Below are 115,343 nucleotides of genomic sequence, written 5' to 3' on the forward strand. Positions count from 1 at the left end.
TTGGTTGCTTTTTTGTGGTGCTTTTTAGCAGCCTGAGCTTTCTGTGCAGCTGGCGCTTTCTTCTCTACTTTTTTGTGTTTCTTAGCTGCCTGCGCTTTCTGGGCAACTTTCTTATGATGAACCGCTTTATGTTTAACAGGTGCTGCGGTAGTGGTAGCGGCAGCAGCCGGAGCAGCTGTAGTGGTCTCAGCAGCGAAAGCAACAGAAGACATACCCATAGCAGCGGCGATCACCAGTGCAACTAATTTTTTCATCGCAAAATCCTCGAACTATTTTTTCATGTGTAGCCCACTGCGGGGCCGGTGAAAGAACTATATGAAAAACAATTCAGTCTTTCCGTGAGGCATTGGTATCGGCGTGTAACGGAATGTACAAAGGCGGGTAAAGGAAGTGAAAAGGGCGGCCGATTGGGCCGCCGCGCGGTTTACGCAGAGAGGTAGCGTTGTTCAAGGTGCTGACGGAAATAGTGCGGATTGAGCGTTTCGACCGTGGCATTCACTAACAGTTGTTGCGTCGGGAAGCGGCTGCCGTGCTGCCAGATGTTCTGTTGTAACCAGTCAAACACCGGCTGCAACTCTCCGTTACGGATCAGATCTTCCACTTGAGGAATCGCGCGCTTCACCGCCTGGAACAGCTGGGCAGCGTACATGGCACCTAAGGTGTACGTCGGGAAGTAACCGAAAGCGCCATCGGTCCAGTGAATATCCTGCATGCAGCCATCACGATAATTGCCACGGGTATCTATTCCCAGCGATTGCTGCATTTTTTCATCCCACAGCGCGGGGATGTCATCAACTTCAATCTCACCTTCAATCAACGCACGTTCGATTTCGTAACGCAGAATCACGTGAGCTGGATAGCTCAGTTCATCCGCGTCCACGCGAATAAAGCCTGGCTTCACGCGTTGTGTCTGGCGAACAAAGTTATCCAACGCTAATGCCGGCTGGTCACCCATTAAGGCGACAACCTGCGGATGGATATGCTGCAGGAATGCCTTGCTGCGCCCTAATTGCATCTCCATAAACAGGCTTTGGGATTCATGCATGGCAGTCGAGCGAGCGTGGGCCACCGGTTGTCCACGCCATTGCTTTGGTAGGTTCTGCTCGTAACGTGCGTGACCGGTTTCGTGGATCACGCCCATCATGGCACTGAGGAAGTCGCTCTCATTGTAACGGGTGGTAATGCGCACATCTTCCGGCACGCCGCCACAGAAGGGGTGGGCGCTGACATCCAGGCGACCATGATTGAAATCAAAGCCCAGCGTTTTCATCACACTCAAGCCGAGCTGCTTCTGTGCTTCAACAGCAAAGGGACCCACCGGCGCCGCGATGGCGGTTTTCTGCTGCTTCTCGACGGCTTTCTGCAGCAGCGCGGGCAGCCAGCTTTTTAATTCGCCAAAGGTATTGTCGAGTTGTGCACTGGTCATGCCCGGTTCGAACACATCCAGTAACGCGTCATAACGAGACACACCCAGCGCTTCGGCGCGTAACTGGGCTTCCTCACGGCTGAGTTTCACCACTTCTTTTAGGTTAGCCGAGAAGCCTTGCCAGTCGTTGGCAGGGCGCTGTTGGCGCCAGGCATGCTCACAACGCGAACCGGCCAGCGATTTGGCTTCAACCAACGAAGCAGGCAGAATCGTTGCTTGCTGCCACGCACGCTGCATCTCGCTCAGGTTAGCGTGCTCTACATCGTTCAACGATTCCTGCTGTGCGGCATCGAATAAGCCGCCAAGTCGTTTATCGGTCAACACTTCATGCATAAACACACTAAGTTCCGCCATGGCTTCACCGCGCGCCTGGCTGCCGCCGGGTGGCATAGTGGTTTGCATATCGACACCGGCAATAGCCCCAAGATGGCCAAAGCGTGCCAGGCGCTGGAAAGTTTTGCTAAGTTCCTGATAAGCAGAAGTCACAATTAAAGCTCCTTATGACGGTAAACGGGGCGAAATATCTCGCAAGGGTAGATCAACCGGCCAGCAGAAGCGAACGCTGGCGCCACCGAGCGGACTGCTCTCAATAGTGACCTGTCCCTGCAGTGCCTGTGCAATAGAGTGGACAATCGCCAGCCCGAGCCCACAGCCGCCGGTCGCGCGATCGCGACTAGGATCGAGACGCACAAAAGGTTCAAAAACGCGTGCGCGCTCTTCAGGTGGAATACCTGGACCATCATCTTCTACCTTTAAATTACCGATGGCGCCGTCAAACCACAGACTGACGCGCAGACGCTGTTGGGCATAACGCAGCGCATTATTCACCAGATTATCCAGCACGCGTTCCATCAAACGGGTATCGGCGGAGCCCACATTCTCAAGTTGCGGAATATCCAGCGCGATATGCGCTTGAGGATTCATGGTTTGCACATCTTCGATATGCACACGCAACCACTGCGCCAAATCAAACGACTGAAGATTAAGATCGACACGCGGGCGGTCGAGGCGGGCATAGGTTAACAGCTCTTCAATCAGGCTCTCTAACTGGCCGACATCGCGATTGAGTGCCGCCGACTCGGCTTCGCTAAGATTGTCACTCATCTCTAAGCGATAACGCAGGCGAACCAGCGGGGTTCTTAACTCATGAGCAATGCCATCAATCAACTGTTTCTTACTGGCGACCAGCGTGTTGATGTTATCGGCCATCTGGTTAAACGCCACGCCAAGACTGTGCAGACTTGATGTGCTTTCGAAATGGGTACGTACATCCAGCTCGCCGCGACCAAAACGCTGCGCGGCTTTCTCCAGCCGCTGCATCTCCTGCCAGTGCGGTCGTAGCCAGATAAACACCGGCAGCGCCAGCGACATGCCGATAAACGCGAGCAGCGCGATATCCAGAATGCGCATCTGGTGCAGGTAGAACAGATAGGGAATAGGGCCAACCGATAATACATAATGGCTGCGTGGAATGTGCTGCAGGAAGGTGTATTGATCGTCGAGCGCGACAATCTCCCCGGCGCGCAGGCGGCGCATATCCGGTTCATCCAGCTGATACTTACTCATCGGTTCGATATGCAGCTCAAACGACAGATCGAGGTCGAGGTTGCGGATGGTTTTGTTCCAGTCGCGCGGGGGGATCTCACGCAGTTCGCTGCGCATGAGAAACAGCGAACTGGCCATCAAATCATTCATTGACTGGCGGCCCGCACGCTCAGCGGTGAACTTGTACACCAAGCCCACCAGCAAAGTCATCACCAGAAAGCAAACGAACAACAGCAAATAGAACTGGATAAAGAGCTTTCTCATGCGGAGCGGGTATCCCAGGCCTGAGGCGCGAACAGATAACCTTTATTGCGGATGGTTTTGATGCGGAACGGTTCGGTGGCGCTGTCATACAGTTTTTTGCGCAGACGAGAAATCGCCACATCAATACTGCGGTCCATGCCGTCGTAGCTCACACCACGCAGCGTTTTCAGCAATGCATCGCGGTTCAGGATTTGTCCTGCATGCGTAGCCAGCTCCCACAGCAGATCGAAATCGGCGGTGGAGAGGGTGATGTTTTCATCGAACAGCGTCACCTGACGATTGAGTGAATCGATGGTCAGTGAACCAAAACGCAACACTCGCTGGGAACTCTGAATAGCGGGCGTAACTTCAGGCTGAGAACCCTGCGCCTGGCGCAGATGCAGACGCAAGCGCGCAAGCAAAACAGCGGGCGGCGTGGTTTTCAAAATGTAATCGTTGGCGCCCATTTCCAGCGCCAGAATGTGGTTCATGTCACTGTCGAGCGAGGTCAGCAGCACAATCGGCCCTGACCAGTGCGCGCGCAAGTCGCGGCAAACGGTCATGCCATCTTTGCCCGGCAACATAATATCCAGTAGCACCAGATCGGGATCGGCTTCTAAAATAGTCGCTTCAGCACGGTCACCGCGCGTTTCAACAGTCACTTCAATATCGTGGCGGCCAAGATAAGCGGCGATCAATTCACCGACTTCTGGCTCATCTTCCACATAGACAATTTTGTTCATATTTCACGGCAAGTGATGAGAATGACAGCAGCATAACTTTTCCTGGTCCTGAGCTCTACGCTATCGCACGAAATATCCCTGCCTGACTGGTATATTTACGCTGAAATGTGCCATTATTAGCGGCGCGTTGTAGCGCAAGGTTCGGAACCGTAACGAAAACCAGGAGGAGTGCGAGGGTGTCTGATAAAGAGCTGGCTTCAGCCGGATACAGTGACCGCATCTGCTTCAATTACAGCGATTTTCTCTCTGCTTCCTGCAAAAAACGCTGGAGTTTCGTTGACGCCATTTACGGTGTCATGCCGATTTTTGGCATGGTGACGCGTAAATCTGCACACGGCTTAGCGGCAAGCGACGATCATCTGAAAGAATTAGCATTACAAATCATTTCAACGCAGGTCAGCGACGAGATCAATATTGCGCGACTAATTACCCTCGCGGAACAACAGCACATCAGCCGTTTTGACATCCAACTGCCTTATCCGTTGTCAGAAGATCAGCTGGACGCGATTCATCAGGAATATCGTAAAGCGCTCAATCTGACACAGCAGGATGACCTGCTGTGCGTTTCCATCCCGGTTCAGCCTCACTAATTACTGCGTGAGCTGCCACATCGCTGGCAGTGCTGCCGCAATCAGTAATCCAATCGCGATGCGCTCAAGTTGTGACAACACTCTGTTACCACGGCCGCCGCGTCGCGCGTAAAGGAACAGCAGTAATCCCGGCGCGTAAAGCACCACAGACAACAGCAGGTGCAGCGGGCCAGAAGCATAAAGCAGCCAGAATCCGTAAGCACTGGCACCCAATCCTACCGCCAATGCCAGCGGATTTTTTTGTCCGCGAACCACTTTAATTAAATACAGCCCCACCAGCAGATACGGCACCAGAATCATCTCTGACGCGATGGTCAGCAGCGTATTGTAATCCGCGCCAGTGGCCGCAATCAGGATCAGACAAACCTGCACGCTGCCGTTGGTGAGCCACAACGAAGCGGCTGGCGAATTGTGACGATTCTGTCGCGCAATGCTGCGGGGAAAAGCCCCTTGCTGTGCCGCCAGAAAAGGGACTTCTGCCGCCATAATTGTCCAGCTTAAATACGCGCCACACACGGAAATAATCAGACCCACCGCAATCACCGTATTACCCCAATGCCCCAACAGATGCTGCATCAAGCCGGCCATGGAAGGATTTCGCATTTGCGCCAGCTCTGCACGCGGCACCACGCCCAGCGCCAGCAGGGTAACCAGCAAGTAAACCAGCAGTGCGGCGATAACCGCCAGCATGGTGGCGCGTCCCACATCTTTCTTATGACGTGCACGCGCGGAGACCACCACCGCGCCTTCCACGCCAATAAACACCCACAAGGTGATCAACATGGTCTGCTTGACCTGCTGCCAGAGCGGCTGGCCTAACGCAACGCCGCTGAAGTCGAAGTGGAAGCGATCGTAGTTGAATGCCAGCAGGGCCAGCACCACAAACAGCAGCAGTGGCACCAGTTTCCCCAGGGTAGCGAGCAGGTTGATGCTGGCGGCGGTTTGCACGCCACGCAATACCAGCCAGTGCACCAGCCATAACAGGACCGACGCACCGAGCATCGCTTGCCAGGTATTGCCATCGCCAAACACCACGTGGTCAGGCGAATCGGTGAAGAAACTCAGCGCCGAAAAGACAATCACCAGATACGACACGTTGGCTATGACCGCACAGAGCCAGTAGCCCCAGGCAGAACAAAATCCTACCAACTCACCAAATCCGGCGCGCGCATAGGTAAAAATCCCGCCGTCCAGTTCGGGTTTTAAGCGTGTCAGCAGCAGCATGGCAAATGCAAGAAACAGGATGCCCACACCAGTGATCAGCCAGCCAATCAGCAGTGCAGCGGGGCCGGCGACGGCAGCCATATTTTGTGGCAGGCTAAACACACCCGCACCGAGCATCGAGCTGAGTACCAACGCAGTGAGCGTGCTCAAACCTAATTTTTTATCCAAAACACCATTCCTGGGCAGCAGAGTATGCTGGGTAGTGACGATTCCGCTGGAGTGTAACGTGGCAATTGGCCGGATTTAAAACGGAATACCCTGAAAACAGGCGAAGGATTTTACGGAGAGCGAAAAGGGAAGGCAATGCAGGATTATGCAGATCTGCGCAGAGACTATGCAAACAGAAGCACAGGGCGACAAAAGCCGCCCTGCAGGGGAATTACTTGAACAGATCCGCGGTCACGGTCAGGTTGCCACCGCTCTGGCTCGACCATTGACGGGTGATGTGATAGTACTTCGCCCCCTTATCTGCTGCGCGTTTTGCCACGGCTTCAGACACTTCAGTCGGCGTTCCGAAGTGATCAGAGAAGGTCACAGTATCAAACGGCTGCATCTGTGCGGCAGTAATCGCATTCACTTCCTGCACGCTACGACCATCTGCCAGCTTAACGGTATAGCGCTGACCCGTTGAACTCTGCGTTTCAAAGAAACGGCCTACGCTACGGCTAGGGGTATCAGAAGAGGCAACACCCGGAATGGCCACTTTGCTGGCTGCAGCGCCGCCAGCAGCCAGTGCTGCTTTGCCGGCTTCAGAATCGGCAGGAATCGAATCTGAAACATTCTGCACCTTACGTTCTGGTGCATCCGCTTTATAGACATAAGCAGTCACGTACTGGTTACCGCCGTTATTGGCATCAACCTGACGCACAATAAAGAAGGATGCCGCGCCTTTGTCTTTCGCCTGTTTGGCAATGGCATCATTCACATCTGGCTGGCTGGCGAAGAAACCGCTAACAGAAACAGTATCGAATGGCTCTAAACGATAGGCTTCGGCTTTTGGCAACTCTTTCACACCGCTAAAGATGCGGTATTTGGTGGTGTCATCCGCTTTTGGGGCATCAGCTTTGTACAAATCAGCCGTGACGCGCCAGTTGCCGCCGTTGCCGTTGGTATCGTTGATACCCTGTACATAGAAGGAGTCAGCGCCTTTTTCATCGGCTGCTTTAGAGATGGCATCGGTAGCATCACCGATGGCATTGAAACGACCGCTGATATTAATACGTTCGAATGGTTTCAACGCGGCCGCTTGTTCTGGCGTCAACTCTTTGGCGGCAAATGCATTTGCTGCCAACAGGGATAACAAAGTGGTCGCCAGAATGGTGTTCTTCAGCTTCATAAAAATGATCCTTCGCCTTACGCAAAATGAGTACGAAAACGTGCTGGACTCTTGATGTATAACAGATTAGCCGCTGATTATTGCATGTAATAATCAACCTGTCTCAGCCAATTTATGCGCATAAGATTGACAATCTCCGCAAATAATTCATCGACATGTCATTTACCTATGCTATGGCTTTTTTTTAACCGCTTTACCACTTATTCTGGTAACACATAGCATTATAATAGTTAAAGTATTGTTAAATAAAGGTTTTTGAAAACACTAAATTCGACATGACACGATTTTGCGCAGCAGAATATTTTTTATTATGTCGCAAAACTAGTGGCAAAAGGTGGCATTCAATCTTTGCATCTGAATATTAGTGTGAATGTCATAAGTGTGCGTTATCGCTGTGGATCACTTTTCACATTTTCAGTAGGTTATAAAGACTTTGTTACATTGCGCATTTTGCTCATAAAAAGCTGAAACGCTGTTTCAGCCTTATGGGCTTGTGCCACTTACAGAACCTCATCCTTTAATTGTTGAAAGGAAACAGTATGTTAATTGGGATACCCAAAGAGCGGTTAGCCAATGAGTCGCGCGTTGCTGCAACGCCAAAGACCGTTGAGCAACTGATCAAGCTGGGATTCAGCGTCACGGTCGAGCAGGGCGCAGGTATTCGCGCAAGTTTTGACGATGAGAGCTTTATCGCCGCTGGTGCCACTGTCAGCACCACCGAAAGTGTCTGGCAGTCTGACATCGTGTTAAAAGTGAATGCGCCAGACGATCAGGAGATCGAACTGACACGCGCGGGCAGCACTTTAGTTAGCTTTATCTGGCCCGCACAAAATCCGGCACTGCTGGAAAAACTGGCGGCGCGCCAGGTTACCGTCATGGCGATGGATTCTGTGCCACGTATTTCTCGTGCCCAGGCACTGGATGCGCTGAGTTCCATGGCGAACATCGCGGGTTACCGTGCCATTGTTGAAGCGGCGCATGAATTTGGCCGCTTCTTTACCGGGCAAATCACCGCCGCGGGTAAAGTACCACCGGCGAAAGTGATGATTATCGGCGCGGGCGTGGCGGGTCTGGCGGCAATCGGTGCAGCGGGCAGCCTTGGGGCTATCGTTCGTGCGTTTGATACCCGTCCAGAAGTGAAAGAACAGGTGCAGAGTATGGGCGCCGAGTTCCTTGAGCTGGATTTCGAAGAAGAAGCCGGCAGTGGCGATGGCTATGCCAAAGTGATGTCAGAAGCCTTTATTAAGGCAGAGATGGAGCTGTTTGCCGCGCAGGCGAAAGAAGTCGATATCATCGTCACTACCGCTTTAATCCCGGGCAAACCAGCACCGAAGCTGATTACCGCTGAAATGGTTGCCAGCATGAAGCCAGGTAGCGTGATTGTCGATCTGGCGGCAGCAACCGGCGGTAACTGCGATCTCACGGTAGCTGATCAGGTGACTTTAACCAGCAACGGTGTGAAGATCATTGGTTATACCGATCTGCCTAGCCGTCTGCCAACACAGTCCTCTCAGCTTTACGGTACCAACCTGGTGAACCTGCTTAAACTGCTGTGCAAAGAGAAAAACGGCGAAATCACCGTCGACTTCGATGATGTGGTTGTGCGTGGCGTCACCGTGATTCGTGAAGGCGAAGTGACCTGGCCAGCGCCACCGATTCAGGTATCAGCTGCACCGAAAGCGGCGCAGGCGGCCATTGAGCCAAAAGCAAAAGTGGAAGCCAAACCGGTTTCACCGTGGCGCAAATATCTGCTGCTGGCATTGGCTGTGGTGCTCTTTGCCTGCCTCGCTAACGTGGCACCGCCTGAATTCCTCTCCCACTTTACTGTCTTCGCGCTCTCCTGTGTCGTCGGTTACTACGTGGTGTGGAACGTCAGTCACGCTTTGCATACGCCATTGATGTCCGTCACTAACGCCATTTCCGGCATAATTGTGGTGGGTGCGGTGCTGCAGATGGGACACGGCGGGTGGGTGACTTTCCTTGCCTTCGTCGCAGTACTGATTGCCAGCATCAATATCTTCGGTGGATTCACCGTCACCCAGCGCATGCTGAAAATGTTTCGTAAGAATTAAGGGGTAACAACATGTCTGGCGGATTAGTGACTGCAGCATACATTGTTGCCGCAATTCTGTTTATTTTCAGCCTGGCTGGCCTCTCAAAACACGAGACGTCAAAGCAGGGTAACATCTTTGGTGTCAGCGGCATGGCGATTGCGCTGCTGGCGACCATCTTCGGCCCCAACAGCGGCAACGTGGCGTGGATCCTGCTGGCGATGGTGATCGGGGGTGCAATCGGTGTGCGTCTGGCGAAGAAAGTCGAAATGACTGAAATGCCAGAGCTGGTAGCGATTCTGCACAGCTTTGTCGGTTTGGCTGCGGTGCTGGTGGGTTTCAACAGCTACATCGATCATGCACCAGGACTGGCGCCGGTGATGGAAAATATCCATCTGACGGAAGTGTTCCTCGGCATCTTTATCGGCGCGGTGACCTTCACCGGTTCTATCGTGGCGTTTGGTAAACTGCGCGGCAAGATTTCGTCGAAAGCGCTGATGTTACCACATCGTCATAAAATGAACCTGGCAGCGCTGGTGGTTTCCTTCTTGCTGATGCTGTGGTTTGTACAGACGAATAGCACCGGTTCACAAGTCGTCGCGCTGTTGTTGATGACGGTGATTGCGCTGGTGTTCGGCTGGCATCTGGTGGCGTCGATTGGCGGTGCGGATATGCCGGTTGTGGTGTCGATGCTCAACTCCTACTCCGGTTGGGCGGCAGCGGCTGCGGGCTTTATGCTCAGCAACGACCTGCTGATTGTCACCGGTGCGCTGGTGGGTTCTTCGGGTGCCATCCTGTCCTACATTATGTGTAAGGCGATGAACCGCTCGTTCATTAGCGTGATTGCCGGTGGTTTTGGTACCGATGTGAGTGTCGGTGGCGAGAGCGAAGAAGAGGGTGAACATCGCGAAATCACGGCAGAAGACACGGCGGAATTGCTGAAAGGCTCAACGTCAGTGATCATCACCCCAGGCTACGGCATGGCAGTGGCGCAGGCACAGTACCCGGTGGCGGAAATTACCGAAAAACTGCGTGCGCGTGGCATCAAAGTGCGTTTCGGCATCCACCCGGTTGCTGGCCGTTTGCCTGGCCACATGAACGTGTTACTGGCTGAAGCCAAAGTGCCGTATGACGTGGTGCTGGAAATGGACGAGATTAACGATGATTTCAGCGATACCGATACCGTGCTGGTGATCGGTGCCAATGACACCGTTAACCCGGCGGCGCAGGAAGATCCGCGCAGCCCAATCGCTGGTATGCCCGTACTGGAAGTGTGGAAAGCGCAGAACGTTATCGTGTTTAAACGTTCAATGAATACCGGTTACGCTGGGGTGCAGAACCCGCTGTTCTTCAAAGACAACACGCAAATGTTGTTTGGTGATGCGAAGGCGAGTGTAGAAGGTATCCTGCGCGCGCTGTAATCTGTAGTGCGATTAAAAAGGCGACCATCTGGTCGCCTTTGTTGTTTTAATCGTCTTCGTCTTCTTCATCGTCATAATCAATCGGCGATTTGAAATCGTCCGGTTTGATTGCCAGCAAATCACAGCGGAGATGATCGATAACCTGCTCAGCGGTATTCCCCAGGAACGCGGCCGAAAGGCCAGTGCGGCCGATGGTGCCGAGTACCACAATTCCCGCCTCCAGATGAGAGGCGATATCCGGTATCACTTCCTCCGGCAAGCCTTTTGCCACATGCGTAAACTCTTCGCCGATGGAGAATTTCTGGCGTAGCGCTTTCATCGCCACCAGATGTTGTCCGCGAATCGCATCGTTATACACGCTGGGGTCAAAGTCGGGGAGTTCAATGGCGATATTGATTGGCGTGATGGGATAAGCACCGACAAGGTGCACTTCTGTGTGATTGACCATATCGGCCAGCAGCACTGTTTCACGAATCAGCTTTTGGTTTAATTCATCGTGATGGGGCTCTTCACTGGCCAGATTGACCGCCACAACGGCTCTGCCACCTTCCGGCCACGGCTGATCTTTCACCATCCACACCGGGCAGGGGCATTTGCGTAGCAGATGCCAGTCTGTCGGGGTAAAAATCACTGCTTCCAGGCGATCGTGCTGATGGGCCATTTTCAACACCAGGTCGTGCTGGTGCGCCATCACTTCCTGAATGATCGCTTCATAAGGGCGGTTATGCCACACCACTTTAATTTCAATATCAACACCGGCCTCAAGATAGGCGTGGGCCTGTTGACGAATCCATTCAGTACGCTGACTGATCACACCTTTACGCATGTTGGATCGCTCATCAGGCGACAACAAGGTGGTCATTTCATAGGAGAAGTCGTAGATAGGCAGGAAAGCTTTGATTTTTCCGCCGATACGTTGATTCAGATACACCGCACGACGCAGCGCGGGTTGATCGTCCTGTTGGGCGTCAATCGCCACCAGAATATTTTGGTACCGGGACATAAGGCAATCTCCTCAAACCAAAGCAAGTTGGATTAAAGATAGCCTAAGTTGGCGCAGGGCAGAAGGGGAAAAGTTGTTGCCGGATCAATAAACTAACATTTATCGACCCGGCATAGAATCACGCAGCTTGTTCAGTCTGACCCGCCAGTTCTGCCAGCAACGCATGGTTCTCGATAGTGATATATTTGCCTTTAACGGCCAGCATGCCACTTTTCTGGAAGCGGCCCAGCAGACGGCTAATGGTTTCTACGGTTAGTCCCAGGTAGTTACCAATGTCACCACGCGTCATGGTCAGGCGGAATTCGCGTTGTGAGAAGCCACGTTGACCAAAGCGGCGTGACAAATTCCAGACAAAGGCCGCCAGACGCTCTTCCGCGTTTTTCTTGGAGAGCAGCAGGATCATATCCTGATCGCCTTTAATCTCACCGCTCATCAGACGCATCATCTGCTGGCGCAGTGCCGGCATTTTACCGGAGAGATCGTCGAGAGTTTCGAAAGGAATTTCACACACCATCGCTGTTTCCAGCGCCTGAGCAAAACTCGGGTGGTGCGCGCCGACAATCGCATCAAAGCCCACTAAATCCCCTGCCAGATGGAAGCCGGTAATCTGCTCGTCACCCTGTTCAGTAATGGTATAACTTTTGATGGTGCCGGAGCGGATAGCGTAAAGCGATTTCAGTTCATCACCGGCTTTGAACAACGTCTGACCTTTCTGAATCGGCTTTTTGCGCTCAATGATATTGTCCAGCTGATCCAGCTCATGCTCGTTCAGTGTGAAAGGGATACACAACTGGCTGATACTGCAATCCTGACAGTGAATGGCACAACCGCCAGACTGAATACGTCGAATGCTGCGTTTTTCCGGGATCATATAGGTACGCTCGATGATTATTGACTGCCGTCAATTTTAACATTTTTACGCGTTAAGGGAACTCATCCGAGCAGTAATTCCCTTTAAACCCCCACTAACGTAGGGTATACCTGAGTTTGCGCAAGGTTTGCCTGACATTATTTTTTGACCTGGAACGTTTTGTTGCCATATTTACATCTGGTCATAACTTGTCTCAGCGCAAAAAGTGACAGATGTGATGCCAAAAATCCTTTGCTACTATTTTGTTTTTGAGCGGCAACTTGCGCTCAGCAAACCACCAGGCGTGAGAAAACACCATGAACCTAGACGATGAAGACCTTTTCCGGGATGCCATGGGCGATGTGACGCCACTGAAAGATTGTGCCAATACCCAATGGTTGCGTTCCCCTTCGACCAAAGCGCCGCGCCCGACGCAAGCCAATGACGAACAGGAAAATTTCCTCACGCGGGGCTTTCTTGACATCATCCCGCTGACGACTCCGCTGGAATACAAAACAGAAGGGATTCAACAAGGTGTGTGGGATAAGTTGCGGCTGGGGAAATATTCCCTGGACGCCAGCCTGAACCTGCTGCGTCAGCCGATAGAAACCTGTCGAAAGTCATTGTTCAGTTTCATGCTGCAGGCACGCAAGCAGGGGCTACGCAATCTGCTGATTATCCACGGTAAAGGCCGTGATGATGAAGCCCATGCCAATATCGTACGCAGTTATCTGGCACGCTGGCTGACGCAGTTTGACGAGGTGCAAAGCTTTTGCGTGGCGCAGCCCCAGCACGGAGGTGCCGGGGCACTGTATGTCAGTTTAAGAAAAACGGATCAGGCGCGGCTGGATAATCGTGAGCGCCACGCCAAACGCAGTCGCTAATCAGGTGTGAAATTTGCGAATGGTCGCCAGCAACACTTCGGCACTCAGGCTGAGATGACTGCCGCTGCGGGTGATAATCCCCACCGGCTCTCCCGGCCCAGGGGAGTTAATCGGCAGTGCAATAACGGCATTGTGGCTAAGGTCTTCCTTGATGGCGCCTGAGGGGACAAACCACACATAGTCATAACGCAGGGCCAGCTGACGCGCCAGCGAAGTGGATGAGGTTTCAACACAATTAGCGGGAAGCGCACAACCTTGCTCGTCCAGCATATGTTGAGCGATACGACGCGGGGCGGTGCCCTCCGGCGATATCACCACCGGCCACTGCATCGCCCGGGATAACGTGACGTTGTCACTGAGAAGCGGGTGTTCAGGACGTACCACCAGTTTAAGCGACTCAAGGAATAGCAATTCATAACTCAGACCCGCCATCATTTCACTGTCGGCCATGCGCCCAATGCCAATATCAAACTCACCCGCGCGCAACCCGGCCAGCAGAACATTATTATGTAATGTTGCCACTTGTACCGTGGTGTTCGGTTGTTGCTCGTGAAAGCGATCGAGAATCTGTGGCAGCATACCCATTGCCGCTGTGGTGAGCGCGCCGAGGCGAATCACGACCGGTCGGCCGGGTTGTGGGGCGTTAAAGCTTTGGCCTGCATGGTTAAGCGCATCCAGCACTTTTACTGCATGGACAAGAAATTGCTCGCCGAGCGTCGTTAACTGGGCACCGAGACGACCACGTTCAAACAGACGCGCGCCAGCCAGTTCTTCCAGCTCATTCAGGGTTTTTGAGAGCGCAGGCTGGCTGAGATTGAGTGTCTCTGCCGCGCGCCCCAGCGTGCCTTGCTGCGCGACCGCAACAAAGGTGTGTAAATGGCGCAAGCGAATGCGCTGATTGAAAAGGGAATTTTTGTCCATAGCCTCAAACATAATGACTTTTACCTGATGGCGGCAATGGGAAAACTGGAATTATGTTAACTTCACTGCAAAATTATATTAACAAAAACCCTGATATTGCTAACCTGATGTTTTAAATAGAATTAGTGAAAGTCAGCGCCAATGCAAAATTATCACCTATTGCAATATCAAGCGCTTAATCTCGCATAATTTGAATAATTCTCACTTACACCTAAAAATCCTGCCCGTTATTGTTAACGATGAGCTATCATTATCGCCGTTTTTTTTACCAAAACTGATGATTAAACGATGAATGTGCAGGAGTTGATCCGTGACCACCGTTGAAGCCGTAGATGTTCGCCAGCTGATTAATCAGAGTGCGCTTAGCCGTTGGCAAAAACGCCTGATTGCGCTGTGCTTCATCGTTGTTGCGCTGGATGGCATGGACATCGCGCTGATGGGCTTTATCGCTCCTACATTGAAAGCCAGTTGGGGCGTCACTAATCATCAGCTTGGCATGGTGATCAGCGCTGCGCTGATTGGCCTGGCCTTAGGTGCCATGGTGGCAGGGCCATTGGCCGATCGCTACGGGCGGCGTGTGATGATACTGCTCAGCGTGGGTTTTTTTGGCTTGTGGACGCTGGCCACCGCCATGGCGCAAAACATCGATCAAATGATGTTATTCCGTTTTCTCACCGGCCTTGGCCTCGGTGCAGCCATGCCAAACGTTGGAACGCTGGTAGCAGAGTATGCACCAGAGCGTCGACGTTCATTCATTATCACCGTGGTGTTCTGCGGTTTCACCTTTGGTGCCGCATCGGGCGGATTTGCAGCTTCCTGGCTGTTGCCTCGCTATGACTGGCACTCCGTGATGTTGATGGGTGGCGTCTTGCCGCTGATTGTTTTGCCTTTCCTGCTGCGCGGCTTACCGGAATCCGTGCGCTTCCTGATTAGCCGTCGCGCACCTGCTGCACGTATACATGCCATTTTGGATCGCATGCTGCCTGGCGTCGTTGAGCCGAACAGCCATTACCAGTCCACTGAACAGGTTGTCGTGCGGCGTGGCGCAGTGGCGACGGTGGTTTCCCGGCGATATCTCTTCGGCAGCCTGATGTTATGGGGCGGCTACTTTATGGGGCTGTTCCTCGTCTATCTGATTGGCAGCTGGATGCCCTCGCTGATCAATACGCTGGGAATGTCGGTGACGGAAGCCGCCATCGTTACGGCGATGTACCAGGCGGGCGGCACGGTAGGTTCGCTGTTTGCGGGCTGGCTGATGGATCGCATTAATGCCAATATCGCGCTGGCGGTGATCTACTTCTGTGGCGGCATTGCGATTGTCGCGCTCGGCTTCTCCCCGGCGGAAGTGGGATTAATGAGTGCCATCGCCTTCTTTAGCGGCTTCTGCTTTAACGGCGCCAATACCGGCATGAATGCGCTGTCCGCCAGCTATTACCCTACGCACGCGCGTGCGACCGGTTCCAGCTGGATGCACGGTGTGGGTCGTGTCGGTGCGATTATGAGTGCTTTTGTCGGCGCAGAACTCCTTTCGCTCGGGTGGTCGTTCAGCCAAATCTTCCTGTTGCTGGCGATTCCAGCGGTGCTCACCACGATCATGCTGGCCCTGAAATGTCGCTTTGGTGACCCGTCAGACCGGGTTGAGTGACAGGGCGATCACAGTTCCACGAAATTCCTCCACGGCGATAAAGGGTTGATCTACATTAGCAACAACCCTTAACGCCGAGGTGATGACCATGGAAAACTTTCTCACCAGCGATGCGATTCGCACGCTGTTCTCGCAAGCGATGTCCAGTATGTATCAGCAGGAAGTGCCGCAATATGGCACCCTGACGCAACTGGTCACGGCCGTGAATGAACGTACGCTGGAAGCACAACCCGCTTTAAAAAACCGCCTCGCTGCCGCCGATGAACTGGACCGACTCAGTGTGGAACGTCACGGTGCGATTCGTGTGGGGACTGCCGAAGAACTCAGCACGCTGCGCCAGATGTTTGCGGTGATGGGGATGGAACCGGTGGGATATTACGATCTCTCCCAGGCGGGCGTGCCGGTTCACTCCACCGCTTTTCGTCCGGTTACGGACAGCGCATTGCGCCGCAATCCGTTCCGCGTGTTTACCTCTCTGTTACGTCTTGAACTGATTGATGATGCCGCGTTGAGAGAGAAAGCCGCCGCGATTTTAGCCGCGCGCGATATTTTCACGCCGGGTTGCCGCGCATTGATCGCGCAACATCAACAGCAGGGCGGTTTAAACGCCGCTGATGCCGCTCGCTTTGTCAAAGAGGCGCTGGAAACCTTCCGCTGGCATGCCCATACCCTCGTGGACAGTGAAACCTACCGCGCACTGAGCCAGCAACATCGTTTGATTGCCGACGTAGTGTGCTTCCAGGGGTGCCACATCAACCATCTGACCCCACGCACGTTGGATATAGATCGCGTGCAAACCTTAATGCCCACGCGCGGCATCGATCCTAAAATCCTCATCGAGGGCCCCCCCCAACGTCAGGTGCCGATTCTGTTACGTCAAACCAGCTTTAAAGCGCTGGAAGAGGCAGTCCATTTTAATGACGGCACCCCCGGCACACATACTGCGCGCTTTGGTGAGATCGAACAGCGCGGCGCGGCGCTAACCCCCAAAGGCCGCACACTCTACGACCGTCTGTTGGCGGAAGCGGGCACCGGCAGTGATAACCAGCATCATCAACAGCATCTGAGCGCGGTGTTTCGCGATTTCCCAGATGATGAAGATACCTTGCGCGAACAGGAACTGGCGTGGTTCCGCTATCGTTTGACCGCTAAGGGCACCCAGCATCCTCCGCAAACGGGAGAAACTCTGGTTCAACTGCTTGCTGAAGGGCGCGTGCTGGCAGAACCGATAGTGTATGAAGATTTTCTGCCAGTGAGCGCAGCGGGGATATTTCAGTCTAATTTAGGCGACGAAACGCACGCACGTAGCGCGGGCAATGCCAGCCGGGCGGATTTTGAAGCCGCGTTAGGTGCAGCGGTGCAGGATGAGATGGCGTTGTATCAACAGATGCAGCAGCGCAGTCTGGCTCGTTGCGGTATACGTTAAGGGCATAAGAAAACCGGTCTGTGAAGTGGCATCAGCACTTCAGCAGACCGGCTTCATTTCTTTTGATTTTTATTGCAAGCGCGAATCACGCACCAGCGTGTACTTCCCGGCACCCAAGAACATGATGGCGAGTGCGCCCAGCAGATAAAGCGCCTCTGTTTCCAGAGACCAGGCGCCAACATCTGTGCGATGCCAGACCGCGCCCATTTTTACCAGCAAGGTCGCAACAACCATGTTCACCGCAATAATGAAAGCCGCAGGGCGCGTCATTAAACCGATGATCACCATGACAGGTGCCACTATTTCCCCGATGTAAGCACCGTAAGCGATGAAACCTGGCATGCCTTTAACGGCCAACATATGAGCGATCCAGTCGACGCCATGCATCACCTTGAATTCGCCATGAAATAACAGCAGGCCGCCAAACGTCAGACGTAACAGCAGTTTACCGAAGTCCGGGTGATCGCTCATCCAATTGAACATCTGGTTGATACCACCAAACATCGCGCTTCTCCGTCTCGCCAGGTTAACTTGTAACCTTAATGCAATTCGCCAAGCCAGGGTTAGCCAAATAATTTGATGGAGATGTTCAATGGATCGAAAGCATATTCGGCTTAATCTGCAAATGCTTTCAGAACATGGACATTCGCTCAAGGCCTGCAAATAATGGAACCAAGCTTGATCTGGGAACCCGAGATGAAAAACGAACGACGTCTGAGGATCATGACCGCAGAGGGTGAACTCAGAGGCCTGATTGACGATGATCTTTTTGTCTTCAAGGGAATACCTTACGCCGCGCCACCTGTGGGCGCACTGCGCTGGCGTCCGCCACAGCCGGTTGCACACTGGCAAGAAGTACGTGAAGCCACGCAATGGGGTGATGCCAGCTGGCAAAACCGGGATTATTGCGTGGCAGTGGGTGGCGGCGATCCGGGCCGGTTCAATGAGGATTGTCTGTACCTGAATATCTGGACCCCAGACGTTGAGCCCTCCCGTCCCTTGCCGGTGATGGTGTGGCTGCACGGCGGAGGCTTTACCATCGGCGCGGGTAGTCTTGATCCCTATCGCGGCAAAGCCTTAGCCGCGCAGGGCGTCGTAGTGGTCACGCTCAATTATCGTCTTGGCCATTTTGGCTTTTTCGCCCATCCGGCGCTGGATGCTGAATACCCGCAAGAAGCGGTGGTAAATAACTTTGCCTTGCTGGATCAAATCGCTGCGCTGCAATGGGTTCAACGCAATATTCCTGCCTTTGGCGGCGATCGCCAAAATATCACACTGTTTGGCGAATCATCGGGGGCGCGCAGCGTGTTGTCTTTGTGCTGCTCTCCGCTGGCTGAAGGGCTGTTCCACAAAGGTATTGTCCAGAGTGCATACAGCTTGCCGGATGTGCCGCGCAGGAGGGCGCAACAGATCGGTAAACAGGTTGCAGCGCATTTTGGCCTGCCGGATCACGCCTCTGCCGAACAGCTTCGTCAGTTACCTGCCGATCAATTCTGGCCGCTGCAACGTCCACTGGGATTAGGTCCGGTGGCAATCAGCGGTGATGCGGTGCTCCCCAAACCGATGCTCGAAACCTTTATGGCCGGTAAACAGCATCGGGTGCCGTTGATGGTGGGAAGTAACAGTGATGAAGCCAGCGTACTGGATTATTTTGGTGTTGATCCTGCAACGGTGTTACAACAAATTCGTCGCAAAAATCGCCTGAGTTATGGCCTGATGAAATGGCTATACGATATTCACGACGATACCTTACTGGGCCGGGCAGTGGCGCGAGACATGGCGTTTACCGTGATCCCGTTACTGGTGGCGCAGTCTCAACACAGTATTGGCATGCCTGCCTGGCGATACTGGTTCGACTATGTGTCAGAGAACGCCCGCGACCTCTATCCACATGGCACCTGGCACGGCAACGAAATCCCCTATGTGTTCAACACGCTGACCTCACTGAAACCGCTGCCTGAGCGGGATTACACTGCCGCAGACAAGCGCTTCGCCGACATGGTCAGTACCTATTGGGTGACCTTCGCCCGGGATGCCAGTGAGTTTAGCTATCGGCTACAGGGCAAAATCGACTGGCCGGTGTGGCGTCCCCGTGAAGACCTGACATTAGCCCTCGGTGATCAGGGTAAACCGCAAGCGGTGTTGAAGGCGCGTTTTATGCGTGGGCGGCTGCGTTTGTTCCGTCTGATGATGCGCAGTCACGTTAAGCTTTGATGAGCAGGCTAATAGTGAAATTGCGCAAATGAATTTATAAGGCAAATTTTCGGCTAATCCATTGATTTTCAGTAATAACATTTCCTATCCGGCTTAAGCAGACAGCAATTAATTAGCTTATTAAACCGTTACATTTTCCCAATCCGCTGCCGATAAACGCAATATGCCCGATTTTATCGGGCCTCCTACGCGTTTCACACCAAGGGATTATGTATGGGAATCTTAAAAAACTTCACTATTCGCGCCGTCATGCTGACTATTCTCGGGCTGTTCTGCCTGCTGTGGTGCGGTGTCGGATTATTTAGCGTGCACTCGCTCAATGCCCTCGGCGAAGGGAATGAGATAGACCGTGAGCTGGTTAATCAGATGACGGTACTGAGTAAAGGCAACGATCAATATTTTCGTGTGGTGACGCGTCTATCCCGCGTGATGGAAGGGCGTGCATCGGGCGCGGCAGTAAGCGCGGATGCCTTCGCACCGGTGCAACAGGCGCTGGAGAGTATGAAAGCGCAGCTGGTGCAATTCAAAGCGATGGCACCCGGCCCAATGGACAGTGAAACGGTTAACAGCGTTATCGCCAGCTGGCAGAAATTGCTGGATGAGGGGATTGCGCCGCAGGTGTCGCTGGCACAGCAGAGCACCGTTGAAGCTTACCGCACACAGGCTAATAACGTGACGCCCGCCCTGAGCCGCGCCTTTGGCACCAGCGCGGAGGCGTTTAACAAAGCCGCAGGCATTAAGCTGGATGAAACCCGTGTCACCGTCGATAAACTCACCAACATTACTAAGGTGATTATTTTGGTTGCTGTGGTGTTCGGTCTGGTGATTTTGCTGTTCACCGACCGTTATCTGGTAGCGATGCTGGTGAAACCACTGGAGCGCGTACGTAACCATTTTGCAGTGATTGCCCAAGGCGATCTTAGTCAGCCCGTGGAAGATTTCGGCCGCAATTGTGTTGGCAAACTGGTGCCGCTGCTGCGTGCGATGCAGGACAGCCTGCGTGAAGCCGTGAGCGCCATTCGCAGCGGAACCGAGAATATCTATCGCGGCGCGGCAGAAATCTCATCCGGTAACAACGATCTCTCCTCCCGTACCGAAGAGCAAGCGGCCGCGCTGGAGCAAACTGCGGCCAGTATGGAGCAGCTCACGGCAACGGTGAAATTCAACGCCGACAACGCCCGTCAGGCCAGTTCACTGGCAGAAACGGCTACCGGCACCGCGCAGCAGGGCGGCCGTCTGGTAGGGGAAGTGGTCACCACCATGCAGGGCATTTCCGGCAGTTCGAAGAAAATTGCTGAGATTACCAACGTGATCAACAGCATTGCTTTCCAGACCAACATCCTTGCGCTTAACGCCGCCGTTGAAGCCGCGCGTGCGGGCGAACAAGGCCGTGGTTTTGCGGTCGTGGCCAGTGAAGTGCGTAATCTGGCACAGCGCAGTGCCGGGGCGGCGAAAGAGATCGCCACGCTGATTGAAGATTCCGTCCAGCGCGTGGATAAGGGCTCTGCATTGGTCAGCAGCGCAGGCAGCACCATGAACGATATTCTGAAGTCGGTGCAGGATGTGAATGAGATCATGAAGCACATCGCGGCCGCCTCCGAAGAGCAGAGCAAGGGCATTTCGCAAGTTGGCACCGCCGTCACGGAAATGGACAGCGTGACTCAGCAGAACGCCTCGCTGGTAGAGCAGGTTTCTGCGGCGGCCAGTGCGCTGGAGCGTCAAACGGAAGAGTTGCAGGCTTCTGTCGCGAAATTCCGTCTGTCGGACAGTGCGCCGTTAGGTAAAGCTCAGGCCGCGCCAGCCAGCACCGTTCTGCGCCGTCCGCTGTTAACCAGTACGCCTGTCGCTCAATCGAAGTCGGCCAGCGCCGATGAGTGGGTTTCATTCTGAGGCTGACACAACCACGCCACCAGATCCGGCAGGAACGGTGGCGCATCCTGTTCTGCGCACTGTAAAAGGCTGTACGCTGCCCCGGTGGCCACGCTGTTGGCAAACGGGGCAATCAAGCGACCATTCGCCAAATCATTTTGCACCAGTGTCACATCCGCCACCGTTGCACCAAAGCCCTGAATCGCCGCGCTGATGGCCAGATCCATAGTAGCAAAGTGCTGATTGCGTGCCATCGGCACAGTGGCCGCTTGATCCGCCAGCCACATTTGCCAGTCGCGGGAATCATTGGTGGGATGCAAAAAAGTAAACCTCGCCAAATCGCTGATGCCCACGGGTGGCGTGATGTTGCTGCCCAGGACCGGTGTCAGTCGCTCATCAAATAAACGAATGGAACCGGCAGGCGGCGTGCCAAACACAATCGCCGCATCATAATTTTCCAGCTGTGAAGCGTGGTCCAGCGTGGTGGTCAGTGCCACATGGATTTCCGGCCGCTGTTGCTCCAGCGCCACCAAACGTGGCACCAGCCAGCGCATGGCACAGGTGGGCGCTTTCAGGCGAATTGAGGCATTGCTGCGGCTGGCTTTCTCGGTGGCATTCACCAGCATGGCATAACCTTGTTGCAGTTCGGGCAACAGCACCGCGCCTTGCTCGGTAAGATGCAGACCACGCGCATGGCGTGCAAACAAGGGAAATCCCAGCCAGCTTTCCAGCGTGGCGATTTTACGGCTCACCGCACCCTGCGTAATGCATAATTCGCTGGCGGCGCGCGTCAGGTTAAGATGGCGTGCGGTGACCAGAAAAGCATGGATGGCATTCAACGGCAGGGCGGAGCGGGACATAACGACCTCAAGCTATGATTTTTAATCATGGCTATTATGACAACAATTCGCTTGTCGACTCAAGCGTCTCACCGTTGAATAGAAATCTACTTTCCTTACGTGGTTATGCAACCTTGTGGAGCAACGATGACCTTGAATAGCAGTGTTAACATCTCTTCCAAACAGCCCGATGTCGGCACGACGATTTTCAGCGTCATCGGCCAGCTGTCAGCACAACATAAAGCCATCAACCTGTCGCAAGGTGCGCCGAACTTCCCGTGCGATCCGCATCTGGTGGAGCTGGTTAGTAAAGCCATGCGCGAAGGTCATAACCAATATGCCTCTCTGACCGGTTTACCGGCGCTGCGTGAAGCGCTGGCTGAAAAAGTCGAGACGCTTTATGGCCAGCGCTATGATGCGGGCAGCGAAGTGCTGATCACCGGCAGCGCCAGCCAGGGTATTTACATGGCGATTTCGGCGCTGGTGCATCCTGGTGACGAGGTGATCTTCTTTGAACCGGCGTTCGACAGCTATGCGCCGGTGGTGCGTTTACAGGGCGCAACCCCGATTGGCCTGAAGTTGCAGGTGCCGGATTTTGCGATCAACTGGGATGAACTGCGCGCCACCATCACGCCGCGCACCCGCATGATCATCATCAACACGCCGCACAACCCCAGTGCGCAGGTGCTGACGCCAGCCGATTTGGAGCAGCTGGCGGCCTTAACCCGCAACACGGATATCGTGGTACTATCCGACGAAGTGTACGAACACATCCTGTTTGATGGCCGTGCCCACTGCGGCATGGCAACCCATCCGGAACTGGCACAGCGCAGCGTGATCGTGTCTTCATTCGGCAAAACCTTCCACGTTACCGGCTGGCGCGTCGGTTATGCGCTGGCACCGGCCGCGTTGATGGAAGAAATTGTGAAGGTGCATCAGTTCATGATGTACGCCGCCGATACGCCAATGCAGGTGGGTTTTGCGCACTATCTGCAGAATCCGCAAAACTATCTGCAGCTGTCACCGTTCTATCAGGAAAAGCGCGATCGCCTGCTGTCATTGATGCAAGATTCGCCGTTTAAGCTGCTGCCAAGCGCAGGTTCCTTCTTTATGTTGGCCAGTTACGGACATTTCAGTGACGAAAGCGACAGTGAAATGGTAAAACGTCTCATCGTCGATCACGGTGTGGCCACCATTCCGTTGTCGGCGTTTTATATGGACGGCACTGACAATAAATTAATTCGCCTGTCATTCGCGAAAGACGACGCAACACTGCAGGCTGGCGCGGAAGCGCTGTGCCGGGTTAAAGGGTAATTAGGGGAAGAATAATGAAAAAGTTAAACGCACTGTTTGTGGCGCTGGGTATGCTGACTTCTGCACACGCACTGGCACAGGAAACCTTACGCTACGGTCTGGAATCACAATATCCACCGTTTGAAAGCCGCAACGCACAGGGCGAGCTGGAAGGTTTTGATATCGAACTGGGTAAAGCAATTTGCGAAGTTGGCAAATTCGACTGTAAGTGGGTGGAAAGCAGCTTTGATGCGCTGATCCCGGCACTGCAGGCGAAAAAGTTTGATGCGATCAACTCGGCGATGAACATCACCGAAGCGCGTGCTAAAAGCATCGATTTCACCAAGCCCATCTACCGTATTCCGACCATGCTGATCGTGAAAGAGGGCGAGAAAGTCCTGCCAACCGCCGAGTCGCTGAAAGGCAAAAACATCGGCGTGCTGCAGGGTTCAATCCAGGAAACTTACGCTAAGAAGCACTGGGAGCCGCAGGGTGTGACCGTGACCTCTTATCAGGACCAGAACCAGGTTTATAACGACATGGTGGCGGGCCGCCTTGACGGCACGCTGGTGATGTCTGCTGCGGGTCAGTCTGGTTTCCTCGATAAGCCACAGGGCAAAGGTTTCGCCTTTGTTGGCAAGCCGGTTGAAGATGACACCATCCTCGGTTCCGGTATCGGTTTTGGTCTGCGCAAGGGCGATGCCAAGCTGAAGGGTGAACTGGATGCGGCTATCACGAAAGTGCAGGCTGACGGCACCATCACCAAGCTGGCGGCGAAATTTTTCCCTGGCATTGATGTGACCGCAGCGAAATAACATCAAGCGCCACTCTGGCGCGCTGCGGCGTTAAAACCGGATTAAATTAAGGCTGCCATTGTTCATCCATGGCAGCCTTTTTCGTTTACGTCGGAGTGGGTGGCATTACCTCCCAACGGTTGCCGGGCCATTCCTGTGCCTCTGACAGCATTAAGATCTGCCGGTAAAGTTCTTGCTTATTTCGCCGCCAGATAACACAGCGCTTCGGCCACCTGATAGGATTTCACAAACGAGGGCACCGGCAAAAACTCAAAGCGTGAATGGAAATTGTGTGCACCGGTAAAGAAGTTCGGTGTCAGCAATCCTTTGGCCGATAAAGCCGCACCGTCTGTGCCGCCGCGCATCGGGATGACTTTCGGCTCCACACTCACCTGTTCGAGCGCCGCAAATATCAAGTCAATCGCACGACGGTCTTCCCCAATCGCATTGCTGATGTTGCTGTAGGTATCGTTAATGGTGAGTGAAACATGCCCGGTAGGATAAAGCGCGGCGATCTCATCCGCCACTTCCACCAACTGCTGTTTTTTCTCATCGAATCCCTGTAAATCAAAGTCGCGAATCGAGGCTTTCAACACCGCACGGCTGGCGTTGGCATTGATATCGTTAAACCAGATATAGCCTTCGCGTCCTTCGGTATGTTCTGGCGTGGCCAGGCGATCGAAACGTGAAATAAAGTCGTGCGCCATCAGGAGGGGATTCACCAGCACGCCTTTACCGGACATCGGATGCGCCGGCACGCCGGTAAACACCAGTTCCGCCGCCGCCGCATTGAAGTTCTCATACACCACTTCGCCCAGCTCACAGCAGTCGATAGTCCAGGCAAAATCAACGTTAAAGCGTGTCTCCAAATCCAGCGCTTTGGCGCCGCGCAATCCAATCTCTTCATCTGGCACAAATGCCACCACAATGTCGCCATGATCGCCTTTGAGGTTTTCCATCAGCGTCATGACCACCGTCACCGCCGCTTTGTTGTCGGCGCCGAGCACGCTGGTGCCATCGCTAAAGATGATCTCCTGACCGTGATAGGCCGCAATCTCCGGGTGTTCCGCTACGCGCAGCCAAATATCTTGCTGCGCGTTCAGACACAAATCATCGCCGTTAAACGTCAGAGTTTGCGGGTGGATATCCGGTGATAAACCCACGTCAACCGTGTCGATATGGGTAATAAAGCCAATGCGCGGTGCATCAGGCCGATTGCCCGGTTTTACTGCGGTCACCGTGGCATGCTGATCGATGACGATATCCTGCAGCCCAAGCTCACGCAGTTCCTGCGCCAGCAGCTCCGCCATCGCATGTTGTGAAGGGGTGCTGGGCAGCGTGGTGGATTTGGCATCGCTCTGGCTGGAAACCGCCAGATAACGGTAAAAACGTTGGGTCAGTTGGCGCGCGAGTTGTTCTGTCATCACATTTCCTTATTAGCTTTGCGCGATGTGCATTACACACCTCGGATAAAACGTGTTATTTATCAATACATACCGATGCGGGCTCATGGAAGTCAACAAAAACGAGGATCACAATGAAAAAGATGATGGCAAAGTTCACACTCAGCGCGTTGTGTTTAGCGGTAGCAGGCGGGGTATCGGCAAAAACGCTGGTTTACTGTTCTGAAGGTTCTCCTGAGAATTTCAACCCACAGCTGTACACCTCGGGAACCAGTGTGGATGCCAGCGCAGTGCCGATTTTCAATCGCCTGGTAGACTTCAAGCCCGGCACCACAGAACTGGTGCCAAGCCTGGCTGAAAGCTGGGATATCAGCCCGGACGGCACGGTATACACGTTTCACTTACGCGAAGGGGTTAAATTCCAAAGCAACAAACTGTTTAGACCCTCGCGCGACCTGAATGCCGATGATGTGATCTTCTCGTTTATGCGTCAGATGGATCCCAAAAACCCCTACCACAACGTCTCCGGTGGCAACTACAGCAATTTCGATAGCCTGGAACTGGCGAAGCTGATCAAGAATATAGAGAAAGTGGATGACAATACGGTGCGCATCACGCTGGCGCATGCGGAAGCGCCGTTCCTCGCGGATTTGGCCTGGTACTTCGCCTCCATTCACTCTGCGGAGTATGCCGATCAGATGCTGAAGGCCGGTACGCCAGAAAAAGTGGACATGGAGCCTATCGGCACCGGGCCATTTGAGCTGGTGCAATATCAAAAAGACTCCCGCATTCTCTACAAAGCCTTCCCGGATTACTGGCAGGGCAAAGCGAAACTGGATCGCATTGTCTTTTCCATCACCCCAGATGCCTCAGTGCGCTATGCCAAGCTGGAAAAAAACGAGTGCCAGATTATGCCGTTCCCTAATCCGGCCGATCTGGAAAAAATGCGCACCAATCCTGACCTGACGCTGGAACAGAAATCGGGACTCAACACCGGTTTCCTGTCGTTCAACACCACTAAAGCGCCGCTGGATAACGTTAAAGTCCGCCAGGCGCTGGCGATGGCGATTAACAAGCAGGCGATAATTGACGCGATCTTCAAAGGCACCGGCACGGTGGCGAAAAATATTCTGCCGCCGGATGTCTGGAGCGCCGACAAGGATCTGAAAGATTACGATTATGATCCGCAGAAAGCCAAAGCGTTGCTGCAGGAAGCGGGCATAAAACCCGGCACCGAAATCTCACTGTGGGCGATGCCGGTACAGCGTCCTTACAACCCGAATGCGCGACGAATGGCAGAGATGATTCAGGCAGATTGGGCGCAGGTGGGCATTAAAGCCAACATCGTCAGTTATGAGTGGGGTGAATACCTGAAGCGCGTGAAGGGCGGCGAGCATCAGGCGGCGCTGATGGGCTGGACCACGGCGACTGGCGATCCGGATAACTTCTTCGGCCCGCTCTACAGCTGCACCTCGGCCAATGGCGGCTCCAACTCCTCCAAATGGTGCTATCAGCCGTTCGAGAAGATCATCACCGAAGCACGTGCTGAGCAAAACCATGACAAGCGCGTCACCCTGTATCGCGAAGCGCAGCAGATGATGCATGACCAGGTGCCTGCCGTGATGATCGCCCATTCGACAATTTTCGAGCCGGTGCGCAAAACGGTGAGCGGATATACCGTCGATCCGTTTGGCAAACACATTTTCTTTCCGGTCGATATTAAGGATTGATGATGGCAGCGGGCAATCCAAAGGCGGCCCGCTAGATTGCCAAAATCCTGGCGATTATGGCTTCCAGCGTTGACGCAACGGCTCTTCCAGCGCGTTCATTTGCTGCAGTAAAAACGTCATAAACACATTCAGGGCGGCACTGCGAGGTCGCCCTGATTGCGCCTGTAGCTGCAGGTTGCGCTGACTCAACTGATCAATTCCCACAGAACGTAATATCAAGCCGTGCGTTTCCGCCTCTTGCAGCACGGTAAAGGCGCTGCAAATGGTCAGGGCCAGCGGTGTACGCAGCAGGAAGTGGAACAGCGTTGAGAAGGTATCGCAGGTGATCACCGGTTCAATCAAATTGCCGCTCATATGGCTCGCCAGCTCAAACAGCTGGCGCACCGTGGTGTTTTGTTGCGGCAATGCCAGCGGATAGTGGCTGACATCGTTCAGGGTCACGTGTGTTGCGCTAGCCAGTGGATGGCTCTGATGCATCACCAGCAGCACCGGCGCTGGCCAGGAACCGATCACCTCCACACCGCGTTCAGCGTGCAGGCTAAATTGCAGTGCCAGATCGCATTCACCACTGCGCAATAACTCGGCGACACCTTGCGTACTCGCCACTTTGATATCAAACAGCACGCCGGGATTATCCTTACGGAAGGCGGCAATCATGCGCGGCAGCAGCGTAAAGGCCAACCCATCGGTACAGGCCACGCGAATCAGCGTGCGTCGTACGGCCTTTAATCCTTTGATTTCTGCCAGCGCGTATTCCATCTCCAGCATATTTTTGCGCACGTGATGAGCGTAAATTTCACCGGCTTCATTCAGCACCATACCGCGCGCATGGCGATCGAACAGCGGTACGCCGACCTGATTTTCCAGTCGCTGGATCTGCCTGCTGATGGCCGACACCGCCACAAACAGCTGTTCACTGGCCGCGCTGAGCGAACCGGTATTGGCGACAGCCAGAAAATAGCGGATCTCGTTGCTTATCATGCGAATGCCTCATGCTGGTGCATGCCTCGAAATCGGGCAGCGGAGCTTTGCCAAAAAAGCAAATCATACTCGATAAATTGATAATTGTGGCAAAGCAAGGTTTCCGCAAAGATGACAAAACCAAAATATCAATAAAAGACATGCAAACATGACAGCTAAAGAAGCGGTACAACAAGCCACCGCCTGGTTCGACAGCGGGGAGTTTCAGGAAACACTGGCCCGACGCGTGGCACAGCGCACCGAAAGCCAGCGCCAGGATCGCGACAACGAATTACAGCATTACTTGCAGGATGAAATTGGCCCTCAGCTGATCGCACTGGGGTTTACGCTGCACTTTATCGATAACCCTGAAGCCGCTCATCGCCCCTTCCTGGTGGCGGTGCGCATCGAAGATCCGTCTCTGCCGACCTTGCTGAGCTACGGCCATGGCGATGTGGTGTTCGGCGATGACGAAAACTGGCGCGAAGGCCTATCGCCGTGGCAGTTGGTGGAAGAAGGCGATCGCTGGTACGCACGCGGCAGCGCGGATAACAAAGGCCAGCACTGCGTTAACCTTGCTGCGCTGGAGCAGGTATTTAAAGCACGTGGTGGACGACTCGGATTCAACTGCAAAATGCTGTTTGAGATGGGTGAGGAGATCAGCTCTCCGGGTCTGGCTCAGCTGTGCCAGCATCATGCTGAACTGCTTAAAGCCGATCTGTTTATCGCTTCTGACGGCCCGCGTCTCAATGCGGTGCGCCCAACCCTGTTCCTTGGCTCCCGGGGTGCGGTCAACTTCCGTCTCACCGTCACCGCGCGTGACAACGCCTATCACTCAGGTAACTGGGGCGGCTTATTGACCAATCCGGGTACTCAACTCGCCAACGCCATTGCTTGTCTGGTGAACGAAAGGGGCGTGCTGCAGGTTGATGCGCTGAAACCTGACTCTCTCACTCAGCAAGTGCGCGACATCCTCAGCGACATCGAAGTGGGCGGGATGCCAGGTGACCCAGAGATTGATCCCACCTGGGGCGAGCCGACGCTTTCTCCGACAGAAAGACTCTACGGCTGGAATACACTGGAAGTCCTCGCGTTCCTGACCGGCAATCCTGCGCGTCCGATGAATGCCATTCCCGGTGAAGCCACGGCGGTGTGCCAGTTGCGCTTTGTGGTCGGTACCGATTGGGAAAACCTGGCTCAGCATGTGAGCGAGCACCTGGCGCAGCACGGTTTTGGCTACGTAAAAGTGGAGTTTATGCGCGGCTCACCGGCGACGCGACTCGATCCTACCGATCCGCTGGTGGATTGGGTGCTGGCGAGCATGGCAGAGACCAGCGGCAAAAAACCGGCGCTGCTGCCGAATCTGGGCGGTTCACTGCCCAACGAAGTGTTCTCAGACATTCTCGGCCTGCCAACCTTGTGGGTGCCGCACTCCTACCCGGCCTGCGGTCAGCATGGCGTCAACGAACATATGCTGAAGTCGATTGCGCGTGAAGGTCTGCAAATTATGACCCGACTGCTGTGGGATTTGGGCGAGCAGGGCAGCGAACTGGTGGCTAAACACCGTCTGCACGCAGGAGGTGGTGCATGAGTACGCTTAACACGGCTGCCCCATTGAGCAGCACCAAACCAAATCTGCACAAAACGCTGTTTGCCACCTGTATCGGTAATGCACTGGAGTGGTTTGATATTGCGGTGTACGGCTTCTTTGCCAGCTACATTGCCCATGCGTTCTTCCCCACCAGCGATCCCTCGGTCTCTTTGCTGCTGACCTTTGGTAGCTTCGGCGTCTCCTTCCTGATTCGTCCGTTAGGCGCGATTGTGCTGGGTAACTATGCCGACCGCCACGGGCGTAAAAAGGCGCTGCTGCTATCCATTAACCTGATGATGCTGGGCGGCGCGGTGATCACCTTTATGCCGAGCTACGGCACTATTGGTTTGATTGCGCCGTTGCTGATTCTGCTGGCGCGTTTGGTACAGGGCTTCTCAGCGGGTGGCGAATTCGGTAGCTCAACGGCATTTCTGGTCGAGCATTTCCCGGAGCGCAGGGCGTTTATCGCCAGCTGGCAGTTTGCCACGCAAGGCGCGAGTACGCTGCTGGCCTCGGCGTTTGGATTGGGGTTGACGCAGATCCTCACGGAGAGCCAGATTCAGGATTGGGGATGGCGTATCCCGTTTGCCTTCGGTCTGCTGATTGGTCCGTTGGGGATCTACATCCGCCGCCATGTGCATGAGCCTGCCAGTTTTGAAGCGCAAGCGCCGGAGGCCGCACCGCTGAAACGTCTGTTCGGGCGTCAGAAGGAGCTGATGCTGCTGGCGATTGGCCTGATGGTGATCTCCACCGCAGTAAACTACATGCTCAACTACGTGCCAACTTACGCCACCAAAAACCTGCATCTGCCAGGTTCCGCCGCGTTCACTGCGACCTTGCTGGCAGGAGTGATCCTGACAGTGGTGACGCCGCTGATGGGCTTACTGGCGGAGCGTGTTGGTCGCGTGCCGTTGATGTGGGGCTCGCTGATCCTGTTGATCATCACTATCTATCCGGCGTTTAAGCTGGTGGTGAATCACACCACGCCGACCACCTTGATTATTTTGGTGTGCTGGATGGCGTTGCTGAAATCGATCTATTTCTCGACGGTACCGTCGGTGATGGCCGACTTGTTCCCAATTGGTACTCGCGCCAGTGGGATGGCGATCAGCTATAACGTCGCGGTGACGGTGTTTGGTGGTTTTGCACCGCTGATTTGTACGCTGCTGATCACTGCCACCGGCACCAGCCTGGCACCCGGTTATTACCTGATGGCGATGTCGGTACTAAGTGGATTAGCCTTGCTACGCAGCCAGAAGCGTATCGCTTAAAAGCGGTTGAGCGGATTAGTTTGCCCCCCTATCTAAAGGCGAAGAGCTTAGGCATACCGGAGCTGCGCATTCCATTGCGCAGCCTGAAGAAATGCGCCAGTTATGGCGCGACTTCACCTCATGACGATACCTGGCTGGTAACCTATTCAGCCAGGTATTTCACTCAGGAGAATTGCAAATACGCCACGTGGGTCTGCAGATACTCTTCCAGTCCGTGACGTCCATCCGCACCACCAATACCCGATTTGCGCCAGCCTGCATGGAACCCTTGCATCGCCTCGAAGTTCTCGCGGTTGATGTAGGTCTCACCAAACTTCAACTGACGCAGCGCAATCATCGCCGTGTTCAGATTTTGCGTGTAAATCGAAGAGGTCAGGCCATATTCACAATCGTTAGCCAGCGCGACGGCTTCATCAAGGGTTTTAAAGGTCATCACTGGTAATACCGGACCAAAGATCTCTTCACGCATGATCTCCATCTCCTGACGCACACCGGTAATAATCGTCGGTTCGAAGTAGAACCCTTTATCACCGGCGCGTTTGCCGCCCAGCACTACTTTTCCGCCTTCAGACACTGCTTTGGCGACTTTCTGCTCCACGCGTTCCAGCGCGGCGGCGGTGATCAGCGGGCCCATGTCGATATCGGTTTGTTCGGCCGGATTGCCAAACTTCACCTGCTTCATTGCGGCAGTCAGAGCGGTGATAAAGCGATCATAAATGCCTTCCTGGACATACACGCGTTCCGCACAGTTGCACACCTGTCCGGTGTTGATCACGCGTGAGCTGACAATCGCCTTCACAGCGAGATCCAGGTCTGCATCATCCATGACAATCGCGGGGGCTTTGCCGCCGAGTTCCAGCGACACCTTGGTGACATTTTTCGCTGCGGATTGCATGGTGGCAATGCCCGCGCCGACGCTGCCGGTCAGGCTCACCAAACCGACTTTCGGGTTCGCCGCCAGCTCCTGACCGACTTCAGGACCATAGCCAAACACAAAGTTGATCACGCCCTTCGGCAGGCCAATCTCATGCACAATCTGCGCGAAAATCGCCGCGTTGTTAGGGGTGAGCTCACTGGGTTTGATGGCAATAGTGTTGCCGGTAATCAGCGCCGGAGCGGCTTTACGCGCAATCAGGAAGAAGGGGAAATTCCACGGCAGGATACCGGTGGTGACACCGATGGCTTTCTTAAATACAAAGATATTTTCATTTGGACGATCGCTATTGACGATTTCACCTTCATAACGACGCGCCCATTCGGCCATGTAATCCAGATAATCGGCGGTGAAAAGCACTTCAGTTTGCGCCAGCCCCTGCGTTTTACCGCCTTCCGCCACTATCGTGGCCGTCAATTCGGGTTCACGCTGGCGGATACCGGCGGCAATTTTATGCAACCAGTTGCCGCGTTCTACTGCGGGCAACGCTTCCCAGCCGGGTTGTGCAGTTTCTGCGGCCGCAATTGCCTGTGCTGCATCTTGCTGAGTGCCTTGCGGCACGCGTGACAGCAGCGCTTCAGTCGCCGGATTGATGACCTCAATCCATTTATCGTTCTGATCGTTTACAAACGCGCCATTAATGTAATGTTGATGGTGTGTTGTCATCTGTAGGGTCTCCGCGATCGGTTTCGTTATCAGGGTGTGAATCGAGAGTGAAACAGATCAAGGTGTAGCACCTTTTTGTCAGTGCCAGAGCGGATGACGAGATGGCAGAGAAGGGAAGAACGGTACGACAGACGCAGCATTCCTGTTGAAATGCCGCGTATTCAGCGTGTTAGCTAATCATCCTTTTCAGCAAAAATATCAGGAGCCTGGCACCGCCGCGCCGCTGGCGATAAACCAGGCGAGGAAACTGACGCCAGCAATGATGATGGCAATAGGGAAGAGCAGTCCGATTTTCATAATTATCCTGATCGTTAAGCGAGTTGAACAATGGCGCGATGGGTTTTCATCATACTGAACAGCTGGAATTGGCTGGCGTCATCCACCTCGCGCAGATGTTCGCCTTTCTGATACCGAATGCGGTGAACATGCCCGAGTTGACGCCACACCACGATGGCCGAAGCCAGCAGGGCGCAGTTCTCTTCGCTCTGGATGCAGTCAAGTGTGGCGTAACGTTCTTCATCCAATCCATTAATGAACACGTTTAACGCCTGGGGCGGCACAATGGCGCGGATATCATCCAGCATCACGCGGCTCACCTGCTGCGACAACAGCAGCGTCAACCTTTTGCTATTCATCTCATTCCTTCGTTGCGATGATTTTTCCAACGTTATACGGAGTTCGCCACGTCGGGGAAAGCTCATCGGGCGGCTTTGCGTGACTGCCATGTTAAACAGCAGGCTGGCAGTCAGTCAAAAACTGTGTCGATCAACACAACAAAAATAAAAAATATCCCCAATAATAAGTCACTTATAAAAATCAGTCAGAATGTTGCCTGCAAATGCGATTTTGTGATCCTCATGTTGAAGACCCGCCGAATTTTGCCAGCAGTGCGCGCTTTCCGGCAGCCATCCAAAGGCTGAAGAAAAGCTGCGCACCGTAGACTGCTGCTAATCGGGAAACTGTCGGTTTCCTGTGGGCCTCAACCTTACGAAGGAATAACAATGAACAGTGCCATTCTTGCCGGTATTTTATGGCATCTGGTGGGTGCCGCCAGTGCCGCATGTTTTTATGCTCCGTTTAAGCAGGTAAAAAAGTGGTCATGGGAAACAATGTGGTCAGTGGGCGGCGTGATGTCGTGGCTGATTCTGCCATGGGCGGTCAGCGCCGTGCTGCTGCCCAACTTCTGGGCCTATTACGGCAGTTTTAGCTTCTCGCAACTGCTGCCAGTGTTTCTGTTTGGAGCCATGTGGGGCGTCGGAAATATCAACTATGGCCTGACCATGCGTTATCTCGGCATGTCGATGGGCATTGGTATTGCCATCGGTATCACCCTCGTGGTGGGCACCTTGATGACGCCGCTGTTGCAGGGACGCTTTGTAGAGCTGTTCAGCTCGCCGGGCGGACGAATGACGTTGTTAGGCGTACTGGTGGCGTTGGTGGGTGTGGCGATCGTTTCACGTGCCGGTTTGTTGAAAGAGCGTGCACTCGGCATCAATGCCGAAGAGTTTAATCTGAAGAAAGGGCTGGTGCTGGCGGTACTGTGTGGCATCTTCTCCGCCGGGATGTCTTTCGCGATGGATGCGGCAAAACCGATGCATGAAGCTGCTGCCAATCTGGGTATCAACCCGCTGTACGTGGCATTGCCAAGTTATGTGGTGATCATGGGCGGCGGTGCGCTGGTTAACCTGGCCTATTGCTTTATCCGTCTGGCGATCAAACCTGAACTGTCGGTGCGCCGTGACTTCTCAGTGGCGAAACCGATGCTGATCGCTAACGTGGCCTTCGCCGTGCTCGGCGGCACCATGTGGTATCTGCAGTTCTTCTTCTATGCCTGGGGCCACGCGAAAATCCCTCCGCAATACGACTTTGTCAGCTGGATGCTGCACATGAGCCTGTATGTGCTGTGCGGTGGTTTGGTGGGTCTGGTGCTGAAAGAGTGGAAAGCGGTGGGGCAGCGTCCGGTTCGCGTGCTGTCGCTGGGTTGCGTGGTGATCATCATTGCCGCCAACATCGTCGGATTGGGCATGGCCAACGGCTAATGAATTGGCCGCTTTAGAACAAGCCTGACGCGCGGCAAGGTGCGTCAGGCTTTTATTTTGTCGCTCAGTGAGGCGTGCTGAGGAAGAAAACGCTGGCGCCAGGCGCTGGGTGTCAAACCGGTATCCCGCGTAAACACCACCGAGAAGTAATTGCTGTCATCAAAGCCGCAGCGAGCGGCCACTTCACTGATTAAACAATCCTGCGTGCGTAACAAATATTTTGCCTGGCACAGTTGCAGCTGCCGTAAATAGTGGCCCACCGTCATGCCGGTTTGCTGACGAAACAGCTGCTTCAGTGCACGCTCATTTAATTCATTTTGCTGGCAAAAATGGGCCAGGTCGAATGGGCGGTGCAGTGCACCCTGTAAGGCAGACATCAGTAAATCAAGCTGTTCACCCTCCGGCAGCGCCCATGGACGGTCGGCGGCATAACCATGGCGACGCAAGATCAGTGCCAGCTGCAGAAACAGGGCTTCAGAGAGCTGGATCGACAACGAATCGCTTTTACGGCTCTCCCGCTCGAGCTGGCTGATCACGCCACGCGCCAGCGCCATGCCGCGCGTGGTTAAGCGCCAGCAGCTGGGTGCATCATCGTCCTGCGGGGGCAGCAGCTGGCTCCAGTCCAGACTCAGACGAAAGCGATCGCGGCAGTAAAGAATGTTATCCAGCGCCAAATCGTTGACGCTGTCATAACTGTGGCAATCATTGTCGCGTATATAGAACACATCGCCGCAGGTGATCAACCACGGGCGATCGTTGAGCACGTGCAAGCCGTTACCGCGCCAGACGATCACAATTTCACTGAATTCATGACGATGCGGGGGGAAGGAGGGTTGAGGCATGCGTTCGGCCACCGCAATCGGCAGATTGGTGGCCGGGAAATAGTCTTCGCGCGTCAAAATCAGCGACATGGGAACCACTCCAGTTACATCATCTGCTGGCGCTCCGCTCGGGGCGCGCAGCCAAATTCCCGCCGGAACAGCGTGGAGAAGTGGTTGCTGTCACCAAATCCACACTGATAGGCGATGTCCGTTATGCGCATATCGCTATGGCGCAGTAAATGCCGGGCCTGCAATAAGCGCAGACGATTCAGGTAGCGCTGCGGCGTATTGCCGGTTTGCTGCTTCATCTGGCGATGCAGGGTGCGCAGCGAAAGCGAGAAGCGATCGGCCAGCGCATCCCATTCAATATCTTCACTGTAGTGCTCATTGAGCCAGTCAAGCAACCGATGCAGACGCGCTTCCTGATCCTGCGCCTGATCGTTGTGACCCGCCTCGCGCAGCAGCACCAGCAGTTGCAAAAACAGCTGCTCCTGATGCGCCTGTCGCTCCAGCGACCAGACCTCCTGCTGTTTCATCTGCGTCACAATCTGCAGCGCCTGCGCCATCACCTTGTGATTGATACGCCAGTGCGACAGATAGTTACCGTTTTCATCGCCGGGCAGCAATGACTGTAAACCAGAGAGAAAACGAAACGCTGCCGGGCTGCGGTACAGCACATTAGTCAGGCACAAATTCTCGGTCTGCTCATACAAATGGCGATCGTGATCGCGCACAAAGCACACGCAACCGGCGCACAGGGTCTGCGGCTGGCCGTTAAACACGTGAATACCGGAACCTTGCTCAACCAGCACGATTTCATGGAAATCATGATGATGTTCGGGAAAGGCCTGCTGCGGTACGCGCGGCTCAATAGCAATCGCGTAGTTTCCTTCCGGAAAGAAATCAGCACTGTGCAGAACGGTCATGATGCGCCTCTCGATTAACAATTTTGTAACCGAGTCTACGCAGGCGCTCTGCACCTTACCTTGAAATTTAAACCGCACAGCGCAGGAAAATGGCGAATTATTCAAGATCGGCCAGGTGATTGATGGAATTGCGGTAAAGCTCACAACTCTGTTGTTCCCCGGTTCTGTGAGCTTTCTCACGATCATCTTTGCCAGCCTGCCATCGACTATCACGCGCTGGCAGTAAGGGGAAGGTGGCAAAGCGCCAGTATTCATACGCTAAAGCCATCTCATCACAGGAAGAAACGCCATGAGTATGCGTAACATTGTTGCCATTGATTTAGGCGCATCCAGCGGGCGCGTGATGCTCGCACAATGGACCTCTGCTATCCAGCGCATCACCCTGCGTGAAGTGTGTCGTTTTGCCAACCAACGTGTTCGTCGCGCCGGTTATGACTGCTGGGATCTCGACAGTCTGGAGCAGGCGATTCGCGCAGGGCTGGCGCAGTTAGATGATGAGGGCATTGTGCCGGACAGTATCGGCATTGATACCTGGGGCGTGGATCTGGTGCTGCTGGATGCCAACGGCGATCGGGTGGGCGAAACGGTCAGTTATCGTGACTCGCGCACCGATGGATTGATGGCGCAAGCGATCAATGAGCTGGGCAGAGCCGCCATTTACCAGCGCACAGGTATCCAGTTTCTGCCCTTCAATACCCTGTATCAGATGCGTGCGCTGCACCAGCAACAACCGGGCTGGCAGGCACAGGTCAAGCATGCACTGATGATCCCGGATTATCTGCATTATCGTCTGACCGGCAACATGAACTGGGAGTACACCAACGCCACCACTACGCAGATGCTGAACATTGAAACTGGCGAGTGGGATAGCGAGTTGCTGTCGTGGGCAGGGATCGAAGCCGACTGGTTCGGCAAACCGACTGCGCCGGGCAACACCGTGGGCAACTGGGTTAACGCCAGTGGTAAAAAGATCCCGGTGGTGGCCGTCGCCACCCACGATACCGCCAGCGCGGTATTGGCCACGCCGCTGATGCAGGATGATGCCGCTTATCTCAGTTCTGGCACCTGGTCGTTAATGGGCATAGAAAGTCTGCAACCCTGCGTCAACCGCACGGCGCTCGACGCCAATATCACCAACGAAGGTGGCGCGGAAGGCTATCGGGTGTTGAAGAACATCATGGGCCTGTGGCTATTACAGCGCGTATGCAGCGAATTGCACATCTCAGATCTCTGCGCATTGATTGACGAAGCAAAAAATGAATCCGCCTGTCGTGCCCTGATCAATCCTAATCATACGCGTTTTATTAATCCCGCCAGCATGGTGCAGGAGATTCAGGATGCCTGCGCTGAGCAGCATATGCCGATTCCACAAAGCCCTGCAGCGCTGGCACGCACCATTTTCGACAGCCTGGCGCTGCTGTATCGCCAGGTGATAGGCGAACTGGGCAACCTGCGCGGAACCGCGATTCGCCAGTTACATGTGGTCGGCGGCGGCAGTCAGAACCCATTACTGAACCAACTCTGTGCCGATGCCTGCGAAATGCCCGTACTGGCCGGCCCCATTGAAGCCTCAACGCTGGGTAATGTCGGCTGCCAGCTGATGGCGTTGGGTGAACTGCGTGATGTGGCCGAATTGCGTCGCTGCATCGATAAAAATTTCCCGTTAGAAACGTTTGCACCTCAGAACGCCAGCATCTTTGCTGCCCACCAGGCACGCTTTGCGGCACTGAGCCAACCTGCTAAGGAACTTGCATATGACAAAGCTGATTGAACAAGCCTTTGAACTGGCGAAACAACGCTACGCGGCGTTGGGTATTGATGTGGACCAGGTAATGACCCAACTGGATGGCATCCCGGTGTCGATGCACTGCTGGCAGGGGGATGATGTTCGTGGCTTTGAAAACCCGAATGGCGAACTGACGGGCGGTATTCAGGCCACCGGCAATTATCCGGGACGCGCTCGCAACGCGGATGAGCTGCGTGCGGACATAGAAAAAGCCATGTCGCTGATCCCCGGCACTAAACGCCTCAACCTCCACGCCATTTATCTGGAAAGCGATTCGCCAGTTGAACGCGATGCCATTGAGCCGAAGCACTTTAGCGGCTGGGTAGAGTGGGCGAAATCCAACAAATTAGGACTGGATTTTAACCCCAGCTGCTTCTCACACCCGCTGAGCGCCGACGGCTTTACGCTTTCCCATGCTGATAAAGGGATTCGCCAGTTCTGGATCGACCACTGCAAAGCCAGCCGCCGTATTTCAGCGCACTTTGGTGAACAGCTGGGAACCCCATCGGTGATGAACATCTGGGTGCCTGATGGCATGAAAGATCTCACCATCGATCGTCTGGCACCGCGCGAGCGTTTGGCCAGCGCGCTGGATGAAGTCATCAGCGAGAAGCTCGACCCGCGTCATCATATCGATGCGGTGGAAAGCAAACTGTTTGGTATCGGCGCGGAGAGTTACACCGTGGGCTCCAACGAGTTTTGCCTCGGCTACGCCGCCAGCCGTCAAACGGCGCTGACGTTAGACGCCGGACATTTCCATCCTACCGAAGTGATCTCCGACAAGATTTCCACCGCCATGCTGTACGTGCCGCGCCTGCTGTTACATGTCAGCCGCCCTGTACGCTGGGATAGCGATCACGTGGTGCTGCTCGATGATGAAACGCAGGCCATCGCCACTGAGATCGCCCGCCACAAACTGTTCGACAAAGTGCATATCGGCCTGGACTTCTTTGACGCCTCGATTAACCGCATCGCAGCCTGGGTGATTGGCACCCGCAACGCCAAAAAAGCGCTGCTGCGCGCACTGCTGGAACCCAGCGATCAGCTGCGAAAATGTGAGCAGGAAGGGGATTACACCGCGCGTCTGGCGCTGCTGGAAGAGCAGAAATCTCTGCCATGGCAGGCGGTCTGGGAAGCCTGGTGCCTGCGCCATGATGTGCCCGCCGATGCCAGCTGGCTGAGTGAAGTGCGTCATTATGAACAACAAACATTGCGTCTACGATAAGGGATCTACCATGCAAAATATTCTCTCTTCTTCATTCGTTCAGAACATGGTGAAGGCGACCAGTGATATGTGGCTGAAAGGCTGGGATGAGCGCAATGGTGGCAATGTCAGCCTGCGTTTGCTGCCGGAGGAAGCGCAGGCCTGGTCAGCTGATTTTTATGCCGAACCGCGCTGTATTGAGTTAACCCAACCGGCGCCGGCGCTGGCCAACGATTGGTTCCTGGTCACCGGTTCTGGCAAATTCTTCCGTAACGTTCAACTTGATCCCGCCGACTGTCTGGCGCTGTTACAGGTGGACGACAAAGGGCTGTCGTACAAAATCCATTGGGGACTCAGCAACGGCGGGTTGCCGACCTCGGAACTGGCGGCGCATTTCCAGTCGCATAGCGTGCGCAAGCAGGTTTCCAATGGGGCTGACCGCGTGATTATGCACTGCCATGCCACCAATTTTATGGCGTTGAGCTACGTAGTGAATCTGGATTCCGCCCGTTTCACGCGCTTGCTATGGGAAGGCAGCACCGAATGTCTGGTGGTGTTCCCGGATGGCGTCGGTATCCTGCCGTGGATGGTGCCGGGAACCGATCAGATTGGTCAAGCCACTGCCGATGCCATGGCATCACACAGCCTGGTGATGTGGCCGTTCCACGGCATTTTCGGTGCCGGTCCGAATCTGGATGAAACTTTTGGACTGATCGACACGGCCGAGAAGTCTTCAGAAGTGGTGGTCAAAGCCTTGTCGATGGGTGGGATTCGCCAGAGCATCACCACCGAACAGCTGGTGGCACTGGGAGAACGCTTCGCCGTCAAACCGTGGCAAGCGGCATTGGATGCGGAGCGCAGTGATGTTGCGTAAAGCCTTTGTGATGCAGGTGCATGCGCACTGTCATGATGAATATCTGCGTCGCCATTCACCGATCTGGCCTGAGCTGGAACAGACGTTGAAAACTCACGGTGCGCACAACTATGCGATTTGGCTGGATGCGGAGCGTAATTTGTTATTCGCCAGCGTGGAGATAGAGTCGGAAGCACGTTGGGAGGCGGTCGCGAACACGGAAGTGTGCCAGCGTTGGTGGGCATCGATGAAAGATTTGATGCCATCGAATGCGAACAATAGCCCGATCAGCCAGGTGTTAAAACCGATGTTTTTTATGCCTTAAGGATTTCAAACATTACACTTTGGTGCAAGTCAGGGGCGGCCTGGAGGTCGCACCTGACTGCAAAGTGATAAAACATCGTCAGCAGGCTATGACGCGTTCAACGCGCAGTAGCCTGCCAGAGCGGGCCAGATGGCCATCTGCGTATCGACTATTCCATCGAGATCGTCACGGCTTGCGCCTTCACGGGCGCGCACTGACATGCCCTGCAACACGCAGGCCAGATAGCTGGCCAACGTACCGCTGTTGGCACACTGCGGCAATTCGCCACGCTGTTGCCGGACATCCAGAAACTGCTGCAAAGCCCGTTCCTGTGCATGGTGCTGCTTAGCCAGCATCTGTGCAATCTCGTCTGAGCCTGAAGAGAGCGCACTGGAGGTGCAGATAAAGAAACAGCCAGCGGGCTTATCGCACTCGGTAAAACAGGCTGCAGTAGCACGAAAATAGGCCTCAATCGCGGCTTTGACATCGAGTGTTTCATCCTTAAGCACCTGATTACGCTGCGCGCTGAAGGTATCGATGTAGCGCTGCATTGCTGCGCGGAACAAGCCTTCCTTATTCTCAAACTCCGCGTAAAGCGTCGGCGCTTTCGCCCCCGTCGCGTTCACCAAATCTGACAGCGAGGTGCCTTCATAACCGTGTGCCCAAAACAACATTAACGCTTTATCCAGCGCATCGTTGCGATCAAACACTTTGGGGCGACCACGCGTTTTGCGATTAAGCGTGTCGGTCATTTGCGTCATAGGGACACCTCACTGCATGAAGAACATGTGATTAAATTACCGATCGCTAACTAAATATGCAAGCGCAGCCGACATTCCCTCTCATTCACTTTGCCCGTTTGTGCTTTACCTGCGGCACAACACTCAAATCGATAAGTGAAAAAGGGCGCTAAAGCCCATAATCACGCCTCTTCTTAATAAAATAATGACCGTTAATAAAATGATTGACGAGATGCCCAGTTCGGCGCTAGCATTTAATTAACGGTTGTTAACTTAATTCAGCCGACCCCTTTCATCTGCATAAGAGAGACGATCATGAAAAGCATCAAAATGGTATTAGCCGCAGTCGCACTGTCATCCATCGCGTTTGGTAGCATGGCTGCTGAACTAGTGAATCAGGCACCATTGAACCAGCAGCAAATTGGTGTGGTCAGTGCATCAGGTAGCACTAACCTGACTTCACTGGAGAATCAGCTATCGGAGAAGGCGAGTGCTGCCGGAGCAAAGTCGTTCCGCATCACTTCGACCTCTGGCAACAACAAGCTAAATGGCACAGCGGTAATTTATAACTAATCACCAAAGCGCGAAGAATGGCGCAGGGGCGCACCGATGTGGGCCCCTGGTTATGAGCGGATTATCCGTTTGAACGGAGTTGCGGATACCGACGGAAGATGGCGATACACCAGAACAACGCAACCAGTCCAATTAACCCCCCCACGTTACCCACATCCGACATTTTCATATGCAGGCTGACCTGGTTCCCCAACAGGGCACCCGCACCAATCCCGATGTTATAAATACCTGAGAACAAGGACATCGCCACATCGGTGGCATCCGGTGCCAGTGACAGCACACGAACCTGCATCGCCAGGCCGATCATCATCATTGCCATGCCCCAGAAAATGCACAGCAGCGAAATGGCTGCAGGGCGCACGGCGGCAAACAGCAACAGCCCCATACTCAACGTGATGATGCCAATCGCGGCGAGTAACATCGCTGAGGGGAATTTGTTGCCCAGCGAACTGAACAGTACGCTGCCGATAATCCCGGATGAACCGAACAGCAACAGCAGTAAGGTCGTGAAGTTCTCATCCGCATTCGCGACCACCTGCATAAAGGGTTCGATGTAGCTGTAAGCGGTGTAGTGCGCGGTGACCACCAGCGTCACCAGAATATACATTGCTACTAACGCCGGACGGCGGAACAGCATCGGTACGCTACTCAGTGAGCCTGTGTGCTCGCTCGGCAGACGTGGCAGTATCCGCACCAGCAAAATTAGCAGCACCAACGCTGACAAGCCGATCATGCCGAAAGTGGTGCGCCAGCCGAGGTATTGCCCAACGATTCGGCCAATGGGCACGCCCAACACCATCGCCAATGCCGTACCGGTTGCCAGCATACTCAACGCCTGGGTTTTTTTGCCAGCCGGAGCAACACGAATCGCGAGTGAAGCAGTAATCGACCAGAATACCGCGTGCGCCAGTGCGATGCCGATGCGCGAAATCACCAGCGAGGTGAAATCCCATGCCACGGACGAAAGCACATGGCTGGCGATAAACAGAATGAACAACACCGACAGCAGCAGACGGCGTTCTATATTCCGCGTCAGTAGCATTAACGGCAGGGATAACAGCGCAACGACCCATGCATAAATGGTCAGCATAATACCGACATCAGCGGTCTTCATGGCGTAGCTCGCCGCTATATCCGACAACAGGCCAACAGGTACAAATTCAGTGGTATTAAAGACAAAGGCGGCAATCGCCAGCAGCACAACGCGTAGCCAGGCTGTTTTACGTGAGACGGTAGTTGGTTGCATGGGGTTCAAATCGATCTGACAGCGAGTGAGGGGGCGAAACGAGCCCGGTTAAGTGACCTGCATCACAAATTGGGGCTATTGTGGAGCATTAATGAGCGGATGAAAACCATATAGACCGTTTTTATTCCTGAATATTTTTTATCGCTGAAGACCTGGTTAATAGCCTGGGGTTATTATCAATTCTTGCTTTTTGGCTAAGGGGTGAACGCAGGCAAGAACAATCAAAGCGTAGCGCTTTATGATTCCGTGATGAGGAAGTCGGCTATTTCTGTATGAGAACGATGTGACAGCCGTACTTAACAACACGCCTTAAGCGCTACGCGATTGTCAGACCAGCATTATCAGAGTTGCACCATGTGTTTTAGCGCCACGCTATGCTGAGTGGTCAGGCTTTTTTTTACCGCCACCGGGCAACAATGCTCGCATCCCATCGCATTGGAATAGAATTTACGGGCTTGTTGAATGGCGGCCGTGGCGGTGTAGAAAGTCCCGAGAAAGCGCCGTGCACCATCGGAAGGGAGGAACGGGCAGCCTGTTGCATGTACCACATGGTTGTCGTTATAGCCTGCATGCTTATCGACGTAATAATAGAGTTGCATCTAACGTCCTCATTGCTGTGAAAAAAGAAAATCTAACTATTGTTGGAATAAAATGGATTATAGCGACGAATTGTCGTTTTGTTTTAAGTGGGACTATTTGAAAGCGCGATTCTGACGGCTTAAGCGAGAAGCGGGGCGCAGCGGCCCCGTCGTTTAGATGAAAGGTATTACAGTTTTCGGCACTGTAAACGCCAGCCGACGAATAAGGCCAGCAACAGCAACACACTGATGAACAGCGTCACGCCCGTCCAGCCATAGCTGTGCCAGAACACACCGCCTAATGTGCCCGCCACGCTGGAACCCACGTAGTAGCTGAATAAATAAAGTGACGATGCCTGGCCTTTGGCGCGGCGTGCGCGTGGACCAATCCAACCGCTGGCAACGGAGTGCGCGGCAAAAAAGCCCGCTGTAAACAGCATCATGCCGGGCAGTATCAGCCAGAGTGAATCAAATGCGGTGAGCAACAACCCAACCAGCATAATGGCGGTGGCGCCAATCATTACCGGACCACGGCCAAAGCGGCTGGTCATCGCGCCTGCTTTAGGAGAACTCCACGAGCCGGTCAGATAAACCACCGACAGCAGACCCACCACCGCCTGGCTTAGCGACCAGGGTGCGCTCAACAAACGGTAGCCAATGTAATTAAACAGCGTCACAAACGCGCCCATCAGCAGGAAACCTTCTGCAAACAGGAACGGCAAACCCTTGTCGCGCCAGTGCAGGTGGAAATTGATAAGTAAACTGCGCGGTCGCAACGAAGCGGGACGGAAATGACGTGATGCCGGCAGAATCTTCCAGAACATCAGTGCGCCTGCTAGCGAGAAGCAACCGATCACCCCAATGGCTACACGCCATGAGAAGAAATCGGTCAGCACCCCGGTGAGCAAGCGTCCGCTCATGCCGCCAATAGAATTGCCGCTGATGTACAGCCCCATCGAGAAGGCAATAACGCGGGGATGAATCTCTTCACTTAAATAAGTCATCCCGACCGCTGCCACACCGCTGAGAGACAATCCAATCAGTGCACGCATCATCAAAATGCCTTGCCAACTGGTCATGGTGGCCGAAATCAACGTGCAAATGGCGGCGAGCATTAAGGCAGTGACCATCACCGACTTACGCCCGATGGCATCGGAGAGCGGGCCGGTCACCAGCAAGCCCAGCGCCATCAAACCCGTTGAGAGTGACAATGAAATACTGCTCTCAGCGGGAGAGACGCCAAACTGCTGTGACAACACGGGCAGAATTGGCTGCACACAATACAGCAGCGCGAAGGTGGCCAATCCAGCGGAAAATAATGCCAGCGTGACGCGCATAAACTGCGGCGATCCACGTTCAATCCATTCGGAGGAGGCTACGGTTGAATCAGGCTTAGCGGACAACTCGTCTTCACGAATTGTCACTGCCTGGGAAGAGCGACTCACGGAATATCCTTAGATAAGAAACGGTCTGATTACTGTAGGAAAATGAGAATAGGTTGTACAATATATTAATAATCTCAAATGAGACGTTTAAAGTATGAATATTGAGTTGCGCCATCTGCGGTATTTCATCGCCGTTGCGGAAGAGCTGCACTTTGGCCGCGCGGCGCAGCGGCTGAATATCTCCCAACCGCCGCTCAGTCAACAGATTCAGCAGCTGGAGCAGGAGATTGGCGCACAGCTGTTTACCCGCACTAATCGCAGCGTGCAGATCACACCTGCCGGTCAGTTGTTTTTACAGGATGCGCGCGTCATTTTGCTGCAGGTTGAACAAGCCGCCAGTAGGGCAGCGCGTGTGCACAGTGGACAGGAAGGCGAGCTGCGTATTGGTTTCACCTCTTCCGCACCCTTCACCGGCCTGGTTTCGGACGCGCTGTATCAATTTCGTCAGCGTTGGCCGGAAGTGCATATTTCGATGCAGGAAAATAACACGCGTCAGCAGTTAGCACCGCTGCACGAAGGTCGGCTGGATTTGGGGGTGATGCGCAACACACCGTTGCCAAGCGATTTACAGCATCGGGTGCTGTTGCGCGAGCCGTTGTGCGCGCTGGTGCACTGGGCACATCCGCTAGCGGATGCCGAAACGATCTCTATTCAGGCACTGGCCAACGAGCCCTTCGTGTTTTTTGATCCACAGGGGGGCACCGCGCTGTACGGGGAAACACTGGCGCTGTTGCACCGTTATCAAATCAAACCGTTTATTACACAGGAAGTGGGCGAAGCGATGACGATTCTCGGTCTCGTTGCTACCGGATTAGGAGTGTCCATATTACCGGCTTCTTTCCGGCGTGCGCGACTGGCTGATGTGGTGTGGATTCCCCTGCAGGAGCACGATGCCATTTCTGAAGTCTGGCTGGTCTGGTCAGCCACGCGGCAACCCACTGCGCAAATGCACAATATGATGCAATTGATGATGCAGAATGCCGAAATTTAAATCGTCTGATGATCAATGGCCCGATCTTTATGTGCGATAAATCACATTTCTAATCAAATATTTGACGCTGCCTGCCAATCTGCATCACCATAGCTGCTGTTTATTTAGAAGCGCGAAAATATCCGGGAGCAGGGCGTGAATCTGGACAGTCAGCCTGGCCACATTGACCAAATAAAACAGACCAACGCAGGTGTGGTTTACCGACTGATTGACCTTTACGGCCCGATTTCGCGTATTGAGCTTTCTAAACGTGCCCAGCTGGCACCCGCCAGCATCACCAAAATTGTGCGTGAAATGCTCGATGCGCATCTGGTGCAGGAAACCGAGTTCCAGGATCCAGGCAGCCGTGGCCGTCCGGCCATTGGTTTGATTCTTGATACCCTCGCCTGGCACTATCTTGCCATCCGTATTCAACCGGGACATATCACGTTAACGCTGCGCGATCTGAGCAGCCGTGCTTTGCAGGAAGATCGACTGCCACTGCCTGCCAGCGCTGACCAGCCGCTGCTGCAAACGCTGCAGCAAATGGTTAATGACTTCTTCATCCGCCATCAGAACAAACTTGAGCGTCTTACCGCGATTGCCATCACCTTACCCGGTTTAATTAACGCGGCATCGGGTGTGGTGCATCGCATGCCGGGCTATGACGTGCAGGAAATGCCGTTAGGTGAAACACTTTCCTCGCTTACAGGGTTACCGGTATTTGTGCAACATGACATCTCCGCCTGGACGCTGGCCGAAGCGCTGTTCGGTGCTTCGCGCGGTGCGCAGGATGTTATTCAAATAGTGATTGATGAAACGGTTGGTGCGGGTGTGATCAGCGGGGGCCAGCTTTTGCACAAACGAGGTCGTGCGCTGGTAGAAATTGGGCATACGCAGATCGATCCTTACGGCCAGCAGTGTTACTGCGGTAATCATGGCTGTCTGGAAACCGTGGCCAGCACAGGCAGTTTATTGCAGCTGGCGGCCCAGCGTTTATCTTCGCAACCCGACAGTTTGCTGCATCGGGAACCGCTAACCATCGCCAGTTTATGCGCAGCCGCGCAGCAGGGCGATCGACTGGCGCGTGATGTGATTGCCGGTGTCGGCCACCACATTGGTCGCATGTTGGCAATGATGGTGAATATCTTCAATCCCCAACAAATCCTGATTGGTTCTCCGCTTAATCAAGCCGCTGAGGTGCTGTTTCCTGCCGTTAGCAGCACCATTCGTCAGCAGGCGTTACCCGCATACAGTCATGAGATCCAACTCGCCCCTACCAGCTTTAGCGATCCGGGCACTTTTGGTGCCGCCGCGCTGATCAAAGACTCACTTTATAGCGGCCATTTGCTGGTAAAACTGTTGCAAGGCTAATCACTGCTCGCCTTAAGTTTGCGCTAACGCAATCTGCCATCCGAGATATTTCCTTAAACTGCCTTCTTCGCAGGTTACACATCGCTTCAACGAAGGAGGAATAAGGTGAAAACAATCTTTGTCACCGGTACCGACACTGCGGTGGGTAAAACCGTCGTGTCACGCGCGCTTCTGCAGTGTTTCGCCAAAGCGGGTCTCTGTGCAGCAGGCTACAAACCTGTTGCTAAAAGTGCACAGCACACGCCAGACGGATTGCGTAATAAAGATGCTTTGCTGCTGCAGCAGGCATCGGGGCTTGAACTGCCTTACCAGGCGGTGAATCCCATCACCCTGGAAGAAGATGAAATCAGCACCAGCGCATCCGTGCGAATGGATTATCCGTTGCTGAGCCGCAGCCTTGAGCAGTTACAAAGCCGCGCCGCGCGGGTGGTGGTGGAGGGAACTGGCGGCTGGCGCAGTCTGATGAATGATCTGCAGCCGTTGTCCAGTTGGGTTCAACAGGAACAACTGCCGGTCGTCATGGTGGTGGGCATTAAGGAAGGTTGCATTAGTCATGCTTTACTGACCGCTGATGCCGTTGCTCGTGATGGGCTGTCTTTGGTGGGCTGGGTCGCCAACCGGATTAACCCAGGATTGGCTCATTACGCTGAAATCATTGATGTTCTGCGTGAAAAGCTAGGCGCACCGCTGCTCGGTGAGTTGCCTTATCTGCCGCGTGCCGAGCAGCGTGAGCTGAGTGGTTATCTGAACATTTCCCTGCTGGATGAGGCATTAATGCACGTTGATAGTGCACAGCCTGCGGCCTGATGAAACGAAGTGATGCAAATGATCGGTGGCTGAATCTAAGGTTTCGGGTTCAGCATCCGAGATCGCTCTGCTTAAATCAGCTTATAATCATGCGGTTATAAATTTTTTACTCAATGTGAGTGCCAATGGCGTGAATCATGCATCAGCCATGCTGATGAATATTCTGCCGGAGCACACACATGTCGCACTCCCCTAAAGGTTTATTGTATGGGCTTGATGCCCGTATTGGTCCTGTTCCCGCCTTTTTCGCTGCGTTGCAGCACGTCCTTGCCAGCGTGGTAGGGATCATTACACCGCCACTGATTATTGGCTCAATCCTCGGATTGCAGACTTACATTCCGTATCTGATCAGCATGTCTTTGCTGGTTTCCGGTTTAGGGACATTTCTGCAGGCGCGTCGCTTTATGGGGATTGGGGCGGGCATGATTTGCCTGCAAGGCACCAGCTTTGCTTTTCTCGGCGTCATCTTATCTGGCGGTTTGATGGTGAAAGCGCAGGGCGGTTCACCGGAAGCAATCATGGCGATGATCATGGGCTGTAACTTTGTGGCCGCGTTTATCCCCATGTTGATCAGCCGTTGCGTAGCGCCGTTGCGGAAAGTGCTGACGCCGGTGGTGACCGGCACGGTGATTACCTTGATCGGCATCAGCCTGATTAAAGTGAGCATCACCGATTGGGCTGGCGGCCATAACGCCACTGACTTTGGTGCGCCAGGAAATCTGGCGCTGGGCGCGCTGACGCTGCTGGTGATTATTGTGCTTAACCGTTCCCAGAATCGCTGGATGCGCCTTGTTGCGGTGGTAGCAGGTATCGCCGTGGGCTGTCTGGCGGCGGCACTGACCGGCCATCTGCCCATCAAACCGATGATGTCCAGCCACTTGCTGGTTTTGCCTTCATTTTTCCGCTTTGGTTTCGATTTTAGCTGGAGCATTTTCGTGCCGATTGCGCTGGTATCGGTGATTTGCGTGATTGAGGCGGTAGGGGATTTGACGGCGAATTGCCTGATTTCGCAGCAACCCATTGAGGGCGACGGTTTTCAACGTCGTTTGCAGGGTGGCATTTTGGCTGATGGGATTAGCTGTCTGTTCGCCGCGATGTTTTCGGCATTCCCTAATACTACCTTTGCGCAGAATAACGGTGTGATTCAGATGACCGGCGTGGCCAGCCGTTATGTTGGCATGGTGATTGGTGTGATGCTGTTGCTGTTAGGGGTGTTTCCGGTGATCGGCAATGTGCTGCAGCAAATCCCTGCGCCGGTACTTGGCGGCGCCACACTGGTGATGTTTGGCAGTGTGGTGGCGGCAGGCATTCGGGTGATGACGCAATCCCCGTTGGGACGCCGTGAGATGTTGATCGTCGCGGTGTCCTTTGGTATTGGCTTGGGTGTGGAAGCGGTACCCGAGGTGTTGAAGCAGTTGCCACCGTTGGTGAGTAATTTGTTTGGTCATGCGGTGACCACGGGGGGCATTCTGGCGATGCTGTTGAATATCGTGCTGCCATCGGAGCGGGGTGATGAGCGGGTTATCGGTGCGGTGGAGGAAAATCACTGATTTGAGTCTGTGGTTGCGTTGGGAGAGTTGGGGAGCTAAACCGCTGGCTGTGAGTTTGTGCGTACGTCGGAAGAGGTGGGGATTTAAACCACTGGCTGTAAGTCGGTGCGTACGTCGGAAGAGTTGGGGATCTAAACCACTGACTGTGAGTTGGTGCGTACGTCGGAAGAGGCGGCAGATCGTAAAGACGCCATAAACCATCCCTGGGGCTCGGCCCGCGCCATCCCTGGCGCAGGACGCTTTACTCCTCTGCCGCCTCTTCCAACGCTTTAGCTGTTGTGCGGTTTGTCTGGATTCAGGCTGCTGTGCGTCTTGTTAAGGATTCAGTCTGCGGCGCGTACGTCCTGAGCTGAGATAATCCGCGATATAGTCTTGCGAAATCTCACCGCTGTAGCGTCCTTCCTCATCGACGATCGGCATCCAGACGGTGTTGTGCTCATACAGCTTGGATAGCACCACGCGCAGATTCTCTTCAGCCTTACCCGTCACTTTGAAGGTATGCAGCATCTCCTCGCAGCGTCCGGCAGCATTACGTGCTTCGCGACGCTTCACAAATCCCAGCGGCTTGCCATCATTATCTACCACGGTGACCGATCGCATGTCGTTGTCATCCATGGTGGCGAACGCCTCCTGCAACGGCGTGCTGCGCTGCACGGTGATAGTTGGCTGTTGATCGGTGACGTCGCCCGCCTGCACCAGCAGCAGGCGTTTCAGCGTGCGGTCCTGTCCAACAAAAGAGCCGACAAAATCATTGGCCGGTTTTGCCAACAGCTCGTCGGGGCTAGCGCACTGTACGATTTTGCCCTGTCCAAACACCGCGATGCGGTCACCCAGTTTGAGTGCTTCATCAATATCATGGCTTACCAGCATTACGGTTTTCTTCAACTGGCGCTGCATTTCGAGAAACTCATTCTGAATCACTTCACGGTTGATTGGGTCGACAGCACCAAACGGTTCATCCATCAGCAGTACCGGTGGATCAGCAGCCAGCGCGCGGATCACGCCGATACGCTGCTGCTGACCGCCGGACATTTCTCGTGGATAGCGATTCAGGAATTTGCTGGGATCGAGCGCCACCATGCTCATTAACTCGGTAGCACGTTCGCGGCAGCGCTTTTTATCCCAGCCCAGCATGCGCGGCACCACGGTAATGTTTTCTTCGATGGTCATGTTGGGGAACAGACCAATCTGCTGAATTACGTAGCCGATATTTCGGCGCAGCGTCACAGTATCTTGTCCGCTGGTGTCTTCACCGTTGATCAAAATCTTTCCGCTGCTGGCTGGGATCAGACGGTTAATCATTTTCAGCGTGGTGGTTTTGCCACAGCCGGAAGGGCCGAGCAGCACGCACATCTCTCCGGCAGGTACTTCCAGGCTGACGTTGTCCACGGCGTTGAAGGCGGTGCCGTTTTTTTGTGTAAAGGTTTTCGTCAGGTTTTCCAGTTTTATCATTATCGAATCCCCTTAGGAGTCAGCGCCGACTGCAAACGGTGCAGTAGCCAATCAAGCACAATCGCTAATAAACAAATCATTAATGCACCGGCAATCAGCATGCGCACATCACTGCCGCTGATGCCATCCAGCAGTTGTAATCCCAATCCACCTGCGCCGATGACTGCGGCAATCGCCATTACGCCAACGTTCATGACAACCGCAGTACGGATACCGCCGAAGATTAACGGCAGCGCCATCGGAATTTCGACCCAGCGCAGGCGCTGCCAGAAAGTCATGCCTATGCCGCGACCGGCTTCACGCAGCCCTGGCGACAGGTTTTCCAGTGCGGTGTGGGTGTTACGCACAATCGGCAGTAGGGAGTAAAGGAATACCGCGCAGATAGCGGGCAGCGCACCAATACCCTGACCGATCATGGAAAACAGCGGAATCATCAGACCAAACAGCGCGATGGTTGGAATCGTCAGTACGATGGTGGCGATACCGAGCACTGGCGTCGCCAGCCATTTAAAGCGCACAATCAAAATGCCCAATGGCACGCCAACAATGATGGCGAATCCCACTGCAACCAGCACCAGCCAGGTATGCTGCCAGGTTAAGGCCATCAGGGTGTGCCAGTTACTCATGATGTAATGCAAAGTCTCCATGACGCCTCCTTACAGCATGTTTTTCGATTGCAGGAAATCACGCGCCACCTGCTGCGGTGACTGATGATCGATATCAACACGTTTGTTCATCTCGGTGATCGCTTCGTCGGTGATCAGCGGTGAGAGTTGATTGAGGGCCGCATCCAGCCCCGGATGGCTTTTCAACACATCCAGACGTACGACTGGCGTGACGTTGTAACTTGGGAAGAAATGCTTATCATCTTCCAGCACCTTGAGTTCAAAGCCTTTTACTCGGCCATCGGTGGTATAAATCAAGCCCGCATCGACAAAACCATCACGTACCGCGTTGTACACCAATCCCGGGTCCATCTGGCGAATCTGCGGGCGATCTAGCGGCATGTCGTAGGCTTTCTGCAACGGCTTCAGGCCATCGGAACGGCCGGAGAACTCTAAGTCGAGCCCGAGTTTCCAGTTGTGGTCGGGGTCGGTTTTGCGCACCTGTTCCAGTTTGGCAACGAGCTGTGACATGGTGCTGATGCCTTCTTTATCGGCGCGTGCACGCTGCATGGCAAATGCATAAGTGTTGTTCATTGGCGCGGGATCGAGCCACACCAGGCCCAGTTTGGCATCGAGTTGTTTAACGGTTTTATAAGCCTCTTCAGATGACATCGGTTTGTTGATGTGGTTAAAGATGATCAGCGAGGTACCGGTGTACTCCCAGGTCATATCGATTTGCTTGTTGATCATCGCATTACGACCAATCGTGGTGGCGATATTGGTCTTAGGGACCACCTGAAAACCTTTCTTTTGCAGCCAGAGCACGGTCATGGCAGATAAAATATGCTGTTCGGTAAAGCTCTTGGTTGCCATCACAATCGGTGTTGCCGCGGCGGCGGATTGGCTGATGGCCAGTGTGGCGGCCAGTGCCAGCGCGGTGTGTTTCACCCAGCGCGTTAAGTTATGCGTTTTACCCATCACTTAGCTCCTTGTGTTAAGCCGCAGAGTGCGGGCTGAGGAAACGACCCAATGCTGCCAGCAGCAAATCGAGGATCAACGCAAACAGGGCGGTGGCCACGGCGCCGAGGATCAACGTAGGGAAGTCATTGAGGTAAATGCCGGGGAAAATCAGTTCGCCAAAACTGCTGGCACCAATCAGGAAGGCCAGCGGTGCCGTACCGACATTGATGGCGGTCGCAATCCGCACACCCGCCAGAATCACTGGCAAGGCATTGGGAATTTCTACCTGACGTAAACGCTGGAATTTGGTCATGCCGATGCCGTTGGCAGCTTCAATCAGTGACGGCGGTACGGCGCTTAATCCGGAATAGGTATTACGCACGATAGGTAACAATGAGGCGAGGAACAGGGCGATTAACGCAGGCCGATCGCCAATCCCGACAATGACCATGGCCAGTGCGAGAACAGCCAGCGGCGGCAAGGTATTCCCGACGTTAAAGATCTGCATCACATATTCAGCCCAACGACGAGCAAACGGGCGGCTGAGCAAAACCCCGCTCGGAATGCCAATCAGCAGGGCGAAAAACATTGACCAAAACACTAAAAACAGATGCTGCTGACCCAGATAAATTAAGTCTTCTTGCCGGTCGCGCAACGTATTCAACCCGATTCCCCAAACCAGCAGGGCAATCACCGCGACGATGGCCAGTAGTGCCAGCCCGGCTCTACTAACGAGCGATGCATTTTGCATGCGAAAGTCTCCCTGATTCGACAAATTGTTCGATCTTGTTATGTCATTTCACGGTTGAAGGCGTAGTGGAGAACAAACCACATACGAAAATCCTTCACGTTAATAAATTGCAGATAAAATGACTGTTAGATGGTGCTTTTCCAGCGAATAACTGGAAAGTGCTGTTAAAAGCTATAGCAATGCTTAGCGTATTGCGCCAGTTTTCACGGCAAAATCAGACAGATAGAAGAGCGGTTAAAACCTTCTTAACCCGCATGAAGTAAGGCATCATCTGACAATAAAAAAAATTCATCGAATTATGTGACATTGTCACATAATGGGCGCACGCAGAGGAAACTCGTCTGATGGAAAATCAGCTAGCCTTGAGAGAAAAAGGGAGACGTATGACTGAAACTGCAGAATTGAACACGGAACATCGCCACTGGATCCTTATCGCCTGCATGCTCGCCATGTTTATGGCCGCGATTGAAGTCACCATTGTGGCGACCGCGATGCCGACCATTATTGCTGAACTCGGCGGTTTCTCGCAGTTTGGCTGGGTCTTCTCTATCTATTTGCTGACTCAGGCGGTGAGCGTGCCACTGTATGGTCGGCTTGCTGATATGTGGGGGCGTAAACGACTCTTTTTCATTGGCGTCTCGCTGTTCCTGATCGGTTCGGTATTGTGCGGTTTTGCGCATACCATGACGTGGTTAATTCTGTTTCGCGCGTTTCAGGGGCTGGGGGCAGGCGCGATTATGCCGCTCACCAGTACCATTGTGGCCGACATCTACTCCCCGCGCGAACGTGCCCACGTGCAAGGCTGGCTCTCCAGCGTCTGGGGTGTCGCGGCTATTATTGGGCCGCTGAGTGGTGCCTGGCTGGTACAGCATTTTAGCTGGTCGGTGATTTTCTGGGTTAATGTGCCGATCGGTCTGTTTTCCATGCTGCTGTTAGCGCGTTTCTTACCGGCGCGTGAGCATCACAAAGGGGCGACGCTGAATCTTACCGGCAGCTGCTGGCTGATGATTTGCGTTACGGCACTGTTAGTGGCGCTGTTGCAGGCGGATGCCCTTGGTTACTGGTTACTGGCATTCCTGTTATTGGCACTGCTGGCGGGCTGGCAATTAAAACAGCATGAACAGCGTGCTGAAGCACCGCTGTTTCCTCTCGCCATCTGGCGCAGCCGTCTAATTCTGGCAGGCAATGCCGGTAATCTGATCATTGGTGCCACCATGATGGGCATCAGCGCGTTTCTGCCAACCTGGATTCAGGGTATTACTGGCGGTACACCGCTGCAGGCGGGGAGTGCGTTGGCGATGATGTCGATTGGCTGGCCGTTAGCCAGCACGCTGAGTGGCCGATTAATGCTGATCACTTCCTACCGTTTTACCGCGCAGCTGGGAGCCTTGTTATTGATTGCGGGTAGCGCGCTACTGCTGCTATTGCGTACCGACAGTTCAATCATGCAAGCGGGGCTGACTGCTTTTGTCATCGGCACCGGCATGGGCATGACCAGCACCACCTTCCTGGTGTCGGTGCAAAACCATGCGCACTACGACATTCGTGGCATTTGCACCGCGTCAATTATGTTTAGCCGCATGCTGGGTTCAGCGATTGGTACTGCGCTGATGGGGGCGGTGCTGAACTTCAATCTTGCGCAGCGTCTGCCACAGGCCAGTGATCCGATGCAGCAAATCATGTCACATGAAAGCCGTCAGTCACTGTCCGAAGCGACGTTGCATCAGTGGACCGGACAGATCGCTGCTTCGCTGCATTGGGTGTTTGTGGTGGCGTTAGTGATTGCGATGCTAACGTTGTGGATTGCGTGGTTGATGCCGCGTCAGCGCCCAGAGGCAGAATAGAAAAGGGCGGCCATCAGCCGCCCTTTCAGTATTACTGCGCGGGAGCATCCTGTGAACTGCCTGCGCTGGCCGGGACATTGCTTTCACTGTCTCGGCCGTTTTTCTTGTACACAATTTTCTGGCTGTCATTTTCGCAGTGACCCACTACCTGGCCGCCCGCTTGATCGGCCTGATCGTTAGGCACGATATCCAGCGTAAAGTCCGATTCGGCCACGCCGTTACTGACGATCTTCTTACTGATATCCGCTTTAACAGTTTCACAGGAAGCCTGCGCCAGCATCGGCAACGCCAGCATTGCCATCAACATCACTGCATTACGTTTTTTCATCACACTCTCCTTAGTTCTGAATTCTCTTGAAAACTATAGCAGCAACAGCGAATTAAGGGGCGATCGTACGGCCGGTACGACGATCAAGGCAGCGCAGAGTGTTCGGTTCCCAATACGCATTGACGTTATAGCTCTTCTCGCAGCTATCACGGGTGTCGAAAGCTTTATCGGTTTTATCGAACTCTTTCTCGACGCGCGTGTTGACCTTATTGCGCAGATTCTTCGTGTCGTTCCACTGTTCTTTGCTTTGACGCGCGGCTTCGTTGCTGGAAGCACTGTTGCCGTTCTCAATGATCAGGCGGTCGGTTTGGGCCGATGCCAGCGGTACAGTCAGCAGCGCGCCGCAGGTTAACGTCACAGTCAGCAGGAGAGAAAACAGGTTTTTCATAGTGATTTCCTTTAGTTAACACCAGCACAGCCAGAAACCCGGCTGTCACAACCATGAGGGCTATTATATCATCGCTGCAACTTTGCTCACCAGCGGTGAGCCTTTTGTTTAGGCGAGAGAGAGATTTTCTATGCTGGTGAAAACCACTTTACTGTTTTTTTTGACTGCGATTGCCGAAATTGTCGGCTGTTTTCTGCCGTGGCTGTGGCTGAAGAAGGGAATGACCGCGTGGCTTTTACTGCCTGCAGCGGCGAGTCTGGCGTTGTTTGTCTGGTTGCTGACGCTGCATCCGGCAGCAAGCGGTCGTGTGTACGCGGCTTACGGGGGTGTCTATGTGGTGACGGCGCTGATTTGGCTGCGCGTGGTGGATGGCGTCAAGCTCAGTACATGGGATTGGATTGGCGCGCTTGTAGCGTTTAGCGGCATGTTGATTATTGTCGCTGGTTGGGGCCGGGCGTAAGCGATGGGCGCAACCTGTGCGCCCGTGACAATATTCAGCCTTTATGCACTTTCAGACCCGCAAGCGTCTGGGAGACCGGCATGATTTCCAGCGTATTGATATTGACGTGTTTAGGCAGTGTCGTGACCCAATACACCGCTTCAGTGACATCTTCCGCTGTCAGCGCGGTGGTGCCTTCGTAAACGGCATCCGCACGCCCATCATCGCCTTTGAAGCGCACATTAGAAAACTCGGTGCCACCCACTAAGCCCGGCTCGATATCGGTGACGCGCAGCGCGGTACCGTGCAGATCGGTACGCAGATTGAGGCTGAACTGGCGCACGAATGCTTTGGTCGCGCCATAAACGTTGCCGCCCTGATAAGGCCAGCTGCCCGCGATGGAGCCGATGTTTACGATGTGACCGACATTGCGCTCCACCATGGCGGGCAGCACGGCACGCGTCATGTACACCAAACCTTTGTTGTTGGTGTCGATCATATTTTCCCAGTCTTCAATATTGGCTTTGTGCGCGGGCTCGATCCCTAATGCCAGACCGGCATTATTCACCAGCACGTCGATTTCACGCCACTCTGCGGGCAGCGCAGCGATAGCTTCATCGATAGCGGCGCGATTACGCACATCCAACTGAACGGTATAAAGGTTGGCACCCAACTCCTCTTTTAGCTCTTTCAGACGCTCTGCGCGGCGTCCGCTGGCAATCACTTTATGACCATTAGCGATGAAGCGACGGGTGATGCTCTCACCAAAACCGGCGGTGGCGCCAGTGACAAAAATAATCATCTCACTGTTCCTTAAACAATTGTACGTCAATGTTAACCAATTGATTTTAAATTTAAAAACCAACAATGAAACTCTACGAATTATGGGCGGGGGAAGCGAGATCATTTTGTGAGTGCCTGGTTGAGCAAATTTACCCGGCTGTAATCAGCTCTCCAATCCATAAACCGTATACATCATAAACCATCTATGCAGGCTCATGGTCTTTGTGCGTTGCGATAAATGTGGGATTAGCCGCTGTGGAGGGAATTTAACATGCGCAACAATCTGGCTTTGAGGAGGGCGGAGGCACGGGCACAGCGCTGCGTAACATGGGTCAATTCATGCTAACAGGTTGCATGCTTTGGTTGATTCAAGACATGCTGCTGCTTTTATGACTCACCGAGCCTGACGTGTGCTATCTGGCTGGCGGTGAGAGGTATTCAATTCATAACCGGATTCGGCCTGCTGTTTGCTCAGCGTTGCGAACGAAAGCGAACCTGGCATCGCGGTTTATCACCACGATACCAGGCGCCTGTTTGGCACAGTGAATCAGAAAGAACTCCAGTTATCCTCTGGGGAGCTTCCCGCTGTAGCCAGCGCTGTACGCGATTTTAGCGGAGAGAGAACCGGTTTTTTCACTTGGCTTTCAGCTTTGGGTATCACCGCATCAGCGCTCTCCATCAATTTAAACGTACTGACCAGTTCTGCCATTACGGCGGCCTGCTCGGACATGGACTGGGCTGCACTGGCTGACTCTTCAACCAACGCCGCATTCTGCTGCGTGGTGGTATCAATTTGCCCCATCGCGATATTGATTTGACCAATACCATCGCTTTGTTCGCGGCTGGCATGGGCAATTTCTTCAATCAGCTGCGTCATATTGTGGATATCAGACACAATACTGGTCATTCCCTGATCGGCTTTCACAACCAGCTCCCTGCCTGACGTCACGCGTGCAACCGTGTCATCAATTAGTGTTTTGATCTCGCGCGCGGCACCCGCGCTGCGCTGCGCCAGACTACGCACTTCGCTGGCAACCACCGCGAAGCCTCTTCCTGATTCTCCCGCTCGCGCAGCCTCAACAGCGGCATTCAGTGCCAAAATATTGGTCTGGAAAGCAATGCCGTCAATCACCTTAATAATTTCGGACATTTTCTGCGAATCGTTCGAGATTTCCTGTATGCGTGTCGAAACATCGTTCATTACGGCACCGTTGTCTCTGACCGCGGAGGCCACGCCACTAACAAACTGGCGCGCCTGCTCAGTATTACTGGCGGTATTGCTCAGCGTTGAAGTCAGCTCTTCTAACGTGGCGGCCGTTTCCTCCAGGCTTGCTGCCTGTTCATCGGTACGAGAGGCCAGATCATTGTTGCCACCGCTGATTTCACTGGAAGCAAGCGCGATGTTGTTGGCACCTTCACGCACGCGGAGCAGCACGCCCGAGAGTTTTTCAACAAAGCGGTTGAATGCCGCTGATATCTGCGCCAGCTCATCGCCGCCGCGCACTTCCAGGCGACGCGTCAGATCACCTTCCCCTGAAGCAACGTCTTCCAGGGCGTCGCGTAAAATGGCGAGGCGACGCAACTGCTGGTTGAACACCAGCCCGGCAATCAGCGCGGTAATAATCAGACTCACCAGGGTGATGAGGATGCTTTCCCGCTGTAATGTCGTCAGCGATGCCGTCACTTCATCACGATCAACGGCGATCACCAGTGACCACGGCGTCCCTTTTACCGGAGAGGCGTAAACGAACTGCTGTTCACCGCCGATGGTCAGTTCAGCATGCCCACCCTGACTGGCCAGATTTTGGATAACTTTGAGGTCGAGTGAAGGTGACAACTCAGTGACCGCCTTGAGAATAAGGTCAGACTTCGGCGCGGCAATCAATTTACCGCTGCTGTCCACCAGGAATGCAAAACTCTTCTCCAGTGGATGAATCGCATTCACCGTATTGGAGACGGTATCCAGGTGTAGATCGCTGCCGATCACACCCAATGTTTTTCCGTTATCGACAATCGGCTGAGCAAAAGTAATGGTCAGCTTGCCGGTTGAGGCATCAACATAGGGGTCCAGCAACACCGGATGGCCAGCTTTTACCGTTTCCAGATACCACGGACGCTGGCTGCCATCATAGGTGGCTGGCATAGGATGGACGAACACATGGGAATGAGGCTCAGGATAGACGATATAGGCATCATCAAACTCGCCAGCTTCGATCGCCGCACGCAGAAAAGGGACCGCATCGTCATGACGACCAAAAGCCGTTTTGATCGAACCGGTGATACGTTGTTTTTCTTCTGCCCAGCCAGCCAGTTCAGCCGCATGAACGCGGGAGAGCTGGCCAATGCGCTCATCAATGCTTTCAAGTGTCTTTCCACGCACGGTGGTGTAGGTAAAAGTGGCAAGTGCGATAAGAGATACTGCCGTGATGACCACGCTGATAGCGATTAAACGCGAGCGTATTGTTTTAAACATGTTTACCTTCCACCCAACTGGATCACATTAGAGGTTTGATTTTTCCAGAATGCGTCCTGCGTCACTGAAAATACGGAATACGTTCTCTGTTATCGGTAATCCCATCTAAAACTGTAGGGAACCGATTGCGCGGTGGAAGAGTATTAAGGCACTAAAAGGGAAGGGAGTCAGCGCGCCCGTCGTCCTGATAAAGATACGGGCACACTATACTTAACGAAGCGAGCGCTCAAATGCACTCGCTGATACCGCTTAACTTAACGCGACGAGGGACAGCTGATGCGAGTCGGTATAACGGTCAGTGGCCAATGGCATCGCGTCCTCATCAACCTGGAACTGCGTCACCGACTGCTGCAAATTCACCACCTGCTGTTGCAGTGAGCTGGCAGCGGTTGCCACTTCAGCCACCAGTGAGGCATTCTGTTGTGTTACACCATCCATCTGCTGTATAGCGATGTTGATCTGCGAGATGCCGCGCGTCTGCTCGCCGGAAGCCAGCATCACTTCATCCATGATATCGACCACTTTTTTCACATCGAGCATCACTTCATTCATGGTGACGCCAGCATCTTTAACCAGTCCTGAACCCTGCTCAATATTGCTGAGCGAGTCATTGATCATCAGGCCAATTTCCTTCGCGGCGGTGGCGCTGCGCTGAGCCAGCACTCGAACTTCCGAAGCGACCACAGCAAAACCGCGTCCCGCTTCTCCTGCACGCGCGGCTTCAACTGCTGCGTTCAAGGCCAGCAGGTTAGTCTGGAAGGCAATGCCGTCAATCACACCGACGATGTCGCCGATTTTTGCCGAGCTTTTCTCAATAGAACTCATGGTGGTGACCACTTCAGACACCACTGTTGCACCACGCGAAGCAGATTCTGAAGCCTTCTGCGACAATGCGTTAGCTTTGCGCGTGTTGTCCTCATTGTTTTTCACTGTCGCCATAATTTGCTCCATGCTGGATGCCGTCTCATCCAGTGAGGCCGCCTGTTGCTCAGTCCGGCTGGAGAGGTCGATGTTGCCCGTCGCGATTTCTTCAACGCCGGAGCCGATCGCATCGGTGCCACTGCGGACCATCAGCACCATGTTTGCCAGGCCATCGCGCATACGCTGTACCGCGGCAAACAATTGCGCAATTTCATTTTTACCGGAGATATCGATGCGCGCACGTAAGTCACCTTCGGCGATGCGATCAAACACGTTGATCACATGATTGAGCGGCTTAACGATAAGATTGGTCATCACCGACCAGGCCAGCGCGGCCAACACCAGCGCACAGGCGATACAAAAGTACAGCGTAAACGCCATATGCTGAACCCGATCGCTGGAGTCACTGTAGGCGACATCAATACTTTTAATTTTAAAGGCCACCAGCGCTTTAGAGGCTTTATCAAAGGCACCGTACAACGCCGTTGATTTCCCTGCACGCTGGCGGTATTCATCCAGTTTGCCTGCTTCGAGCGCGGCAAAAGCCGGATCGATAAACTCTTTCATCAGCGCATCGCGTGTGGTGGCCATTTCAGCCGCAATTGGCTTCTCTGCTGAGGATTGTGGATATTTCAGATATTCCTGCCATTTCGCACTGGCGTTATCTATTTTACCTCTGGCGCGCTCAAGCGCGACTTTGGCTTTTTCGGCATCGCCACTGCCCACCAGTGATTCATATAAACGCAAATCCAGTCGTCCACGTAATAAAAGTTCTGAGCTTTCATTGAGCGCCACCAGGCCCGGCAAAACTTCGGTATCAACGGTGGCAAAGGATTTATTGCCAGACTGTACGGCAAATAACCCTAAAATACCGACGAACAGCAATAATGCTGTTAATGAAAAAACCATGATGCTGAGGGCGGTGCGGATCTTTATTCTATGAAACATAACTATTCCCTGAGAACGTTTAATTGAAAAAGATGAAGGCGTAGTAACAATGATTTTTTTATTAAAAGGGGAAGTCATGAGTGTGACTTCCAGTAAACAGGCGGATTTAACCCAAATACTAAGGCTTAGCGGTCTCGGCTAAGAAGGTCTGCAGTTTTTTATTATAAAACTTTGCTTGCATCATAGTGCCATGACCGCTGGTTTCAGCACTGGCCGGAATGAGCAGTAACTCCGCTTTCTTTATCTTGGGCAATTCACTCTGCAAAATGCCGGTTTCAACCGGATTACGTTCATCATCTGCTGAATTAATGATCAGCATGGGTGCGGTAATACGGCTCAATCCAGGCATGGCATTATAATTTGCCGACGAACCCCAGATATAAATGAAGTCGTTGGCATCCGCGGTGACAGGCGCAGCAAGACGTGCATCCACCAGTTTATCCGCCAGTGCGCGCGTCGAAGCTTTATGTTGATAAGCTAGCGTACCGCCGGTGGTGGCAATACTGAACATGATATTGGCGGTTTTAAGCGTAGGGGGTTGCTGTTGATAGTTGCCTTCAGCTCAGGCAGGATCGCCTTTGATCGATTCAATCAGCATGCGGCGAAGCATCCAGTTGCGGCCCGATAACTCATTCGGCTGCGACGCCATCGGGACCAGTGCATCCATCATGCCGGGATATTTTTCACCCCACAGCCACGTCTGCATCCCGCCCATGGAATAGCCCATCACCAGGCGTAAATGCGAAATGCCCAAACCTTCTTTAATCAGCCGATATTGTGCTGTCACCATATCGTCGTAATCGTAATGCGGGAAGGCCATTCTCAAGCCATCAGAAGGTTTGGATGATTTTCCTGAACCAATGCCTTCCGGGATGATAATAAAATACTTGCTGGCATCCAGCGCCTGTCCCGGGCCAAATAACTCCCCGGCAAATCCCGGTGCCAGTAAGGCACTCAGAGGTTGATTGGTTCCGTGCAGTAATAATACCGCTGGTTTATTCTTATCACCTAAAGTAATGTAGTGAATGCGCACATCTTTTAATTTTTCACCGCTATTAAAGCTAAATTCTTTTGCGATCCAGTCAGCTTCTGTCGGCGTGGGTAATGAACTGGCTGCGTGCGTTAAGGGTGATACAGTTAACAGAATGGCACTGGCCACTCCTGATATCATGCGATTAAACATAAACGTCGCTCTTAAGTGATGATATTCCCTGGAAGGCTGATATTAGTTTTAATAGAGATAAATCCCAATTAATATCAACGGGGTTCAAGGAAAAGCAGACAATAATCTTCTTTTTTGAGTTTTAACGAGACGATTTTTATGCGGTTTTTCTTATGCTAATACATCCGCATGCCATGATGATGTTTAACATTTCTGTATTAATTCTCTTATTTCATCTGTCTCATCGTATTCCCTCTCATTTGTTTTCACTATCAGCGCTTATTAGCACACCCAAATCCTTCCTCTGCCACACCGGAATCTTCCTGAAGTAAAATCTGTGCACTACAAGCGTGCGGCGCTGCACTTAAATGGTGCGCAGTTCGTGTTGTCATTACGCTTATTTCCTCAGGCATCTCATACCTGACACGCTTTTTATCCCCATGCAATCGGTTGCTTATTTTCGCAACCGATTGCGCATTCGATTGCGGTTCCAAAGGGACATGAAATTGAATGTGTAGTTTTTAAGTTGTTGATAGATAGCGATATTTTTATAAATCCTCATTGGCATAGCGTTTGCAATAAACCTTGAAGGCAACTCATTGCACTTTTACTTATCAAGGAACCGTTATGCCTTACGCCTCTGAAACGCTACTGCGCGCCAGTTTTTTTGATTTCACCGCACTGGCTTCTCAGCCCGATGATATCGCTGCGCATGCTCGCTACCTCGAAGACGGCTTGCTAACGTTGCGCGCGGGCAAGGTGGTGTCACTTGAAAGCTGGGAGATTGCAGAAGGGCGCGTTGATGCTGCCACGGTGATCGATCTGCGCGGCAAGCTAATTGTGCCGGGTTTTGTGGATACACATATTCACTATCCGCAAACGGAGATGATTGGCGCATTTGGCGAACAGTTGCTGGAGTGGCTAAACCAATATACTTTTCCGGTTGAGAGCCAATATCACTGCCCGGATCACGCGGCACAGATGTCGGCCTTCTTCCTGCAGCAACTGTTATCCAATGGCACCACCACGGCGCTGGTGTTTGGCACGGTGCACAAACAATCGGTCGATGCGCTGTTTCATGCCGCGCAACAGCTGGATATGCGTCTGATTGCCGGAAAGGTGATGATGGACCGCAACGCCCCCGCGTATCTGACAGAAACGCCGGAAGAGAGCTATCAGGATTCACGTGAACTGATTGAACGCTGGCATCAGCGTGGTCGTCTGAGCTATGCCTTGACGCCACGTTTCGCGCCCACCTCCTCGCCAGAACTGCTGGAGAAAGTCCGTCAACTGCGCAGCGAGTTCCCGGATACGTGGCTGCACACCCATCTGAGCGAAAATCAGCAGGAGATCGCCTGGGTCAAATCGCTGTTCCCGGAGCGGGACGGCTATCTCGATGTTTACCACCATCATCAGCTCACCGGAAAGCGCAGCGTCTTTGCACACTGTCTGCATCTGGAAGAGAACGAGTGGCAATGCCTGCACGACACCGATTCTTCTATCGCATTTTGTCCGACGTCGAACCTGTTTCTTGGCAGTGGCCTGTTCAATATTAAACGCTGCTGGCAGCAGGGCGTGCGCATGGGCATCGGCACCGATGTCGGCGCAGGCACCACCTTTAATATGCTGCAAACGCTGGGTGAAGCGTACAAAGTTGGGCAGTTGCAGCAGTACAAACTCAGCGCCTGCGAAGCCTTTTACCACGCGACGCTGGGCGGTGCGCATGCACTGGACATCGACGATAAAATTGGCAACTTCAATCCCGGTAAAGAAGCGGATTTCGTGGTGATCGACCCGGCGGTTTCGCCGCTGCAAAAGCTGCGTAGCGGTAATAGCAAAGATATCTGGGAGCGCTTGTTTGTGATGATGACGCTGGGAGACGATCGCAACATTGCGCAAACCTGGGTTAGCGGCAAACCGGTGTGGCAGCGCGATCGAGAAGAGGCAACGGTATGATCCAGTTTCTGCTGAATAATCGGTTGGTCACCGAAACGGCCTTAGACCCGAATCTGACCGTGCTTAACTACCTGCGTAGCCATCAACAGCGGCGGGGAACCAAAGAGGGCTGCGCATCAGGTGACTGCGGTGCCTGTACGGTGACGCTGGGAAAAGTGGTGGCGGGGCGAATGCAGTATCAGGCCATCAACAGTTGCCTGACGCTGGTTAGCAGCCTGCAAGGCAAACAGCTGATCACCGTGGAAGATTTGAAACAGGGCCGTGAACTGCACAGCGTGCAGCAGGCGATGGTGGATTGCCACGGCTCGCAATGCGGCTACTGTACGCCGGGCTTTGTCATGTCGCTGTTCACTTTGCAGAAAAATACACAGGGCTGGAATCCGCAGCAGGCTGAACAAGCGCTGGCAGGCAATCTGTGTCGCTGCACGGGCTACCGGCCAATTATGGCCGCCGCACAGCAAGCTTGTGAGCAACCCGCAGAAGATAATTTTACGGCGGATGAGTCGGCACTGGTTCAGCGCTTACAGGCGTTGGATAACGGGGAAGTACAAATTCTCGAAGCCAACGGCAGTCGCTGTTTCGTCCCGAAAACACTGGCACAGCTCGCGGCACTTTATCAGCAGTATCCTGAAGCGCAACTGTTGGCCGGCGGCACCGATCTCACATTGAAAATGACTCAGCAGTATCAACGTTTACCGCTGCTAATTGCGCTGGAACAGATTGAGGCGTTAAGCGTTTGTTCTGAAGATAAAGAGGATATTCATCTGGGCGCTGCTGCACCGCTTCACCATTGCTACCATTTCCTGGCAGCGAGAATTCCTGCATTCAGTGCCACATTAGAGCGCTTTGCATCATTACAGATCCGCAATCAGGGTACGCTCGGCGGCAATATCGGCAATGCTTCACCGATCGGTGATTGTGCGCCCATGTTGCTGGCACTCAATGCGCGATTGGTGTTGCAGCAGGGAGAAAGCCTACGTGAAGTGCCGCTGGACCAGTTCTTCACTGGCTACAGGCAAACCGTGTTGCAGCCAGGGGAATTCATTCACTCAATAGTGATACCGAAAGTGACGGTGTCACCTAATTTCGTGGCATGGAAAGTGGCAAAACGTCTGGATGATGATATTTCGGCGGTGTTTATCGCCATCAACATTCAGCTTAAAGAAGGCGTGGTGGTGCAGGCACGACTGGCCTTTGGCGGCATGGCCGCAACGCCCAAACGGGCAACCGCAGCCGAGGCCGCGCTTAATGGTCAGCCACTGAATCAAGCTTCCATTGAGCAAGCCTGCGCGGCGCTCAGCCAGGATTTCCAGCCGTTAAGCGATTTTCGCGCCAGCGCCGACTACCGCTTGCAGGTCGCGCGCAATCTATTGCGTCGTTACTACGCGCAAACCTGTGGCGAACTGACCCTCACCGAGGTGGCGCGCTATGTCTCATAACCGACCCGAACTCAGCGAAACGCTGTTAAAAAGCCAGTTTGCCAGCGACATAAAAACCGGTGTGGGCCGCAGTCAGAAGCATGAAAGCGCCGATAAACACGTCACGGGTGAAGCGATTTATATAGATGATCGGCCGGATCTGCCTGGTCTACTGCATTTGTGCCCACGTCTGAGTGAGCATGCGCATGCGCGGATCACACATATCGATGTGCAGCCTTGCTATGCCGTGCCCGGCGTGGTGAGCGTGCTAACCTGGCGCGATGTGCCGGGTCTGAATGATGTGGGTCCGTTAGAGCCGGGCGATCCGTTACTGGCAATGGATATCGTGGAATATCTGGGGCAGATCGTGATTGCGGTGGCAGCGGATTCACCCGAAGCCGCGCGCGCCGGTGCTGCTGCCGCCATCATCGAATATCAGCCACTGCCGGCGATCCTGGATGTGCGTGAAGCCCTGGAACAGCGTCACTTTGTGCAGCAGCCGCACGTCCATCAACGGGGTAATGCTGAAGCGGCACTGGCGCGTGCGCCGCATCGTATTCAGGGTGAATTTCATATAGGCGGTCAGGAGCACTTCTATCTGGAAACCCAGACCGCGTTAGTGATCCCAGGTGAAGACGACAGCCTGCAGGTTTTCTCATCGACGCAGAACCCGACGGAAGTGCAGAAGCTGGTGGCCGAAGTGATGGATATCACCATGAACAAAGTCACCATTGATATGCGCCGGATGGGCGGCGGGTTTGGCGGTAAAGAGACGCAGGCTGCGAGTGTGGCCTGCTTGTGTGCGATTGCCGCGCGCCAGACGCGGCATCCGGTAAAAATGCGTCTGGCGCGACGCGATGATATGCGTATCACCGGTAAGCGCCATCCCTTCTTTGTGCGTTACGATGTGGGCTTTGATGAGGAAGGTCGTTTCTGTGGTGTCAAAATCGATTTGGCGGGAAACTGCGGGTATTCCCTCGATCTGAGCGGATCAATTGTCGATCGTGCGATGTTCCACGCCGATAACGCCTATTACCTCGGCGATGCGCTGATCACCGGTTATCGCTGCCGCACGCACACCGCGTCTAACACCGCCTATCGCGGTTTTGGCGGGCCTCAGGGCATGGTGGCGATTGAGCAGATCATGGACCATATCGCCCGCGAGCGCGGTTTGGACCCGCTCGAACTGCGTAAGCGAAACTATTACGGCAAGCAGGATCGCAACATCACCCATTACCATCAGCAGGTGGAGGATAATCTGCTGATGGAGATAACGGAACAGCTGGAAGCCAGCAGCGATTACGCCACGCGTCGCGCGGACATCACAGCGTTTAACGCCAGTCATCGTTATATGAAACGCGGTCTGGCCTTAACGCCGGTGAAGTTTGGCATCTCCTTTACCTCCAGCTTCCTCAATCAGGCCGGTGCCTTAATTTTGATCTACACCGATGGCACGGTGCAGCTCAATCACGGTGGCACCGAAATGGGTCAGGGACTGAATACCAAGGTGGCGCAGATTGTCGCGGAAGTGCTGCAAATCGATATCAGCCAGATTCAGGTCACGGCGACCGACACCGGAAAAGTGCCGAACACCTCACCCACGGCGGCCTCCAGCGGGGCCGATCTTAACGGCAAAGCGGCGCAGAATGCCGCGCAGATATTGCGCGATCGCATGACGGAAATGCTGTGTCAGCAGCATCACTGCACGGTCGACGCCATCTCCTTTAGCAATGGCATTGTGCGCGTTGGCGAGTTGCATTTTACTTTTGCGCAGGTGGCGCAGCAGGCGTGGCTGAATCAGGTGCCGTTATCCGCCACCGGATTTTACAAAGTGCCCGGCATCCATTACGACCGCAATGCCGGACGCGGCAAACCCTTTTATTACTTCGCTTATGGCGCGGCGTGCTGCGAAGTGCTGGTGGATACCTTAACCGGTGAATATCGTTTGCTGCGCGCGGATATCCTGCATGACGTTGGCGCCTCGCTCAATCCGGCGCTGGATATTGGGCAAGTGGAGGGCGGTTTCGTGCAGGGCATGGGCTGGTTAACCTGCGAAGAGCTGGTGTGGAACGATCAGGGCAAGCTGCTAACAGACGGCCCGGCGAGTTACAAAATCCCCGCCATCAGCGATGTCCCACATGATTTGCGCGTCACGCTGGTAGAGAACCGTAAAAATCCGCAGGACACGGTATTCCATTCGAAAGCCGTGGGTGAGCCGCCGTTTATGCTGGGCATTGCGGTGTGGTGTGCGTTACAGGATGCCGTAGCCAGCGTGGGTAACTACCGCCGCCATCCGCAACTGGATGCACCCGCCACGCCGGAGCGCGTTTTCTGGGGCGTTCAGCGCCTCTCAGGAGCGGATGATGATTTATCATGACTGGATCGCCGTACTGCACAGTTTACGTGAGAAACGTGAGAGCTGCGTTTTAGTCACCGTGCTGAGCCAGCGCGGATCGGTCCCGCGCGATCGCGGCAGTAAAATGGTGGTCAGCGCCAGCGATACTTATCTCACCATCGGCGGCGGTCATCTGGAATATCAGTGCATTGCGCTGGCGCGCGAGATGCTGGAGCAGCGTTGCCAGCAGCCGCGCAGCGAAGAGTTTGCGCTGGCTGCGCGCCTCGGCCAGTGCTGCGGCGGGCATGCCACGCTGCTGTTTGAACCACTGATGCAGCAGCAACCTGAAATCCAGCTTTACGGCGCAGGCCACGTCGGGCAGGCGCTGGTAAACCTGCTGGCAACGTTACCCTGTCACATTACCTGGATTGATAGCCGCGCCGCCCAGTTTCGCCATGTGCCGCCGGGCGTCACGGTGCGCCAGGTAGAGGACCCGATCGATTGCGTCAAAGAGGCCGCGCCCGACAGCTACTTCATTGTGATGACCCACGACCATCCGCTCGATTTGGCGCTAAGCGAAGCCATTTTGCGGCGCGGTGATTTTCGCTATGCCGGCGTTATTGGTTCGGCTACCAAAGCGCAGCGCTTTCGCTATCGGCTGGAAGGCAAAGGGATCGCTGCGGATGCAGTGGCGCGGCTGCGCTGTCCGCTCGGCCTGCCGGATGTGAAAGGCAAACTGCCAGCGGAAATCGCCGTGGCGGTAGCGGGTGAAATCATCAGTGTGTATCAGCGCCAGCAGAGCGGTTGTTGAGTGACGTTGAAACTGCCAGGATAGAAGCATCCCGCCGCACCGGTTGCGGCGTTGCTGATTATCAGGAGCGATAATGACTTCACGAGCCAATCCGTTTTTCACCGTCAGTGCATTGCCCTATCAAACTCCGCCTTTTGACCTGATTCAGGAAGCCGATTTTCTTCCGGCGCTTGAAGCGGGTATTGAAGAGAAGCGTCAGGAAATTGCCGCTATTGCCAACAATCCTGAACCCGCCACGTTCGCCAACACTTATGAAGCTCTGGAGCGCAGCGGGCAGCTGCTAAGCCGCGTCAACCTGGTGTTTGGTGCCATGACGTCAGCCAACACCAGTGATGTATTGCAGGAAGTTGATGAGCTAATCACGCCTAAACTCACGGCGCTAAATGATGAGATCCATCTCAACAGCCAGCTGTTTGCCCGCCTCGACAGCGTTTACCAGCATCGCGGCGCTGCCTGTCCGGATGCGGAATCGATGCGTTTGGTGGAAGTGACCTGGCAGCATTTCCAGCTGGCTGGGGCCAGCCTGAGCGACGCAGATAAAGAGCAGCTGCGTGCCTGCAATCAGGAACTCGCCACGTTGAGTACCCGTTTTGGCAATAAGCTGCTGGCGGCGACCAAAGCGGGCGCGTATACGGTGAGCAGCGCAGCGGCGCTGGCGGGATTGAGTGAAGAAGAGTTAGCGCATGCTAAAGCCGCAGCGGAGGCGCGTGGATTGCACGGCGAATGGCTGCTGCCGTTACAGAACACCACGCAACAGCCTGCATTGCAGTCACTGGAAGTGCGCGCCACGCGTGAAGCGCTGTTCAACCAGGCACTCACGCGCAGCGAACAGGGCGATGACAATGACACACGCGCGATTGTGTTACGCATGGCACAGCTGCGCGCAGAGCAGGCTAAGCTGCTCGGATTCAAGACTTATGCGGAATGGAGCATGCAGGATCAGATGGCGAAAACGCCGGATGCTGCCTTTGCGTTTATGCGTAATATTGTTCCGGCGGCGCGGGCACGCGCTGAGCGAGAAGGGTCAGACATTCAGCAGGTCATTGAACAACAGCACCACACTTTCCCGCTGCGCGCCTGGGATTGGAATTTCTACGCTGAACAAGTGAGAAAAGCTAAATACGCACTGGATGAGAGCCAAATCCGCCCGTACTTTGAGCTGAATAATGTATTGGAAAAGGGCGTGTTCTGGTCCGCCAGCCAGCTGTTTGGCATCCGCTTCCAGCAGCGTCACGATCTGCCGGTGTATCATCCGGACGTTAACGTTTATGAAATCTTTGATGCTGATGATACGCCTTTAGCGCTGTTCTATACCGACCTCTACAAGCGGGATAACAAAAGCGGCGGCGCCTGGATGAGCAACTTCGTTGACCAGAGTACGCTGCTGGGCACCAAGCCGGTGATCTACAACGTCTGCAACTACACCAAACCGCAGGCTGGGCAACCTGCGTTGCTCAGCTGGGATGAGGTGATCACTCTGTTCCACGAATTCGGTCATGCGCTACACGGTTTGTTTGCCACCCAGCGTTATCCAAGCCTGTCCGGTACCGCTACGCCACGCGATTTCGTCGAGTTCCCTTCGCAGATTAACGAGCACTGGGCTAGCGATGAAAAGGTGTTTGCCAACTATGCCCGTCATTATCAGAGCGGTGAGGCGATGCCCGTGGAACTGCGCGAGAAGATGGTGCGCGCGTCTAAGTTCAACAAGGGCTACGACATGACCGAACTGCTGGCGGCGGCTTTGCTGGATCTGCAATGGCATTCGCTGACCACGCATGACAACCCGCAGGATGTCAGTCACTTTGAATTACAGGCGCTGGCGGCGGAAAACATCGCGTTAACCACGGTGCCGCCACGTTATCGCTCCACCTACTTCCGTCATATCTGGGGCGGCGGTTACGCGGCTGGTTATTACGCCTATATCTGGACGCAAATGTTAGCCGATGATGGTTATCAGGCTTTCGTTGAACGTGGTGGGTTGAGTCGTGAGAATGGTCAGCAATTCCGCGATCATATCCTTTCACGCGGTAACAGTAGCGATCTGCAACATCTGTGGCTGGCATGGCGTGGAAAAGCACCGGAGATTGGTCCGATGCTGAAGAATCGCGGTTTAGAAGAGGCGTGATAAGCAGGGCGCACGGCGTGCGCCCTGGCATTAACCCAACGGGCCACCTTCAATGGTGTCGCACATGCCGGCCAGCACTCGCTCGCCGGTTTCGTTTTTCAAATCGGCGTACCACGCAGCGGTGATTTCGGCATCTTTGGCATGCGTCACGTCGCAGCGTTTACGTGCTTTCAACACCAAATCTTTGGTGCGTTCCACGCGGCGCGCCTCGTAGCGCTGCAATCCATCTTCGATACCCAGCGAATGCGAGGCCAGCGTCTGCGCCAGCACCACCGCATCTTCCATCGCGGCGCAACCGCCCTGGCCGATATCTGGCGTGGTGCTGTGCGCCGCGTCGCCGAGCAAGGCCACACGACCTTTGACGAAACGGCTAAAGGGTTCGATATCGTGGATTTCGACCCGGTTGGTGGTGTCGGGATTAATGCTATCGATCAGGCGCTGCACCGGATCGGCCCAGCAGGTAAAGTAATTCTTCAGATTCTGGCGCAGGGTGGAACGATCTTCTGCTAAGCCTTTGGGCAAAGGTACGTCGAAGAAGAAGTAAAAGCGGTTGCCGCTCACTGGCATCAGGGAGACGCGCTTGCCTTCACCGACAAAGGTTGTCCACTGATCGGCTGGGGCGATGCTTTCATCTATGGTCACTAAGCCGTTCCAGTTAACGTAACCGGCGTAGCGTCGTTCTACATTTTCACCTAGCACATAGTGGCGGATAACGGAATGCGTACCGTCGGCGGCGACCAGGAAATCGCCTTCAGCCTGACTACCATCATCAAACCAGGCGGTGACGCCGGTGGTGCTTTGCTCGACGTGGGTCACGCGTTTACCGAACTGAATGCGTGAGCGACCATAGGTATCGATCAGCATCCCCTGTAACTCGGCGCGAGCGACCGGATAAGGGTATTCGCCCACCTGCTGCACCAGGGGTGACAGGCTAAAGCGGGTCAGGGTGCTGCCACTGTGCGCATCGTTATAGGCCATAAACGCCATATTGCCGCCCAGTGCCTGCAGTTGCTGTTTCATGCCAAGTGCGTTCAGGCACTTTACGCCGTTGGGCCAGATCGAGATCGCCGCACCGACTGGCTTCATCTCTTTGACCGCTTCAAAAACGGCAGTCTCGAAACCCGCTCTCTCCAGCGCAATCGCCGCGCTCATGCCGCCAATGCCCGCTCCAATCACAATCGCTTTCATCACTGTCTCCTTTGTCTACCTGATTAACCCTGCAACTTTCGTACCATCAGGTTTGTTGTGAACTATTTCTTCGTAAGGAATTGATTATTAATGGGTGTTTTTAATGGTCTGATGCGTGCATTGCACCGTTAGTGCGCAACGCTTTGCACAACAAGAGGGCGGTGAAAGCAGGGCTTGAATCAAATGTTCCAATATGGCGTTTGGCAGAGAAGAGGCCATACTGTTTAGAACCTTTTCGCGAGGAATTTCCCATGAAGTGGATAATGGTGTTGATGATGCTGTTCAGTGCGGGTGCAATGGCGCAAACCCAGTGGCAACCGGAAAGAAAAGCGCCCGTGGTGCAACTGACGCCGGTGGCGGCCAAATGCGATCTCTCGTCCTGCCAGCAAAACTGTTATGTACAGCAATCGCAATGCAAAAATGACAACGGCGGCGGCTGTGGATCGCTCGCACAAATTTGCGTACAAAACTGTTCGAACGAGTGCCGATAAATGAAATAAATCTGTCATAACAGGGTGCTAGCGTGTTTCCCCGGCAAGGTAATATTCTGATAACAGGGGAAAATAATGAAAACCCGCTACACACTGATTGCAACGGTTTTACTGCTCGCTCAACAGGCCCATGCGACAACACTGCCGCAGGCGGCCGCACTGGCTGCACAAACGTCTACCGGTTCAACCCCAGGCTATACGCAGCTGGAGCAACAGTCGTTGCAGGCTCAGCGCACCTGGCTGCAAGGCGACAGTGCGTCACTGAAACGTGAGCAACTGGAAAAAGCCAAACAGACCAGCACGCAGGCAGACAAAGCCTGGCTGAAAAGCAGTGGCTATGATTTCAACGTGAAGCAAAATCAGCAGGCTGGCATCGCGCTGTTATCAGGTTTCAGCACATTGCCAGACAGCGTATTGACGGCTAACCGCGCCACCGTGACTGATATCAACCTGAATGCCACGCAGAACGTGCGTCATCAGGCGTTGCAGGATGCGGAAGCGATCGGCTCGCTGTATTTCCTGTCTGATGCCATGGGACCGCGTTTGGGTAAAGCCTTCATCGCGGCTTATGACAAAGGCGAACTGAGCAAAGCCGCTGCGCTGATTAAGGCCAGTGAAGTCAGCACCAGCGCTGCCAAAAAACACTTTAACTATCCGCGCCCGTTCCTGCATGAAGGCAATACCATCCATCTGGTACCCGATGATGTGGTGGTGAAAGACAATGTGCGCTATACCGCGGACGGCGGATCGTTCCCCAGCGGGCACACCAATACCGGTTATACCGATGCGCTGCTGATGGCCGAAATGGTGCCGGAACGCTTTGAGGCACTGGTGACACGCGGTGCGCGTTATGGATATTCGCGTCTGGTGTTAGGCGTGCACTATCCGCTGGACGTGATGGGTTCACGTATGGTGGCAGAGCGCAACGTGGCGACTTACCTCAACGATGCACGCTATCAGGTGCTGTTCAAAGAGGCGCGCGATCAACTGCGTGCCGCGCTGGAGAAGGAGTGTGGTACTTCGCTAGCTGAATGCGCACGCACAACCGGCAAGGACGATCCTTACCGCGCGCCGGATATGAAGCAATTCTATCGTTTCACGCTGAGCTACAATCTGCCAAAAGCCAATGTGAAAAATACGCCGATTCAGGTGCCGCAGGGCGCAGAGATCCTGCTGAAAACGGCGCTGCCGCACCTGTCTGACGCGCAGATTCGTCGCCTGATGGTGAAAACCGCCTTGCCAAACGGTTATCCGTTGTCGGGTAATGCTGAGCAATCCTTCTGGCAGCGCGTCGATCTCACCGCCGCGTACAGCATGGCGAAGTGATCCTGACGCGGGCACTAACGTCGTCAATACGTCGGTGCCCGCAACTCACGGATTTGCGTTCTTGTTATGGTGATCAAACGCAAAGAGCGTAGAAAGGATTAACGCTGACTGCGGCAACAGCGGGATAGTCAGGACAAACCGCACATTATCTTTTCAGACTACCGTATTCAGCATGATGATTCGCAGTGTATAGCCACGGCCCGAGAGCTAATCGACGATGAATAGCTTCGCACCGTACGTCGTGGAGGAACGATGTGCTTCGGCATTATCGGCAACCTGATAGCTCACGCCCGGGGTCAGGGTAAAAGTGCGGCCATCTTCCAGTTCGGTGATCATTTCGCCTTCCAGACACAGCAATATATGACCTTTGCTGCACCAGTGATCGGCAAGATAACCTGGCGAATACTCCACCATGCGCACACGAATATCGCCAAAACGCTGAGTGCGCCACAGCGCAAACCCGCTGTCGCCCGGATGTTTTTCGGTCTCGAGGGTGCTCCAGTCGGTAATGCCAAACGGTAATTGATTGATCTGCACGACGCTATCCTTATTGAATTCGACGAGAACACAACATTACCGCCTGGCAAAAAAATAACCAGTGAATTCAACCAACTTCATGCCACATTTCGCTCATCGCCAGCTCCAGCCTTTTAAACACCCGATAACGTGCATCATGAAACGCAAAGCGTTCCGGGCGTGGCTGTAACTCGCCGGGATTAAGGCGTACTGCTTGCTGTGCCGCCATGGCCAGATCGGGCCAGACACCTACGCCGACGCCCGCACAAAGCGCAGCACCCAGCGCGCCAGTCTCTTTGCACTCAGCCACGCGAATCGGAACGCCCAACACATCAGCAAACATTTGCGGCCAGACGCAGCTGCGCGCCGCGCCACCAGAAAGGGTCGCGTGGGTAAACGGAATCCCTGCTGCGCGCAAGCGATCAATGTGTGCGCGATGGGCAAATGTCACGCCTTCAAACAGCGCAAACAGCATATCTGCGCGCGTATGCCAGCCGCTTAAGCCATAAAACCCCGCTTTTGCGGGTTCAGATTTACGACCGGAATAGAGGTAAGGATGATAGAGCGGCAACTGCGGGTTGGGTTCAACATGGGCCACGGTATCACTGCTGTGCGCCGCGCCGTTGCCAGCGCGTCCATCATCGAACTCACGCAGGAACCAGTCGAGATTGGCGGCTGAGGTGGCGCTGGCTTCAATCGCCATAAAGCGATCATTTTCAATAATTGAATTCATAAACACGGGCCGCTGGTAATCCGGTTTATCGACCACCACCTGATTGATGCTCCAGGTTCCTGCGACGATGGAAGCCCCTCCGGTTTTCACCACGCCAGAACCAATGGCGCTGGCCACCACATCAAAAATGCCGGCCACCACCGGAATACCTGACGGTAATCCGGTGAGTTGCGCGGCGCGCGCGGTCACGTGTCCGACCACCGCACAAGACTCGCGCAGAGGCGGCAGCAGATTAAGCGCCTCTTCAATGCCATACAGCGCCATCAACTCGTGGCTGTAATTGCGCTGTCGATAATCGATTAATCCGGCTCCGGCGGCATCGGAAACCTCAGCGCTGATAGCCCCGCAGAGGAAATGGGCGATGACATCTTTAGCACACAACAAATGGCCGATCTGCGCCCAGCGATCGGGCTGATGCTGTTTAATCCAGCTGATCAGCACGGGCGTGGCGGCGGGCCAGGGCTTCTGCAGCGAAAGTTGATAGATGGCTTTATCGTTACCGCTGGCTTCCAGGCCCTGCACGGTTTCGATGGCACGATGGTCAATGGATTGAATGCCGAACAACGGCTGCTGCTGCTTATCAAGTGCATACAGACCGTTACCGTGACCCGCCGCGCCCACGGCAATAACCTCATTCGCCGTGCTGCCCGCCTGTTGCAAGCAGCGCGTGACGGCCACGCTGACTCCGTGCCAGATATCTTCTACCGGACGCTCCGCATAACCTTCTTGCGGCTGGAGAGTTTCTCCCGCACATTCGGCAACCGACAGTACGCGGCCACTGAGATCGAACAGTACCGCTTTGATCATGGTGTTTCCGGCATCTATGCCGAGAAGTTGACTCATATCCGACTCCGATTCACAGACGAAGACGGCGCACCGCTTAAGCGCCGGTGCAGGTAAAACTCAACCCTGCTGGTAAATGTCTAATGCGTCCGGGCCGCTAGCGCCCTGATGGATGATTGCCATCAGCGCTTTCACCACGCGTGATGGGTTATCGTGTTGGTACACGTTACGGCCATAAACCATGCCGCTGGCGCCTTGCGCCATCAATGCGGCGCTTTTGGCCAGCACCGGTGCCAGTTCGCCTTTGCCGCCACCGCGCACCAGCGTTGGACAGCGCGCCGCTTCCACCACGCGGTGAAAATCTTCCACCTTCTCCGTGGGGTCGGCTTTGATAATGTCGGCGCCGAGTTCACGCGCCAGACGCACCAGTGGCACGATTTTCTCTACATCACCGATCGAACCGTAAGCCGCGCCTTGTCCTGCCGGCGCCATTACCAGAGGTTCGATCATCAGCGGCATCGCATAACGATCGCAAGCCTGACGCAGACGGCCGATGTTCTCCACGCACATACGGAAAATGCCGGGTTCATCGGGGATCAGATAGAGATTCACTACCACCGCAGCCGCATCCATCTGCAACGCGGCGAGGATTGGCTCATCCGGGTTGTGCAACACCGCCCACATTTCGCGATGGCGCGCCGCGTTATAGGCGTTGCCGACATCCGTGCGCATCACCAGCGCCGGTTTCCGTCCCGCGACCTGTTGCAACAGATCGGCCTGGCCGTAATTCACCTGAATGGCATCCGGTTGCGCGGCGATCAGGTTCTCCATCACACCTTCGATGTTCTCTAACCCAATCAGAAAGTCGGGCTCATTCGCAATACCGTGGTCGATAGCCACATCAAGGCACTTACCGTGTTGAAACAGACGATTCATGCGGACTTTATTGCTGACTAACATGGCGTGTTTCCTCCTGGAAAAGAGTGGGGTTGAGATCGGTCAGGCCGTGCTGTCGCGCCAGACTGGCGCAAGTGTTTTGCAGATGGTTTTGCAGTTGAGTGACATTCCAGCCGCGCAGATCCGCCATCAGTTGAGCAATTTCTGCCACCAGTGAGGGCGTCAATTCGCCGCAAATCGCCAGCGACGTGCGGCGCACCAGCAGGTCTTCAAGTTGTTGAACCTGCTCATGCTCAATAAGGTAACGAAGTTCCAGCGCGCTATACCCCGCATGATGCTGTAGCGGCTGCTCCCCCTGTTGCTGGATCAATTGCAGGATTGGCAGGGCGCGGCTGCCATAACGGCGGACTAACTGCGATACGCGGGACAAGGGCAGTGAATGCAGATGCGCGAGTTGGGCAAGCCACGCGGTTTGCCCGGAAGGTGCAGGGAAGTCGCGTCCACCGCCGATGGGCAGATCGCCGCTCGACACACGGCGCTTTTCTCCGATCAGACGCAATACCCGATCCGCGGCCTCTTCACCAAACTGACGAAAGGTGGTCCATTTGCCGCCGACCAGGCATAGCAAGCTGTAAGCATGTGCGGCATCAGGCGGCAGCAGCACCAGCGAGTGATTGCGCGAGATTTGCCCGTTAACTTTGGCGTTGCTGGCCGGAAGCGGACGCACACCGCAAAAGGTATAGAGAATCGACGATTCCGGCACCACGACGTCAGGAAAAACAAAGCGCAGCGACTCAAGAATGTAGGCTTTTTCCTCCTCTTCACACACCACGCTATCGGGATCGTCCACGCGGATATCCGTGGAACCGAGCAGCACTTTGCCAAACCACGGAAACATAATGCAGACGCGGCCTTCCTGGTTTTCGAAGTAGACCATTTCCCCATCGAGCATCTGTAACAGTTTGGGGTGATCAATGATCAAATGCGAACCCTTGGTCCCGCCAATCAGTTTGGTGAAATGTTCCGTGGGCGCCAGATGCTGATTGAGCTGATCTATCCACGCGCCGCCGGCATTCACCAATACATGCGGCTGCAGAGTAAAGTGCTCACCGCTGAGTGCATCCTGTAACGTAACGGATTCGCCATCGGCGCTCACCAGTTGCAAATAATTCAGCGCCAGTGCCTCCGGACAAGCACGCTCGGCATCTTCAATCAATTCATAACCCAGTCGTTCCGGTGCACTGATCCAGGCATCGTAGTAGCTGGCGCTGTATTTCACCCAGGGGGCAAATCCTGGCCAGCGGTCGCGCGTGGCTGCCTCACCGCGCACCTGATGTTTGGGCATCGATCCGTACTGCCTGGTGTAGACATCGTAGAGACTGAGGCCAGTTTTGATCAGCAGAGCGCCGCGGCGAGTGGGTTTGTCGCTCAGACGCAAAAAACGCCGCGTAGCATTGAGCAGTCCGCCGCCGAGGTTGTCGATCGGGACAGTGGTACGCAGCGGAAAAACATAGTGCGCCGCGTTTTTCAGTAGCCGGTCACGCTCCATCACCGACTCTTTGACCAGCGTAAACTCGCCGGTTTCCAGATAGCGCAGTCCGCCGTGGATCATACGAGAAAGCGCACCGCTGGCCGCCTGGCACCAGTCACCTTTTTCCACCAGAACCGCCGGAATACCCTGCAATGCCAGTTCGCGAAAGGTGCTGATGCCGTTGATGCCGCCACCGACAATCAGCACTGGTGTGGACGTGCGCTGTCGTAAAGCGCTGAGTCGCTGCTCGCGTGTTGCATTATTCTCCATGGATTGCTCCCCGGCTCTTGGCCATTTCGAGTACGCCTGCTGCGGTGGATTCGTCGGTGACCATGCCTTTTAGCCACTGGCCTTGCAGCGCACAGTGGATGGGATCCACTTTGTCGCGTCCGGCCACCACCGCCATAGAAAAGGGAATACGTTGTAGCTCCGATAAGGTCAGCCCAACCAGCCGCTGATTGGCGTCAAACGGCGCGGGCTGGCCTTGTGCATCGAGTAACCAGGCTAGCAGTTCGCTGCGTGCGCCACTGGTTTCGATGCTGGCGGATGCATGACGAGCTGCCAGATTCAAATCGTAGTAGCTGGAACTGTCGCTGTGAATAGAACCAAGACCGACCACTGCCAGCGTAGCGTTACGCGCTTTATCCAGCACCCGGTCTACGGCACTGATTCTCATCAACATGTCACGTTCAGCAGCAGAGTCAGTGAAGAGCGGGGCATGAATCTGCCAGGCATGGCCGCCAAGCCGAGCCGCCATTTCAGAGGCAACATGATTCACGTCGGTATAGTGCTTTCCTTGCACGCAACCCAATGCAGGCACGACCTGAACATCGTATTTGCGCGAAGGATGCAGTGCCTCCACCAGAGCGCTCACGCCTTTGCCACCGGTGATCGCAATAACGTCGCCATCTTTCAGACGTGATAGCAAATAATCCGCCGCCGCCGCGCCCACCATCTGTAAATTCTGCTCATCACTGCGCGCGACATTGGGTGCCACCACCACCTGTTGCAGTTGACCCCATTGCTGCAGATCACTTTCGAGTTGGTGGGCCGACAGCCAGGGCGATTTAATAGTGATTTCCACCATGCCGCTCTCTTTGCCCTGACGAATCAGGCGATTCACGCTGGCGACCGACAACCCGGTTTCCACCGCAATCTCCGACTGCTTTTTGCCGTCGAGGTAATACATCACCAATACCTGATAGATCTGGCGTGCACTGTGAAATGCTGGATGTTCGCTGGCGAATTCCATCGATGATGCGTCCTTATGCTGCCCGATATTTGTTCAGCAGGTGGTCAATCGACACCGCCGCCAGCAGAATTAAACCTTTGATCAAGTCCTGCCAGTAGACGGAAACATTAATCAGGATCAGTGAGCTGGTCACGATGGAGAGCAGTGCGACACCTAAAACCGCGCCCAGAATCGAGCCAGTGCCGCCTTTCAGGCTTGCGCCGCCTATCACCGCCGCCGCTATCACGTTCAGTTCCATCCCTACGCCAAAGGTCGGGGTAGCTGAGCCTAACCGCGCCATATAAATAATGCCGGCTACACCTGCTAGCGTTGAGGTGAGTACCGTGACCCACAGTTTTATGCGGTTGATGTTGATGCCGGAATAGGCCGCTGCACGCTCATTACTGCCGGTATAAAATACTTTGCGGAACAGCGTGGCTTTGCGCAGCAGGAAATCGAACAGGGCGACCAATACAAAGAACAGCAGGATGACAAACGGAATGCCCCACATGGCACCCTGGCCGATAAATTTGAAACTGACGGGAAGTGTGAACAGCGACAGCGGCGTGCCCTGGGTGATGATCATGCAAAGCCCGCGCACAATCACCATCGCTGCCAGCGAGGCAATAAAATGACTCAGGCCGATTTTGGTCACTGTTAAACCCATCAGCAAGCCTACCAGTGCGGCGGCCGCTATTCCTCCCAGGCTGGCCAGCCAGGGATCCACCCCACTGAGAAACAGTTGTCCCGCGACCACCATAGAAAGGCACACCACCGCGCCGACCGAGAGATCGAGACCGCCGACGATCAACAAGATCGTCATACCGATCACCACAATGCCTTCAATCGAAAACGACAACAGCATCGCTTTCATATTGGCCCACGTCAGGAAGTAGGGTGAGGTAAAACTCATCACGATAAAGATTAACGCGATGATCGCAATCAAGCCGATTTCCCGCTGCTTGTGCAGGCCGCCAAACAATGACAGCCGGGATTTGCCTGCTCCGGGCAAGGTCGTATTCATGGTCATAGCGCCTCCACTTCAGGGGGAATGCCAGCAGCCAGTCTCATCAGATTCTCCTCGGTCATTGTATCGCCGGTCACTTCACCGGTGATGTGACCTTCATGAATCACGATAATGCGGTCACATAAACCAATCAGCTCAGGTAACTCTGATGAAATCACCACCAGTCCGACACCGTTATGTGCTAATTGGGCGAGGATCTGGTAGATCTCTGCCTTGGCGCTGACATCGACGCCGCGCGTCGGTTCATCAAGAAAGATGATTTCGGGGTGCACCGACAGCACGCGCGCTAGCGCCACTTTCTGCTGATTGCCGCCAGAAAGCGATGACACCGGGTCGCTCAATTTGCCGCGTTTCAGTTTGACCTGATACGCCAGCGCTTCCGCTTGCGCACGCTCGCGTCTTGGGCTTAGCGTCAAACCGCGATGGCTAATCGCGCGGACATCCAGCGCCGAGATGTTCCAGTCAATTGGCATTGCTAAAAACAGCCCGGCGTCCTTACGATCTTCGGATAAATAAACCATGTGATGTTGGATACTGGCGGCGTAATTTTTCAGTGTTGCTGGCTGGCCTTTGATACGAACAGTGCCGTGAGTTACCGGCTGCAATGCGCACACGCCCTGAGCGATTTCGCTACGGCCCGCGCCCATCAAGCCACCAATGCCGAGAATTTCGCCGGGATACAGCTCGAAGTTGATATCGTAAAAACGCTGACTATCGCTAAGAGATCGTACCTCCAGCAGCGGTGCGGCACGATGAGAGGGGCGTTTATCGGGATAGAGTTGCGACAATTCGCGACCGACAAGGCGCGTAATGACTTCATCCGGTGTCATGCTGTTCAATGGCGCACTGTGCACCGTCCGGCCATCGCGCAGAATGGTGATGTGCTGACAAAGCGCAAAAATCTCGGCCATACGATGACTGATATACACCACCGTGATGCCCTGATCGCGCAGTTGACGCACGATGGTGAACAGCGTCTGCGCTTCTGGTTCCGTGAGCGCTGCAGTGGGCTCATCCAGAATCAGCAAACGACAATCCAGCGTCAGTGCTTTGGCAATCTCTACGAGTTGCTGTTGTGACAACGACAGTTCACTAACCTTTTTACTCACTGGAATCGGCGCAAGACGATTCATAACCTGCTGCGCTTTTTCCCTCAAGGTTTTATGCGGTAATAGAAAGCCGCGCTGCTGATGCGCCATCCAGATATTTTCATAGATAGTAATATCCGGGCACAACGCGATTTCCTGATGCACCAGCCCGATGCCTAACCGCTGCGCCTCACGCGGCGAGCGTATGGTTACGGATTGCCCCTCCAACACTATTTCACCGCTGTCGGGGCGCAGAATGCCATCAATGATATTCATCAGAGTAGACTTACCCGCGCCGTTTTCACCGGCCAGCGCATGAATTTCACCGGACCTTAGCGTAAGATCAACGTCCTGTAACGCCTGTACTGCGCCGAAGCGTTTGCTGATGCTGCGTAACTCAAGCAGTGCCGTCATCATCTTTCCCCTTACTCGTTGATGCCTTTGGTTCCACGACGTTTCAGGTAACGGTCCCAGCGGAAATCATCGGCATTTTCTTTAGTCACCACGGCATAACCATTGTCGAGGATTGGGAACGAGAAGGGATTCACACCGTTGCGTTTGGCATCATTCATGGGGTCAATCAATTCTGGGTGGGCGGCAAGGAACAGCGTCATAAAGCCCATGTAGCCCTGTATTCCCTGATTGGGGTTGATAGCACCAAACACCTCGCCGCTTTTGATCATATCCAGTACTTTGGCGTTGACGTCCACCGTCATCACTTTCACTTTGCCACCGTTTTCCACCACTGCCTGTGCGGCACCGATTGCGGAACTGGCTTCAGGCATGAAGATGCCTTTCAGGTTTGGATTCGCTTGTAGCATCGACAGCACGGCGTTGTAGGCTTTTGATGGATCCTGATTAGTGGCGGCGCGCGCAACCAGCTTGCTGTCAGGAAACGCGGTTTTCATCTCATTGATAAAAGCCGTAACCCGACGGTCATGATTATCCTGCCCTGGATTTTCCAGCACCGCATACTCCGCGCCTTTGCCCATGGCTTTACCGAGTTCATCGGCGGCGGCTTTACCTTCACGGAAGTTGTCTGAGGTGATGTAAGCGACACGCTTGCTGTTGGGGGAATCAGCGGCAAAGGTTACCACCGGAATGCCCATCTCTGCCGCACGATTAATTGGCTCGATAAAGGGGTCGGGATTCATCGGATGGAGGAAAATCCCGGCGGGTTTCTGCGCCAGAATCTGTTCGAAACTGGCTAACTGCTGGTTGACGTCATAAGCGGGCGTGCCACCATAAACGGTTTTGCAGCCCAGCTGATGCGCAGCTTGTTTAAACATCTCGTACACCGGAAACCAGTATTCAACACCGGTCACCATGACGTTCATGTAGTAAGTTTCGCCAGGTTTGCAACGGAACTGTGGTGATTCATCGGCGGCACGTGCGGTGCTGGAGAGTGTGCCCGCTAACGCAAGGCTGGAAAGAAGGATGGCGATTTTTTTCATGTTTTTCCCCGGAGCAGACGCTGAATTTAGAGGCTCAGCCGTGACGACTTAACGCGGAAAAACGAGCCGGGGTACGTTTTGAAAATTATTTCTGATTCGTGAAATAATTTTCATAAGCTATAAAAGCTGGCGGGGAAAAGATCAATTAATGGTTAATGAAATGTTTCTCGCTTGTGATCGCCTTCACTTTCCCGCAGATAGCAGAATATTTGGTTAGGTGAAACCGTGACGGAATTTTATAATCACGCGCTGAAATTGTGGCTTAACTGAAATAAAAGGAATTTTCATGCGCTTATCTCTTACTGCGCTAACGCTGCTGGCAAGCACCAGCGTCCTCGCACAAACCCCTTCACCTGACGCCATCATCAAACCGTTGATGCAGCAATATCAAATCCCTGGCATGGCGGTGGCTATTCTGCACGATGGCAAAACCGAGTTTTACAATTACGGTGTGGCATCCAAAGAGACTCAGCAGCCAATTACCGCGCAGACCTTGTTTGAAATCGGGTCACTCAGCAAAACCTTTACCGCTACCTTAGCGAGCTATGCGGCTCAGCAGAAAAAACTGCAGTTTAGTGACAAAGCCAGTACATGGTTGCCCGACCTAAAGGGCAGTGCGTTTGATCAGGTGTCACTGCTTAACCTTGCTACTCACACCACGGGCACGCCGCTGTTTGTGCCAGACGATGTCACCAATCAGCAGCAGTTGATGAACTGGTACAAAAACTGGCAACCGCCGGCTCAGCCGGGCACTCAGCGTGTCTACTCCAATCTGGGGATTGGTATGCTCGGCATGATTGCCGCCAAAAGCTTGCATCAGCCGTTTATCAGCGCGATGGAGCAGCAACTGTTACCCGCGATGGGCATGAAGCACACTTATATTCAGGTGCCTCAGTCAGAGATGGGCCAATATGCGCAAGGTTACAATAAACAAGACAAGCCGGTACGTGTGACGCCAGGCCCGTTGGATGCTGAATCGTATGGGTTGAAATCGACATCCGCTGATCTGATTCGCTGGCTGGCGATTCAACTTGATGAACAGAAGGTCGCGACGGAGTGGCAGCAGGCGATCGCCACCACGCATCAGGGCTACTTCAAAACCGAGGCGTTTACGCAGGCGATGATGTGGGAATACTATCCGTTGCCTGTCTCATCAAAGCAGTTGGTGGAAGGCAACAGCGGTCAGCGCATCATGAAAGGGATGTCGGCCACGTTGATCACGCCACCGCAGGCTGCGCCACAACAGGCGTGGTATAACAAAACCGGTTCGACCAATGGTTTCTCAACCTACGCGGTGTTTATTCCGTCACAGAAGATTGCGGTGATTATGCTGGCGAATAAATGGTTCCCGAATGACGATCGCGTCATCGCGGCGGACAAAATCATTCAGATGTTGGCTCACTAACGGATTGTTGGGCGCGCCCCGACGCGCCCAATTAAATCGCAACTTACTTTCGTGCATCCAATGCGAGTTTGACGGCCATGCCCGCCAGCACCGTGCCCATCAGCCAGCGCTGCAAACGCTGCCAGCTGGGGCGCGTCAGTAAAAATGTCGACACCTGGCCAGCGGTAGTAATGAAAATCGCATTGACCGTCAGGCTAATCACAATTTGGGTGACGCCCAATATCAGCGACTGCATCAGCACACTACCGTGATGCGGGCTAATAAACTGCGGTAATAGCGACAGAAACATCATGGCGATTTTTGGGTTCGCGAGGTTGGTGAGGAAACCCATGGTGAACAATTTACGCGGGTTGTCGGCAGGGAGATCGCGCACGGCAAATGGCGAGCGGCCGCCAGGCTTGAGTGCCTGCCACGCAAGATACAGCAAATAGAGTGCGCCACTAAAACGCAGCGCATCATAGGCCCATGGAACGGCAAGCAACCACGCGGTGATACCCAGCGCCGCGCACAGCATATAAAACACAAAACCTAACGCCACGCCGCCGAGGGAAATATAACCCGCCCGCTTGCCCTGACACAGCGAACGCGAAACCAGGTAGATCATATTGGGGCCGGGCGTAAGCACCAATCCCAACGCCACCAATGCAAAGGCTAACCAACTCGACAGTTCTGGCATGCAACACTCCTTGCGTTATTTTCGCGATTATGGCGCGAACCAGGCATATCAGGCAACGCACGTTTTCAGACTGACAACAGGAATAAGCTGCGTTAGTTTGGCTTGGCTTATTGTATTTAAAAGGGAGATGAAAATGACCGTTCCTGTAGTGGCATTGCTAACGGCAAAACCGGGTTGCGAAGATAAAGCTGAGCAATTATTTCGTGGTGTGCACGGTTGTGGTTTTCGAGGATTTGTACGGCAACCGTTGGGATCTTTACCAGAACAAATGATCGACCGGTCTGACTCGCTTCAAAATCCAGGTTTCATACACCGGTTAAGCGGCCGATAATGGAAGCCTGAAATGACCTGGTTTCCCACTTTAAACAGGTAGATGCGGGCGGTGAAATTCTCGTCCGCCAGCGGATCAATATATTTTCCGATAACGGGATCCTGCGTATCAGGACCCGCAATACGAAAAGATTTGCGAGTGGAAACCGTTACGGAATCAGGATGGTAGTCATAATCAAGATTCACGGTGCGATCAACATTAATCCTGCTTTCAAGCCCCTGCGGCGACATAAATGCCAGATAAGCATTTAAATGACCTTCACGACTGCCGCTTAAAATATCCCAGTAGCCATGACTGACTACGGTCCGGTCAGGTTCGTCATAGATGATATAGGTCTCGGCCCGGCAATCGCCAGAAAATGGCCGTACAAAATAGGGCAGCGAAAACCAACCCAGCAACAATGCCAACAGGCAACATGCCGCGGAAACAGCCATTCTCATGGATGGTTTCTCCCGATAACCGCAAATGTCTGGCAAGAGGTTGTCGCCAGTGCAATTTCGCCTTTGCACACAAAGAAATTAATCGCGTTGCCACGATCGGCATTAATGTAGATTTTGCTGTGCGGCGTAATAGAAACCTGCATTTTGTTAAGCCAGTAACTCACGCGTCTTGCCGAGTCATGTTTGTCATTTTCCACGTATTGCGAAAACAGAAAGCTGTGCCCATCAAGCAGAAGTGGTTCGCCATACCGCAATGGGTGGATAAGTTGTTGGCCACGAATCACAGTGCCCACGATAAAAAACAGGCAGCAAAGCAGCAGCGTAAGTACCCTGAGTTTTATCTTTGTCGGTTTATTCTTAAGCGCTGATTTCGATGTATCAGAAACAGAAATCGCTGATGTTTCTTGTTTTTGATTCAAACCATCCTGGCGTTCCGGTAACGAATAATTGTGTGAGTCTGAAACGAGAGTGATGCAACCGGGTTTTAAGCGATATCCCATGTATCCCAGTGTTTCAAGAATTTCGCCTTCTACTTCCAGTGAGGCGAGTGATTTCCGGATGCGAAAAAGGGTTTGTCGTACAGTATTATCGGAGACCACAGCACCATGGTTTCTCCAGCAAGCGTCATGTAATGCTTCTTTGGAAACGATATTACCTTCATGCTCACACAGGTACGTCAGGCATATTTTACTTTGCCTGCTAAGAATAATCTCTTTATCTTCCAGCCTGATCAGACCGGTATCGGTAAAAAAAATAATGGTCACTTCTGCCTGATCCCCACGGCGCATCTTCAACGCACACTTTTCATGCGGCTGATTATAACACGGTCTGACAAAAGGGCATGCTGATGATGACAATCAGGTAGGTAACAGCTTTGTCACAGGGTTATCTATATGATTAATATGTGAATTATCTCCATGCTGGTGACTTTTAAGTGACATTTACGGCAGTATGTTGAAAGCCTTCAATCTAGCCAATAATATCCGCATCGGATTAATCGCATGGCATCGGCTAATATCGTTCAGATGAATCTGTAATAATTGCATATTGGCGTGATCACAATTGAGGAACATCACCAATGCATAGCGCCATTAAAATAACGACAAGCAAAATCAAAAATAAAAATATCGCTATTATGACACCCAGCGCGATCACCTATTATGGTATTCGCGCCATGTTGACAACATTGAATGCTGTGACGGTGACTCACCATCCCATCCAAACCCATGATGAACAGATCAACATCATTGATAGAGATTTGGATCTGATTATTATCGATACTGAGGTTGGCAATGCAGATGTTATTTCTATGCTGATAAAATCTTACTTGCCCACAGCATTAGTGATAATTTTAACCCGCGCATCGGATATCAGGCTATTACAAAAATATAAAAAATCAGGTGTGCAAGCCATATTAAACAGGAAATGCAATCAGCGCGAGGTTGAAGATGCGGTGACGGCAGTACTTGAACATCGAGTCTGGGGATTTGAAGTCAAACCCACTGCACCGCAAAAGGGTTCATCTCTACGACAGGTATTCTCATCAAGAATGTATGAAGAAGCGATGCTTTCACTCAGTACCACGGAAAGAACGATCATCCGCTCCATCTATCGCGGCCGTACCGTAACGGATATTGCTGTTGCCAAAGACAAAAGTATCAAAACCATTAGCAGCCAAAAACAGTCTGCAATGCGCAAACTCAATGTAAAAAATCTGGCTGAACTCCATCAGCGGTATCACGCCTGGCTGGAATAGTACCTGCCAGGCCATTTCCTTCCCACATACCACCGTCTTTTTCCTCTTGATTTCCCGACATTTTTCCTCATTTCCCGGCACCGGAGAGCCACTCCGGTGCACCTTCGGTTGGACGTTGTTCTTAATTTTTTTGTGATGGGTTTCTTAAAATCGTGCGCTGAAGTTAGGTGAAATGCCGACAGATTGTTATGAATGAAGCTAACTTAAGTTTCATTCGAAACAATCGGAGCGACAAAATGAATACATCCTTTACCTCTTTACAACAACCTGAAGATGCAAAGCAGCATATCCGCTTGATGAAACAGGTGCTCAGAGCGCAAATCGGCGATGTTGAGGGCCTGTTTGAGCAGGTCAGAAGTAAAATCCTCAGCGAAATTGCTGCAGCACGCGAGGAAGAAGCGCGAAACGGCACGGCATGGCCACAGATACGTTGGGATGACATCGCCGCAGGGCGCATTTCCGATGAAGTGAAGGATCACATTCGTCGTCGCGGCTGTGTGGTGGTGAAACAGACCTTTACGCGCGAGCAGGCGTTGGGCTGGGATGCGTCGATGCTGGAATACCTTGATAAAAATGATTTCGATGAAGTCTATAAAGGGCCGGGTGACAACTTCTTTGGCAGCCTCGATGCCTCACGCCCTGAAATCTATCCGATCTACTGGAGCGAAGCACAGATGTCGGCGCGTCAGAGCGACGCCATGGCACAAACCCAATCCTTCCTGAATCGCCTGTGGACCTACGAATCCAACGGAACGCGCTGGTTTGACCCTGATGTCAGCATCATCTATCCGGATCGTATTCGCCGTCGTTTACCGGGCACCACATCAAAAGGGCTGGGCGCGCATACGGATTCCGGGGCGCTGGAACGCTGGTTACTGCCAGCTTACCAACAGGTGTTTAGCAAAATCTTTAATAATCAATTCGATCAATATAATCCCTGGGACGCGGCACATCGCACAGAAGTGAATGAATATCAGGCTGGCACCACTACCAAATGTTCAGTCTTCCGCACTTTCCAGGGGTGGACTGCGCTGTCAGACATGCAATTGGGTCAGGGCTTGCTGCATGTGGTGCCGGTTCCGGAAGCGATGGCGTATCTGTTGCTGCGTCCGCTGCTGAAAGATGTGCCAGAGGATGAACTCTGTGGTGTGGCGCCAGGCAAAGTGCTGCCCATCTCAGAGCAGTGGCATCCGGAACTCATCAAGGGACTGTGTTCCATTCCAGCAATGGAAGCGGGTGATTCTGTCTGGTGGCACTGTGATGTCATTCATTCGGTTGCACCGGTTGAGAATCAGCAAGGTTGGGGCAATGTGATGTACATTCCGGCTGCACCCCTGTGCGAGAAGAATGCCGCTTACGCCACTCAGGTTGCTGAGGCGCTGGCAACCGGTGCCTCACCGGGTGATTTCCCGAAAGAGGACTATGAAGCCAGCTGGCGCGATCGATTCACTTTGGACGCGTTAAACAGCAACGGTCGTCGCAGTCTCGGCTTAGAGTAAGTTTCTGGTAAGCTGGATAAAATTTTAATTAAAGCAGGCACTATGAACGCACGTCATCAGCACATTATCCAACTGGTCAGCGAACGCGGCAGCGTCAGCGTCAGTGAACTGGCGCAAACCACCGGCGTTTCCGAGGTGACGGTGCGTCAGGATCTGAATGTTCTGGAAAAGGGCGGCTTTCTGCGCCGCGTGCACGGTTCAGCCGTGGCGCCAGAAAGCGACGATGTCGGCGCACGCATGCAAACGCGTTTTGCCGTCAAAAAACGTCTGGCGGAGTACGCCGCTTCGCTGGTTAACGCGGGTGAAACGGTGTTTATTGAAGGCGGCAGCACCAACGCGTTGCTGGCACGCGAATTGAGCGAACGCGGTGATATCACGATTATCACCGTCAGCCATTACATCGCGGGATTGCTGCGGGAACAGGGCGGTGATGTGATCATTCTTGGCGGGCTGTTCCAGAAGAGCAGTGAGTCGGTAGTCGGGCCGCTGACGCGATTGTGCATCCAGCACCTCAACTTCCATAAAGCCTTTATCGGTATCGACGGCTGGGATGCCATCACCGGTTTTACCGGACGTGATATGCTGCGCTGCGACGTGGTCAACGCCATCATGGAAAAGCAGACGCACACTGTGGCGCTCACCGATTCATCAAAGTTTGGTCAGATACATCCCTTCGCTCTGGCACCGACCGTGCCCTTTAAGCAGGTGATTACAGATAGCCAACTGTCGCCGGTGTATCAGGAAATATTGCGCCAGCAGCCAATGGAGTTAACGCTGATTTAGGGGCACTTTTCATCAGCGTCGACAATCATCATTGTCATAATGAAGGATCACATGCTCCCCAACATCACCTCCAAAAGACTGCACTATCGCCAGTTAGTTACCGATGACTGGCGATTCTTTCTCTCGCTGCAACAGGATGAGCGTGTGATGCGCTATGTGGCCGATCCGCAGCCTGAAGAAGAGATTCGACGTGACAGGTTCGAGATAAGATTGCCCCACTGGCAGAAAGGCAGCACCCATTGGCTGTGTCTGGTGATGATGGAACAGGGGCAATCAGCGCCGTTAGGCGTCACCGGATTTATCGATCGCGGTGACGGCGTAGCGGAAGTCGGTTTTTTGCTGGCAGCAGAAGCTCAGGGCAAGGGATTTGGTACGGAATCACTTCACGATATTGCGCGTTATGCGCTGAATGAACTGGGCTTTCGCAAGCTAATTGCCACTGTGACCGCAGGAAATGAAGCCTCACGCAGGACACTATTAAAAGTGGGATTCCAGCAGGAGGGCACCTTGCGGAAAAGCTATCATCTCGCGGGTGAGTGGCGCGACGATTGGGTATTTGGATTATTCGCGGACGAATGGAGGCCACTCTAACCTGCGATTAACGCCTGTGCCGTTAATTCATCGGTAATTAATCCCGTCACCAACCCGCTGGCCAATACCGCGCGGATCGCGTCGACTTTGCTTAATCCCCCCACCAGCGCCACAATCTCGGCGCGGTGGGCAAGCTCTAAATCCACCGAGAGCGTACGCGCTGTCAGGCTGTTGTGAATCATCTGCCCGCTGGCGTCAAAGAAATGACCGAGCAGCTCACCGACAGCGCCAGAAGCAGAGATATCGTTGATCTCGGCTTCATCAATCATACCGGCTTCAACCAATTGCGCGGCCGGTTCCACAGTACCGATCCCCACCAGTTTCACCTCACTCTGTGCGGCCATGGCAAACACTTCGCTGACGCCGCGCTGTTTAAGCAGCACGTCGCGGTCTTCCTGAGTATTGGCGAAGAACGGCACCGGCATCATATACGCCTGCGCACCGGTCTTTTCGGCAATGCGATGCATAACATCGTGGGGATTGAGCGCATAGTTGCGCGTCAAACAGCCCAGCAGCGAAACGAAGCGCATATGCGGGGCGTCAATGCGCGAGAGTTGGTGAATAGCGGCGGAAAGGGTGCGGCCGTGCCCCAGCCCCAGGGTGATCGCAGGCTGCGACGTGAGGAGATTGCGCAGATAATCCGCGCCCGCCATACCCAGCGTTCGCACTGGCAATCCCTCTTCACCAAGGTCAGGCGCAACGTGGCAAAAACGCAGTCCGTGCTTTTCGCGCAGCTGATCTTCCAGCGCCACGCACGCCATGATATCGCCATCAATCGACACCTTCACCGCACCCTCCGCGACCATTTTGGCAATCATGCGATGGGTTTTGACAGACGGTAATCCCAGACGTTTGGCGACTTCAGCCTGGGTCAGGCCGCCCACATAGTGCAGCCAGGCGGCACGCAGGGCTAAAGAGTCATCGCGTTCAGCGGGAGTAGGAGCCGGTTTCATGTTTCATTTCCTGATCAATAGGCTTAGGAAGCCAGATGCAAATCCTGCACGCCCGTATCAATGTGCGATGCCCAAAACGCAACGCTTTCCGCGATATCCGCCACCACCTGGCGGTCAGTGGGTTCACGCTCTTTAAAACTCAGTTCGAGGCAAATTTCGTTATCCTGCGCGCCACCGCGCGCCAGCGCGTCCAGCAGCGGCTGGGGCTGAATACGGCCGCCCGCATTGTACTGCAATGTGAAGGGTCTGTGGCCGCCTTTGTCCATCATGCTTTGTTTTATATGAATAATCGGCGAGTAGCGCGGCACTGCTTCAGCCCACGCGTAAGGGTCGTAATCACGCGGGTCGATTGAAGTGACATCGCCGTGATCGATATCCGCCATCATCCACATCGGCAGGGCAAAGGACTCACTGCTCAAACGCTGCTGCAGTGCGAGGCAAGCCGGAATGGTCTCACCAAACTCGCGTCCGATGCTCATCGGTTCCCAAAACAGGTATTTCAATCCGGCGGATTGCGCATGTTCCGCCACCTCGGCCCAGCAGTCTATCGCGATATCGATCAAGGCATCCCGCCGCGCTGCATCGTTGAAATCCTGCTGGGTGAAAATGGCGAACTGCGATCCAACCGCCTCGCCCCCCAGTTCTGCGGTGATATCGGCGAAGGTTTTGAACCAGTCAACGTAGTAGCGTCGCACGTCAACGTCCGGATGACCAAAATGATTGAGGCGGCCATAGGGACCAGTCATACCCGATGTCACGCGCACCCCGGTTTCCCGCAACGCCTTCTGCATCTGGCGCGACATGCGGTTGATGGTGGCGGCTGGCCAGCCAGGATTGATAAATTCATGGGTTAACTGCAGATCGCGGATACGAATCTGTTGTGCCACGGTGTGAATCAGATCCTGCGGATCGGCAAAACGATTCACCAGTGGGTTGGTATTGAGAGAAAGCGTTAAGGGCATGATTACGCCTCCTTACGCAGCGGCACGGCCGCAGCATAGGTCGCGTCAAACCATTGGCTAAAGGCCTGCTGCTGAACTTCGGTCAGATGCAACTTGTGCTTAGTGCGACGCCACAGCACATCCTCCACCTGCTGCGCCCACTCATTTTCTACCAGGTAGCGCACTTCGGCTTCATACAACTGTGCGCCGAAATGGCGGCCCAGATCGTTTATCTCACGGGCGTGACCCAGCACTTTCTCAATGCGCGTGCCATACAGGCGCGCATATTGTTTGCGTAGCGGCGCTGGTAACCATGGCCAGCGCGTTTTCACTTGCTCAAGGAAGCTCTCGAAATCGCCATTTGCCATATTACCGCCCGGCAAAGTGGCCTCGCGTGTCCAGTCTTCACCCATATCAGGGAAGAAGGGCGCAAGCTTCTGGATAGCGTGTTCTGCCAGCTTGCGGAAAGTGGTGATTTTGCCGCCAAACACATGCAGCAGCGGGGCGTTTTGCTGATCGTCGAGATCGAACACGTAGTCACGCGTGACGGCAGAAGGGTTGCCTTTGCCATCGTCAAACAGCGGACGCACACCCGAGAATCGGGTAATCACATCGCTGGCGCGCAGTTTTACTTTGAAGTAGCGATTGACCACATCGATAAGGTACTGCTGCTCGCTGTCATCGGCGGTCACCGCTTCCGCTTTGCCCTGCCACGGAATATCGGTGGTGCCGATCAGGGCTTTATCGCCTTCATAAGGGTTGATGAAAATGACGCGTTTATCGGTGTTTTGCACCAGATACGCCTGCTGGCCTTCCCAGAATTTCGGCACGATGATGTGTGAACCTTTAACCAGCCGCACGCTGCGGTTGCTTTTGGTCTGGGTGACCTGATTTACGATATCCAGTACCCACGGGCCGGCCGCATTCACCAGCACTTTGGCATAAACCGTGCGCTGTGCACCGCTGGTCTCATCCTGAATCGTGACTTCCCACTTGCCGCTGATACGTTTGGCCGACACACAGCGGGTACGCGGCAGAATCGTGGCGCCGCGTTCCGCAGCATCCACGGCATTCAGTGCGACCAGGCGTGCATCATCGACCCAGCAATCGGAGTACTCGAAGCCCTTGCTGTAGCTATCGAGGATTGGGGCGCCTTCGGGATCGCGCATCAGATCAAGCGATCGCGTGCCGGGCAGCTTTTTGCGCCCGCCTAAATTGTCATAGAGGAACAGCCCTAAACGCACCAGCCACGCCGGACGATCGGTCGGGCTATGCGGCAACACAAAGCGCATCGGCCAGATAATATGCGGTGCGGCATTCAGCAACACTTCTCGCTCGATCAGCGCCTCGCGTACCAGTCGGAATTCATAATATTCGAGATAGCGCAGCCCGCCGTGCACCAGTTTGCCCGAGCGCGAGGAGGTACCCTGTGCCAGGTCATCTTTTTCACACATCATCACGGACAAGCCGCGCCCGGCCGCATCACGTGCGATGCCCGCGCCATTAATGCCACCGCCAATGACAAACAGATCCAGCGTATTTTCACTCATGGTGTACTCCTTAAAACTTATTCAGTGCATGCCAGGCGGCAGGGAGATCGCTGCGGATCTGCTGATAATGGGGAAACAGTTGGTTATAGCGCTGCGACAGTTCAGCGGAAGGCGGTTCAGGCGCATCCAGCAGCGGGCGCACCCAGGTTTCCACGCACTGCGCCATGGAGGGATAGGCGCCAATCGCCACCGCTGCCATCATCGCGGCGCCCGCTGCACCGGCTTCATCACGCTGGCTGATACGCACCGGTGCGCCAATGCAGGACGAGAGGATCTGGCGTAGCGGCTGGGAACGCACCGCGCCGCCGGTAAGACGAATTTCACCTGGCAAAGTACTGCCCATCGCCTGATAACAATCACGCGCGGCCATGCCGATGCCTTCAATCACGCCGCGCACCATGTCGGCAAAATTGTGCTGATAGTTAAGTCCGGTGAAGCTGGCGCGCGCGTCGGCGTTGACGAACGGCCCGCGTTCACCGGCAATTGAGATGTAGGGATGGAACAGCAGGGTGCCGGGTTCGGCTTTGTTGAGCCACTGGTCGATATGCGCCACTAGCCGCGCATGATCAATTTCACAGCCAAAACTGCTCAGCAACTCACTGGCCACATTCAACAGCCAGTCGAGATTGAGGGTAGACGCCATATTGGTTTGCACCTGCGTCACATAGCCCGGCCAGGGCAGAGGAATCACATAGCCAGTTTGCGCTGGATTCAACCACACCTCATCAATGGTCACACTGCGCAGATGCACCCCGGTAGAGCCGACAATTGAGCAGGCGGTATGGGCTTCGCCGGTGTGCACGCCTGCGCCCAGCGCGGTCATCGCCATATCCACATAACCCAGCGATATCGGTGTGCCCGCGCGCAGGCCGGTGAGGGCTGCGGCCTCACCGGTCAATGGATGGGTGATTTGCGTGCCATCAATGATATCCGGCAGCAGATGACGTCGATGTTCCAGTCCCAGCGCTGCGATGACGGTATCGTCATAACGCTGGGTGCGGAAATTACCAAAAGTGAAGCTGGCCTCAGAAGGATCGGTGGCACGTACGCCCGTCAGATTGAGGTAAAGCCAGTCTTTGCAATGCAGTGCCACTTCGCTCTTCGCCAGTAGCTCAGGAAAGTGCTGGTCCATATGCGCCATCTGCGAACCCTGCTGACAGGTATTCAGCCCGGTGCCCGTGGACTTAAAACGCTCGGCTGCAAGGGCGTGCTGGTTTAGGGCATCGACGGTGTGTGCTGCACGCGCATCCAGCCAAATCCAGGCATCCTCTACCGGCTGATTATTGGCGCCCACCAGCCAGGTGCCATCCCCTTGTGCGGTGACGGCCACGGCCACTATGCGGGAAGAGAGATTTTCCACACGCTCGCCCAGTTTCCGTATCGCGTCCACGGCATCTTGCCAGGTCTGCGACATGGATTGCTGCGCGGCACCACCTTCGCTGCGGTAATAGCGGTTACGCACAGAGGCGCACGCCAGCTGTGTGCCTTCCAGATCAAACGCCACCGCTTTCACCACGGAGGTGCCGGAATCCAGACCCAGAATGATATCGCTGTTACCCACGTACACCTCCGAAGGGAAGAAAAGTTGACCCATCACGTCGTGTTAATTCCCTGTGATGAATTTGCTAAATAATGTCTTACACCACTTCTCATGGAGATAACATATCCAATGTATTATTTTTCGATAAAACGAATAAATTTCACTTCAGTTAGCGAGTTTGATCACGAAAATGGCGGTAGTACACGACAATACGAAATGAGATATCACATGAATAAGGCTTGTATGGCGGGCTTTTATTAGCGATGAAGGCGTTAAGGTGTGAATTTAGCGATCCAGATCGCGCTCCTGAAAAATTCGTGAACCCCCTGTTGACAATTTAGTCACATCAGCACAATCCTCATCACAAGAGTTATCACATTTATAACATTTAATGCGGCGATTATCGCAGCAGATAACAGTGAGAGGTCACGTTATGTCCGATGTCTCAATGCTGGCACAGCAGCTCTCCCGCAAGCGCATCCGCCGCTACAGCATCATCGGTGTTGTGGTGGTTGCGGTGATTGCCGCCATGGCCATTGACACAAAATTGGTGAAAATCGGTTCCGAGCAAGATGTGCAAGAGCAAGGTTTCTCGCCGGATAGCTACGGGGAGAAAACCTTCCCCAGTATTCAGCAGGATGTGGAAGCGCGTGCGGTGGATGCCAAAACCCTCGCCGATGCGCTGAAAGCCAATCAACAGGAAGCGGTACAGAAATACGGTGTGGGTTCGCCGCTCCCGGTGATCCCCGTCAAGCTGGAAGGCGTGGTGCAGCCCGGTCAAATGGGCATTTTCCCACTGAAAGTGGCCGGTTTACCGGAAGGAAATGTGATTCGCCTGCAAACGGGCCCGGCCATTACCGGCACCGATTTACGTGATGCCAGCGGAAAAATCCAGTTCGGCGATTTTACCAACCAGATTGAGTATCAAAACGCCGGTTCGGCGATCAATCGCGCCATGAAAGCCAAAGTACTGGATAAGTTGGATCGTGATGCGCTGCCCGGGAAAACCGTGCAGGTGGTCGGGGTGTTCCGTTTGCTCGCGCCGAATAACTGGATGGTGACGCCAGTCAGTCTGGAGGTGAAATGAAACCATTCAACGTTAACCCGGCGCTACTAAAAGGCGAAGTGATCCTTGAAGCGCGCAACATCAGCAAAATCTATGGATCGACCCATGCACTTAAAGGCGTGAATTTTGAGATCCGTCGCGGTGAAGTCACCACGTTGTTTGGTGAAAACGGCGCAGGTAAATCCACGCTAATGAAAATTTTGTCGGGCGTCATTACGCCAACATCCGGGGAAATTCTCTACAACGGCGAAGAGAAAGTGTTTCGCTCTGCCACTGAAGCACGCGATTGCGGCATCTCGATTATCCATCAGGAGCTGAATCTCGCTCCCAACATGAACGTGCGCGACAACATCTTTATGGGGCGCGAAATCATGAAGCCGGGTGGGGTGGACTACGCGGAAGAAGCCCGCATAACCGCCCATCTGATGGCGGCGCTGGAGGAGGAAATTGATCCGCTGACGCCGGTGGAAAACCTGCGTCTGGGCCAACAACAGATTGTCGAAATCGCCCGTGCATTGTCGGTGAATTCACAGATTCTGATCATGGATGAACCGACATCGGCGCTCAGTGCTGCGGAAGTCGCGGTGCTGTTCCAGGTGATCCGCGATCTCACCAGTCAGGGTGTAGCCATTGTATACATCTCACATCATCTCGAAGAGGCACTGGAGATCACCGATCGCGCCGTGGTGCTGCGTGATGGCGTGATGACCGCGTACGCGAAACGCGATGAGATCGATCTCGAGTGGATCGTGCGCAATATGGTGGGCGATCACTTTGACCTGGGTTCGCCGCCGCAAGGGTATGAGTTTGGTGACCAGGCGTTGACCGTGCAAGACCTGACGGTGAAAAGCAAAACCGGGATTCGGCTGGTGGATAACCTCTCACTGTCAGTGAAAGCCGGTGAAATTGTCTGCATCTATGGCCTGATGGGCGCGGGGCGCACCGAACTGCTGGAGTGTATCGCCGGGCGTATTCATCAAAGCCAGGGCCGCGTTCTGCTGCAGGATACCGATGTCAGCGGCTTAACCATTCAACAACGTATTCAAATCGGCCTTGCGTTGGTGCCCGAAGATCGGCAACGCGACGGTTTGGTGCAAACCATGTCAGTGGGCGAAAACCTGTCGCTCGCCAGTATCAACGAATTTGTGCGCGGTTTGGTGCTGTCACCGCGACGTGAAAAGCAGCTGGTGACGGACAGTATTCGCAACGTCACGGTGAAAACCGCTGGCGGCGAGGCGGCCATCGGATCGCTCTCCGGTGGCAATCAACAAAAAGTGGTGATCGGCAAAATGCTGGCCACCCGTCCCAAAGTGATTCTGCTGGATGAACCCAGCCGCGGCATTGATATCGGTGCCAAAGCGGAAGTGTTTCGTCTGCTGGCGGAAAACGCCAAAAAGGGGCTGGCGGTGGTGTATACCACCTCGGAAGTGGGCGAATGCCTGAGTATTGCGCATCGCATTGTGGTGATGAGCAAAGGGCGCATTAACGCCATTTTCGATTCCAGCGTGAGCAAAGAACGCATTATGGCCGCTTCAGGCGAGTCTCTGGTGGCATGACATAAAAAACGGAGCAAACGGTATGACAGACAGAACACACACGCTGGATTCGCCACCCGTCGCGAGTAAAAAGAAGACCGATAAAAGTCTCAATCTGGCGCGATTGCTGCTGGAAGGGCGCGCGTTTATTGCGTTGCTGGTGATTATTATCACCTTTTCCTTGCTCTCGCCTAACTACTTTACCGGCGCCAACTTCCTGACCATGGCATCGCATGTGGCGATTTTTGGCTTACCGGCGATTGGCATGCTGCTGGTGATCCTCAATGGCGGTATTGACTTGTCCGTCGGTTCAACGCTGGGTCTGGCTGGCGTGATGGCCGGCTTTATGATGCAGGGGATTAACCTCGACGCGCTAGGTGTCGTGCTGTATCTGCCCGTGTGGGCGGTGGCGATATTGACGCTGGTGATTGGCGCGCTGGTGGGATTGGTCAATGGCGTGTTGATCGCCTGGTTCCGCGTTCCGGCGTTTGTTGCCACGCTCGGCACCATGTATGTGGCGCGCGGTATTGCCCTGCTGATCACTAACGGACTGACCTACAACAAACTCTCTGGAAGTGATGCGCTAGGCAACACCGGCTTTGACTGGCTCGGCTTCAATCGCATCTTCAATATCCCTGTCGGTGTGCTGGTGCTGGGTGTGGTAGCACTGGCCTGTGGTTTTCTGCTGAGCCGTTCGGCGTTTGGCCGCTGGCTCTATGCCTCGGGGGGTAATGAGCGCGCCGCCGACCTCTCCGGCGTGCCGGTGAAACGTATCAAAATCAGCGTTTATGTGTTGTCGGGTATCTGTGCCGCGATGGCGGGGCTGGTGCTCTCTTCACAGCTCACTTCAGCCGGTCCAACGGCGGGCACCACTTATGAACTGACCGCGATTGCCGCAGTGGTGATTGGCGGTGCGGCCTTAACCGGTGGTCGCGGTAACGTGCGCGGCACGCTGCTGGGCGCTTTTGTAATCGGTTTTCTCTCTGATGGCTTAGTGATTATCGGCGTCTCTGCCTACTGGCAGACGGTGTTCACTGGCGCCGTGATTGTGCTGGCGGTATTGCTCAACACCCTGCAATACGGCAAACGCAGTCGCTAACTCACGCGCGCTGTCTGGCAGCGCGCGGTTATCCGTAAAACCTGTACCCTAAATAATAACGGAGCACCTATGTTCACAAAACGTTTGTTTATTGCTGCCGCAGCGATGGCGATCACCACCTTCGCTGCACCGACCTGGGCGGATAACGGGTTGATGACCATCATCGTCAACGATCCATCCAACCCTTACTGGCTGACAGAAGGTCAGGTCGCGCAAAAAGCCGCTGAAAAACTTGGCTACAGCGCAAAAGTCAGCGCGCACAAAGGTGATACCAACACCGAAAGCCAGCTGATTGATACGGCGATCACCAACAAATCAAAGGCGATTATTCTTGATCCGGCTAACGCCGATGGTTCTGTCGGTTCAGTGAAAAAAGCCATTGCAGCGAACATCCCGGTGTTTATCATTAACGCCGAGCTGAATCAGAGCGGATTGGCCAAAGCGCAGTTGGTTTCTAACAATGCGCAGGGCGCGGCGGTGGGCGCGATGGAGTGGGTGAAACAGGTAGGCGATACCGCCAACTATGTTGAATTAGTGGGCCCACCATCCGATAACAACGCGGCAACGCGTGCCAATGGTTTTGATACCGTGTTGTCACAGTACCCGACGCTGAAGAAAATGGGTCAGGAAGTCGCCAACTGGGACCGTACCCAGGGCTTCAACAAGATGCAGTCATTGCTGCAGGCTAACCCGAACATCAAAGGCGTGATCAGCGGCAACGATGAAATGGCGCTGGGGGCGATTGCCGCACTGAAAGAAGCCGGCAAGCTGAACCAAATCAAAGTCGGTGGTTTTGATGGCTCGCCGGATGCCGTTGATGCCGTAAAAGCCGGTACGCTGGCGTATACCGTGATGCAGCCCGTGGCGCAGTTCGCGCAGAAAGCGGTAGAGCAGGCTGACAGCTTCCTGAAAACCGGTAAAACCGGCGCAGCATCGGAAAAACAGCTGTTTGACTGCATTTTGATCACCAAAGAGAACGCGGGCAATTTCGTATCACCGTTTGTATTGAAGCAGTAATGCATGACGTGCGGCTTTCGGGCCGCATACTGCTCAGCGGACGCACTCCGGTGCGTCGCTGTAACCCTTCTCGTGAGTCCAAACACCACACCATTTGCAAAAGGCGCGTTTCCGCGTTGTAATCACCTGGAACCCGCATTTCTGCATCACTTTCTGGACGAAATATGGCGCACAACCCGCAGGACTCTTCTCTCAACGTCTTCATGGCCGAACCCTTACCCAGCGACAGTCGTCAGGCGCGGCAGTTGGCGCGACGCCAGTTGATCGCGGAAGCCGTGATGGCAGAAGGCGCAATTCGCATTGAAGATATTACCGACCGTTTCGGCATCAGTCTGATGACCGCGCACCGTGATATTGATGAGATGGTCGAACGCGGATTGCTGCATAAATCGCGTGGGGTGGTCTCCGCCACACCAACCAGCCTGGTCGAGTCCAGCGATATCTACCGCGCGACGCGTCAACTGGAAGAGAAGCAAGCCATCGCTGAGGTGGCGGCCACTTACCTGGAGCCAGGACAGGCGATCTTCCTCGATGATTCCACCACGGTATTGCAGATGGCGCGCTTGTTACACGCGCGCGCCCCGTTAACGGTGATCACCAACTCACTGACGCTGATGAATGAGTTGCGCAACGGGCGCGATATCACGCTGATGGGGCTGGGCGGTCAGTTTTATCACTGGTGTAATGCCTTTATGGGTCGCATGACCCGTGAAGAAATCGCCAGCCTGCGCGCCGACGTGTTCTTCGTCAGCATGTCAGCCATCATCGATGATGCGGTGTTTCATCAATCAGCCGAAACCGTCGAAACCAAACGAGCGATGTTTGATGCCGCGCAGAAACGTATTCTGTTGATGGATAACACCAAATTTGAACGCCGGGCACTGCACCGCTTTGCCCATCTCAGCGAGTTCGATGTGGTGATTGTCAATCAGGGCACGCCGGTGCCAGTTCTGCGTCGTCTGCAGGATCTGGGTGTGAATGTCGTGGTTGCACCGATGAAGACCCACGCTGGATCGCGCGAAGAATCCTGATTCACCTGTAAACTTATTCTTTCAGATAACCTGAGGCACTCACTGTCGGCCGCGGCAGTGGTGCATCGGCCTGTTCAAATGCGTTTGACAATGCAATCTACCTACTAGTAGATTGATGACTCTACCGCCGTGAACGAAGACGGTGTAATTAATTGCCACGCGCTAATCATTCAGCTCGGGTAACTGCCTTGTCTTAATTTATGCCATGTTGAGCGAATCTATGAACAAGCCTTCTCTGACGACCGGCCAGACACTCACCCGTCTGGCCGCTATTGCAGTGGTACCATTGATAGTCATCGCGTTATTTCTCTGGGTTGGCGGCTGGTTAACACCGGATAAGTTGACCTCCGATAAGCTCATTACCGTGCTACAAAAATCAGGCGGGGAGCATCCCGGCTCCCGACGCAATCATGCCAAAGGCGTCTGCATCAACGGCAGCTTTGTCGCTAACGGCAATGCCAGCGTGCTGTCGCGTGCCGGGCTGTTTGCACCGGGCGAAACCCCGGTGATCGGGCGCTTTGCTATTGCCGGTGGCAATCCAAACGCCCCGGATTATGCCGTGCCGGTGCGCAGCATGGCGTTAGCGTTTTACCAAAAAGATGGTCAGCAGTGGCGCACCGGGATGAATGCCATGCCGATGTTTCCGGTGAAGAGCGTGGAAGGGTTTTACGATCTGCAAATCGCCACGCTGCCGGATGCCAAAACAGGCAAGCCCGATCCCGCGAAGATTCAGGCCTTTGTAGAAAAACATCCCGAAATCAAACCGTTCTTCGGCTGGGCGCAGCAGTATGTTCCTTCCTCTAGCTGGGCCAGCGATCGCTACAATAGCCTTAACGCCTTCAACTTTATTGATTCGGCCGGCAAGAGCCATGTGGTGCGCTGGAGTATGGTGCCGCACAGCGAGTATCAGCCCATCAATGCCGCCGATAAGAATGACAGCGACTTCCTGCAGAACGATCTGCAACAGCGTCTTGCCAAAGGGCCGCTGCAGTGGGACCTGATCATCACTGTCGCAGACGCGCAGGATAAAAGCAGCGATGCTTCGATTGCCTGGCCAGCGGACCGGCAGACCATCAATGCAGGAACCCTGACTATCAACCAAACCACGCCGCAGCAGCAGGGCGCCTGTAACGATATCAATTACGATTCGCTAATTCTGCCCGAGGGCATCACCGCCTCGGATGATCCGATCCTCAATGCACGTTCATCGGCTTATGCCAAATCCTACAACGCCCGTACCCGTGAACAGGCAGGAGCACACTGATGAAACACACAGAGACTTTCCATCCGGCGTTGCGCGCGATTCACTGGCTGATGGCTGCCGCTATTATGACCATGCTGTTTATCGGCGTGGCCATGGTCGCCACCGTCTCGTCACTGCACAGCTTGCTCGTGGCGATCCATAAGCCGTTGGGCTTAATGATATTGCTGCTGGTGGTGGTGCGATTGTGGCTACGTTTTACCACCGCCAAACCGGCCTTGCCGGAGACGTTATCAAACGGGCAAAAAGCGCTGGCACACCTTTCGCATTGGGCGTTGTACGTAATGATGCTTGCGCAACCTCTTATCGGCTGGGCGATGCTGTCGGCGGCAGGCTATCCGATCAGTCTGGGAGGCAGTGTGGTGCTGCCCCCCATCACGCCAATCAGTAATGATCTGTATGCCTGGTTGCGTCCGCTGCATACCTGGGTTGCTTTAGCCTTGTTCGTTACGGTGATGCTGCATCTTGCCGCCGCGTTGTTCCATGCGCTGATTCTGCGTGATGGCGTCTTCAGAAGTATGACCGGCCGCCGTAAGCGTTCTGAAGCGCCTTGACATCACCGCTGCAGGTCAGTAGGTTCAGTGCCAATTTGCTGATTTGCAGCCATTTCATCTTTGCTGCCGGAGCCCTGCATGACCGTTGAACGTTCGCCTAAAGCCACTGAAATCATTAACCACACCCGAGCGCTGCTCACAGCTGGTGGTTATAAAAGTTTCAGCTATGCCGATTTGGCAGAACGCGTACAAATCCGTAAAGCCAGTATTCATCATCATTTTCCGGGCAAAGCCGACCTGGTGCTGGCGGTGGTCAATGATTATCGTGAGGAGGCACGAGCCGGCATGGCCGCGACCAGTGAGCATTTCAGTGATGATCCGCTGGCTGAGCTGAACGGATATGTGAACTTCTGGGCAACCTGCATTAAGGAAAACAGCTCACCGTTCTGTATTTGCGTGATGCTGGCAGTGGAGCTGCCGACCTTACCGGAAGAGGTGGCGGCTCAAGTCACCGGACATTTCGCCGATCTGTCCGCGTGGCTGGCCGGTGTGCTGCAGAAGGGGGAAAAGCGCGGGGTGTTTATTCTGCGTGAAGGGGCGGAAATGGAGGCCAAATCGCTGATGGCGACGGTGCATGGTGCGATGATTGCCGCGCGCGCGTTTAATAACCCCGAACTGTTCTTACCCATGATTAAACCGGTGCTTAACAGTCTGGTTATTTCCGTTTAATGGCTTTGCGGCCATTTATCTTCGCGACTCTTTCATCAACAACAGAATCACTTTATCCACCAGATAAGGTGCCTGCTTATTTAATTCAGGATCGTTGCGTAATTGCGCAGCAATGTTCAACGCAAATTCGCGAACATTCTGTTTATCCGCTTGCGTTGATTCACAATCTGAAGGACGGCAGTCAGGATATTGGTTAGGAAAATGAATCACACTCACAATGCCCCCTGAAATCATTGCTAAGGTAAGCCGAATAAATATTAATCTACTAGTTGGTAGGCTGGCAGTCAAGGGAGGAATTTGCAGTAGAGCACAGCAGGTTTAAACCTCCGTGATAGCCCGGGTAGGGGCGTTTCGCGCGCTTTCTCACCGCTTCGCCAGTACCGCCTGAAAATAGGAATTTTTACCTTTCGTCGTTTCACAAATCCTCTTAAATTAGCGCCGACGAGCAGTGCAAGTCGCCAACGATTTGGTGTCTTAACAACAATCAAATTAAAAACAATTGCATTCCATTTTTTAATGGTAATGAGGATTTCGATGCTTTTAAAACGCAGCTGCAGTATCGCCATTGTCGCTTTAGTCTGTTTATCAGTTACCGCCTGTGGCATGTCGCATCGTGGTCGTAATACGGCAATAGGTGCGGGTGTTGGTGCTGTGGGTGGCGCGGTATTAACCGGCGGAAGCACCTTTGGTACGCTGGGTGGTGCAGCCATCGGTGGCTTGATTGGTCATGAAGTGAGTCGTTGATTCATCCTGCTGATCTATTTCGTCGCGCACTCAATGCGCGACGAAATAATAACTTTTAAACCTTCATTTTATTCTCCGATTAAATTTTCTTTAACTGGCCAAATACCTGTTTGCCGTTATGGAAGGTTGCTATCACGGGTGCAACATGCGCCACCGCTTCGGCAGAACAACTCGCCGCCACTAACATCATCGTTGCGCTATCCTGCGCCTTCGGCCACTGTTGTTCACCCTGACTATTCAGCGGCAGCACTTCATGGGTGGCGATACCCAAGGCGCGACTCAATGAGAACTCATCCGGGCCACGATACAACTGTGCATAGACATTAGCTTTTTCCAGCATGCTGCCGCTGCCAAAAGGTTGCCAGTGGTCGGCAATGGTATCGGTGCCGGACCATACCGGTACGCCCGCCGCACGCAGTTGCGGCAATGGCATGATCACGCGCCCAATCGGCACGGTGGTGGCGATGCTGAACTGCTGCGCTTTGAGTTCCTCGATCATCGCATCCAGTTCACTCCCCGATAACGTGCCCAGCGCAAACGCATGGCTGATGGTGACTTTGCCTTTTAGCTGCGGATTCTCACGAACCGTTTTCAGCATGTAGCGTATCGCGGCCACACCGTGCGGCTCGGTTTCGTGCAGGTGGATATCCACCGGCGCAGCAAAATCCAGTGCGATGCTGAACATCGTATCCAGCGATTTCTCCATCGCACCATCAACGTTGGTCGGATCCAGGCCGCCGACAAAATTGGCGCCCATTTTCATCGCTTCACGCATCATGCCTTCGACCCTGGACCGCAACAGTCCATGCTGCGGGAAGGCGACAATCTTCACGGTAAAGTCCTGACGGTGGTTAGCAATCGCCTGTTGCAAGTGCGCCAACCCGTCCAGTTTGCTAATCGGGTCGATATTGCAGTGGCTGCGCGCTTCGGTGCTGCCTTTCGATTGCAGCAGGCCAATCAGCTTCTCGGCACGCATTTCGGAGGTCGGCACGATCTCAGGAAGAATCTGCTCTTCCTGATGAATCATATCAATCACGCTTTTACGCGGCAGCGGGGCGCGCCAGCCATCACCATAGAAGGTTTTATCGAGATGGATGTGCATATCGCGCGTTGCAGGCAGCAAAATATGGCCCGCCGCATCCCAGGAGGGAAGGGTGCTACTGAAACCTGCCGCGTGGATACCCGCGATATTTGCGCCGTTGATTTCGATATCGTACAACCCGGTGCGTGTCGCGGTGATCACGTCGTGATGACGTACAAAGGCTTCTTCCAGCCGCACATTCCGCAGCAGATAGTGGCTAACGTCAATCTGCATCAGGTTTTCAGGGGGACAGGCAGTGGCCGCAGCGTTACGGCTACTTATTCCGGCACCGAGCAGCGTACCTGCCGCCGTGAGTTTGATGCCAGCGGAAAGAAAGTCCCGGCGGTTGCCGGAAGTCATGAGGCTCATCGATTATGTTCTCCTTGTAGGGGAGATTCACCCTAGAGGAGCGATAAGCGCTGTGCTGTGATTTTTTCCACTGATAACTATGGAGAAAAGTAATGACGCATCGGACAGCATCGCTATCCGATGTTCTGTAGAAGGGTTAATGATTTTGCGGTTTGGGCATCGGCGGTGTGCCATGAGTATGGAACGTCTCAATGGTTTTCAGGCCCCACGCCTGGCCTTTCTTGCGTTCGCTTTCCGTCCAGACCACCGTCTGCCAGTCTGGCGCGAGTATCAGTCGGGCCCCGGAATTGGCCAGCTCGACGCGATTCCCCGCCGGTTCCCAGACATACAGGAAAAACGTGCCCTGGATGGCATGCTTGTGTGGGCCGGTTTCAATATGCACGCCATTTTCCAGGAAGATGTCGGCCGCGCGCAGTATGTCTTCTCGCGTATCGGTGGCGTAGGTCACATGGTGCAAACGTCCGTTGCCGCCACCGTGCTCTTCAGTACAGGCCAAATCATAGGTTTTATTATTGACGGTGAACCAGCAGCCACCAATCCGCCCATTATCCAGCTGAATCATCTCTGTGACGCGGGAGCCTAAGCAGGTTTCCATAAAGCGCTTGAATTCACTGACATCGGCAGCCAACAGATTGAGGTGATCCAGACGACGCGGACAGGCGCCACGCGCATGGTAACGCTGAGACAGGTTTTTCAGCGACGGGCGTTGGTCATCGGGTGCCTGATAACGGACCGTGTTGTAATAGATCTCAAAAATGTGGCCAAAAGGATCGGTAAAGCGAAATGCCTGTCCGTGACCCTGATCGTCGTTGACCCAACCAAGCACTTCATAGGGGCTGGCTTCAATCGCCGCAACACGCCGTTCCAGCGCAGCCTGTGAAGCGGCGCGATAGGCAATGTGCCCCACGCCAGTCGTGTGATGACGCGTAAGCTTCAAGCTGTGAAACTCATAATCATCCCAGGCGCGCAGCCAGGCGTGATCGTTTTCTTGCGCGGTGACCGTCAAGCCATAAACATTGACAAAGAAGTTGAGGCTCTCTTCAAACTTGTCGGTGTAAAGCTCCACGTGAGCCAGATGCGCAATATCGAAGCAGGGTTCAGAAAGTTGAGATGTCATGATGCCATTCCTATTTATTGAGGGTTTGTGACAGCGCCGGAAGGTCATCCAGTGCTGCGCCCTTTATTTTCAGAGACAGAGAAACATTGCGATGAAGCACAATGCTGATCGCAGCCAGTAACGCGGGTAGCGCGAGAATAAAGAAAATCGCCGACTGCGCCGGGAACGCACCCATCAGCAAGCCGCCAATCGAAGAACTGAGAATCGCACCGGTACGGCCTATGCCGTGCATCCAGCTCACGCCGGTGGCGCGCATTTCGGTAGGATAATAAGCAGGGGAATACACCTGTAGACCATTCTGTGCGCCATTAATACACATGCCGATAATGAAAATGAATACGCCCAGCGCCACCCCGGAAAACGCGAAGATGCCTTGTGCTAGCAAGCAGAGACAACCCAGCAGATAGACCACGCCAATCATTACTCTGGCGTTGCATTTATCCATCAATGCACCGACCAGAATACCACCCAGCGGACCACCAAGCTGGAATAACCCCGCCAGAATCGCCGCTTGTTCGAGGGAAATACCGCCCGAGCGCATAATGGTCGGCAGCCAGCCGTTAAGTAGATAAATCACGAACAGCCCCATAAAGTATGTCACCCACAAAATGATCGTGCCGCGAGCAAAACCGTGGTGGAAGAGCTGGGAGATGGTGCTGTTGCGATTGATCCGGGGAGAGTTGAGCACGAACGCCGTATCCTGCTGAAACTGGCCGCCCATGCGATTAAGCAGAGCAGCAATCTGCGCGCGAGGTGCCCGGCGCACCACCAAATTTAACGCAGATTCGGGCAGCAGATAACCTAATAAGGGCAACATAAGCAGCGGCAGTGCACCGCCGAAAATCAACACCGCATTCCAGTGATAGTGCGCCAGCAACGCGGCCGCGATAAAGCCCCCCAGACCGGATCCGATATTAAAGCCGCTGAACATCAGGGTAATCATCACGCCCTTACGACGCTCAGGCATATATTCTGCCAGCAGCGTGACGCAGTTGGGCATGACCGCGCCCAGCCCGAGCCCGGCAATGAATCGCATCATCGCCATTTGCAGCGGCGTGGTGGCGAAAGCGCAAATCAGACTGAAAGCGGAGAAGATCATAACCGCGAGCAGGATGATTTTTTTTCGGCCAAATCGATCGGATAAGGGACCCGCGATCAATGCGCCAATCGCCACGCCAAACATCGCCGCGCCAAGGATCGGCCCCATCGCGGCGCGAGAGATATGCCACTGCTCAATCAGCGCAGGCGCAATAAATCCCATCACGGCAGCATCGTAACCGTCGAAAATAATGATGATCAGGCAGAGGAATAACACGCGCCACTGAAAGGCGGAAATGGGTCGCGAATCAATCCAGGCTTTGATGTCGACCAGCTTATTTGTATTCATACGTTCGCTCTCTCTTCGGGCACGCAAAGTCTATTGAATGACAAGTCATGATTAACTCATCCAGCTCCACGGTAAGCACCGTGTGGCAGGCTGTCTGTCAAAAAAGGCTTTTAGCGGTATGAGTTACGTTTATATTGTGAGCGAGTTGTCATAATCGACGGTGTCAGTACGGGTTTGTGGTGCCCGGTAGAAAAGCCCTATACGTAAACGGCGTGCAATCTTTGTATGAATTTCGTTTAGGTCGCTGTTGGATGAGCTTCGGCGCTGATGCACTCAATCAGCGCCAATGTAGCCGGGGAATGCAGCGCACCCGCGCGCAACGTGATGCCGATATCACGACGCGTATCGGGTAGGGTGAAGGACAGAGGTTGGAGCACACCTGACTTCAATTCGTACTCCAGCTGGTGCCATGACACCGCCGCCACCATATCGGAGTCCATTAATAAGCCGCGCACGATGGCGAGGTCACCGCTCTCAACCACCGGTTTGGGTACCGGAATATCCAGCGTCGCAAAGGCGTGTTCTAGCAGATGGCGGGCCGGACTGTTTTCTCGCGGCAAAATCCACTGTGTGTCGGCGAGATCGGCAGCGCTTAACGTTCGACCGGCTAACGGATGTTGTGGCCTGGCGAGCAGCACAAGTTCTTCGCTGAACAGCCGCCGATTATCGATATCAGTAACGTTGCTGTCATGACGCAAAGCCCCGACAATCAGATCAACGTCACCTGCACGGAGTTCGGTAATCAGCGTGCTAAAGGCACTTTCGTTGGTCACGACGTTGATCGCCGGATGTGCCGTCACCAGGCGGGCAATCGCGCGGGGCAATAACACACTGCGGCACAAAGGTAGTGCGCCAATATGAACGGTGCCCTGCAGAACACCTTGCTGGGCGGCAAGATCTTCCGGGATATGGCGAATTTCATTCAGGGCGCGGCTAATGTGTGGCGCCATTTCACGCGCGGCAGCTGTCGGCTGCATACCTCGCGGCGAGCGCTGGAACAGCACGATGTTGGCCCCTTTCTCCAGCACCTTTAGCGCGGCACTGACGGCGGGCTGGCTGATGCTCAGCGAACTGGCCACGCTTTGCGTATGCTGCAAATGAAACAGCCTTAAAAATATCTGCAGGCGCCTGACGTTGAACAACCAAATCGGTTCGGCGTCATCCCGCATGGACTCGCGCAGTTTAAATCGAGCGAGAAGTGCAGGTATCTGTTTGAGTTCCTGGAGGGCGCGCTGTGCGCGTGGCAGTACACATTTACCATTCTCGGTGAGCAGCATCCCGCTGGCATGACGTTCAAACAAAGGCGTGGCGAGAGTGTGTTCCAGATCACGTATCGATCGCGTCACCGCCGATTGCGTGCGAAATAAATCTTCCGCAGCCTCCGAGACGGTTCCCCGTTCTGCAATCATACAAAGTGACCTTAGCTGCATGATTTTAATGTGATTAGTGTCTTCCTGTTCCTGCATGCCCTCTGCCCCTGAACCTCTGATAATGATCACAACATAAATAAAAATCATAGCTCGCACAATGAAAGGCATTATTCGCTCACGGTGGTGCGTGTCAGGATAAAAAAAACGCAATAGCAGGGGAACATAATGGAAAACGCAGTGAAAAAGAGTGCCTTGGTGGTCAGTGCCCATTCCGCTGACTTTGTCTGGCGCGCAGGCGGGGCCATCGCGTTGCACAGTGCGAGCGGCTATGACGTGCACGTAGTCTGCCTCTCTTACGGGGAGCGCGGAGAGTCGGCAAAACTATGGCGCAAAGGCAATATGACCGAGCAGACCGTCAAGCAGCATCGACAGGCCGAGGCCGAACGGGCCGCGGATGTGTTAGGTGCCAGCATTGAGTTCTTCGATCTCGGCGATTATCCCCTTCGCGCGAATAAGGAAACGCTGTTTCGCCTCGCCGATGTGTTTCGCCGCGTGCAGCCTCACTTTGTGCTGACGCACTCGATTGCCGATCCTTACAACTACGATCATCCCCTGGCGGCGAATCTCACCCAGGAAGCACGCATCATTGCACAGGCAGAAGGATATCGTCCGGGAGAACCGATTATCGGTGCACCGCCGGTTTACTGTTTTGAACCGCATCAGCCTGAACAATGCCTGTGGAAACCGGATGTGCTGCTGGATATCACCTCGGTTTGGGAAAAGAAATATCAGGCGATTCAGTGCATGGCCGGGCAGGAACACCTGTGGGAATACTACACGCGCGTGGCGCTCCAGCGCGGCGTACAGGCCAAACGTAATACTGGGATTACTTCCACGCGCGTCATCACCCACGGCGAAGGCTATCAGAGTCTGTTCCCACGGGTGACGGAGGATCTTTCATGAGCGGGGTTAACCAGAAAGGCATCGTGGTTACGCAAATTGAGCGTGCCGATTCCGCTCTGATTGCGCAGTTTGCTCGTGCCGGAGTGGCGACCGTCCACGAAGCGCAACAGCGGCAAGGTCTGCTTGATGTGCGTATAAGACCCATTCAGCAAGGTGTCTCGGTAGCCGGTAGTGCGGTCACGGTGCTGGTCTCTCCCGGTGATAACTGGATGTTTCATGTTGCAGTCGAACAGTGTCAGCCGGGCGATGTGCTGTTAGTGTCGCCGACCTCGGATTGCCATGACGGCTTCTTCGGTGATCTGCTGGCCACTTCATTAAAGGCGCGTGGCGTAGTGGCGCTGGTGGGCGATATCGGTATCCGTGACAGCCAGACCCTGCGTGAGATGGGTTTCCCGGTCTGGTCGCGTGCGGTGTTTGCTCAGGGAACGGTAAAAGCCACGCTGGGATCGGTGAACGTGCCGATTATCTGTGCCAGTCAACTGGTTTATCCCGGCGACATTGTGGTCGCCGATGACGACGGCGTGGTGATTGTGCCGCGAGCGGATGCGAACATCGTTGCCGAGGCAACACAACAGCGGGTCGCCAATGAGGAGAGTAAACGAGTAAGACTGGCTGCGGGGGAGCTCGGGCTGGATATTTATCAAATGCGTGGCATGTTAGCGGAGAAGGGATTGCGCTACGTGGAGTCTCTGGATGCCCTGCAAAAGAGTTCGCTATGAAACAATCGCTGATACCCTGTGTCTTAATGCGAGGCGGCACCTCCAAAGCCGCCTGTTTCCTTGCCAGCGATCTGCCAGAAGCGGGGCCGCAACGAGATCGCGTGTTGCTGGCCGTCATGGGTTCACCCGATCCCCGTCAAATTGATGGCATCGGTGGGGCTGATCCGCTGACCAGTAAAGTAGCGATAATTTCTCCCTCCACGCGGCCTGATGCGGATGTCGATTACCTGTTTGCACAGGTTAACGTGCATCAAGCAGTAGTCGATTATGGACAGAACTGCGGCAATATCCTCGCCGCCGTGGCGCCTTTTGCCATTGAGAAGGGCCTGATAAGGGCACAGGGCGACATCACGCGCGTGCGCATCTTTATGGTCAACACCGGGCAAATCGCAGTGGCGCAATTTGCCACGCCCGATGGCACGGTGGAATATCAGGGCGAGACCCAGATAGACGGCGTGCCCGGTTTTAGCGCAGAGCAAATTTTGCAATTCGAGGATATTGCAGGCTCCAGCTGCGGATCGCTGTTACCGACCGGAGAGGCGCGTAATCGGTTTGACGGGATTGAGGTGACCTGCATCGATAACGGTATGCCCGTGGTGATCCTGCGTGCTGAGGATGTGGGATGCACTGGACAGGAAACCCGTGAACAGCTGGAGAGTAATGCCGGGTTAAAAGCGCGTCTGGAGTCCATCCGCTTACAAGCAGGTCCGCTGATGAACCTTGGAGATGTGACCAAACGAACTGTGCCGAAAATGACCCTGATTGCGCCGCCCGCTAATGGCGGTGCGCTATCCACGCGAACATTTATTCCCCATCGCTGTCACGCCTCTATAGGCGTACTGGGCGCGGTGAGTGTGGCTACAGCCTGCCTGATCCCCGGTTCCGTGACGCAGGGCATCGCGCAGATTACCGATGCCAGGCAGCAGCGTCTGGCGGTAGAGCATCCCAGCGGCGAGTTTAGCGTGATGCTGACCCGTGATGAGGCAGGGAAGGTGACGCAAAGCGGCCTGATACGTACGGCACGTTTGTTATTCGACGGGCGGGTCGCCATTCCAGGCTCACACTAAAACACGAATTACCCTGCACGCTGACGTTCTCCTGTGCTGACAACCTTATGGGTTGTCGGCATTCTTCATTCGCTCTGCAAAATCTTCGTTTCCACGCGTGACTGCGTGCTCCTACTCACACTGCCTGGCCAGACTCCTTATTTTCCTTAAATAAATGTCGCCTGATTCATTATTAATGTGACAAGTGTGCGCACGGTGTGTCTTTAATGTTACGAGTCAGTATATTTAATAGCGAGGTTTTTAAAGATTTAATGGCGCAGGAATTAAGTGTTCTGAAAGTGATAATTGTTTTTGGTTTGTTAAATTAAATCATTCCGGCTGTTATTAAAATACAATAACTCAATGCTTGTTAAAATTACGTATTATTGATGTTGAGCTTATGTCTACGGTAATTGTAACCCTGCTAAATAATAAGATAATCGCATCATTACGGGCTGCACGCCGATTCTTTCACTCTTCAGTGCATCATAATTAACGCTCAAAACCACGCTAAAACCTTGAATTAGGTTGATTAAAATCAAAAATTCCTCATAAATTAACGCTCTCATTACATTTAATTCACATGAAAATCATTCATTTATACAGCGAATTTTTTCTTTTTGTTACAAGTTACCCCTTTAATTTGGATGCCTTTATGTAAACGAAAATATAGAATAATTTACAGAAAAATTCTTATTACGAGCCGTGTCGATACCTACGCCTGCAAGTGTTATCGACAGACATTTCGTTAACAATCGTGATTTATTTTCCCCGTTCTTTCTCCGGAACGAACGCCGAAGTGAATATCCTATTTCCCAGACGTCACCTGTCTGGAAAATAAACTGTGGTTGTTGCTCGTAGTTAAGAGAAAGACGACAGTGCGGCACCGATTTCAACTTGTTATGCACGAGCTTGCTTCATCTCACTTCATAACATGTGAAACGGCGCTGGATTGCCGTTAACTCATTCGGTCACTCAAAAAAAGAAGATAGTCATGCTAAGTAACGATCTTACATCGCTGATCACGCGTATTGACTTCGCGCTAATTTCATCCATTCACATCATTTTTCCCCCGCTAACCATTGGACTGGCTGCACTGTTGTTCATCTCTGAACTGATGTGGGTCAGGAAGCAAGATGAGCAGTGGTATCGCCTGTGTCGCTTCTTTGAAAAGCTGTTTATCGTTAACTTCGGTGCTGGCGTGGCAACCGGTGTCACCATGGAAATGGCCTTCGGTATTCTTTATGGTCGCTTCTCGCAGGCTGCCGGGCCGTTCTTTGGTCAGGTGCTCGGCTATGAGACCATCACCGCCTTTATGTACGAAGCCGGCTTTATCGGACTGATGATTTTTGGCTGGGGCAAGATCAGCAAAGGGATGCACCTGTTTGCGACCTTTAACGTGGCGCTCTCTTCTACGCTTTCTGCGATGTGGATCCTGGTGGCTAACTCCTGGATGCAAACGCCAACCGGTGTTGAACTGCATAACGGTATTTTCATCGTAACTGACTGGCTGGCCGCGCTGTTTAATCCGAATGCGCGCAGTGCTTTTCCGCACATGCTGCTGGCAAGCTTCGAGCTCTCGCTCTGCTTCGTGGTGGCGACCTGCGCCTGGTATGTGCTGAAACAGCGTCATGTTGATCTGTTCCTGAAGCCGCTGAAGTATTCACTGATGGCGCTGGCCGTGGTCGCCGCCGTTCAGATCTATATGGGTGACGTGCTGGGTGAAGCCACGCTGGAACATAAACCGGCGGCGCTGGCAGCAATGGAAGGGCACTACGATACTTATGATTCTGCGGGT

103 protein-coding genes and 1 pseudogene (1 of these 104 cut by a window edge) are annotated in these 115,343 nt (G+C 54.0%); 50 read left to right on the forward strand and 54 right to left on the reverse strand.

Annotated elements, in window-relative coordinates:
• The 4 genes from asr to rstA form a co-directional block, all read right to left on the reverse strand.
• A partial coding sequence (gene asr, locus CRO33_RS03630; RefSeq protein WP_141399003.1) for an acid resistance repetitive basic protein Asr occupies window positions 1-254 on the reverse strand: 254 nt, incomplete at its 3' end.
• 170 nt (window positions 255-424) lie between these two features.
• Window positions 425-1,912 (reverse strand): carboxypeptidase M32, encoded by a 1,488-nt coding sequence (locus CRO33_RS03635; RefSeq protein WP_097117063.1) that lies wholly within the window; start codon window positions 1,910-1,912, stop codon window positions 425-427.
• Between the two features lie 12 nt (window positions 1,913-1,924).
• Window positions 1,925-3,235 carry a two-component system sensor histidine kinase RstB gene (gene rstB / locus CRO33_RS03640; protein WP_097117064.1) on the reverse strand — a complete coding sequence of 437 codons (1,311 nt, stop codon included), beginning with the start codon at window positions 3,233-3,235 and terminating at the stop codon, window positions 1,925-1,927.
• Window positions 3,232-3,957 (reverse strand): two-component system response regulator RstA, encoded by a 726-nt coding sequence (gene rstA, locus CRO33_RS03645; protein WP_097117065.1) that lies wholly within the window; start codon window positions 3,955-3,957, stop codon window positions 3,232-3,234. Before rstA ends, rstB begins: the two co-directional genes overlap by 4 nt.
• A gap of 176 nt (window positions 3,958-4,133) precedes the next feature.
• Between rstA and CRO33_RS03650 the strand changes: the two genes are divergently transcribed.
• Window positions 4,134-4,547 (forward strand): hypothetical protein, encoded by a 414-nt coding sequence (locus CRO33_RS03650; protein WP_038646835.1) that lies wholly within the window; start codon window positions 4,134-4,136, stop codon window positions 4,545-4,547.
• Here the strand turns inward: CRO33_RS03650 and CRO33_RS03655 are convergent, their stop codons facing one another.
• The gene (locus tag CRO33_RS03655) at window positions 4,548-5,939 is read right to left on the reverse strand and encodes a basic amino acid/polyamine antiporter (protein ID WP_097117066.1); all 1,392 of its coding nucleotides are present in this window, start codon (window positions 5,937-5,939) and stop codon (window positions 4,548-4,550) included.
• A 211-nt stretch (window positions 5,940-6,150) separates the two neighbouring features.
• Window positions 6,151-7,107, reverse strand: coding sequence for a DUF1471 family protein YdgH (gene ydgH / locus CRO33_RS03660; protein ID WP_097117067.1), 957 nt, complete (start codon window positions 7,105-7,107; stop codon window positions 6,151-6,153).
• Window positions 7,108-7,646: 539 nt separating this feature from the next.
• On the opposite strand from ydgH, the gene pntA reads away from it, so the two are divergent.
• Both pntA and pntB read left to right on the forward strand, forming a co-directional pair.
• The gene (pntA, locus tag CRO33_RS03665) at window positions 7,647-9,179 is read left to right on the forward strand and encodes a Re/Si-specific NAD(P)(+) transhydrogenase subunit alpha (protein WP_097117068.1); all 1,533 of its coding nucleotides are present in this window, start codon (window positions 7,647-7,649) and stop codon (window positions 9,177-9,179) included.
• An 11-nt stretch (window positions 9,180-9,190) separates the two neighbouring features.
• Window positions 9,191-10,579, forward strand: a complete 1,389-nt coding sequence (gene pntB / locus CRO33_RS03670) for a Re/Si-specific NAD(P)(+) transhydrogenase subunit beta (RefSeq protein ID WP_034830917.1) — start codon at window positions 9,191-9,193, stop codon at window positions 10,577-10,579.
• A gap of 46 nt (window positions 10,580-10,625) precedes the next feature.
• Here pntB and uspE read toward each other — a convergent pair whose 3' ends face one another.
• Together uspE and CRO33_RS03680 are read right to left on the reverse strand one after the other, a co-directional pair.
• A complete protein-coding gene (gene uspE, locus CRO33_RS03675) occupies window positions 10,626-11,582 on the reverse strand; it encodes a universal stress protein UspE (RefSeq protein WP_034830915.1) in 957 nt (318 codons plus the stop codon).
• Window positions 11,583-11,700: 118 nt separating this feature from the next.
• On the reverse strand, window positions 11,701-12,453 hold the full coding sequence (locus tag CRO33_RS03680) for an FNR family transcription factor (protein ID WP_034830913.1): 753 nt from the start codon (window positions 12,451-12,453) through the stop codon (window positions 11,701-11,703).
• 296 nt (window positions 12,454-12,749) lie between these two features.
• Here CRO33_RS03680 and smrA point away from each other — a divergent pair, with 296 nt between their 5' ends.
• Window positions 12,750-13,316, forward strand: coding sequence for a DNA endonuclease SmrA (gene smrA, locus CRO33_RS03685; RefSeq protein ID WP_097117069.1), 567 nt, complete (start codon window positions 12,750-12,752; stop codon window positions 13,314-13,316).
• On the opposite strand, the gene CRO33_RS03690 is transcribed toward smrA, so the two are convergent.
• Entirely contained in the window at window positions 13,317-14,237 is a 921-nt protein-coding gene (locus CRO33_RS03690) for a LysR substrate-binding domain-containing protein (protein WP_034830936.1), read from the reverse strand.
• A gap of 310 nt (window positions 14,238-14,547) precedes the next feature.
• Between CRO33_RS03690 and CRO33_RS03695 the strand changes: the two genes are divergently transcribed.
• The gene (locus tag CRO33_RS03695; protein WP_097117070.1) at window positions 14,548-15,882 is read left to right on the forward strand and encodes an MFS transporter; all 1,335 of its coding nucleotides are present in this window, start codon (window positions 14,548-14,550) and stop codon (window positions 15,880-15,882) included.
• Between the two features lie 88 nt (window positions 15,883-15,970).
• Entirely contained in the window at window positions 15,971-17,308 is a 1,338-nt protein-coding gene (gene hglS, locus CRO33_RS03700; RefSeq protein ID WP_097117071.1) for a 2-oxoadipate dioxygenase/decarboxylase HglS, read from the forward strand.
• A gap of 69 nt (window positions 17,309-17,377) precedes the next feature.
• Here hglS and CRO33_RS03705 read toward each other — a convergent pair whose 3' ends face one another.
• Window positions 17,378-17,812, reverse strand: a complete 435-nt coding sequence (locus CRO33_RS03705; protein WP_097117072.1) for a DoxX family protein — start codon at window positions 17,810-17,812, stop codon at window positions 17,378-17,380.
• Window positions 17,813-18,004: 192 nt separating this feature from the next.
• Between CRO33_RS03705 and CRO33_RS03710 the strand changes: the two genes are divergently transcribed.
• Both CRO33_RS03710 and CRO33_RS03715 read left to right on the forward strand, forming a co-directional pair.
• Window positions 18,005-19,522: a carboxylesterase/lipase family protein gene (locus tag CRO33_RS03710; RefSeq protein WP_097117267.1), complete on the forward strand. Its 1,518-nt coding sequence runs from the start codon at window positions 18,005-18,007 to the stop codon at window positions 19,520-19,522.
• 213 nt (window positions 19,523-19,735) lie between these two features.
• Window positions 19,736-21,412, forward strand: a complete 1,677-nt coding sequence (locus CRO33_RS03715; RefSeq protein WP_034830905.1) for a methyl-accepting chemotaxis protein — start codon at window positions 19,736-19,738, stop codon at window positions 21,410-21,412.
• On the opposite strand, the gene CRO33_RS03720 is transcribed toward CRO33_RS03715, so the two are convergent.
• The gene (locus CRO33_RS03720) at window positions 21,370-22,251 is read right to left on the reverse strand and encodes a LysR substrate-binding domain-containing protein (RefSeq protein WP_097117073.1); all 882 of its coding nucleotides are present in this window, start codon (window positions 22,249-22,251) and stop codon (window positions 21,370-21,372) included. The two genes, CRO33_RS03715 and CRO33_RS03720, sit on opposite strands and share 43 nt — an antisense overlap.
• 126 nt (window positions 22,252-22,377) lie before the next feature.
• Between CRO33_RS03720 and CRO33_RS03725 the strand changes: the two genes are divergently transcribed.
• Together CRO33_RS03725 and CRO33_RS03730 are read left to right on the forward strand one after the other, a co-directional pair.
• Entirely contained in the window at window positions 22,378-23,544 is a 1,167-nt protein-coding gene (locus tag CRO33_RS03725; protein WP_034830903.1) for a methionine aminotransferase, read from the forward strand.
• 14 nt (window positions 23,545-23,558) lie between these two features.
• Window positions 23,559-24,338 (forward strand): transporter substrate-binding domain-containing protein, encoded by a 780-nt coding sequence (locus tag CRO33_RS03730; protein WP_058962084.1) that lies wholly within the window; start codon window positions 23,559-23,561, stop codon window positions 24,336-24,338.
• A 176-nt stretch (window positions 24,339-24,514) separates the two neighbouring features.
• On the opposite strand, the gene pepT is transcribed toward CRO33_RS03730, so the two are convergent.
• Complete coding sequence (pepT, locus tag CRO33_RS03735; protein WP_097117074.1) at window positions 24,515-25,741, reverse strand: peptidase T; 1,227 nt, start codon at window positions 25,739-25,741, stop codon at window positions 24,515-24,517.
• Between the two features lie 113 nt (window positions 25,742-25,854).
• Here pepT and CRO33_RS03740 point away from each other — a divergent pair, with 113 nt between their 5' ends.
• Window positions 25,855-27,450, forward strand: a complete 1,596-nt coding sequence (locus CRO33_RS03740; protein ID WP_097117075.1) for an ABC transporter substrate-binding protein — start codon at window positions 25,855-25,857, stop codon at window positions 27,448-27,450.
• Window positions 27,451-27,504: 54 nt separating this feature from the next.
• On the opposite strand, the gene CRO33_RS03745 is transcribed toward CRO33_RS03740, so the two are convergent.
• Window positions 27,505-28,431: a LysR family transcriptional regulator gene (locus CRO33_RS03745; RefSeq protein ID WP_097117076.1), complete on the reverse strand. Its 927-nt coding sequence runs from the start codon at window positions 28,429-28,431 to the stop codon at window positions 27,505-27,507.
• A gap of 148 nt (window positions 28,432-28,579) precedes the next feature.
• On the opposite strand from CRO33_RS03745, the gene CRO33_RS03750 reads away from it, so the two are divergent.
• Window positions 28,580-30,001 (forward strand): M20 family metallopeptidase, encoded by a 1,422-nt coding sequence (locus CRO33_RS03750; RefSeq protein ID WP_097117077.1) that lies wholly within the window; start codon window positions 28,580-28,582, stop codon window positions 29,999-30,001.
• Window positions 29,998-31,272, forward strand: a complete 1,275-nt coding sequence (locus tag CRO33_RS03755; protein WP_097117078.1) for an MFS transporter — start codon at window positions 29,998-30,000, stop codon at window positions 31,270-31,272. The genes CRO33_RS03750 and CRO33_RS03755 overlap by 4 nt, the downstream gene beginning before the upstream one ends.
• Before the next feature lie 163 nt (window positions 31,273-31,435).
• Here the strand turns inward: CRO33_RS03755 and aldA are convergent, their stop codons facing one another.
• From aldA to CRO33_RS03765, 3 genes are all read right to left on the reverse strand, one after another.
• Window positions 31,436-32,872 carry an aldehyde dehydrogenase gene (gene aldA / locus CRO33_RS03760; protein WP_097117079.1) on the reverse strand — a complete coding sequence of 479 codons (1,437 nt, stop codon included), beginning with the start codon at window positions 32,870-32,872 and terminating at the stop codon, window positions 31,436-31,438.
• Between the two features lie 198 nt (window positions 32,873-33,070).
• Entirely contained in the window at window positions 33,071-33,169 is a 99-nt protein-coding gene (locus tag CRO33_RS24380) for a YoaK family small membrane protein (RefSeq protein WP_141399000.1), read from the reverse strand.
• A 14-nt stretch (window positions 33,170-33,183) separates the two neighbouring features.
• Window positions 33,184-33,507 (reverse strand): hypothetical protein, encoded by a 324-nt coding sequence (locus tag CRO33_RS03765; RefSeq protein WP_097117080.1) that lies wholly within the window; start codon window positions 33,505-33,507, stop codon window positions 33,184-33,186.
• Between the two features lie 366 nt (window positions 33,508-33,873).
• Between CRO33_RS03765 and rhaT the strand changes: the two genes are divergently transcribed.
• On the forward strand, window positions 33,874-34,911 hold the full coding sequence (rhaT, locus tag CRO33_RS03770; RefSeq protein WP_097117081.1) for an L-rhamnose/proton symporter RhaT: 1,038 nt from the start codon (window positions 33,874-33,876) through the stop codon (window positions 34,909-34,911).
• Window positions 34,912-34,955: 44 nt separating this feature from the next.
• On the opposite strand, the gene rhaR is transcribed toward rhaT, so the two are convergent.
• From rhaR to CRO33_RS24535, 3 genes are all read right to left on the reverse strand, one after another.
• On the reverse strand, window positions 34,956-35,822 hold the full coding sequence (gene rhaR / locus CRO33_RS03775) for an HTH-type transcriptional activator RhaR (protein ID WP_058962076.1): 867 nt from the start codon (window positions 35,820-35,822) through the stop codon (window positions 34,956-34,958).
• A 14-nt stretch (window positions 35,823-35,836) separates the two neighbouring features.
• Window positions 35,837-36,658 (reverse strand): HTH-type transcriptional activator RhaS, encoded by an 822-nt coding sequence (rhaS, locus tag CRO33_RS03780; protein ID WP_097117082.1) that lies wholly within the window; start codon window positions 36,656-36,658, stop codon window positions 35,837-35,839.
• Between the two features lie 97 nt (window positions 36,659-36,755).
• Window positions 36,756-36,926 (reverse strand): hypothetical protein, encoded by a 171-nt coding sequence (locus tag CRO33_RS24535; RefSeq protein ID WP_176505721.1) that lies wholly within the window; start codon window positions 36,924-36,926, stop codon window positions 36,756-36,758.
• A 21-nt stretch (window positions 36,927-36,947) separates the two neighbouring features.
• Here CRO33_RS24535 and rhaB point away from each other — a divergent pair, with 21 nt between their 5' ends.
• The 4 genes from rhaB to rhaM are packed head-to-tail and all read left to right on the forward strand — an operon-like array spanning window position 36,948 to window position 40,826.
• The gene (gene rhaB, locus CRO33_RS03785; protein ID WP_097117083.1) at window positions 36,948-38,429 is read left to right on the forward strand and encodes a rhamnulokinase; all 1,482 of its coding nucleotides are present in this window, start codon (window positions 36,948-36,950) and stop codon (window positions 38,427-38,429) included.
• Window positions 38,413-39,669, forward strand: coding sequence for an L-rhamnose isomerase (locus tag CRO33_RS03790; RefSeq protein WP_097117084.1), 1,257 nt, complete (start codon window positions 38,413-38,415; stop codon window positions 39,667-39,669). Before rhaB ends, CRO33_RS03790 begins: the two co-directional genes overlap by 17 nt.
• 10 nt (window positions 39,670-39,679) lie before the next feature.
• Window positions 39,680-40,522 carry a rhamnulose-1-phosphate aldolase gene (gene rhaD, locus CRO33_RS03795; RefSeq protein ID WP_097117085.1) on the forward strand — a complete coding sequence of 281 codons (843 nt, stop codon included), beginning with the start codon at window positions 39,680-39,682 and terminating at the stop codon, window positions 40,520-40,522.
• On the forward strand, window positions 40,512-40,826 hold the full coding sequence (rhaM, locus tag CRO33_RS03800) for an L-rhamnose mutarotase (RefSeq protein WP_097117086.1): 315 nt from the start codon (window positions 40,512-40,514) through the stop codon (window positions 40,824-40,826). The genes rhaD and rhaM overlap by 11 nt, the downstream gene beginning before the upstream one ends.
• Before the next feature lie 86 nt (window positions 40,827-40,912).
• Here the strand turns inward: rhaM and CRO33_RS03805 are convergent, their stop codons facing one another.
• Window positions 40,913-41,566, reverse strand: coding sequence for a TetR/AcrR family transcriptional regulator (locus CRO33_RS03805; RefSeq protein WP_097117087.1), 654 nt, complete (start codon window positions 41,564-41,566; stop codon window positions 40,913-40,915).
• Window positions 41,567-41,860: 294 nt separating this feature from the next.
• Here CRO33_RS03805 and bhsA point away from each other — a divergent pair, with 294 nt between their 5' ends.
• On the forward strand, window positions 41,861-42,118 hold the full coding sequence (gene bhsA / locus CRO33_RS03810; RefSeq protein WP_034831180.1) for a multiple stress resistance protein BhsA: 258 nt from the start codon (window positions 41,861-41,863) through the stop codon (window positions 42,116-42,118).
• A 61-nt stretch (window positions 42,119-42,179) separates the two neighbouring features.
• Here the strand turns inward: bhsA and CRO33_RS03815 are convergent, their stop codons facing one another.
• From CRO33_RS03815 to CRO33_RS03825, 3 genes are all read right to left on the reverse strand, one after another.
• Window positions 42,180-43,364, reverse strand: a complete 1,185-nt coding sequence (locus CRO33_RS03815) for a sugar transporter (RefSeq protein WP_097117088.1) — start codon at window positions 43,362-43,364, stop codon at window positions 42,180-42,182.
• 341 nt (window positions 43,365-43,705) lie between these two features.
• Window positions 43,706-43,963, reverse strand: a complete 258-nt coding sequence (locus CRO33_RS03820; protein ID WP_034831174.1) for a hypothetical protein — start codon at window positions 43,961-43,963, stop codon at window positions 43,706-43,708.
• Window positions 43,964-44,130: 167 nt separating this feature from the next.
• A complete protein-coding gene (locus tag CRO33_RS03825) occupies window positions 44,131-45,387 on the reverse strand; it encodes an MFS transporter (RefSeq protein WP_097117089.1) in 1,257 nt (418 codons plus the stop codon).
• Window positions 45,388-45,481: 94 nt separating this feature from the next.
• On the opposite strand from CRO33_RS03825, the gene CRO33_RS03830 reads away from it, so the two are divergent.
• The 4 genes from CRO33_RS03830 to CRO33_RS03845 all read left to right on the forward strand — a co-directional run bounded on the left by CRO33_RS03830 (window position 45,482) and on the right by CRO33_RS03845 (window position 50,088).
• On the forward strand, window positions 45,482-46,378 hold the full coding sequence (locus CRO33_RS03830; RefSeq protein WP_097117090.1) for a LysR family transcriptional regulator: 897 nt from the start codon (window positions 45,482-45,484) through the stop codon (window positions 46,376-46,378).
• Between the two features lie 135 nt (window positions 46,379-46,513).
• On the forward strand, window positions 46,514-47,731 hold the full coding sequence (mlc, locus tag CRO33_RS03835; RefSeq protein WP_097117091.1) for a sugar metabolism global transcriptional regulator Mlc: 1,218 nt from the start codon (window positions 46,514-46,516) through the stop codon (window positions 47,729-47,731).
• A gap of 105 nt (window positions 47,732-47,836) precedes the next feature.
• Window positions 47,837-48,538, forward strand: a complete 702-nt coding sequence (bioD, locus tag CRO33_RS03840) for a dethiobiotin synthase (RefSeq protein ID WP_097117092.1) — start codon at window positions 47,837-47,839, stop codon at window positions 48,536-48,538.
• Window positions 48,539-48,717: 179 nt separating this feature from the next.
• Window positions 48,718-50,088 (forward strand): nucleobase:cation symporter-2 family protein, encoded by a 1,371-nt coding sequence (locus CRO33_RS03845; RefSeq protein ID WP_097117093.1) that lies wholly within the window; start codon window positions 48,718-48,720, stop codon window positions 50,086-50,088.
• 315 nt (window positions 50,089-50,403) lie between these two features.
• Here CRO33_RS03845 and osmV read toward each other — a convergent pair whose 3' ends face one another.
• From osmV to osmY, 4 genes are read right to left on the reverse strand one after another with little or no spacing between them, the layout of a single operon-like run.
• Window positions 50,404-51,540: an osmoprotectant ABC transporter ATP-binding protein OsmV gene (gene osmV, locus CRO33_RS03850; RefSeq protein ID WP_097117094.1), complete on the reverse strand. Its 1,137-nt coding sequence runs from the start codon at window positions 51,538-51,540 to the stop codon at window positions 50,404-50,406.
• On the reverse strand, window positions 51,540-52,187 hold the full coding sequence (gene osmW / locus CRO33_RS03855) for an osmoprotectant ABC transporter permease OsmW (protein WP_097117095.1): 648 nt from the start codon (window positions 52,185-52,187) through the stop codon (window positions 51,540-51,542). Before osmW ends, osmV begins: the two co-directional genes overlap by 1 nt.
• 9 nt (window positions 52,188-52,196) lie before the next feature.
• The gene (locus CRO33_RS03860; RefSeq protein ID WP_097117096.1) at window positions 52,197-53,123 is read right to left on the reverse strand and encodes a glycine betaine ABC transporter substrate-binding protein; all 927 of its coding nucleotides are present in this window, start codon (window positions 53,121-53,123) and stop codon (window positions 52,197-52,199) included.
• A gap of 16 nt (window positions 53,124-53,139) precedes the next feature.
• A complete protein-coding gene (gene osmY / locus CRO33_RS03865; protein ID WP_034823434.1) occupies window positions 53,140-53,856 on the reverse strand; it encodes an osmoprotectant ABC transporter permease OsmY in 717 nt (238 codons plus the stop codon).
• A 383-nt stretch (window positions 53,857-54,239) separates the two neighbouring features.
• On the opposite strand from osmY, the gene CRO33_RS03870 reads away from it, so the two are divergent.
• Window positions 54,240-55,700 (forward strand): MDR family MFS transporter, encoded by a 1,461-nt coding sequence (locus CRO33_RS03870; protein ID WP_034823435.1) that lies wholly within the window; start codon window positions 54,240-54,242, stop codon window positions 55,698-55,700.
• Between the two features lie 31 nt (window positions 55,701-55,731).
• On the opposite strand, the gene CRO33_RS03875 is transcribed toward CRO33_RS03870, so the two are convergent.
• Window positions 55,732-56,028 carry a DUF1161 domain-containing protein gene (locus CRO33_RS03875; protein ID WP_034823436.1) on the reverse strand — a complete coding sequence of 99 codons (297 nt, stop codon included), beginning with the start codon at window positions 56,026-56,028 and terminating at the stop codon, window positions 55,732-55,734.
• Window positions 56,029-56,080: 52 nt separating this feature from the next.
• Window positions 56,081-56,416 carry a DUF1283 family protein gene (locus CRO33_RS03880; RefSeq protein WP_097117097.1) on the reverse strand — a complete coding sequence of 112 codons (336 nt, stop codon included), beginning with the start codon at window positions 56,414-56,416 and terminating at the stop codon, window positions 56,081-56,083.
• A gap of 130 nt (window positions 56,417-56,546) precedes the next feature.
• Here CRO33_RS03880 and CRO33_RS03885 point away from each other — a divergent pair, with 130 nt between their 5' ends.
• Window positions 56,547-56,876, forward strand: a complete 330-nt coding sequence (locus tag CRO33_RS03885) for a YnfA family protein (protein WP_176505722.1) — start codon at window positions 56,547-56,549, stop codon at window positions 56,874-56,876.
• A 34-nt stretch (window positions 56,877-56,910) separates the two neighbouring features.
• Here CRO33_RS03885 and ydfG read toward each other — a convergent pair whose 3' ends face one another.
• The 4 genes and pseudogenes from ydfG to CRO33_RS03905 form a co-directional block, all read right to left on the reverse strand.
• On the reverse strand, window positions 56,911-57,657 hold the full coding sequence (gene ydfG, locus CRO33_RS03890; protein WP_097117098.1) for a bifunctional NADP-dependent 3-hydroxy acid dehydrogenase/3-hydroxypropionate dehydrogenase YdfG: 747 nt from the start codon (window positions 57,655-57,657) through the stop codon (window positions 56,911-56,913).
• Between the two features lie 528 nt (window positions 57,658-58,185).
• Window positions 58,186-60,111 carry a methyl-accepting chemotaxis protein gene (locus tag CRO33_RS03895; protein WP_097117099.1) on the reverse strand — a complete coding sequence of 642 codons (1,926 nt, stop codon included), beginning with the start codon at window positions 60,109-60,111 and terminating at the stop codon, window positions 58,186-58,188.
• Between the two features lie 249 nt (window positions 60,112-60,360).
• The gene (locus CRO33_RS03900) at window positions 60,361-61,980 is read right to left on the reverse strand and encodes a methyl-accepting chemotaxis protein (protein ID WP_097117100.1); all 1,620 of its coding nucleotides are present in this window, start codon (window positions 61,978-61,980) and stop codon (window positions 60,361-60,363) included.
• 118 nt (window positions 61,981-62,098) lie between these two features.
• Window positions 62,099-63,163, reverse strand: a pseudogene (locus CRO33_RS03905) (alpha/beta fold hydrolase).
• A 606-nt stretch (window positions 63,164-63,769) separates the two neighbouring features.
• Between CRO33_RS03905 and guaD the strand changes: the two are divergent.
• The 5 genes from guaD (at window position 63,770) to dcp (ending at window position 71,787) form a co-directional block, all read left to right on the forward strand.
• Window positions 63,770-65,098, forward strand: a complete 1,329-nt coding sequence (gene guaD / locus CRO33_RS03910) for a guanine deaminase (RefSeq protein ID WP_097117101.1) — start codon at window positions 63,770-63,772, stop codon at window positions 65,096-65,098.
• On the forward strand, window positions 65,095-66,537 hold the full coding sequence (gene xdhA, locus CRO33_RS03915) for a xanthine dehydrogenase small subunit (RefSeq protein ID WP_097117102.1): 1,443 nt from the start codon (window positions 65,095-65,097) through the stop codon (window positions 66,535-66,537). The genes guaD and xdhA overlap by 4 nt, the downstream gene beginning before the upstream one ends.
• Window positions 66,527-68,893 carry a xanthine dehydrogenase molybdopterin binding subunit gene (xdhB, locus tag CRO33_RS03920; protein ID WP_097117103.1) on the forward strand — a complete coding sequence of 789 codons (2,367 nt, stop codon included), beginning with the start codon at window positions 66,527-66,529 and terminating at the stop codon, window positions 68,891-68,893. Before xdhA ends, xdhB begins: the two co-directional genes overlap by 11 nt.
• Window positions 68,880-69,662 carry a xanthine dehydrogenase accessory protein XdhC gene (xdhC, locus tag CRO33_RS03925; RefSeq protein WP_097117104.1) on the forward strand — a complete coding sequence of 261 codons (783 nt, stop codon included), beginning with the start codon at window positions 68,880-68,882 and terminating at the stop codon, window positions 69,660-69,662. Before xdhB ends, xdhC begins: the two co-directional genes overlap by 14 nt.
• A 73-nt stretch (window positions 69,663-69,735) precedes the next feature.
• Window positions 69,736-71,787, forward strand: coding sequence for a peptidyl-dipeptidase Dcp (gene dcp / locus CRO33_RS03930; protein WP_097117105.1), 2,052 nt, complete (start codon window positions 69,736-69,738; stop codon window positions 71,785-71,787).
• 30 nt (window positions 71,788-71,817) lie between these two features.
• Here dcp and hpxO read toward each other — a convergent pair whose 3' ends face one another.
• Entirely contained in the window at window positions 71,818-72,975 is a 1,158-nt protein-coding gene (hpxO, locus tag CRO33_RS03935) for an FAD-dependent urate hydroxylase HpxO (RefSeq protein WP_097117106.1), read from the reverse strand.
• 251 nt (window positions 72,976-73,226) lie between these two features.
• On the opposite strand from hpxO, the gene CRO33_RS03940 reads away from it, so the two are divergent.
• Both CRO33_RS03940 and CRO33_RS03945 read left to right on the forward strand, forming a co-directional pair.
• The gene (locus tag CRO33_RS03940; protein ID WP_058960503.1) at window positions 73,227-73,466 is read left to right on the forward strand and encodes a hypothetical protein; all 240 of its coding nucleotides are present in this window, start codon (window positions 73,227-73,229) and stop codon (window positions 73,464-73,466) included.
• 75 nt (window positions 73,467-73,541) lie between these two features.
• Entirely contained in the window at window positions 73,542-74,792 is a 1,251-nt protein-coding gene (locus tag CRO33_RS03945; protein WP_097117107.1) for an acid phosphatase, read from the forward strand.
• A gap of 207 nt (window positions 74,793-74,999) precedes the next feature.
• On the opposite strand, the gene CRO33_RS03950 is transcribed toward CRO33_RS03945, so the two are convergent.
• From CRO33_RS03950 to CRO33_RS03985, 8 genes are all read right to left on the reverse strand, one after another.
• The gene (locus CRO33_RS03950; protein WP_058960505.1) at window positions 75,000-75,329 is read right to left on the reverse strand and encodes a DHCW motif cupin fold protein; all 330 of its coding nucleotides are present in this window, start codon (window positions 75,327-75,329) and stop codon (window positions 75,000-75,002) included.
• Window positions 75,330-75,396: 67 nt separating this feature from the next.
• Window positions 75,397-76,884 carry an FGGY-family carbohydrate kinase gene (locus CRO33_RS03955; RefSeq protein WP_097117108.1) on the reverse strand — a complete coding sequence of 496 codons (1,488 nt, stop codon included), beginning with the start codon at window positions 76,882-76,884 and terminating at the stop codon, window positions 75,397-75,399.
• A 60-nt stretch (window positions 76,885-76,944) separates the two neighbouring features.
• Complete coding sequence (locus tag CRO33_RS03960; protein ID WP_097117109.1) at window positions 76,945-77,784, reverse strand: class I fructose-bisphosphate aldolase; 840 nt, start codon at window positions 77,782-77,784, stop codon at window positions 76,945-76,947.
• Window positions 77,768-79,522: a glycerol-3-phosphate dehydrogenase/oxidase gene (locus tag CRO33_RS03965; RefSeq protein WP_097117110.1), complete on the reverse strand. Its 1,755-nt coding sequence runs from the start codon at window positions 79,520-79,522 to the stop codon at window positions 77,768-77,770. The genes CRO33_RS03960 and CRO33_RS03965 overlap by 17 nt, the downstream gene beginning before the upstream one ends.
• A complete protein-coding gene (locus tag CRO33_RS03970; protein WP_097117111.1) occupies window positions 79,512-80,504 on the reverse strand; it encodes a sugar-binding transcriptional regulator in 993 nt (330 codons plus the stop codon). Before CRO33_RS03970 ends, CRO33_RS03965 begins: the two co-directional genes overlap by 11 nt.
• Window positions 80,505-80,517: 13 nt before the next feature.
• A complete protein-coding gene (locus CRO33_RS03975) occupies window positions 80,518-81,513 on the reverse strand; it encodes an ABC transporter permease (RefSeq protein ID WP_097117112.1) in 996 nt (331 codons plus the stop codon).
• Window positions 81,510-83,015: a sugar ABC transporter ATP-binding protein gene (locus CRO33_RS03980; RefSeq protein WP_255253237.1), complete on the reverse strand. Its 1,506-nt coding sequence runs from the start codon at window positions 83,013-83,015 to the stop codon at window positions 81,510-81,512. The genes CRO33_RS03975 and CRO33_RS03980 overlap by 4 nt, the downstream gene beginning before the upstream one ends.
• Window positions 83,016-83,023: 8 nt before the next feature.
• Window positions 83,024-84,052, reverse strand: a complete 1,029-nt coding sequence (locus CRO33_RS03985) for a substrate-binding domain-containing protein (protein ID WP_034823457.1) — start codon at window positions 84,050-84,052, stop codon at window positions 83,024-83,026.
• Between the two features lie 286 nt (window positions 84,053-84,338).
• Here CRO33_RS03985 and ampC point away from each other — a divergent pair, with 286 nt between their 5' ends.
• The gene (ampC, locus tag CRO33_RS03990) at window positions 84,339-85,457 is read left to right on the forward strand and encodes a class C beta-lactamase (protein WP_097117114.1); all 1,119 of its coding nucleotides are present in this window, start codon (window positions 84,339-84,341) and stop codon (window positions 85,455-85,457) included.
• Window positions 85,458-85,500: 43 nt separating this feature from the next.
• Here the strand turns inward: ampC and CRO33_RS03995 are convergent, their stop codons facing one another.
• From CRO33_RS03995 to CRO33_RS04005, 3 genes are all read right to left on the reverse strand, one after another.
• Entirely contained in the window at window positions 85,501-86,133 is a 633-nt protein-coding gene (locus CRO33_RS03995; RefSeq protein ID WP_097117115.1) for a LysE family translocator, read from the reverse strand.
• Window positions 86,134-86,424: 291 nt separating this feature from the next.
• Window positions 86,425-86,904: a hypothetical protein gene (locus tag CRO33_RS04000; protein WP_141399001.1), complete on the reverse strand. Its 480-nt coding sequence runs from the start codon at window positions 86,902-86,904 to the stop codon at window positions 86,425-86,427.
• Window positions 86,901-87,692 carry a winged helix-turn-helix domain-containing protein gene (locus tag CRO33_RS04005; RefSeq protein ID WP_097117117.1) on the reverse strand — a complete coding sequence of 264 codons (792 nt, stop codon included), beginning with the start codon at window positions 87,690-87,692 and terminating at the stop codon, window positions 86,901-86,903. The genes CRO33_RS04000 and CRO33_RS04005 overlap by 4 nt, the downstream gene beginning before the upstream one ends.
• A 290-nt stretch (window positions 87,693-87,982) precedes the next feature.
• Here CRO33_RS04005 and CRO33_RS04010 point away from each other — a divergent pair, with 290 nt between their 5' ends.
• The 4 genes from CRO33_RS04010 to CRO33_RS04025 all read left to right on the forward strand — a co-directional run bounded on the left by CRO33_RS04010 (window position 87,983) and on the right by CRO33_RS04025 (window position 91,533).
• On the forward strand, window positions 87,983-88,660 hold the full coding sequence (locus CRO33_RS04010) for a LuxR C-terminal-related transcriptional regulator (protein WP_097117118.1): 678 nt from the start codon (window positions 87,983-87,985) through the stop codon (window positions 88,658-88,660).
• Window positions 88,661-88,896: 236 nt separating this feature from the next.
• Window positions 88,897-90,159 (forward strand): DUF1479 domain-containing protein, encoded by a 1,263-nt coding sequence (locus CRO33_RS04015; RefSeq protein ID WP_097117119.1) that lies wholly within the window; start codon window positions 88,897-88,899, stop codon window positions 90,157-90,159.
• Between the two features lie 42 nt (window positions 90,160-90,201).
• Window positions 90,202-90,942: a DeoR/GlpR family DNA-binding transcription regulator gene (locus tag CRO33_RS04020; protein ID WP_034823463.1), complete on the forward strand. Its 741-nt coding sequence runs from the start codon at window positions 90,202-90,204 to the stop codon at window positions 90,940-90,942.
• 51 nt (window positions 90,943-90,993) lie between these two features.
• Complete coding sequence (locus tag CRO33_RS04025) at window positions 90,994-91,533, forward strand: GNAT family N-acetyltransferase (RefSeq protein WP_097117120.1); 540 nt, start codon at window positions 90,994-90,996, stop codon at window positions 91,531-91,533.
• On the opposite strand, the gene CRO33_RS04030 is transcribed toward CRO33_RS04025, so the two are convergent.
• The 4 genes from CRO33_RS04030 to CRO33_RS04045 are packed head-to-tail and all read right to left on the reverse strand — an operon-like array spanning window position 91,530 to window position 96,571.
• Entirely contained in the window at window positions 91,530-92,486 is a 957-nt protein-coding gene (locus CRO33_RS04030; protein ID WP_097117121.1) for a sugar-binding transcriptional regulator, read from the reverse strand. The two genes, CRO33_RS04025 and CRO33_RS04030, sit on opposite strands and share 4 nt — an antisense overlap.
• Before the next feature lie 23 nt (window positions 92,487-92,509).
• The gene (locus tag CRO33_RS04035) at window positions 92,510-93,448 is read right to left on the reverse strand and encodes a sugar phosphate isomerase/epimerase family protein (protein ID WP_097117122.1); all 939 of its coding nucleotides are present in this window, start codon (window positions 93,446-93,448) and stop codon (window positions 92,510-92,512) included.
• Between the two features lie 2 nt (window positions 93,449-93,450).
• Complete coding sequence (locus tag CRO33_RS04040; RefSeq protein ID WP_097117123.1) at window positions 93,451-94,977, reverse strand: glycerol-3-phosphate dehydrogenase; 1,527 nt, start codon at window positions 94,975-94,977, stop codon at window positions 93,451-93,453.
• Between the two features lie 10 nt (window positions 94,978-94,987).
• The gene (locus CRO33_RS04045; RefSeq protein ID WP_255253241.1) at window positions 94,988-96,571 is read right to left on the reverse strand and encodes an FGGY-family carbohydrate kinase; all 1,584 of its coding nucleotides are present in this window, start codon (window positions 96,569-96,571) and stop codon (window positions 94,988-94,990) included.
• Window positions 96,572-96,950: 379 nt separating this feature from the next.
• Here CRO33_RS04045 and CRO33_RS04050 point away from each other — a divergent pair, with 379 nt between their 5' ends.
• From CRO33_RS04050 to CRO33_RS04085, 8 genes are all read left to right on the forward strand, one after another.
• On the forward strand, window positions 96,951-97,604 hold the full coding sequence (locus CRO33_RS04050; RefSeq protein WP_097117124.1) for a DUF2291 domain-containing protein: 654 nt from the start codon (window positions 96,951-96,953) through the stop codon (window positions 97,602-97,604).
• The gene (locus tag CRO33_RS04055; protein ID WP_097117125.1) at window positions 97,601-99,139 is read left to right on the forward strand and encodes a sugar ABC transporter ATP-binding protein; all 1,539 of its coding nucleotides are present in this window, start codon (window positions 97,601-97,603) and stop codon (window positions 99,137-99,139) included. Before CRO33_RS04050 ends, CRO33_RS04055 begins: the two co-directional genes overlap by 4 nt.
• Window positions 99,140-99,161: 22 nt before the next feature.
• Window positions 99,162-100,217, forward strand: coding sequence for an ABC transporter permease (locus CRO33_RS04060; RefSeq protein ID WP_176505723.1), 1,056 nt, complete (start codon window positions 99,162-99,164; stop codon window positions 100,215-100,217).
• Between the two features lie 69 nt (window positions 100,218-100,286).
• On the forward strand, window positions 100,287-101,234 hold the full coding sequence (locus CRO33_RS04065; RefSeq protein WP_097117127.1) for a D-ribose ABC transporter substrate-binding protein: 948 nt from the start codon (window positions 100,287-100,289) through the stop codon (window positions 101,232-101,234).
• A 164-nt stretch (window positions 101,235-101,398) separates the two neighbouring features.
• Complete coding sequence (locus CRO33_RS04070) at window positions 101,399-102,265, forward strand: DeoR/GlpR family DNA-binding transcription regulator (protein ID WP_097117128.1); 867 nt, start codon at window positions 101,399-101,401, stop codon at window positions 102,263-102,265.
• Between the two features lie 220 nt (window positions 102,266-102,485).
• The gene (locus tag CRO33_RS04075; protein ID WP_097117129.1) at window positions 102,486-103,529 is read left to right on the forward strand and encodes a catalase family peroxidase; all 1,044 of its coding nucleotides are present in this window, start codon (window positions 102,486-102,488) and stop codon (window positions 103,527-103,529) included.
• Window positions 103,529-104,080, forward strand: coding sequence for a cytochrome b (locus tag CRO33_RS04080; protein WP_097117130.1), 552 nt, complete (start codon window positions 103,529-103,531; stop codon window positions 104,078-104,080). Before CRO33_RS04075 ends, CRO33_RS04080 begins: the two co-directional genes overlap by 1 nt.
• Before the next feature lie 78 nt (window positions 104,081-104,158).
• Window positions 104,159-104,749, forward strand: coding sequence for a TetR/AcrR family transcriptional regulator (locus tag CRO33_RS04085; protein ID WP_097117131.1), 591 nt, complete (start codon window positions 104,159-104,161; stop codon window positions 104,747-104,749).
• A gap of 15 nt (window positions 104,750-104,764) precedes the next feature.
• Here CRO33_RS04085 and CRO33_RS04090 read toward each other — a convergent pair whose 3' ends face one another.
• Window positions 104,765-104,965, reverse strand: coding sequence for a hypothetical protein (locus CRO33_RS04090; protein ID WP_097117132.1), 201 nt, complete (start codon window positions 104,963-104,965; stop codon window positions 104,765-104,767).
• Between the two features lie 318 nt (window positions 104,966-105,283).
• On the opposite strand from CRO33_RS04090, the gene CRO33_RS04095 reads away from it, so the two are divergent.
• Window positions 105,284-105,493, forward strand: coding sequence for a glycine zipper 2TM domain-containing protein (locus CRO33_RS04095; protein ID WP_034823502.1), 210 nt, complete (start codon window positions 105,284-105,286; stop codon window positions 105,491-105,493).
• Window positions 105,494-105,572: 79 nt separating this feature from the next.
• Here the strand turns inward: CRO33_RS04095 and CRO33_RS04100 are convergent, their stop codons facing one another.
• The 4 genes from CRO33_RS04100 to CRO33_RS04115 form a co-directional block, all read right to left on the reverse strand.
• Window positions 105,573-106,943 carry an amidohydrolase gene (locus CRO33_RS04100; RefSeq protein ID WP_097117133.1) on the reverse strand — a complete coding sequence of 457 codons (1,371 nt, stop codon included), beginning with the start codon at window positions 106,941-106,943 and terminating at the stop codon, window positions 105,573-105,575.
• A 136-nt stretch (window positions 106,944-107,079) separates the two neighbouring features.
• The gene (locus tag CRO33_RS04105; protein WP_097117134.1) at window positions 107,080-108,060 is read right to left on the reverse strand and encodes a VOC family protein; all 981 of its coding nucleotides are present in this window, start codon (window positions 108,058-108,060) and stop codon (window positions 107,080-107,082) included.
• A 10-nt stretch (window positions 108,061-108,070) separates the two neighbouring features.
• Complete coding sequence (locus CRO33_RS04110; RefSeq protein WP_097117135.1) at window positions 108,071-109,447, reverse strand: MFS transporter; 1,377 nt, start codon at window positions 109,445-109,447, stop codon at window positions 108,071-108,073.
• A 236-nt stretch (window positions 109,448-109,683) separates the two neighbouring features.
• Window positions 109,684-110,913 carry a LysR family transcriptional regulator gene (locus CRO33_RS04115; RefSeq protein ID WP_097117271.1) on the reverse strand — a complete coding sequence of 410 codons (1,230 nt, stop codon included), beginning with the start codon at window positions 110,911-110,913 and terminating at the stop codon, window positions 109,684-109,686.
• A gap of 129 nt (window positions 110,914-111,042) precedes the next feature.
• On the opposite strand from CRO33_RS04115, the gene CRO33_RS04120 reads away from it, so the two are divergent.
• The 4 genes from CRO33_RS04120 to CRO33_RS04135 form a co-directional block, all read left to right on the forward strand.
• On the forward strand, window positions 111,043-111,780 hold the full coding sequence (locus CRO33_RS04120) for a PIG-L deacetylase family protein (RefSeq protein WP_097117136.1): 738 nt from the start codon (window positions 111,043-111,045) through the stop codon (window positions 111,778-111,780).
• Complete coding sequence (locus tag CRO33_RS04125) at window positions 111,777-112,499, forward strand: 4-carboxy-4-hydroxy-2-oxoadipate aldolase/oxaloacetate decarboxylase (RefSeq protein WP_097117137.1); 723 nt, start codon at window positions 111,777-111,779, stop codon at window positions 112,497-112,499. Before CRO33_RS04120 ends, CRO33_RS04125 begins: the two co-directional genes overlap by 4 nt.
• Window positions 112,496-113,566, forward strand: a complete 1,071-nt coding sequence (locus CRO33_RS04130) for a 4-oxalomesaconate tautomerase (protein WP_097117138.1) — start codon at window positions 112,496-112,498, stop codon at window positions 113,564-113,566. The genes CRO33_RS04125 and CRO33_RS04130 overlap by 4 nt, the downstream gene beginning before the upstream one ends.
• A 973-nt stretch (window positions 113,567-114,539) precedes the next feature.
• Window positions 114,540-115,343, forward strand: the 5' portion of a protein-coding gene (locus tag CRO33_RS04135) for a cytochrome ubiquinol oxidase subunit I (protein WP_097117139.1). 639 nt of this gene lie beyond the right edge of the window; the window shows 804 of its 1,443 coding nt (coding positions 1-804); it begins with the start codon at window positions 114,540-114,542; the stop codon falls past the right edge of the window.

This window comes from Pantoea sp. GL120224-02, from assembly GCF_900215395.1.
Lineage (GTDB): Bacteria > Pseudomonadota > Gammaproteobacteria > Enterobacterales > Enterobacteriaceae > Pantoea > Pantoea communis.

What these genes read in the sequence shown, in the direction of transcription:
- rstB (WP_097117064.1), bottom strand. Translation starts at nt 3,235, where the DNA reads ATGAGAAAGCTCTTTATCCAGTTCTATTTGCTGTTGTTCGTTTGCTTT.
- rstA (WP_097117065.1), bottom strand. Translation starts at nt 3,957, where the DNA reads ATGAACAAAATTGTCTATGTGGAAGATGAGCCAGAAGTCGGTGAATTG.
- ydgH (WP_097117067.1), bottom strand. Translation starts at nt 7,107, where the DNA reads ATGAAGCTGAAGAACACCATTCTGGCGACCACTTTGTTATCCCTGTTG.
- pntA (WP_097117068.1), top strand. Translation starts at nt 7,647, where the DNA reads ATGTTAATTGGGATACCCAAAGAGCGGTTAGCCAATGAGTCGCGCGTT.
- pntB (WP_034830917.1), top strand. Translation starts at nt 9,191, where the DNA reads ATGTCTGGCGGATTAGTGACTGCAGCATACATTGTTGCCGCAATTCTG.
- uspE (WP_034830915.1), bottom strand. Translation starts at nt 11,582, where the DNA reads ATGTCCCGGTACCAAAATATTCTGGTGGCGATTGACGCCCAACAGGAC.
- CRO33_RS03680 (WP_034830913.1), bottom strand. Translation starts at nt 12,453, where the DNA reads ATGATCCCGGAAAAACGCAGCATTCGACGTATTCAGTCTGGCGGTTGT.
- smrA (WP_097117069.1), top strand. Translation starts at nt 12,750, where the DNA reads ATGAACCTAGACGATGAAGACCTTTTCCGGGATGCCATGGGCGATGTG.
- CRO33_RS03690 (WP_034830936.1), bottom strand. Translation starts at nt 14,237, where the DNA reads ATGGACAAAAATTCCCTTTTCAATCAGCGCATTCGCTTGCGCCATTTA.
- hglS (WP_097117071.1), top strand. Translation starts at nt 15,971, where the DNA reads ATGGAAAACTTTCTCACCAGCGATGCGATTCGCACGCTGTTCTCGCAA.
- CRO33_RS03705 (WP_097117072.1), bottom strand. Translation starts at nt 17,812, where the DNA reads ATGTTTGGTGGTATCAACCAGATGTTCAATTGGATGAGCGATCACCCG.
- CRO33_RS03710 (WP_097117267.1), top strand. Translation starts at nt 18,005, where the DNA reads ATGAAAAACGAACGACGTCTGAGGATCATGACCGCAGAGGGTGAACTC.
- CRO33_RS03715 (WP_034830905.1), top strand. Translation starts at nt 19,736, where the DNA reads ATGGGAATCTTAAAAAACTTCACTATTCGCGCCGTCATGCTGACTATT.
- CRO33_RS03720 (WP_097117073.1), bottom strand. Translation starts at nt 22,251, where the DNA reads ATGTCCCGCTCCGCCCTGCCGTTGAATGCCATCCATGCTTTTCTGGTC.
- CRO33_RS03725 (WP_034830903.1), top strand. Translation starts at nt 22,378, where the DNA reads ATGACCTTGAATAGCAGTGTTAACATCTCTTCCAAACAGCCCGATGTC.
- CRO33_RS03730 (WP_058962084.1), top strand. Translation starts at nt 23,559, where the DNA reads ATGAAAAAGTTAAACGCACTGTTTGTGGCGCTGGGTATGCTGACTTCT.
- pepT (WP_097117074.1), bottom strand. Translation starts at nt 25,741, where the DNA reads ATGACAGAACAACTCGCGCGCCAACTGACCCAACGTTTTTACCGTTAT.
- CRO33_RS03740 (WP_097117075.1), top strand. Translation starts at nt 25,855, where the DNA reads ATGAAAAAGATGATGGCAAAGTTCACACTCAGCGCGTTGTGTTTAGCG.
- CRO33_RS03745 (WP_097117076.1), bottom strand. Translation starts at nt 28,431, where the DNA reads ATGATAAGCAACGAGATCCGCTATTTTCTGGCTGTCGCCAATACCGGT.
- CRO33_RS03750 (WP_097117077.1), top strand. Translation starts at nt 28,580, where the DNA reads ATGACAGCTAAAGAAGCGGTACAACAAGCCACCGCCTGGTTCGACAGC.
- CRO33_RS03755 (WP_097117078.1), top strand. Translation starts at nt 29,998, where the DNA reads ATGAGTACGCTTAACACGGCTGCCCCATTGAGCAGCACCAAACCAAAT.
- aldA (WP_097117079.1), bottom strand. Translation starts at nt 32,872, where the DNA reads ATGACAACACACCATCAACATTACATTAATGGCGCGTTTGTAAACGAT.
- CRO33_RS24380 (WP_141399000.1), bottom strand. Translation starts at nt 33,169, where the DNA reads ATGAAAATCGGACTGCTCTTCCCTATTGCCATCATCATTGCTGGCGTC.
- CRO33_RS03765 (WP_097117080.1), bottom strand. Translation starts at nt 33,507, where the DNA reads ATGAATAGCAAAAGGTTGACGCTGCTGTTGTCGCAGCAGGTGAGCCGC.
- rhaT (WP_097117081.1), top strand. Translation starts at nt 33,874, where the DNA reads ATGAACAGTGCCATTCTTGCCGGTATTTTATGGCATCTGGTGGGTGCC.
- rhaR (WP_058962076.1), bottom strand. Translation starts at nt 35,822, where the DNA reads ATGTCGCTGATTTTGACGCGCGAAGACTATTTCCCGGCCACCAATCTG.
- rhaS (WP_097117082.1), bottom strand. Translation starts at nt 36,658, where the DNA reads ATGACCGTTCTGCACAGTGCTGATTTCTTTCCGGAAGGAAACTACGCG.
- CRO33_RS24535 (WP_176505721.1), bottom strand. Translation starts at nt 36,926, where the DNA reads ATGGCTTTAGCGTATGAATACTGGCGCTTTGCCACCTTCCCCTTACTG.
- rhaB (WP_097117083.1), top strand. Translation starts at nt 36,948, where the DNA reads ATGAGTATGCGTAACATTGTTGCCATTGATTTAGGCGCATCCAGCGGG.
- CRO33_RS03790 (WP_097117084.1), top strand. Translation starts at nt 38,413, where the DNA reads ATGACAAAGCTGATTGAACAAGCCTTTGAACTGGCGAAACAACGCTAC.
- rhaD (WP_097117085.1), top strand. Translation starts at nt 39,680, where the DNA reads ATGCAAAATATTCTCTCTTCTTCATTCGTTCAGAACATGGTGAAGGCG.
- rhaM (WP_097117086.1), top strand. Translation starts at nt 40,512, where the DNA reads ATGTTGCGTAAAGCCTTTGTGATGCAGGTGCATGCGCACTGTCATGAT.
- CRO33_RS03805 (WP_097117087.1), bottom strand. Translation starts at nt 41,566, where the DNA reads ATGACGCAAATGACCGACACGCTTAATCGCAAAACGCGTGGTCGCCCC.
- bhsA (WP_034831180.1), top strand. Translation starts at nt 41,861, where the DNA reads ATGAAAAGCATCAAAATGGTATTAGCCGCAGTCGCACTGTCATCCATC.
- CRO33_RS03815 (WP_097117088.1), bottom strand. Translation starts at nt 43,364, where the DNA reads ATGCAACCAACTACCGTCTCACGTAAAACAGCCTGGCTACGCGTTGTG.
- CRO33_RS03820 (WP_034831174.1), bottom strand. Translation starts at nt 43,963, where the DNA reads ATGCAACTCTATTATTACGTCGATAAGCATGCAGGCTATAACGACAAC.
- CRO33_RS03830 (WP_097117090.1), top strand. Translation starts at nt 45,482, where the DNA reads ATGAATATTGAGTTGCGCCATCTGCGGTATTTCATCGCCGTTGCGGAA.
- CRO33_RS03845 (WP_097117093.1), top strand. Translation starts at nt 48,718, where the DNA reads ATGTCGCACTCCCCTAAAGGTTTATTGTATGGGCTTGATGCCCGTATT.
- osmV (WP_097117094.1), bottom strand. Translation starts at nt 51,540, where the DNA reads ATGATAAAACTGGAAAACCTGACGAAAACCTTTACACAAAAAAACGGC.
- osmW (WP_097117095.1), bottom strand. Translation starts at nt 52,187, where the DNA reads ATGGAGACTTTGCATTACATCATGAGTAACTGGCACACCCTGATGGCC.
- CRO33_RS03860 (WP_097117096.1), bottom strand. Translation starts at nt 53,123, where the DNA reads ATGGGTAAAACGCATAACTTAACGCGCTGGGTGAAACACACCGCGCTG.
- osmY (WP_034823434.1), bottom strand. Translation starts at nt 53,856, where the DNA reads ATGCAAAATGCATCGCTCGTTAGTAGAGCCGGGCTGGCACTACTGGCC.
- CRO33_RS03870 (WP_034823435.1), top strand. Translation starts at nt 54,240, where the DNA reads ATGACTGAAACTGCAGAATTGAACACGGAACATCGCCACTGGATCCTT.
- CRO33_RS03875 (WP_034823436.1), bottom strand. Translation starts at nt 56,028, where the DNA reads ATGAAAAAACGTAATGCAGTGATGTTGATGGCAATGCTGGCGTTGCCG.
- CRO33_RS03880 (WP_097117097.1), bottom strand. Translation starts at nt 56,416, where the DNA reads ATGAAAAACCTGTTTTCTCTCCTGCTGACTGTGACGTTAACCTGCGGC.
- CRO33_RS03885 (WP_176505722.1), top strand. Translation starts at nt 56,547, where the DNA reads ATGCTGGTGAAAACCACTTTACTGTTTTTTTTGACTGCGATTGCCGAA.
- ydfG (WP_097117098.1), bottom strand. Translation starts at nt 57,657, where the DNA reads ATGATTATTTTTGTCACTGGCGCCACCGCCGGTTTTGGTGAGAGCATC.
- CRO33_RS03895 (WP_097117099.1), bottom strand. Translation starts at nt 60,111, where the DNA reads ATGTTTAAAACAATACGCTCGCGTTTAATCGCTATCAGCGTGGTCATC.
- CRO33_RS03900 (WP_097117100.1), bottom strand. Translation starts at nt 61,980, where the DNA reads ATGTTTCATAGAATAAAGATCCGCACCGCCCTCAGCATCATGGTTTTT.
- guaD (WP_097117101.1), top strand. Translation starts at nt 63,770, where the DNA reads ATGCCTTACGCCTCTGAAACGCTACTGCGCGCCAGTTTTTTTGATTTC.
- xdhA (WP_097117102.1), top strand. Translation starts at nt 65,095, where the DNA reads ATGATCCAGTTTCTGCTGAATAATCGGTTGGTCACCGAAACGGCCTTA.
- xdhB (WP_097117103.1), top strand. Translation starts at nt 66,527, where the DNA reads ATGTCTCATAACCGACCCGAACTCAGCGAAACGCTGTTAAAAAGCCAG.
- xdhC (WP_097117104.1), top strand. Translation starts at nt 68,880, where the DNA reads ATGATTTATCATGACTGGATCGCCGTACTGCACAGTTTACGTGAGAAA.
- dcp (WP_097117105.1), top strand. Translation starts at nt 69,736, where the DNA reads ATGACTTCACGAGCCAATCCGTTTTTCACCGTCAGTGCATTGCCCTAT.
- hpxO (WP_097117106.1), bottom strand. Translation starts at nt 72,975, where the DNA reads ATGAAAGCGATTGTGATTGGAGCGGGCATTGGCGGCATGAGCGCGGCG.
- CRO33_RS03940 (WP_058960503.1), top strand. Translation starts at nt 73,227, where the DNA reads ATGAAGTGGATAATGGTGTTGATGATGCTGTTCAGTGCGGGTGCAATG.
- CRO33_RS03945 (WP_097117107.1), top strand. Translation starts at nt 73,542, where the DNA reads ATGAAAACCCGCTACACACTGATTGCAACGGTTTTACTGCTCGCTCAA.
- CRO33_RS03955 (WP_097117108.1), bottom strand. Translation starts at nt 76,884, where the DNA reads ATGAGTCAACTTCTCGGCATAGATGCCGGAAACACCATGATCAAAGCG.
- CRO33_RS03960 (WP_097117109.1), bottom strand. Translation starts at nt 77,784, where the DNA reads ATGTTAGTCAGCAATAAAGTCCGCATGAATCGTCTGTTTCAACACGGT.
- CRO33_RS03965 (WP_097117110.1), bottom strand. Translation starts at nt 79,522, where the DNA reads ATGGAGAATAATGCAACACGCGAGCAGCGACTCAGCGCTTTACGACAG.
- CRO33_RS03970 (WP_097117111.1), bottom strand. Translation starts at nt 80,504, where the DNA reads ATGGAATTCGCCAGCGAACATCCAGCATTTCACAGTGCACGCCAGATC.
- CRO33_RS03975 (WP_097117112.1), bottom strand. Translation starts at nt 81,513, where the DNA reads ATGACCATGAATACGACCTTGCCCGGAGCAGGCAAATCCCGGCTGTCA.
- CRO33_RS03980 (WP_255253237.1), bottom strand. Translation starts at nt 83,015, where the DNA reads ATGATGACGGCACTGCTTGAGTTACGCAGCATCAGCAAACGCTTCGGC.
- CRO33_RS03985 (WP_034823457.1), bottom strand. Translation starts at nt 84,052, where the DNA reads ATGAAAAAAATCGCCATCCTTCTTTCCAGCCTTGCGTTAGCGGGCACA.
- ampC (WP_097117114.1), top strand. Translation starts at nt 84,339, where the DNA reads ATGCGCTTATCTCTTACTGCGCTAACGCTGCTGGCAAGCACCAGCGTC.
- CRO33_RS03995 (WP_097117115.1), bottom strand. Translation starts at nt 86,133, where the DNA reads ATGCCAGAACTGTCGAGTTGGTTAGCCTTTGCATTGGTGGCGTTGGGA.
- CRO33_RS04000 (WP_141399001.1), bottom strand. Translation starts at nt 86,904, where the DNA reads ATGAGAATGGCTGTTTCCGCGGCATGTTGCCTGTTGGCATTGTTGCTG.
- CRO33_RS04005 (WP_097117117.1), bottom strand. Translation starts at nt 87,692, where the DNA reads ATGCGCCGTGGGGATCAGGCAGAAGTGACCATTATTTTTTTTACCGAT.
- CRO33_RS04010 (WP_097117118.1), top strand. Translation starts at nt 87,983, where the DNA reads ATGCATAGCGCCATTAAAATAACGACAAGCAAAATCAAAAATAAAAAT.
- CRO33_RS04015 (WP_097117119.1), top strand. Translation starts at nt 88,897, where the DNA reads ATGAATACATCCTTTACCTCTTTACAACAACCTGAAGATGCAAAGCAG.
- CRO33_RS04020 (WP_034823463.1), top strand. Translation starts at nt 90,202, where the DNA reads ATGAACGCACGTCATCAGCACATTATCCAACTGGTCAGCGAACGCGGC.
- CRO33_RS04025 (WP_097117120.1), top strand. Translation starts at nt 90,994, where the DNA reads ATGCTCCCCAACATCACCTCCAAAAGACTGCACTATCGCCAGTTAGTT.
- CRO33_RS04030 (WP_097117121.1), bottom strand. Translation starts at nt 92,486, where the DNA reads ATGAAACCGGCTCCTACTCCCGCTGAACGCGATGACTCTTTAGCCCTG.
- CRO33_RS04035 (WP_097117122.1), bottom strand. Translation starts at nt 93,448, where the DNA reads ATGCCCTTAACGCTTTCTCTCAATACCAACCCACTGGTGAATCGTTTT.
- CRO33_RS04040 (WP_097117123.1), bottom strand. Translation starts at nt 94,977, where the DNA reads ATGAGTGAAAATACGCTGGATCTGTTTGTCATTGGCGGTGGCATTAAT.
- CRO33_RS04045 (WP_255253241.1), bottom strand. Translation starts at nt 96,571, where the DNA reads ATGGGTCAACTTTTCTTCCCTTCGGAGGTGTACGTGGGTAACAGCGAT.
- CRO33_RS04050 (WP_097117124.1), top strand. Translation starts at nt 96,951, where the DNA reads ATGTCCGATGTCTCAATGCTGGCACAGCAGCTCTCCCGCAAGCGCATC.
- CRO33_RS04055 (WP_097117125.1), top strand. Translation starts at nt 97,601, where the DNA reads ATGAAACCATTCAACGTTAACCCGGCGCTACTAAAAGGCGAAGTGATC.
- CRO33_RS04060 (WP_176505723.1), top strand. Translation starts at nt 99,162, where the DNA reads ATGACAGACAGAACACACACGCTGGATTCGCCACCCGTCGCGAGTAAA.
- CRO33_RS04065 (WP_097117127.1), top strand. Translation starts at nt 100,287, where the DNA reads ATGTTCACAAAACGTTTGTTTATTGCTGCCGCAGCGATGGCGATCACC.
- CRO33_RS04070 (WP_097117128.1), top strand. Translation starts at nt 101,399, where the DNA reads ATGGCGCACAACCCGCAGGACTCTTCTCTCAACGTCTTCATGGCCGAA.
- CRO33_RS04075 (WP_097117129.1), top strand. Translation starts at nt 102,486, where the DNA reads ATGAACAAGCCTTCTCTGACGACCGGCCAGACACTCACCCGTCTGGCC.
- CRO33_RS04080 (WP_097117130.1), top strand. Translation starts at nt 103,529, where the DNA reads ATGAAACACACAGAGACTTTCCATCCGGCGTTGCGCGCGATTCACTGG.
- CRO33_RS04085 (WP_097117131.1), top strand. Translation starts at nt 104,159, where the DNA reads ATGACCGTTGAACGTTCGCCTAAAGCCACTGAAATCATTAACCACACC.
- CRO33_RS04095 (WP_034823502.1), top strand. Translation starts at nt 105,284, where the DNA reads ATGCTTTTAAAACGCAGCTGCAGTATCGCCATTGTCGCTTTAGTCTGT.
- CRO33_RS04100 (WP_097117133.1), bottom strand. Translation starts at nt 106,943, where the DNA reads ATGAGCCTCATGACTTCCGGCAACCGCCGGGACTTTCTTTCCGCTGGC.
- CRO33_RS04105 (WP_097117134.1), bottom strand. Translation starts at nt 108,060, where the DNA reads ATGACATCTCAACTTTCTGAACCCTGCTTCGATATTGCGCATCTGGCT.
- CRO33_RS04110 (WP_097117135.1), bottom strand. Translation starts at nt 109,447, where the DNA reads ATGAATACAAATAAGCTGGTCGACATCAAAGCCTGGATTGATTCGCGA.
- CRO33_RS04115 (WP_097117271.1), bottom strand. Translation starts at nt 110,913, where the DNA reads ATGCAGGAACAGGAAGACACTAATCACATTAAAATCATGCAGCTAAGG.
- CRO33_RS04120 (WP_097117136.1), top strand. Translation starts at nt 111,043, where the DNA reads ATGGAAAACGCAGTGAAAAAGAGTGCCTTGGTGGTCAGTGCCCATTCC.
- CRO33_RS04125 (WP_097117137.1), top strand. Translation starts at nt 111,777, where the DNA reads ATGAGCGGGGTTAACCAGAAAGGCATCGTGGTTACGCAAATTGAGCGT.
- CRO33_RS04130 (WP_097117138.1), top strand. Translation starts at nt 112,496, where the DNA reads ATGAAACAATCGCTGATACCCTGTGTCTTAATGCGAGGCGGCACCTCC.